Annotated in this window: 77 protein-coding genes, 1 tRNA gene, 1 rRNA gene and 1 pseudogene (1 of these 80 running past the window's edge); 23 read left to right on the top strand and 57 right to left on the bottom strand. The window is 58.4% G+C overall.

The genetic code is table 11. The features are described 5' to 3' along the window. The 6 genes from G1C95_RS10770 to G1C95_RS10745 all read right to left on the bottom strand — a co-directional run. Positions 1 to 844, bottom strand: the beginning of a protein-coding gene (locus G1C95_RS10770) for a bacterial Ig-like domain-containing protein (protein WP_169172954.1). 1,535 nt of this gene lie to the left of the window's left edge; the window shows 844 of its 2,379 coding nt (coding positions 1–844); its start codon is at positions 842 to 844; its stop codon lies off the left edge, out of view. 336 nt (positions 845 to 1,180) lie between these two features. Continuing rightward, a complete protein-coding gene (locus G1C95_RS10765) occupies positions 1,181 to 2,050 on the bottom strand; it encodes a class II glutamine amidotransferase (protein WP_169172953.1) in 870 nt (289 codons plus the stop codon). A 201-nt stretch (positions 2,051 to 2,251) separates the two neighbouring features. Continuing rightward, positions 2,252 to 4,639: a KUP/HAK/KT family potassium transporter gene (locus G1C95_RS10760; RefSeq protein WP_169172952.1), complete on the bottom strand. Its 2,388-nt coding sequence runs from the start codon at positions 4,637 to 4,639 to the stop codon at positions 2,252 to 2,254. A gap of 270 nt (positions 4,640 to 4,909) precedes the next feature. Next, complete coding sequence (locus G1C95_RS10755) at positions 4,910 to 5,866, bottom strand: TatD family hydrolase (RefSeq protein WP_169172951.1); 957 nt, start codon at positions 5,864 to 5,866, stop codon at positions 4,910 to 4,912. A 116-nt stretch (positions 5,867 to 5,982) separates the two neighbouring features. After that, entirely contained in the window at positions 5,983 to 8,175 is a 2,193-nt protein-coding gene (locus tag G1C95_RS10750; protein ID WP_169172950.1) for a DUF2264 domain-containing protein, read from the bottom strand. A gap of 101 nt (positions 8,176 to 8,276) precedes the next feature. Continuing rightward, the gene (locus tag G1C95_RS10745; protein ID WP_169172949.1) at positions 8,277 to 9,476 is read right to left on the bottom strand and encodes a glycoside hydrolase family 88 protein; all 1,200 of its coding nucleotides are present in this window, start codon (positions 9,474 to 9,476) and stop codon (positions 8,277 to 8,279) included. A gap of 198 nt (positions 9,477 to 9,674) precedes the next feature. On the opposite strand from G1C95_RS10745, the gene G1C95_RS10740 reads away from it, so the two are divergent. Further along, positions 9,675 to 10,541 (top strand): helix-turn-helix domain-containing protein, encoded by an 867-nt coding sequence (locus G1C95_RS10740; RefSeq protein WP_169172948.1) that lies wholly within the window; start codon positions 9,675 to 9,677, stop codon positions 10,539 to 10,541. Positions 10,542 to 10,599: 58 nt separating this feature from the next. Here the strand turns inward: G1C95_RS10740 and G1C95_RS10735 are convergent, their stop codons facing one another. Continuing rightward, the gene (locus tag G1C95_RS10735; protein ID WP_169172947.1) at positions 10,600 to 12,396 is read right to left on the bottom strand and encodes an ABC transporter ATP-binding protein; all 1,797 of its coding nucleotides are present in this window, start codon (positions 12,394 to 12,396) and stop codon (positions 10,600 to 10,602) included. Between the two features lie 6 nt (positions 12,397 to 12,402). Continuing rightward, on the bottom strand, positions 12,403 to 14,379 hold the full coding sequence (locus tag G1C95_RS10730; RefSeq protein WP_169172946.1) for an ABC transporter ATP-binding protein: 1,977 nt from the start codon (positions 14,377 to 14,379) through the stop codon (positions 12,403 to 12,405). Positions 14,380 to 14,769: 390 nt separating this feature from the next. Here G1C95_RS10730 and G1C95_RS10725 point away from each other — a divergent pair, with 390 nt between their 5' ends. The 3 genes from G1C95_RS10725 to G1C95_RS10715 all read left to right on the top strand — a co-directional run bounded on the left by G1C95_RS10725 (position 14,770) and on the right by G1C95_RS10715 (position 19,084). Beyond that, positions 14,770 to 17,274 (top strand): glycoside hydrolase family 94 protein, encoded by a 2,505-nt coding sequence (locus tag G1C95_RS10725; protein WP_169172945.1) that lies wholly within the window; start codon positions 14,770 to 14,772, stop codon positions 17,272 to 17,274. A gap of 179 nt (positions 17,275 to 17,453) precedes the next feature. Continuing rightward, positions 17,454 to 18,278, top strand: coding sequence for an alpha/beta hydrolase (locus G1C95_RS10720; protein ID WP_169172944.1), 825 nt, complete (start codon positions 17,454 to 17,456; stop codon positions 18,276 to 18,278). Positions 18,279 to 18,280: 2 nt separating this feature from the next. Beyond that, positions 18,281 to 19,084 carry a TetR/AcrR family transcriptional regulator gene (locus G1C95_RS10715; RefSeq protein WP_169172943.1) on the top strand — a complete coding sequence of 268 codons (804 nt, stop codon included), beginning with the start codon at positions 18,281 to 18,283 and terminating at the stop codon, positions 19,082 to 19,084. A gap of 75 nt (positions 19,085 to 19,159) precedes the next feature. Here the strand turns inward: G1C95_RS10715 and G1C95_RS10710 are convergent, their stop codons facing one another. From G1C95_RS10710 to G1C95_RS10695, 4 genes are all read right to left on the bottom strand, one after another. Next, a complete protein-coding gene (locus G1C95_RS10710; RefSeq protein WP_169172942.1) occupies positions 19,160 to 21,238 on the bottom strand; it encodes a glycogen debranching N-terminal domain-containing protein in 2,079 nt (692 codons plus the stop codon). Positions 21,239 to 21,341: 103 nt separating this feature from the next. Continuing rightward, the gene (locus tag G1C95_RS10705; protein ID WP_169172941.1) at positions 21,342 to 22,226 is read right to left on the bottom strand and encodes a carbohydrate ABC transporter permease; all 885 of its coding nucleotides are present in this window, start codon (positions 22,224 to 22,226) and stop codon (positions 21,342 to 21,344) included. Between the two features lies 1 nt (position 22,227). Then, complete coding sequence (locus G1C95_RS10700; protein WP_169172940.1) at positions 22,228 to 23,433, bottom strand: carbohydrate ABC transporter permease; 1,206 nt, start codon at positions 23,431 to 23,433, stop codon at positions 22,228 to 22,230. A gap of 111 nt (positions 23,434 to 23,544) precedes the next feature. Then, positions 23,545 to 24,789, bottom strand: coding sequence for a sugar ABC transporter substrate-binding protein (locus G1C95_RS10695; protein WP_169172939.1), 1,245 nt, complete (start codon positions 24,787 to 24,789; stop codon positions 23,545 to 23,547). Positions 24,790 to 25,077: 288 nt separating this feature from the next. Between G1C95_RS10695 and G1C95_RS10690 the strand changes: the two genes are divergently transcribed. Continuing rightward, positions 25,078 to 26,184 (top strand): LacI family DNA-binding transcriptional regulator, encoded by a 1,107-nt coding sequence (locus G1C95_RS10690; RefSeq protein ID WP_169172938.1) that lies wholly within the window; start codon positions 25,078 to 25,080, stop codon positions 26,182 to 26,184. 76 nt (positions 26,185 to 26,260) lie between these two features. Here the strand turns inward: G1C95_RS10690 and G1C95_RS10685 are convergent, their stop codons facing one another. The 11 genes from G1C95_RS10685 to G1C95_RS10635 form a co-directional block, all read right to left on the bottom strand. Then, positions 26,261 to 27,169, bottom strand: coding sequence for an ROK family protein (locus tag G1C95_RS10685; RefSeq protein ID WP_169172937.1), 909 nt, complete (start codon positions 27,167 to 27,169; stop codon positions 26,261 to 26,263). Positions 27,170 to 27,761: 592 nt separating this feature from the next. Beyond that, positions 27,762 to 29,519: a type 2 periplasmic-binding domain-containing protein gene (locus G1C95_RS10680; protein ID WP_169172936.1), complete on the bottom strand. Its 1,758-nt coding sequence runs from the start codon at positions 29,517 to 29,519 to the stop codon at positions 27,762 to 27,764. A 112-nt stretch (positions 29,520 to 29,631) separates the two neighbouring features. Next, the gene (locus G1C95_RS10675) at positions 29,632 to 30,675 is read right to left on the bottom strand and encodes a LacI family DNA-binding transcriptional regulator (RefSeq protein ID WP_169172935.1); all 1,044 of its coding nucleotides are present in this window, start codon (positions 30,673 to 30,675) and stop codon (positions 29,632 to 29,634) included. Further along, entirely contained in the window at positions 30,676 to 32,214 is a 1,539-nt protein-coding gene (locus G1C95_RS10670) for a glycoside hydrolase family 43 protein (RefSeq protein ID WP_169172934.1), read from the bottom strand. Positions 32,215 to 32,404: 190 nt separating this feature from the next. Continuing rightward, a complete protein-coding gene (gene yicI, locus G1C95_RS10665) occupies positions 32,405 to 34,444 on the bottom strand; it encodes an alpha-xylosidase (protein WP_169172933.1) in 2,040 nt (679 codons plus the stop codon). Positions 34,445 to 34,536: 92 nt separating this feature from the next. Continuing rightward, entirely contained in the window at positions 34,537 to 36,744 is a 2,208-nt protein-coding gene (locus G1C95_RS10660; RefSeq protein WP_169172932.1) for a beta-glucosidase family protein, read from the bottom strand. A 99-nt stretch (positions 36,745 to 36,843) separates the two neighbouring features. Then, entirely contained in the window at positions 36,844 to 38,313 is a 1,470-nt protein-coding gene (locus tag G1C95_RS10655) for an alpha-L-fucosidase (protein WP_169172931.1), read from the bottom strand. Continuing rightward, positions 38,306 to 38,983: an SGNH/GDSL hydrolase family protein gene (locus G1C95_RS10650; protein ID WP_169172930.1), complete on the bottom strand. Its 678-nt coding sequence runs from the start codon at positions 38,981 to 38,983 to the stop codon at positions 38,306 to 38,308. The genes G1C95_RS10655 and G1C95_RS10650 overlap by 8 nt, the downstream gene beginning before the upstream one ends. A 177-nt stretch (positions 38,984 to 39,160) precedes the next feature. After that, the gene (locus tag G1C95_RS10645) at positions 39,161 to 40,933 is read right to left on the bottom strand and encodes an ABC transporter substrate-binding protein (RefSeq protein ID WP_169172929.1); all 1,773 of its coding nucleotides are present in this window, start codon (positions 40,931 to 40,933) and stop codon (positions 39,161 to 39,163) included. Positions 40,934 to 41,066: 133 nt separating this feature from the next. Further along, positions 41,067 to 41,999, bottom strand: coding sequence for a carbohydrate ABC transporter permease (locus G1C95_RS10640; RefSeq protein ID WP_169172928.1), 933 nt, complete (start codon positions 41,997 to 41,999; stop codon positions 41,067 to 41,069). A gap of 31 nt (positions 42,000 to 42,030) precedes the next feature. Further along, positions 42,031 to 42,909 (bottom strand): ABC transporter permease, encoded by an 879-nt coding sequence (locus G1C95_RS10635; RefSeq protein WP_205832823.1) that lies wholly within the window; start codon positions 42,907 to 42,909, stop codon positions 42,031 to 42,033. Between the two features lie 374 nt (positions 42,910 to 43,283). On the opposite strand from G1C95_RS10635, the gene G1C95_RS10630 reads away from it, so the two are divergent. Beyond that, positions 43,284 to 43,949 carry a YesL family protein gene (locus tag G1C95_RS10630; RefSeq protein WP_169172926.1) on the top strand — a complete coding sequence of 222 codons (666 nt, stop codon included), beginning with the start codon at positions 43,284 to 43,286 and terminating at the stop codon, positions 43,947 to 43,949. Positions 43,950 to 44,226: 277 nt separating this feature from the next. Here G1C95_RS10630 and metG read toward each other — a convergent pair whose 3' ends face one another. After that, entirely contained in the window at positions 44,227 to 46,089 is a 1,863-nt protein-coding gene (metG, locus tag G1C95_RS10625; protein ID WP_169172925.1) for a methionine--tRNA ligase, read from the bottom strand. A gap of 178 nt (positions 46,090 to 46,267) precedes the next feature. On the opposite strand from metG, the pseudogene G1C95_RS10620 reads away from it, so the two are divergent. Together G1C95_RS10620 and G1C95_RS12800 are read left to right on the top strand one after the other, a co-directional pair. After that, positions 46,268 to 46,885 (top strand): annotated as a pseudogene (locus G1C95_RS10620) (hypothetical protein); the annotation flags it as partial. Positions 46,886 to 47,043: 158 nt separating this feature from the next. Beyond that, entirely contained in the window at positions 47,044 to 47,583 is a 540-nt protein-coding gene (locus tag G1C95_RS12800; protein ID WP_240947539.1) for a variant leucine-rich repeat-containing protein, read from the top strand. A gap of 96 nt (positions 47,584 to 47,679) precedes the next feature. On the opposite strand, the gene rsmI is transcribed toward G1C95_RS12800, so the two are convergent. The 3 genes from rsmI to G1C95_RS10600 form a co-directional block, all read right to left on the bottom strand. After that, positions 47,680 to 48,699, bottom strand: coding sequence for a 16S rRNA (cytidine(1402)-2'-O)-methyltransferase (gene rsmI, locus G1C95_RS10610; protein ID WP_169172924.1), 1,020 nt, complete (start codon positions 48,697 to 48,699; stop codon positions 47,680 to 47,682). Between the two features lie 118 nt (positions 48,700 to 48,817). Next, a tRNA-Ala gene (locus G1C95_RS10605) sits at positions 48,818 to 48,890 on the bottom strand. A gap of 223 nt (positions 48,891 to 49,113) precedes the next feature. Continuing rightward, a complete protein-coding gene (locus G1C95_RS10600; protein WP_169173016.1) occupies positions 49,114 to 50,514 on the bottom strand; it encodes an MFS transporter in 1,401 nt (466 codons plus the stop codon). Positions 50,515 to 50,620: 106 nt separating this feature from the next. On the opposite strand from G1C95_RS10600, the gene G1C95_RS10595 reads away from it, so the two are divergent. Further along, entirely contained in the window at positions 50,621 to 51,679 is a 1,059-nt protein-coding gene (locus tag G1C95_RS10595; protein WP_169172923.1) for an FAD:protein FMN transferase, read from the top strand. A gap of 147 nt (positions 51,680 to 51,826) precedes the next feature. On the opposite strand, the gene G1C95_RS10590 is transcribed toward G1C95_RS10595, so the two are convergent. The 7 genes from G1C95_RS10590 to G1C95_RS10560 all read right to left on the bottom strand — a co-directional run bounded on the left by G1C95_RS10590 (position 51,827) and on the right by G1C95_RS10560 (position 61,572). Further along, positions 51,827 to 52,894: a glycoside hydrolase family 43 protein gene (locus tag G1C95_RS10590; RefSeq protein ID WP_169172922.1), complete on the bottom strand. Its 1,068-nt coding sequence runs from the start codon at positions 52,892 to 52,894 to the stop codon at positions 51,827 to 51,829. 212 nt (positions 52,895 to 53,106) lie between these two features. Next, positions 53,107 to 54,066 carry a carbohydrate ABC transporter permease gene (locus tag G1C95_RS10585; RefSeq protein WP_169172921.1) on the bottom strand — a complete coding sequence of 320 codons (960 nt, stop codon included), beginning with the start codon at positions 54,064 to 54,066 and terminating at the stop codon, positions 53,107 to 53,109. Positions 54,067 to 54,101: 35 nt separating this feature from the next. Further along, positions 54,102 to 55,094, bottom strand: coding sequence for an ABC transporter permease (locus tag G1C95_RS10580; protein ID WP_169172920.1), 993 nt, complete (start codon positions 55,092 to 55,094; stop codon positions 54,102 to 54,104). A gap of 203 nt (positions 55,095 to 55,297) precedes the next feature. After that, on the bottom strand, positions 55,298 to 56,884 hold the full coding sequence (locus G1C95_RS10575) for an extracellular solute-binding protein (RefSeq protein WP_169172919.1): 1,587 nt from the start codon (positions 56,882 to 56,884) through the stop codon (positions 55,298 to 55,300). A gap of 174 nt (positions 56,885 to 57,058) precedes the next feature. Next, the gene (locus G1C95_RS10570; protein ID WP_169172918.1) at positions 57,059 to 58,081 is read right to left on the bottom strand and encodes a glycoside hydrolase family 43 protein; all 1,023 of its coding nucleotides are present in this window, start codon (positions 58,079 to 58,081) and stop codon (positions 57,059 to 57,061) included. Between the two features lie 231 nt (positions 58,082 to 58,312). Further along, the gene (locus G1C95_RS10565) at positions 58,313 to 59,389 is read right to left on the bottom strand and encodes a LacI family DNA-binding transcriptional regulator (protein WP_169172917.1); all 1,077 of its coding nucleotides are present in this window, start codon (positions 59,387 to 59,389) and stop codon (positions 58,313 to 58,315) included. A 71-nt stretch (positions 59,390 to 59,460) separates the two neighbouring features. After that, on the bottom strand, positions 59,461 to 61,572 hold the full coding sequence (locus G1C95_RS10560; RefSeq protein WP_169172916.1) for a family 43 glycosylhydrolase: 2,112 nt from the start codon (positions 61,570 to 61,572) through the stop codon (positions 59,461 to 59,463). Between the two features lie 123 nt (positions 61,573 to 61,695). On the opposite strand from G1C95_RS10560, the gene G1C95_RS10555 reads away from it, so the two are divergent. After that, positions 61,696 to 63,276, top strand: coding sequence for a glycoside hydrolase family 43 protein (locus tag G1C95_RS10555; protein ID WP_169172915.1), 1,581 nt, complete (start codon positions 61,696 to 61,698; stop codon positions 63,274 to 63,276). 47 nt (positions 63,277 to 63,323) lie between these two features. On the opposite strand, the gene G1C95_RS10550 is transcribed toward G1C95_RS10555, so the two are convergent. From G1C95_RS10550 to G1C95_RS10470, 17 genes are all read right to left on the bottom strand, one after another. Then, entirely contained in the window at positions 63,324 to 64,427 is a 1,104-nt protein-coding gene (locus G1C95_RS10550; RefSeq protein WP_169172914.1) for a LacI family DNA-binding transcriptional regulator, read from the bottom strand. Between the two features lie 200 nt (positions 64,428 to 64,627). Beyond that, on the bottom strand, positions 64,628 to 66,967 hold the full coding sequence (gene yicI / locus G1C95_RS10545) for an alpha-xylosidase (RefSeq protein WP_169172913.1): 2,340 nt from the start codon (positions 66,965 to 66,967) through the stop codon (positions 64,628 to 64,630). Between the two features lie 135 nt (positions 66,968 to 67,102). Further along, positions 67,103 to 68,023 carry a carbohydrate ABC transporter permease gene (locus G1C95_RS10540; RefSeq protein WP_240947538.1) on the bottom strand — a complete coding sequence of 307 codons (921 nt, stop codon included), beginning with the start codon at positions 68,021 to 68,023 and terminating at the stop codon, positions 67,103 to 67,105. Next, complete coding sequence (locus tag G1C95_RS10535; protein ID WP_169172912.1) at positions 68,020 to 68,997, bottom strand: carbohydrate ABC transporter permease; 978 nt, start codon at positions 68,995 to 68,997, stop codon at positions 68,020 to 68,022. Before G1C95_RS10535 ends, G1C95_RS10540 begins: the two co-directional genes overlap by 4 nt. Positions 68,998 to 69,161: 164 nt before the next feature. After that, positions 69,162 to 70,517 carry an extracellular solute-binding protein gene (locus G1C95_RS10530; RefSeq protein ID WP_169172911.1) on the bottom strand — a complete coding sequence of 452 codons (1,356 nt, stop codon included), beginning with the start codon at positions 70,515 to 70,517 and terminating at the stop codon, positions 69,162 to 69,164. 265 nt (positions 70,518 to 70,782) lie between these two features. Continuing rightward, complete coding sequence (gene arfA, locus G1C95_RS10525) at positions 70,783 to 72,333, bottom strand: arabinosylfuranosidase ArfA (protein ID WP_169172910.1); 1,551 nt, start codon at positions 72,331 to 72,333, stop codon at positions 70,783 to 70,785. Between the two features lie 372 nt (positions 72,334 to 72,705). Beyond that, a complete protein-coding gene (locus G1C95_RS10520) occupies positions 72,706 to 73,485 on the bottom strand; it encodes a sulfite exporter TauE/SafE family protein (RefSeq protein ID WP_169172909.1) in 780 nt (259 codons plus the stop codon). Positions 73,486 to 73,523: 38 nt separating this feature from the next. Continuing rightward, positions 73,524 to 75,119: a 5-methylcytosine restriction system specificity protein McrC gene (locus G1C95_RS10515; protein ID WP_169172908.1), complete on the bottom strand. Its 1,596-nt coding sequence runs from the start codon at positions 75,117 to 75,119 to the stop codon at positions 73,524 to 73,526. 1 nt (position 75,120) lies between these two features. Next, the gene (locus G1C95_RS10510; RefSeq protein WP_169172907.1) at positions 75,121 to 76,974 is read right to left on the bottom strand and encodes an McrB family protein; all 1,854 of its coding nucleotides are present in this window, start codon (positions 76,972 to 76,974) and stop codon (positions 75,121 to 75,123) included. Positions 76,975 to 77,081: 107 nt separating this feature from the next. Continuing rightward, positions 77,082 to 78,446: an ATP-binding protein gene (locus G1C95_RS10505; RefSeq protein ID WP_169172906.1), complete on the bottom strand. Its 1,365-nt coding sequence runs from the start codon at positions 78,444 to 78,446 to the stop codon at positions 77,082 to 77,084. A gap of 354 nt (positions 78,447 to 78,800) precedes the next feature. Continuing rightward, a complete protein-coding gene (locus G1C95_RS10500; protein WP_417852275.1) occupies positions 78,801 to 80,747 on the bottom strand; it encodes an ABC transporter ATP-binding protein in 1,947 nt (648 codons plus the stop codon). 13 nt (positions 80,748 to 80,760) lie between these two features. Further along, positions 80,761 to 82,521 carry an ABC transporter ATP-binding protein gene (locus G1C95_RS10495; protein WP_169172905.1) on the bottom strand — a complete coding sequence of 587 codons (1,761 nt, stop codon included), beginning with the start codon at positions 82,519 to 82,521 and terminating at the stop codon, positions 80,761 to 80,763. 176 nt (positions 82,522 to 82,697) lie between these two features. Continuing rightward, the gene (locus G1C95_RS10490; protein ID WP_169172904.1) at positions 82,698 to 83,198 is read right to left on the bottom strand and encodes a MarR family winged helix-turn-helix transcriptional regulator; all 501 of its coding nucleotides are present in this window, start codon (positions 83,196 to 83,198) and stop codon (positions 82,698 to 82,700) included. Between the two features lie 602 nt (positions 83,199 to 83,800). After that, complete coding sequence (locus G1C95_RS10485; RefSeq protein WP_169172903.1) at positions 83,801 to 85,306, bottom strand: amino acid permease; 1,506 nt, start codon at positions 85,304 to 85,306, stop codon at positions 83,801 to 83,803. Positions 85,307 to 85,380: 74 nt separating this feature from the next. Beyond that, positions 85,381 to 87,225: a beta-glucuronidase gene (gene uidA, locus G1C95_RS10480; RefSeq protein ID WP_169172902.1), complete on the bottom strand. Its 1,845-nt coding sequence runs from the start codon at positions 87,223 to 87,225 to the stop codon at positions 85,381 to 85,383. A 234-nt stretch (positions 87,226 to 87,459) separates the two neighbouring features. After that, entirely contained in the window at positions 87,460 to 91,053 is a 3,594-nt protein-coding gene (locus tag G1C95_RS10475) for an FtsX-like permease family protein (protein ID WP_169172901.1), read from the bottom strand. A 12-nt stretch (positions 91,054 to 91,065) separates the two neighbouring features. Next, positions 91,066 to 91,767 carry an ABC transporter ATP-binding protein gene (locus tag G1C95_RS10470; protein ID WP_169172900.1) on the bottom strand — a complete coding sequence of 234 codons (702 nt, stop codon included), beginning with the start codon at positions 91,765 to 91,767 and terminating at the stop codon, positions 91,066 to 91,068. Between the two features lie 188 nt (positions 91,768 to 91,955). On the opposite strand from G1C95_RS10470, the gene G1C95_RS10465 reads away from it, so the two are divergent. Beyond that, positions 91,956 to 92,531: a TetR/AcrR family transcriptional regulator gene (locus G1C95_RS10465; protein WP_169172899.1), complete on the top strand. Its 576-nt coding sequence runs from the start codon at positions 91,956 to 91,958 to the stop codon at positions 92,529 to 92,531. A 168-nt stretch (positions 92,532 to 92,699) separates the two neighbouring features. Here G1C95_RS10465 and G1C95_RS10460 read toward each other — a convergent pair whose 3' ends face one another. Continuing rightward, positions 92,700 to 94,766 (bottom strand): beta-galactosidase, encoded by a 2,067-nt coding sequence (locus G1C95_RS10460; RefSeq protein ID WP_169172898.1) that lies wholly within the window; start codon positions 94,764 to 94,766, stop codon positions 92,700 to 92,702. A gap of 96 nt (positions 94,767 to 94,862) precedes the next feature. After that, positions 94,863 to 96,167, bottom strand: a complete 1,305-nt coding sequence (locus tag G1C95_RS10455) for an MFS transporter (protein ID WP_169172897.1) — start codon at positions 96,165 to 96,167, stop codon at positions 94,863 to 94,865. A 206-nt stretch (positions 96,168 to 96,373) separates the two neighbouring features. Between G1C95_RS10455 and G1C95_RS10450 the strand changes: the two genes are divergently transcribed. The 4 genes from G1C95_RS10450 (at position 96,374) to G1C95_RS10435 (ending at position 104,127) form a co-directional block, all read left to right on the top strand. Next, the gene (locus tag G1C95_RS10450) at positions 96,374 to 97,432 is read left to right on the top strand and encodes a LacI family DNA-binding transcriptional regulator (RefSeq protein ID WP_169172896.1); all 1,059 of its coding nucleotides are present in this window, start codon (positions 96,374 to 96,376) and stop codon (positions 97,430 to 97,432) included. A 257-nt stretch (positions 97,433 to 97,689) separates the two neighbouring features. Further along, a complete protein-coding gene (locus G1C95_RS10445) occupies positions 97,690 to 99,162 on the top strand; it encodes an amino acid permease (RefSeq protein WP_169172895.1) in 1,473 nt (490 codons plus the stop codon). Positions 99,163 to 99,433: 271 nt separating this feature from the next. Continuing rightward, entirely contained in the window at positions 99,434 to 102,958 is a 3,525-nt protein-coding gene (locus tag G1C95_RS10440) for a glycoside hydrolase family 2 TIM barrel-domain containing protein (RefSeq protein ID WP_169172894.1), read from the top strand. A gap of 137 nt (positions 102,959 to 103,095) precedes the next feature. Beyond that, positions 103,096 to 104,127, top strand: coding sequence for a LacI family DNA-binding transcriptional regulator (locus G1C95_RS10435; protein ID WP_169172893.1), 1,032 nt, complete (start codon positions 103,096 to 103,098; stop codon positions 104,125 to 104,127). 121 nt (positions 104,128 to 104,248) lie between these two features. Here the strand turns inward: G1C95_RS10435 and G1C95_RS10430 are convergent, their stop codons facing one another. Next, positions 104,249 to 105,979 carry an alpha-amylase family glycosyl hydrolase gene (locus G1C95_RS10430; RefSeq protein WP_240947537.1) on the bottom strand — a complete coding sequence of 577 codons (1,731 nt, stop codon included), beginning with the start codon at positions 105,977 to 105,979 and terminating at the stop codon, positions 104,249 to 104,251. Positions 105,980 to 106,244: 265 nt separating this feature from the next. Here G1C95_RS10430 and G1C95_RS12670 point away from each other — a divergent pair, with 265 nt between their 5' ends. From G1C95_RS12670 to G1C95_RS10405, 6 genes are all read left to right on the top strand, one after another. Beyond that, positions 106,245 to 106,889 (top strand): extracellular solute-binding protein, encoded by a 645-nt coding sequence (locus tag G1C95_RS12670; protein ID WP_277348214.1) that lies wholly within the window; start codon positions 106,245 to 106,247, stop codon positions 106,887 to 106,889. Next, positions 106,780 to 107,499: an extracellular solute-binding protein gene (locus tag G1C95_RS10425; RefSeq protein WP_277348213.1), complete on the top strand. Its 720-nt coding sequence runs from the start codon at positions 106,780 to 106,782 to the stop codon at positions 107,497 to 107,499. Before G1C95_RS12670 ends, G1C95_RS10425 begins: the two co-directional genes overlap by 110 nt. Before the next feature lie 28 nt (positions 107,500 to 107,527). Beyond that, entirely contained in the window at positions 107,528 to 108,928 is a 1,401-nt protein-coding gene (locus G1C95_RS10420; protein ID WP_169172892.1) for a carbohydrate ABC transporter permease, read from the top strand. Continuing rightward, positions 108,925 to 109,830 carry a sugar ABC transporter permease gene (locus tag G1C95_RS10415; protein ID WP_169172891.1) on the top strand — a complete coding sequence of 302 codons (906 nt, stop codon included), beginning with the start codon at positions 108,925 to 108,927 and terminating at the stop codon, positions 109,828 to 109,830. The genes G1C95_RS10420 and G1C95_RS10415 overlap by 4 nt, the downstream gene beginning before the upstream one ends. 77 nt (positions 109,831 to 109,907) lie before the next feature. After that, positions 109,908 to 111,920, top strand: coding sequence for a type I pullulanase (gene pulA / locus G1C95_RS10410; protein ID WP_169172890.1), 2,013 nt, complete (start codon positions 109,908 to 109,910; stop codon positions 111,918 to 111,920). A gap of 38 nt (positions 111,921 to 111,958) precedes the next feature. After that, entirely contained in the window at positions 111,959 to 112,708 is a 750-nt protein-coding gene (locus G1C95_RS10405; protein ID WP_169172889.1) for a TraX family protein, read from the top strand. A gap of 44 nt (positions 112,709 to 112,752) precedes the next feature. Here G1C95_RS10405 and G1C95_RS10400 read toward each other — a convergent pair whose 3' ends face one another. Further along, positions 112,753 to 113,466 (bottom strand): histidine phosphatase family protein, encoded by a 714-nt coding sequence (locus G1C95_RS10400; protein WP_169172888.1) that lies wholly within the window; start codon positions 113,464 to 113,466, stop codon positions 112,753 to 112,755. Positions 113,467 to 113,568: 102 nt separating this feature from the next. On the opposite strand from G1C95_RS10400, the gene G1C95_RS10395 reads away from it, so the two are divergent. Together G1C95_RS10395 and G1C95_RS10390 are read left to right on the top strand one after the other, a co-directional pair. Next, positions 113,569 to 113,976, top strand: a complete 408-nt coding sequence (locus G1C95_RS10395) for a DUF4235 domain-containing protein (protein WP_169173012.1) — start codon at positions 113,569 to 113,571, stop codon at positions 113,974 to 113,976. An 87-nt stretch (positions 113,977 to 114,063) separates the two neighbouring features. Next, complete coding sequence (locus G1C95_RS10390; protein WP_169172887.1) at positions 114,064 to 114,837, top strand: nitroreductase family protein; 774 nt, start codon at positions 114,064 to 114,066, stop codon at positions 114,835 to 114,837. Between the two features lie 50 nt (positions 114,838 to 114,887). Here the strand turns inward: G1C95_RS10390 and G1C95_RS10385 are convergent, their stop codons facing one another. Next, positions 114,888 to 115,139 carry a hypothetical protein gene (locus G1C95_RS10385; protein WP_169172886.1) on the bottom strand — a complete coding sequence of 84 codons (252 nt, stop codon included), beginning with the start codon at positions 115,137 to 115,139 and terminating at the stop codon, positions 114,888 to 114,890. Positions 115,140 to 115,243: 104 nt separating this feature from the next. Beyond that, a 5S ribosomal RNA gene (rrf, locus tag G1C95_RS10380) occupies positions 115,244 to 115,343 on the bottom strand; the annotation flags it as partial.

The following is a 115,343-nucleotide window of genomic DNA, read 5'->3' as shown; positions in this document are numbered from 1 at the left end:
TCACAGTGTCATAATGCATGGTGATTGTCATGTCAGACGAACACGTCCACTTGACACCTGACTTCATTGAAGACGAAGAGTAGTAGGAAACGTCACCCTTTACCGGAGTGAATTGCACCTTCTCAAGGATTACGTCCTCATCGGCCTCGAAACGGAAGACGACCTGCGTGTCATTGGGAATCGTCACCGTGTCCACTCCCCTATCGACTGCTACGCCATCGATATACGTGGTGAACTGTCGATCCTGTGGCAGCGTGATGGTCACATTGTCGGGGTCCACATCCCAAATCGGGGTAAAGGTATTGGCTCCGGCAAGCAGATACACGGTTTCGCCAGGTTTGAACTCACGATTATCTTCCGCACGCGTGAACCCCACCAGCGTTACACCGTCTTTGGTGAACTGATCTGCAGTGGGAAGAGCGATGATATCGCCGCCCGTCGCCTCTCCGCTGGGAGTGCCCGACAGTGTGCCACCATCAATGGTGATCGTCCATGTGGCGGGATCCTTGACTTCCTCCGCAACGGTGAACCAACCGACGGTAATCGTCTCTTCGATAGGCTGATTATTTTGGCGCGCAGTGATCTTCACTTGCGCAATGTATGGCGTCTCTCGTGCCGGCATTCCTGCTTTAGGCGCGATGCGGTTTATTCCGCCAGAGCTCGTCGCGCTTAAAGTAGATCCGCCTCTAAGATTCGTTTCAAAAAGGAACGCGTCGGCATCAGGGCCCGCGATCTCTGCTTTCACGCTAGAGGCTTTGACGCTGCTCTGGTTGCCTATTGTCAGCGATTCCATGCCACCTTGGGCATAGCCGACGGTAAAGGTTCCCCAGTCCTTCTGTTTCATGTAGCTGCCGTATACGTAGCTATAAAACACCGAGGAAGTTTCGTCAGCCGTCGCTACGGCGAGGGGTGCCACGATGAACCCCACAAGACATAAGCTCAGGCTTGCCAATATTGAACATAATTTCGCAATAAAACGTTTCATGGGAATACACCACTTTCCCAGGCGTCTTCGCCTGTCCCCTCACGCTAACAAGCATTAGGGGGGAGGCAACTTCGTGGGCACGAAACGCCGCATCGCGTGCACGAAATGCAGTATTTGACGTACGAAATACAGTGCTCGACGCGCGAAGCGCAATACCCCCTATGCGAACACAGCCGCGCAGCAATTACGCGGCAATCAGATGGAGCGAAGACGCCATGAACCGTTGCGGTTGGAGGCCACGATCATCTGATCGTTGTCAAGGTCGATCCAGCCTTCTTCAGCACGCTGTTCATAGCCCGACGAGGACACCACAATGCCCGCCGGTCGACCGCTGGCATCGGTTAGTGCACGGTAGCGCAGCACGCGGTAGTCGTGGGCCTGTTCGCCGCGACCGTACTGATCATAGATTTCCACGATGCGCGGGCTGGTGGCCTCGCGACCGCTGGCACGCAGGGCAATGAGCTGATCCTCAGACTGGATCATGCAGTTGTAGCTGGACTTCGGGTAGGACTGGCGCAGTTCGCGCACAGCCTGTGCCACGGCCTCGTCCAGCGGGAATCCGAAACCGATGTATTCAAGAATCACGGCAAAGAAAATGGCCGAATCGGAGCGTCCGCCGGTGGACAGCACCACGCTGTGATCCACAGGATAGGAACGGTTGGTGATGATGTTGCGGCCGTTGTCGTCGGAGATATCGCCGTTGTGGATGAAGCTCAGCCCGTTGGCGTAGAAAGGCTGCTGGTTCTCCATAATGAGCGGCAGGTTGGAGCTGGCCAAGCGCAGGTGCCATAGTGCACCGCGCGCGGCTTCGTTGGCCAGCACGTTGAAGGTGTCGTCATGACGGGCAGCGATGGTGGACTTGTACAGTCTGACGCCGGTTTCCGGACTGGGGGCACCGCCATCGCGCACATATGGGGTTTCGCCGGGGTCGGCAAGCTGGGCCACTCCCCAACCGTCGTTGTGAATCTCGGACAGGTCGCGGAAGTCGTCAACATACTTCTCACCGAGCATGGCGGTGAGGCTGAGGTTGAATCCGGCCGTCGCGTATCCGAGTAATCTGCACATGGTATTTCAAGGTAGCCGAGCGCAACCACGAACGCGCGGGCATCGTTATAGCCATTGCTTATAAGGTGCGCAAGCTACGAAGACCATACGCAGATCAACGCAAGCAACTGTTATATACAACGCTGAGGTGACAGTCACAGTTGACAGTCACCTCAGCGCACGCAGTTGCCAGCGTATATAGCCGACGCAGCCCGATACTGCTTAGTTTTTCGCCGCAGCCCCAGATTTGGCTCCGGCCTTGGCCGCAGCTCCGGCACCAGCCTCAGTATCGATCCCGGTCTTGGCTTCGGAGTCACGCACTAGCTGGCCGAGACCAGTGGTGGTATCAAGCGGATCAGGAGCGGCGGCCGGATCGGCCTTGCCACGCGAAGGCACGGGGGCAGGCTCAAGCAAGTCGGTGCGCTTCAGGCGCGGAGGCCTGCGCGTGGATACGAACAGCGGCTGCACTTCAATCAACGGATTGTACGGTGCCAAGCCGAACCACTTGGTCGGCGAGCCGGCCACATGGCGAATCGCATACTTGATGCGCAGCGACAGCGCGCCTCGCTCGGACACCTTGGATTCCGGCATCAGGGCCTTGTGAATCAGCACGTAGCGCACGGTGCCGATGTTCGGATCGGCATCGACCTTGGGGTAGATCGACTTCTGCTTGGGCAGTTCTCCAGTTTTGCTCAGATCGTGCATGATCTGGTGGATATAGGCCGGCAGCGACTGCGAAACCTTGAAGCCCAGACGCATGCGCACACGGAACACATAATTCGTGCCGAAGTCTTCCACACAGTATTCGCGCGTGAACGGCTCATCGGTGGTTTCCACCGACACGGCCCACCAGGCGCGGGCGCGCTTGGGATGGTCGGCGAAAATCGAGAAGAAGATGTCGGTGTCGAGTCGTTTGGTTTCCGAATCGGAGGTCAAGTAGACGATATTGTCCGCGAAATAGGGGATGCGGAAGTCATCGTGCAGCTTGTTGAGCGCGGGCAGGAAGTCCTGCGGCTGCATGTGCCGACGTTGCGCGCGTTCCAGCTTGGTACCTTCGTTCCACGTGTACATAATGCCCAGAATCGCGAACGTGAGCAGCATGGTGAACCAGCCACCGTGCAGGAACTTGGCCATGGAGGCCACGAAGAACATGATCTGGATCGCTAGGAACAGAATCGTGAAGATGATGGCACCAATGCGTTTGCCGTCATGCCACAGGTAGACGCCGAGCAGCACGGTGGTGGTGATCATGGTGATGGTCAGAGCCAAGCCGTAGGCGGCGGAGATGTGTTCGGAGTCACGGAAGATCGCAAGCACTGCCAGCGTGGCAACGCACAGCACCATGTTGATAACCGGAATGTACAGCTGGCCGCGGGTACGGGCCGGGTAACGCACCTGCAGATGCGGCATCCAGTTGAGGCGCGTGGCTTCGGAAACCATGGTGAACGCGCCGGTGATCAGAGCCTGGGAAGCGATAACGCCAGCGGTGACGGACAGTGCCACGGCCACGTAGCGCACGTTCGGGCTCATCATCTGGAAGAAGGGGTTAAGGCTGTCGATTTGGGCAAGGTCGGGATTGTTCTGGTTCTTCAGAATCCATGCGCCCTGGCCGAAGTAGCACAGCACCAGCGCGACCTTGATGAACGGCCAGGTGAAGTAGATATTGCCGCGGCCCACGTGGCCCATATCGGAATACAATGCTTCGGCACCGGTGGTGGACAGGAACACGGTGCCCATTAGGGCGATGCCGGCGGCATTATGCGGGCTGAACAGGAATTCGATGCCGTAGATCGGGTTCAGGGCTTCGAACACGGTCCAATCATTGGACAGGTTCACCACGCCGACAACGGCGAGGAAGGAGAACCAGACGAGCACCATCGAGCCGAACACCTTGCCGATGCGTTCGGTGCCGCGCGACTGCACGGAGAACAACACCACGATAATGACCACGGTGATCATCAGGGTCAGTTCGGTGTTTTGTTTGAACAACGGTTCCATCAGCGGAATCGTTTTAAGACCTTCGACTGCGGAGCTGATCGACACGGCCGGGGTCAGCACCGAGTCGGCCAGGAAGGCGGCACCGCCGAGCATGGCCGGAATCACCAGCCAACGTCCGTAGCGGCGAATCAGCGAATACAACGCGAAAATGCCGCCTTCGCCATTGTTGTCGATGCGCATGGCAATGAATACGTATTTGACGGTGGTGATCAGCGTAATCGACCAGAACACCAGCGACAGCATGCCCAGCACTGCCTCACGGTTGGCGGCGGCGAGGCCACCCTGCCCGGAAAGGAAGGTTTGCGCGGTGTATAGGGGCGAGGTACCGATGTCACCGTACACCACGCCCAGCGCCACGATGGCCATGCCCCAGCTGACGCGATCGGGGCCGGATTGCAGTCTCAGCCACCATCGGCCGATGGGGCCTTTGGCTTTCTTGGCTGCAAGTCGTTCCTGCTCTTTGGTTTCAGCCTCACGCTGTTTGGCGATCTGCTCGCGCTCTTCCTTGGTGAGTGTGCGTCGGGAGACCTTGGGGGCATTGGTAAACGTGTCAGCCCTTAACAAAGCCTCTTCCTCGGCTTTGCTGCCGGACTGCGGATTGTTCTCCGCCATATCGCATCCTCCTGGCGGAGCCGGGCCCCGCTCGGTATTGATACCTGGCTCACACGCGGAATCTACCTCTTCCGACGCCGGTATTCCCTAATCAATCCGTTACCATTTTAACGGCTTGTTCACAAACAAGCCGTCAGTATATGCACGTTATGCCGATTCCAGCAACTTAAGGCATAACAAAAGGGCAACGAAACGCCTCCGCGAAGCCGTGCCGCAGCCAGCTTCACGGCTGACATAACAGCTGACATCAGGCTGTCGTCACGGCTAGCGTCACACGCCATATACCGCGCGCGTGGTGCGCCGCGTGGCCTGCGCGACCTGCGCCAACGGCAGATCGAGCGCATCGGCGAGCGCCCGCAGTGTGTAGGGGATCATATAGGGCGCGTTGGTGCGGCCGCGGTAGGGCATGGGCGTGAGGTAGGGCGCATCGGTTTCGACCATGATATGGCTCAGCCCGACCTCGCGGGCCGATTCGCGGATGCCGTCGTTGCCCTTGTAGCTTACAGTGCCGGAGAAGCTTAGGTACCAGCCGTGTTCGTGCGCGATTTGCGCCATGTCACGGTCGCCGGAGTAGGAGTGGAATACGGTGCGTTCGGGGGCACCGTCGGCAAGCAGGGTTTCGATGACTTCGCGGTGTGAGTCGCGGTCGTGGATCTGCATGGGCAGGTTCAGTTCCTTGGCGAGTGCGATATGTGCACGGAAGGCCTCGCGCTGGAGTTCTTTGGCACCTTCGCCGGTGCGGAAGAGGTCCATGCCGGTTTCTCCGATGGCCACGACTTCGTTGGGGTAGGTGGTGGCGAGACGGTGCACTTCGGCGATTGCATCGTCGAAACTGGTATCGTGCCAAGGCTTGTAGGTGAGCGGCAGTCCGTCCGGGCCTGGCACGCCGCGGTGTCCGTGGCGCACGGCTTCGTTGGGGTGTATTGCGAGCGCCGCGTGCACATTACCTGGATGATCGAGGGCCATCTGGACAGCGGTCATCAGGTGCGGCAGCTCGCAACCGCAGTCGATGATACCCTCAATGCCGACAGCGCGCGCCTGCTCCAGCAGTTCGTCCACATCGTAGACGGGCACTTCCGGCTGGCCTTTTTCAGCGGCTTCGTGTGCCATGGCGCGGGCGAAGGGCACCACAGAGGCCACATGCGTATGGTTGTCGATGGTACGGGCGTCTTCGGGCAGGGGTTCCGGGGCAGGTGCCCAGCTGCGGTCGCGATGGTGTTTGCTCATGGCTTCCAGCCTACCCGCGACACCGGTCCCGGTTGGGGATAAACCGGTTGTAATCGGTCCGGATTATCCCCTATCTGCTCGTTGCAGCTCCTCTAGCTGCCCGTCAGTGCTGCCCGTCAGCGCATCAGCCGGCCTTCGAGTCCAGTGAAGTCGATGGTGCGCACGGTGCCGTCCGCAAGGGTGAGACGCACCGGCCCGTAGGCGCCGACCGACTGCGGATCCGTGTATTCCACGGAGCGGATCGGGAAGAGCTCGTCGTCGCTGAAATCGTCGAGGCTCTCTTTGGTGATGACCTGCGAAAGCAGCAGGTAGGGTGCGAAATGGTACTGTTCGCGGCGTGCGGTGCGCCCGTAAACCACGATGGAGCGCGGCGAATCGGGGTTGCTGCCAACCGAATGCATCACGTCGACGCCCTCCCAGCCGTCGAATACGGTCATGGCGAGCTGGCGCGGCTGGCCGGTGTGATCGTGGCCTTTAAGCACGATGGCCTGCGCGCCCTGACGTTCGCGGCGGATGATTTCGGTGCCGTTGTCGGCGAAACCGTAGGCACCGAGGGTCAGCTCGATCGGATGCCCGTTGACCCGCAGTTTGTCCGCGCGCAGAATGCCGTAGGGCAGGGCGATATCCGCCAAGTCGATGGCGTTGCCCTCCTGGCCGCCGCGGAAGGCGAAATGCTGGCGACGATACAGCACGCCGTCCTTCTGCCCGCCCCACAGTGTCAGGTTGCCGTACTGCAGCGTGTCATCCACCAGATCGTGCATGACGTATTGCTGCGATTCCACGGCGCCCGGCTGGACGGTCGGTTGCGCGGCCAGTTGTTCACCAGTGTTCTGCGATTCGTCAGCAGTACCGGTCTCGGGCTTTGGCGTGGATTCCCACGGGAATTTCGAATCGAAGCAGAGCTTGCCGTAGTTCCACATGCCGTGCAGGTCGTCGCGGCCTCGCTCCACTTTGCCTGTGCGCAGCACGGTTTCGCCGTTGCCGCCATGGTTGGAGATGCAGATGGCCGGCCCGTCGAGCGCGGTTTGCGCCACGTCGTTTTCGCCAAGCTGCTCCCACAGGCCGCCCTGCTCGGTGGCCGTCCAGAACGGGTGATCCGCGTCCAGAAGCAGGCATAGGAAGCCCTTGCCCATCCAATACGGTGATTCGGTGCACGAATAGCCTTGCACCAGCGGTGTGAACTGGCCGTAGAAGCCCATGGTGGGCACGCCGTCATGCAGGAAGTCGTCGCGGCCGAGGAACTGCATCAGCGAGCCGGAGGCGATGCGTCGCGCCAGACCGGGATCGAAGGCATACGCGTTGCCTTCACGACCATCACGACCGTCGCGGCGCGGCATTGTCAGGTTCGCGGCAAAGGGGCTGACCGCAGCGAAACGGTAGACGTTACTGCGGCCCCACATCGTGGTGAATCCGTCGCGATCGAACATGCGTGCATAGCTGGCCATTAGCGTATTGGACCATTCCTCGAAGCGCTGGGCCACATACGGCATGTGCTCGTAGCCATACCACTGGTTCCATAGCGGCGCGTACACGTTGAACGCCCAGCAGGAGTAGTAGTCGAAGGCGGCTGCGTCGCGATACCAGCCGTCGCCCACGTAATAATCACAAATGCGCGTGGCATGTTCGAGCATGACCTGCTCATCGATCGGATAGCCTTCCATATTCAGGAACGCCATATCCAGCATGTTGAACAGTCGCCAATTATTCGGCGCGGTGGGTGCGTTCGCGTATCCGGTGAGGAATTCGGCGATACGGTCGCGCTCGGCTTTGGTATAGGTGTTCCAGATCACATCCTTGGTGATCCACAGGCAGATTACCAGCGCACAGGTTTCGACGGTCTGCTGGAACACATGCCAGCCCGGCTGGTGCGGTGCCGGCCTGCCATCGGCTTCGGCTGCCGCAGCACGCCTGGCATCAGCCCACGCGCACAGATCCTCGTAATAGCCCACGCACTGGTCGTCGCCGCGCGTACAGGCCCTGAGGATATGCGACTTGTAATAGTCGCGCAGGTTGATGCCGTTCAATGTCAGGCCCGGATTCTCACGGATCAGGGGTGCCGCGATAAACATCGTGCGCGTCAGGCCTTCGAAGTATTCGGCTTTGATCTGCTGCACATTGCTGGGATCGTGCGGATAAATCACCCCTTCGACCTGCCGGGGCAGTACCATCGGATCGTCGAAGTGCTGGATATGGCGGAACGCGCCTTCGAGCAGGTATTCGCCCGCTTCGATCCAGCTTTGGCGCGTCAGCCCGGTGTAGGGGCTGAGCGTGCGGTCAACGGTTGTGGGGCAAAATACGTTGCCTGCCATGGTTTATCAGCTTTCTGTATTGATAATTGCTGTGTTGACGTTGCTGCTGTTACTACTGTTGTTGCTGATGCTGCGTTGCTACGTTGCCGTGCCGCAACTCACTACCAGATGAACAGCTCCCGGCCGGTGAGCTTCCAGATGGCTTCCACGAAGTAATAGTCACCGTAGATGATGGCGAACTCGTGATCCTTATCGTGGTATGCGGCCGTGCAGTGGGTGAGCAGATTGTCGTGACCCTCATCCCACAGCACGCGATTGTCGGCGAGCGCCTTGAGCAGTCGCAGCGCAGCGTCACGGTAGATGCGCGCGTCGGCCTCGGTTTCGCCCTCGCACTGTTTGGCGATTTCCAGCATGCCGCAGGCGGCGATGGCGGCGGCCGTGGAATCCTCCCACGTCACGTTTTCGGGCTGGCGGAAGTCGACGGGGATCAGTCCGTTGGCGGGGGTGTTGGCGATGAAGTAGTTGGCCACGCGCTTGGCAGTGTCCAGATACTGCGGGTCTTGCGTGTGGATGTAGCTCAGCGCGAAGCCGTAGATCGCCCATGCTTGGCCGCGCGTCCAGGAGGAGCCATGGCCGTAGCCCTGACCGCCTTGGGAGCCAAGGTATTCGCCGGTTGCGGGGTCGAAGTCGATGATGTGGCGCACCGAGCCGTCGGCACGCACGAAGCGCTGTTGTGCGGTGTTCGCGTGGGCTACGGCGATTTGCTTGAAGCGCGGATCGTCGAGTTCCGTCGAAGCCCAGTAGAGCAGCGGAAGGTTCATCATGCAGTCAATGATTGCGCGACCGGTGTTGGGTTCGCCATCCCACGAATTCCATGCGCGGATGAAGTTGCCGGCTGTGTTGAAGCGTCCGGCCATATTGGCGGCGGCAAGCAGCGCACGGTTGCGGGAGGCCTGATTGCCGGTTTCACGCCAGTCGGCTACGGCGGTGGGCAGCCATTTGAAGCCGTTGTCGTGGTCGAGGCCGTCGTAGTTCATGAGCACGGCATCCAGCTTGCCTTCCAGCTCCTCGGCGATGGTGCGATAGAGGTCGTCGCCGGTGGCGTGATGCAGCTGCCACATCAGGCCGCCCCAGAATCCGTTGGTCCACCAGTTAATCGCCCCCGGAGCGCTGTGGTCGTCGAAGCGACCGTCCTCGCCGGTGGTGTAGGGCACGGTGTGCTGGTTGCGTTCGGCGACCACTCGCATTTTGGCGATGATCTTGTCGGCGATCTCCTGCGCCCACTGCTCGGTATTGACTTGCGCAGTGGTATTGGCTTGTGTAGTGGTATCGGCTTGTGCGGCGGTGTTGGCTTCGTGCATTGCTACGGCACTCCTTCGTACATCGTTTTGACTATTGCCCTTCACCGTAGCAGTTCCGGACTTTGGCGGTATAACCGATATGGCGAATGCCTAACCTATCCTGCTATTTATCTGCCGGCAACCATACCGGCCGTCATACTGTTTCACCTGCGATTCAACTGCTATCCACCGGTTTGCCGCCCTGCTACTATCGGCGTCATGTTCCATCTGATCACCGGTGGCGTCGATACCTATCATCCCGGTCCGTACACGTTGTCGCGCCCGAACGGCCTGGCGCGCTACGTACTGCTGTTGACCGGAAGCTGCACCACGTTTACTATCAACGGCCGGCTGTATCAGGCACCTGCGCCCAGTCTGATGCTGATCACGCCGCTGACGCCGTACGTCAACCACAGTACTGAGCACGGCTACCGCGATGATTGGATTCATTTCACCTGCGACGATGGCGATATGCAAAGCTATCGATCCATCACCACCAATCAGCCTGTGCGGCTGACCAATCCGGCGATGCTGAGGCCGGTGGTGCAGCAGCTGCTGTGGGAGCACAGCTATGGTTTGGCCGACTGCCGCGACACCAATATGGATCTGTTGCTGCGCGTACTGCTGAACACCATCGCCGCGGTCTGCGCGGATACCGCGAGCGAACCGTACCATCCGTGGCGTGCCCGCTTGCAACGGCTGCGCATTGATATGCGCTCGCAACCATGGCAGGCGTATTCGGCCGCCTCTCTTGCGGCCAAGTTGGGCATCAGCGCATCATATTTTCAGCATTTATACACCGAATTGTTCGGCGTCTCGTTCCAGGCCGACCTGATCGATGCCCGTGTGGCGTATGCCAAGGAGCTGCTCGCTGGCACTGATATGACCATGGCTCAGATAGCCCACGCTGCCGGCTATGCCACCGAAGTGCATTTCTACCGGCAGTTCCGCAAACTCACCCAGCTCACTCCTGCTGATTGGCGCACCGCCACCGTGTCCGGTGCCGAGCCTTTCCACACTGGAAGGCCCGGCACAGGATCCGCTGCTGGCAAACCCGTCGCTGGCAAACCCGCCGCCGAAGCGTAGCTGCCGTTCGCAGCTATACAGGGCTATTCAACCGTTCAGCTCAGCGTAACTACGTACCTTACGCAACAGCCGCACGAATCATAGCGTACTGAGATTCATACAGTCGCCAGTAGGCACCACGGGCTTCCAGCAGCTCGGCGTGCGAGCCGCGCTCGACGATCTGACCATGGTCGATCACCATGATTTCGTCGGCGTTCTCGATGGTCGACAGGCGGTGCGCGATGATGAAGCTGGTGCGCCCCTTGAGCAGTTCTGCAAGACCAGCCTGCAGCGCCTCCTCAGTGCGAGTGTCGATATTCGAAGTCGCCTCGTCGAGAATCAGAATGCGCGGATCAGCCAGCAGCACACGTGCGAACGCGATCAACTGACGCTGGCCGGCCGACAGCGTCGAGCCACGTTCCTCAACCGTCGTGTCGTAGCCGTCGGGCAGTTCCATAATGAACTCGTGCGCATGCACGGCCCGCGCGGCGGCCTCAATCTGTTCATCAGTGGCGTCGAGCCGGCCGTAGCGGATGTTCTCGCGCACATTGCCGGAGAAGATGAACGTATCCTGCAGCATCACGCCCATCTGGCGGCGCAGGCTGGCGAGCGTAACATCGCGCACGTCGTGGCCGTCGATGGTTACCGAGCCTTCGCTCACATCATAGAAGCGCGACAGCAGGCTGACGATGGTGGTTTTGCCGGCACCGGTCGGGCCGACCAGCGCAATGGTGCGCCCCGGATCAACGTGGAAATCAACCAAGTTCAGGATGTTGCGGCCGTCCTGCTCGTAGCGGAATACCACATCGTTGAAGTCCACGCGACCCTTGATCTGCGGCAGGTCGCGTGCGCCCGGCTTGTCTTCGATTTCGGGGCGCACATCCAACGTTTCGAAAATACGCTCCAGATAGGCCGAGCAGGTGACCAGCTGGTTGTAGAAGTTGCCGATATTGATCACCGGGTTCCAGAAGTTGTTCGCGTAGCCGACGAATGCGATCAGCGTGCCGGTGGTCACGGTGACCCCGCCGAAACCGGTGACGCCAAGGAAGTAGATCAGGCAGATGGTCATCACGGAGATGGTCTGCACGCCCGGCCACATCAGGAACTGCACGTGCACAGCCTTCATCCATGCGGAACGCACCTCGCCCTGCTGTTCCTGGAAGGTGTTGAACTGGGCACGCTCCTGCGCGAAGGTCTGTGTGGTTTTCACGCCAGCGATCGACTCGTGGATGTAGGCGTTCAGGTTGCTCTGCTTATTGGACAGCTTCTGGTAGGCGCGACGCTGGAAGTACTTGAGCGTCAGCACCCAGGCGATCAGCAGCGGGAAGAGCGCCAGCGAGAACAGGGCCAGACGCCAATCGACCACGAACATCACGATCAGCGTGAGCATGAAGGTGAACACGTCGGAGATCACCGTGATCAGGCCGGAGCTTAGGGTGTCGGACAGGGTGTTGACGTAGTTGACCACGCGGATCAGAATCTTGCCGTGCGGGCGTGAGTCGAAGTAGCTGAACGGCAGCGTCTGAATATGAGTGAAGATGTCGCGGCGCATGTCCTTGAGCATCAGCTGACCCACACGCGTGATGGCGATGGTGCGGTAGCGCATGCCGAACTCATAGATCACGATAAGTACGGCGAGCACTACGACCAGCAGCCCCAGCAATCGCAGATCCTTATTCGGAATCGCCTCGTCGATCATGATTTTGGTGAGATAGGGCACGCTCACCAGAATCACGCTCAGCGATATGACCACCGCAAGAATGCGCGCGACCTGACCGACATAGGGTTTGAGGTATTTGCCCACGCGCAGAATGTCACGCAGGTTGATGCGTTCGGCGAGTTCCTCATCCTCGCGATACGTGTTGCGTTGTGCCATGGTTGACTATTCCTCGAATCCTTGCGCGCGGCCGGCGGCGAGGCCAAGCTGCTTGTGGTAGATGTCCCAGTAGCGACCGTGGGCTTTGACCAGTTCGTCGTGCGTGCCGCGCTCCACGATGCGGCCGTGTTCGAGCACGAGAATCAGATCCGCGTCCTTAACCGACGAAATGCGGTGGGCGATGGTGATGATGGTTTTCTTCTCTTCCAGTTCGGCCAGATGCCGTTGGATATCCGCTTCCGTTTCCATATCGACGGCGGATGTGGTGTCATCCATGATCAGAATCGAAGGATTGTCGGCAAGCGCTCGGGCCAGCGACAGACGCTGCTTCTGCCCGCCGGAAAGGCCCACGCCGCGCTCGCCCACCACGGTGTCGTAGCCGTCAGGCAGGGCGCTGATGAAGCGATCCGCGCCGGCGATGGCGGCCATACGGCGAATGTAATCGTCGTCGCGGCGGTCGCGATCGCGCGTCTCGCAGCAGTTGTCATCATCAGCGTTGCTGTTGCGCGAGTCGATGCTGTTGGATGCGCCAAAGAGGATGTTACCGCCGATGGTGTCGGAGAACAGGAAGGTATCCTGTGCCACCACGCACACTTTGGAGCGCAGGGTGGCCAACGGCCAGTCGCGCGCATCCATGCCGTCCACCAGCACGCGGCCGGCGGTCGGATCGTAGAAGCGGCACACCAGATTGACCAGCGTGGATTTGCCGGAGCCGGTTTCGCCGAGAATGCCCAGCTTGGCACCGGCCGGCAGTGTGAAGTCAATGTCTTTGAGAATCGGGGTGTCCGGATCGTCTGGGAAGGCGAAGTCGACGTGTTCGAATCGTACGTCGCCGCGGATTGTGCGGGCTGCTGCGGGTGCGGACACCGGCGTAGTCGTAGAGCCGGTTGTTGTAGTGGTTGTTGCTGTTGCGGTTGCAGCTGTAGCGGTTGCTGCGGCCGTGCTGTCAGCCGACGACGCGCTGGCAACATTCGCTGCGCTTTCAGCGGGATCGTCGATATGGGATTCGGCGGTGAGCAGTTTGCGGATTTTCACGCAAGAAGCGTTGAATCGTTGCCAATCGTTGACCAGCCAGCCGGACTGGCGCACCGGACCGTCGAGCATCCATAGGAAGGAGTTGAAGCTGACGAGATTGCCGAGGGTCATATATCCGCGGATCACCAGGAAGCCGCCGAGGCCGAGCGTGATGAGCTGCAGCGAGAAGCCGAGACCGTCCAGCCAAGGCATGAAGCGGGCGGTGTTATAGGCCTGCGCCATGTTGCGGTTCATGTAATCGTCGTTGTGGGCGTCAAATTTCTCGGTTTCGAACGGTTCGCGCACGAAGGCCTTGACCACGCGGTTGCCTTCGATGTTCTCTTCAACCATCGAGTTGAGTTCGGCCAGCGAGTTGCGGATGGCAAGGAACAGCGGCCTGGCGCGGCCCGACAGCGCGCGCGTGAGTACGAACAGCGGCGGCGTGATGGCGGCGAGCGCCAGCGCCAGACGCCAGTCGATGGCGAACATCACGCATAGCGCGCCCACGAACATCACCACGCAGTCGAGGATGTTGTAGCTCACCCAGCTCAGGGCGTGGCGGATCGCGTCGGTGTCGGAGGTCATGCGGCTCATGATGTCGCCGGTGCGCGTGTGGTTGAAGTAGGTGAAGTCGAGTTTGTGCAGCTTCTCGTATTCGTCGGAGACGAGACGGAAGATCGTGTTCTGCCCGAAGCGTTCCATGAACATCACGTAGCCGTAGCGTGAGGCCACACGGATCAGGGTCATGATGATCATGGCCACGCACAGCGGAATCAGCAGATTGGTTTCGCCGCCGGTGATCACCCGGTCGACGAGCATGCCGGTGACCAGCGGGATCGACAGAGCCATCGTGTCGTTGACGACGAACAGTGCGATGGCTCCGCCCACGCGTGGCAGGTCGGGCTTGCAGTAGGGCATGATCCATTTGAGGTTGCCCGCACTTTGATTGCGGTTCGGATCGACGTACATAACGCTCACTTCATAGTGGTCGAGGGTCGGTTGGGGGTTCAGATGAGTGCGGCCGGCGCGGCAACACGGCCAACCATGCTACACGCTCAACCGGGCTTGAGGGCAAATCAAGACACGCGGGGCATACGCGCGGCTCATCCGCACAGCCCCGCACGGTTCACCTAGCAATCCGCACGGTTCGCCTGTCGATTGTCACGATACGACTGCGAGTTAGTTACGTATGTACATGACAATTCCACAGTCGAACCGTGCAAACCAGCAGGCCAAACGCACAAACCGACAGCCGAAGTACGCCAGCAGCGCCACACTCGCACTCTCTGTTATTTATAATCTTATAAATAACATGATATAGTCGTGTGTACAGCAATGATGCCGCACGAAAGGAGCACAATGAAGTACGGACATTTTGACGACGCCGCACGCGAATACGTCATCGACACCCCGGCGACCCCACTGCCGTGGATCAACTATCTGGGCAACGAGGACTTCTTCTCCCTTATTTCAAACACCGGCGGCGGCTACTCGTTCTATAAGGACGCCAAGCTGCGCCGCATCACCCGCTACCGCTACAACAACGTCCCCGCAGACACCGGCGCCCGCTCGTACTACTTGACCCAGATGCGCGACGATAACGGCACCCTCACGCCCGCCGACACCTGGTCCCCCACCTTCCTGCCCGCCAAAACCCCGCTGGATTCCTACCGTTGCCGCCAAGGCATCGGTTATACCGTGTTCGAGGCGGCCAAGAACGGCATCGAATCCACCCTCACCGCATTTGTGCCGCTGCACACCCCGGCCGAGGTCAACAAACTCACGCTGACCAACACCACCGACCGCGAGCAGATCATCGACGTGACCGGCGCAGTGGAATGGTGCCTGTGGAACGCCGTCGACGACTCGTCGAACTTCCAGCGCAACCTTTCCACCGGCGAGGTCGAAGTGGAGCAGCAGGCCGACGCCACCCTGCTGTATCACAAAACCGAATTCAAAGAACGTCGCAACCACTATGCCTTCTTCGCCGTGAACCATCCCACCATCGGCTTCGACACCAGCCGCGACGAATTCCTGGGCCAGTTCAACGGCTGGGATGCCCCGCAGGCAATCGCCGAAGGCGTGGCGCACAATTCCGTGGCGCACGGCTGGTACCCGATCGCCGCAAACCGCGTGCGCGTCACCCTGGCACCGGGTGCCAGCGAGACGTTGGTATTCACCCTCGGCTATATCGAGGTGCCCAACGATGCCAAGTGGGAGGATCCGAACGATCCGGCCAAGGTCGGCATCATCAACAAGGCCCCGGCCCATGAGCTGTTCGCACGTCTGAACAGCGCCGAACTTGTCGACGCAGCGCTGGCAGAACTGGCCGACTATTGGAACGGCCTGCTCGCCATCTACAACGTCAGCTCCGGCGACGACAAGCTCGACCGCATGGTCAACATCTGGCACCAGTACCAGTGCATGGTCACATTCAACATGTCCCGCTCCGCCTCCTACTGGGAGTCCGGCATGGGTCGCGGCATGGGATTCCGCGATTCCAACCAGGATCTGCTCGGCTTCGTGCACCTTGTGCCCGAGCGTGCCCGCCAGCGCATCATCGACATCGCCTCCACCCAGATGGAGGACGGCTCGGCCTGGCATCAGTACCAACCGCTGACCAAAAAGGGCAATGCCGACATCGGTGGCGGCTTCAACGACGATCCCCTGTGGCTGATCGCCGGCACCCACGCCTATCTCGCCGAAACCGGTGACGCCGGCATCCTCACCGAGCCAGTGCCATTCAACAACGTCGAAGGCTCCGAACGCCCGCTGCTCGATCACCTACGTCGTTCGGCGAACTTCACCATCGAGCATCTGGGCCCGCACGGCCTGCCGTTGATCGGTCGCGCCGACTGGAACGACTGTCTGAATCTCAACTGCTTCTCCGACACCCCCGGAGAAAGCTTCCAAACCGTGGAGAACAATGACACCGGTATTGCCGAATCCGTGTTCATCGGCGGCATGTTCGTGCTCTACGGCACCCAGTACGCCGACATCCTCGAACATTACGGGCAGGATTGCGGCATGCAGGCCGATGAGGTCGCCCGCGAAGCCGCGCAGGTGCGCGCAGCCGTCGAGCAGGTGCGCGCCGCCGTCGAAAGCGCCGGCTGGGACGGCGACTGGTTCGTGCGCGCCTACGACGCCTACGGCCGCAAGGTCGGCACGGCGCAAGACAACGAGGGCCAGATCTATATCGAGCCGCAGGGCATGTGCGTCATGGCCGGCATCGGCCTGAACGACGGCAAGGCCCGGCGCGCGCTCGAATCCGTGAAGGAACGCCTCACCTGCGATTGGGGCACCGCGATTCTCGCGCCCGCCTATTCCACCTACCGCATCGAACTGGGCGAAATCAGTACCTATCCGCGCGGCTACAAGGAGAACGGCGGCATCTTCTGCCACAACAACCCGTGGATCTCCATCGCCAACGCACTGGCCGGCAATGACGACGAAGCCTTCGCCGTGTATACGCGCAACTGCCCGGCATGGCTTGAGGAGCATTCCGACGTGCGCAAGGTGGAGCCCTACGTCTACTGCCAGATGGTTGCCGGCCCCGAAGCTCCCACGCCCGGTGAAGGCAAGAACAGCTGGCTGACGGGCACCGCCGCGTGGACGTTCGTGAACGTCTCCCAGTATCTGCTCGGCGTGCGCCCCACGCTGGATGGTCTGGCCATCGAACCGCATCTGCCGGGCGAATACACGCAGCTGACCGTCACCCGCGTGTGGCGCGGCGTCACCTACCGCATCACACTGCAGCGCACCGGCGAGCGCACGCTGATCGTCGACGGACAGCCCGTCGAAGGTGGCGTGGTGCCGGCACCGACCACGGCCGGCGGCACGGTGGATGTGCAGGCCACGTTCTGACGTTCATAACCAATATCCATACATGTTCATAAAGCGTCCATGAATGCCCGCCCGGCGCGCACCAGTGTGCCGGGCGGCATAATATGACGAACATAACCCATTGCGCTGGGCAGTTGCATGACACACTCCAGCGCAGGCCACGGATACAGGCCACACACGTTCCGACCAAAGAAGGGCATATGCAGTATTTCGAACAGACACTGACCGGTCTTGACGGCTCCGAAGCCCGTTTCATCGGTTATTGCCTCGATAACAGTCCAGAAGTTGATATGAACCGTCGCCGCCCGGCGGTGCTGGTGATTCCCGGCGGAGGGTATGCGATGACCTCCGATCGTGAGGCGGAGCCTATTGCCATGAAGTTCCTTGCCGCCGGCTATCAGGCGTTCGTGCTGCGCTATTCGGTGGCCCCCAGCCGTTACCCGGTCGCATTGGCCGAAGCGGCCGAGGCGATGCGCCTGATTCGCACCAATGCGGAGCAGTGGCATGTGCAGCCCGATCAGGTGGCGGTGATTGGTTTCTCTGCTGGCGGCCATCTGGCGGCCAATCTGGCCACCAGCGCCGGAGACGACGATCTGGCCGAACTGGGCTACGATCCCGACGCCGTGCGTCCGAACGCGCTGATGCTCGCCTACCCGGTGATCACCTCAGGCAAGCTCGCCCATCGCGGCAGCTTCGAAGCGCTGCTTGGCGAGAATAAGGATGATCCGGCTTGGCTGGAGAAACTGTCCATCGAACGACATATCGACGCGAAAACGCCGCCGGTATTCGTCTGGCACACCATACCCGACGATTGCGTGCCAGTGGAGAATACATTCATGCTGATCGAGGCCTGCAAGGCCGCCGGCGTCAGCGTCGAAGCGCACCTCTTCCCCGAAGGCGGCCACGGCCTGGCGCTCGGCACCGAAGAAACCGCCTGGGGCGGCAAGGGCAACGTCTTCCCCTGCATCCAGCGCTGGCCCGAACTGGCCTGCGCATGGTTGGGCAGACTATTCGAGAAGGAATGAGCATGACCGCCGCAGTCTGGGAGCCGTTTCTCGACAAACCAACGAACTGGTCCGCCGCATCGAACGGCGACGCTGAAGCGACGGTGGCCCGCGATGTGACCGCGGGCAAAACCTTCGTCAAACGCAAGCGTATGACCCCGGAAGAACGCCACCTGCAGATCCTCGAAGCCGCCACCCGCGTGATTGCACAGAAGGGCTTCTGGGGTATGTCGCTGCAGGATATCGCCGACGAAATCGGCATTACCGAAGCGGCTCTCTACCATTACATCCGTTCCAAGGATGATTTGCTGCGCATGGTGCTGGCCGAGGGCTACGATACGCCCGACGCCGACGAATTCAACGCATCCTCCGCCACCCTGACGGACTGCGATGGCCACCGAGTGATGTTCTTCCCCCGATACTGCCTCAACATTGTGCTGTACAACCAGCAACGCCCGGAAATGGTGCGATTGTTCTCCACGTTAAACGGCGAGGCACTGACCCCGGATCATCCGGCACACGGGTTTTTCGTGGGCCGCCAGCAACGCAACTGGGACCTGGTCAACTCGATGCCCTGGGTGCTGCCTGAATCGTTCGATGCGGAACGCTTCTTCCACCTGCACACGCTGGCCATGTCGGCGATGGACGGCCTGCAATATCGTTGGCTGGCCGATCATTCCTTCAATCTGCTGGAGGAATGGGCGCATTTCTCCGACGAAATGTTCCCCGCCAGCGATTGGGCGGGATTCTTGGATCCGTCCGAATACGACGCCTCAAGCGGCAAATGCCTGGAGCCGCTTACGCTTCAGGCTCGCTCTCGTGCATGACCTCGATCATGAACGCATAGTATGCCCCGATCAACCTTGCGTTGCCGGAATGACGGCAACGCAAGGTTTCGACTGCTACTCCCCTCGCTCAAGACGCAAGTCCTGAGCCAGAGGCGAATCGACCGGAGTACTGCCATCTGGCGTCAATCCCAGCAGCACCGACAGCACGGCAACCGAGGAGGCCGCCGACCATGCCTGCGGATGGCAGGCGGCAGGATAAGGCGACGGGCCACCACAGTCGGATGAATCGCCGGAATATAGTTCGGGAATCTGATAGTCGAACGCGTCTGCCGCCCGTATCAGCCCTTCCGCAACACGCACCGCTTCCGTCACATATCCTTCGTCGCGCAGACCGCACATGGCAATCGCACTGTCATGCGCCCAAACGGATCCGCAATGATAGCTGTGCGGCCAGTATCCGCCGCAGTCCGCGCTCATGGTGCGCACGCCGTAGCCGCTCATCATATCGTCGCCCATCAGCCTCGTCACAACATCAGCCACACCGCGCTCGTCGAGGATACCGGTGCCAAGCAGATGTCCGATATTGCTGGTCAGTGAGTCCACCGGGCGTTTCCGCGCATCCAAGGCGATTGCAGGATATCGGCCGTTGCCGTCATCAACCCAGAAGGCTTTGTTGAATCGTGCTTTCAGCTGCGCCGCCCATTCACGCCACGCATCACCGCCGTCGCGGCCGAAATGGTCAAGCAGATCAGCACCGGCAAGTGCCGCCTGATAGGCGTATCCTTGCACTTCGCACAGCGCGATCGGTCCCTCGGCGATACTGCCGTCATGCCAGCGTACGGAATCGCCGGAATCCTTCCATCCCTGGTTGCTTAGGCCATGGCCGGAACGGTCGATGTATTCCAGGAATCCATCACCGTCGCAATCGCCCCAATCGCGCAGCCAGGCCAGTGCGGCTTCGAGATTGGGCAGCAGCTCACGCACCTGATCTTCGGGAGCACCCCATCGCCATGCTTCACCAAGCAAGATAATCCATAGTGGAGTGGCATCGATGGTGCCGTAATACAGTGGCGGCAGGCTCATGCCGTCGCTGGCGAACGCGCCTTCCGACACCACCGCTTCTCCGCGCAATTCGTGGGGAATCTTTCCTGGATCGGCGTTGGTTTCCGGATCCGATGCCGTGGCTTGGAAATGCGCCAGCGTGCGCAGCGTGCCCATCGCCGTGACTGTGGTCAGCGGCAGCATGAAGCGTGCGGCCCACAGCGAATCACGTCCGAACAGGGTGAAGAACCAGGGGGCGCCGGCGGCGAGGAACTCGTCATCCGGCAGCGCCGGCACCGACATGCGCAGTCCGGCAAGATCGCCCAGCGAAGCGTTCACCCATCGCGATACACGGCTGTCAGCCGCACTGACGCGCACATCTTGCCATGGGCAGGTGGTGCGTGCATCAATAACAGGCTGGTTTGACGATGCGACGGCAATCGTAAATGCCGCGGTCGCGCTGCCGCGTGCAGCCACATGCAGCGGCCAACGCATCTCACAAACCATGCCATCGATAGACAATGCCGGCTGCGCCTTCATAGATAAGGCCGTGCCTGCATCCGCAGGCGTATCCATCGCGCCGTCGGACATATCGACGTCAGACATATCGATGTCGGCGGTCACCGGCCCACAGACAACATGAACACGATCGGATGCTTCCTGCGCAATCGTGACGGTTCCATTCGAGACCGCCGACGATTTCGCACCGCCTTTGACTTCTTGCATGGTGGCCATATCCATGCGAACCGTTGCACGCAGCGTGATGTCGATATCATGATCGAGCGAACTGCGCACCACCATACGTTCCGTCAGTCCGGCTGGCGTCAGGTGACGATGCTCATCCAACCGTACGGCAGGATCAACCGTAGCCCCATCGATTCCACGAGCAATCAATGTGCCAACGCTGGCATCATGGCTTATAGCGCGGAAGGAAATCGGCGTGGGAGTTTCGTCATCCACCATCCACTGAATCGAAGACAGTACGCGGGTGTCCCCCACATACAGGCCGTCGATGCCAACGGCACCTGAGCGGATGGCAACGCCGTCGATGTCACCGACGCAACCATCGGACGTGCACCAAAGCTGTGCGGGGGCGGCGATCAGCGGAATCAAATCCTGCATCCACGGCTGTCGTTCGTTGTATGTAGTCATGGTTGTTTTCTCCAAAATACAAGTGTGTGCGTAACAAGTGTGTGCGTAAGCGGGCGTGTGTTTGCATTCGCAATGCTGCCGAAGCCGGCGAGCCAGTGGTCGGTTATTCCTTAACCGACCCTTCCGAAGAGTTCATGATTCGCTTCTGGAAGATAAAGAACAGCACGGCGACGGGAATGGTCATCACTACGGCTGCGGCGAGTTTGACCGGGTACTGGTTGCCGGAGGACAGCTGCCCGGATGCCAGCGAGGCGACGCCTTTGGTCAGCGTGGTCAGCGACGACGACTGTGTGGAAACGATGAAGTGGGACAGTTCGTTCCATGACCCTTGGAAGGAGAGGATGGAGATGGTCACCAGCGCCGGACGCGCCATGGGCAGGACGATCTGCCAGAAGATGCGGAAGGTGCCGGCGCGGTCGATCATCGCCTGCTCCTCGACGGAGCGGGGGATCGACTCGAAGAAGTTCTTCATAATGAATACGCCCGACGCATCAATGAGCAGCGGCAGAATCATACCTGCGTAGCTGTCGTAGATGCCCAGGGATTTGATGATGAGGAACTTCGGGATCAGCAGCACCACCATCGGCACGCTCATCACCGCCACTAGCATGGCGAAGATGATGTCACGGCCGCGGAATTGCAGCCGGGACAACGCATAGCCGGCCAGCGAATCGAAGAACACACGCCCCACGGTTACCACGATGGTCACGATGAACGAATTCTTGAACCATACCGGGAAGTCTGAGTTGAGGAACAGTTTGCTGTAGGCGGCCGTGGTCCAGACCTGTGGGATCAGCGACACTGGATTGGCCGTGGCGTCTGCGTCGGTTTTGAATGAGGTTGCAACCTGGATGATGAACGGCATGATATAGATCAATGCCAGGAACGCCAGCGCCACATACAGAATGACGCCGCTGTGCAGGATGCGCTTGGGTAACGATTGCGACGACTTGCCTACCATCGTGTGTGCTTTGGTATGGCCGGTCATGTCAGGCTCCCTTCCTTGTTGCAACTGCTTCGGTAACGCTTGCACGAGCTGCACCGCCCGAGGGCTTGTTCGCTGATGGCCGGCCGAGCGACATGATCTCGTCTTTGCTCATCGCACGGGCTTCGGCCTTCATCGCCGCGTAATCAGCTTGGCGACGGCGAGACATTTTCTTGTCTTTCATCAGCTGGCGCTGCATCCAGGTCATAACAATGATGATGAGGAACAGTACGAATGAGATTGCGGCACCGCGTCCCCATTCCTGGCTGTTGAATGCTGCACTATACGACAGATAAGCGGGTGTGAGTGTGGTCTTCGCCGGTCCGCCCTGCGTGCCGGTGTAGATCTGGTCGAACACCTGCCAAGTGCCGATGATGCCGAGCGTAACAACCGTGAAAATCGTGGGCTTAAGCTGCGGCACGGTCACCTTCCACAGACGCTGCCAGGATGTGGCACCGTCCATGATGGCGGCTTCTTCGGTGGCCTCGCCGATGCTTTGCAGCGCGGCGATGAACATCAGCATGTAGGTGCCGGAAGTGGTGAATACCACCATCAGGATGATGGCGAACATGGCAACCGATGGGCCGGACAGCCAGTCCCATAGGCTCACGCCGAGGAAGCTGTGTTCGGTGAGAGCGGCAGGGCCGGCGTCCACGCCGAATGCCGACAACAGAATATGGATGATGCCAGTCGGTTCGTTGAACCAGTTCGGCCCGTTGATGCCGAACCATCCCAGCACTGCGTTAATGGTGCCGGAGGCGTTGAACAGGAACAGCCACAGCACGGTGATAGCCACGGAGCTAGTGACCGAAGGGAAATAGAACACCGTACGGAAGAAGCCGCGAGCCTTGAGAATTTTGCGGTTCAGCATCACCGCAAGCAGCAGACTCAGCAGGGTCTGCAGCGGAATGACCAGCAGTGTATACCACAGGTTATTGCGAATGGCGGTGCCGAAATCGCTTTGCGCCAGTCCTGGCTTGACCAGCACATCCGTATAGTTCTTCAGACCAATGAATTGAACATTGGATCCGAAGGGCGTACCGCGTCCGGTCCAGTTGGAGAAGCTCACCCATAGAGCCATCACAATCGGAATGAACAGGAACACTCCAAGGATGACGATCATCGGCAGGCAGAACAGCCAACCGGAGATTGTCTCCTCTTTTCGACTGATGCGCTGCGAGGATGCCGCGCGCGCTGATCTTGGCTTCATTCATCTCCTCCTTGAGATGGGAAACGTTGCTTTCCGTTCGTCAGAGAGCAACGCTTCCCGCTGCCACTGTTGTTACCGCTGCTGTTTGCGCCGTTGCCGCCGTATCTGCGACTACTGCAGAATGGATTCGAGGTTGGTCTGGGTCTTGTCAAGAATCGACTTCACGTCGCCGTTGCGCAGACCTTCGAGCTGTGCGTTGAAATCGGTAATGACATCGGCCGCACCCTTAGCCGTAGGCACAGTGACGGAATACTCAAGACCATCCATGAACGCGGACAGCTCCGGGAACTCGGACTTCCACTTGTCGGCCAGCGAGGTGGTGGCCGGCATGATGCCGAAGTCCTTGGCGAACTGCATCACCACGTCATCGCTGGTCAGGTATTCGACCAGATCGATTGCGCCCTTCTGATTCGGGCTGTCCGCGGCAATGCCCCAACCGTTGGTGAAGTGCATGGTGCCCTTGCCGGCAGGACCGGCCGGCAGCTCAACAACCTGGTACTTGACGTCCGGATAGTCGGCAGCCAGACCGCCGGTAATCCAATTGCCTTCGATGGCCATGGCAGCCTTGCCAGTGCCGAAGGCCTCGCCACCCCAGCCGGTGCCAAGATCGGCTGCGTAGGCGGCATGACCGCTGTCCAGCAGCGTCTTCACTTCTTCGAGGCCAGCGACGCTTTCATCGCTGTTGGCGATGGCCTTGGTGCCGTCGTCGCTCACCAGACCGCCACCGGCCTGCTTCATGAACACACCCACGCGAGCGTATTCGCCGCTGAATGCCAGACCAACGTGATCATCGGTGGTCAGCTTCTCGGCGACCTGTGCCAGTTCGTCCCACGACGTGGGGTAATCGGCGTCGGTCAGGCCTGCAGCGGACCACATGTCAGTGTTGATGACCAACTGCAGCGTGGAGACGTCCTTGGGTGCTGCGTACAACTTGCCGTCGTAGGTGAAGGTCTGCAGCAGGTTGTCGTAGAAATCATCCTTATTGGTCAGCTGATCGCCGTATGCCAGCAGGGAACCGTTCGACGCGTAGCCGGCAAGCTGCTCAGGTGCCAGATAGAACACGTCGGCGGGAGAGCCGCCAGCGAATCCCTGCGAAAGCTGCTGAGCCATATCGTTGGCCACCTGAACCTCGGCCTTCTGCCCGGACTTCTCGCTCCATGCGGCCACGGCCTTCTTCACCGACGCGGTTTCGGCATCACCGGACGAACCGATGAGCACGGTCAGCGCCTTGGAATTGTCGGAGGTCGCTCCGCCATCCGAAGTGTTGGAGGTGTCGTCGAAGCCGTTTCCGCAGCCCGCGAGCGTCATTACCATCGCCGCGGTCGCAGCCATCGCCACCGTGAATCGCTTCCTCATCGTCGAGTTCCTTTCCTCTGCGGTTGCGCAACTCTTGCGCTTGTTTTTTAGAACGTTAAAATTTTTCTCAGTAATATTTTCAGAGGCTTTACCTGTTGCTTAGCTTGCACTAACAGCGCGTAACGTGCTATTCCTCGTCGAATATTGCCGTTTTTAATTTTTACGTTCTAAAAGTAACTTCATACTAAACATATTTTTCCCTTATGTCAAATCGGAACTATCGTTACAATGTGAAGAACGGGAATCAACGTCGCCAACATGGCCGACGCATCGAAACAGGGAGGAATCATGGTCAGCATCAAAGACGTGGCACGAAGTGCCGGAGTCTCCCCCCAAACTGTTTCCAACTACCTCAATAATCCTGGCATCGTCAAAGCCAGCACCCGCAGCCTCGTCGCCGCCGCCATCGACGAACTCGGCTATACGCCCAACGCGTCGGCGCGTCGACTGCGCACGCAACGCAGCAACACCATCGCCATCGGCATCGCTCCGGTCAGCTATTCGCGCGTATACGATCGTTTTCTACACGCCATCGCCACCGAAGCCGACGCGCACAATCTGCGGATTATTCTGTACAAAACCGACTCGAAATCCGACGAAATCCGCCAATTCGAATCATTAACCGCGGGAGGCGACGTCGACTCCTTCGTACTTGCCGACACGGTTCACAACGATCCACGCATCCCCTGGCTTATTGAGCATAAGCAGGCTTTTGTGCTGTTCGGACGCCCTTGGGGCGAATCCAACATGAACGATCCAACCGTGCCATGGGTCGATGTCGACGGATATGCAGGTATCGCTTTGATGACCCAAAAACTCATCCTCACCGGCCACAAGCGCATCGGATTCATAGGCTGGCCCGGCACCTCGGGAACCGGCGATGACCGAAAAGCCGGATGGCGAGACACGCTGCTCGCTGCAAAAATGGCGTCCGAACAACAACTCGACGCACTCTGCGTTGACGCTCTGGACGATATCGCCGCCGGGCACGCAGCCTGTCTGACGTTGCTGGAACGTCAGCCCGACCTTGACGCCATCGTTTGCGTCAGCGATACGTTGGCAGCCGGCGCAGTCATGTCACTGACGGCATCGCCGACGCACAACATCACGGTCACCGGATTCGACAACACCGTCTCATCGCAGTCGTTCGGATTCCCCACTATCGATCAACCGCTTACCGCCTGTGCACAGGAAATCGTCCGCATTATCCAACAGCAGCTGGATGGTGCTGCATCGCATGCACAGTGCAGCGCAGTTCCTGCGCAAACCTCGGCGCCGGTCACACACGACGCATCATTCCACGGCGCGGCTACCGTCTCACCGCATTCCGCAACAACCGCAGCAAAAAGTGATTCCCGGCACGTACTGCTGACACCCGCGCTGATATGGCGATGATTTTCCTGGCCCGCGGCTTTCCTCAGCTTCCTGCCCCGATACTCTCGTACGGCAACCGCTTGGAACCGCTTGCCACTTACGCTTCAGGCTCGCTCTCGTGCATGACCTCGATCATGAACGCGTAATATGCCCCGATCAACCCAGCGTTGCCCGAATGACGGCAACGCTTGATCGGTGTGCGGAAATCCTTCCAATAAGGAATACGATCCAACGCCTCACGCAGCAGCGGCAGCAGCGTCACCTCGCGGCTGGCGGCACCGCCGATAAGCACACATTCGGGATCTAACGCCGACACCACATTGAAAATACCCACGGCCAGATAGTCGGCCCATCGCTCCACGATTTCACGTACCTGCGGCTCCCCCAGTCGCCGCAGCATACTAGTGGCCACCACGCTGTCGGCCGGAGCATCGGCGGCTTCGGCCCATCGCTCCGCCAACGCCGCGGTGGAGGCATACGTGTGCAGATTGCTGACGCCGCCGGCCTCATAATTGGTAATCATCATGCCGAATTCGCCGGCGCGCCAATCGCGCCCACGGTGGATTTTGCCGTCGAGGAACACGGCACCGCCGATGCCATGATCTACGGTCACCAACACGAAGTCCTGAAGTTTGCGGGCGTTGCCGCTGCGCTGCTCGGCGATGGCGGCGCAGTTCGCGTCGTTTTCCAGCCATACTGGCACCGGATGATCGAGATATTCCTTGAGCTCATCGGCAACCGAATGTTTGTACAGCGCCGGCAATGGCCCCGCAGTAATGGTCTTCTGACGTTTGACATCCACAAAGCCGGGGAAGCTGATGGCGATGCCATCGAGTTTGTCGCCGTGCGCATTGGACACGTCCGCCAAGGCGCGGTAGAACGATTCCGCACCGTCCGATGGGGTGACGATCGAGCCGACCATGCCCGGTTCGCCGTCCGTAAATAGGGCATGACGAATGAAATACGGTCCAACATCGAACACTAGTACTTGCGGTCGCACAGCCATCACACCCTCCCTTGCCAGCTTTCTGTAACTATAGCGTAATCAGGAAGCCTGCAACAGGGGTGGAAAACGTTCTTTTTCAGCGGAAAATCACTCTCGAACGCCGTCGGTCGACGAATCGTCGTCCGATGTCAGTTTCCGAAGAATCTTGCGGGCATATGCCGGGTACATTCGATGTATATTCGAGGCACTACGCCCAGCGCCGACTATCACAACCCCACAAATACCAGCACATTGTGGGGGTATTGATTTTCGCGACCGTCACAACCCGACATATACCGGCATATATTCAGGGTCGTGATCCGCGGCATTCATCACAACCCCATAAATATCGGCATATTTTCGGGGTTGTGATTAATGGCGCCTATCACAACTCACAGATACCTCCATATTTCAGGGGTAGTGATACGAAGCAACTATCACTGCCCCGCAAATACCATCGCATTTCGAGGGTAGTGATGCACCCCATAATCACAACCCCCGAAATACATCGATATTTCAGGGGTCATGACACAAAAGGCCGTCACCGCCCCACGCACCTACCTAGCATGAGAACGGTGACGGCCTAAGCAAACAACCGCAGGATCAACAGCTCCTATCCGCGGTCCTGATACTCATCTTCCACAGCCTGACGAGCCTCCGTCATCGCCTTGCTATTAGCAAGATCAATCTGATACACCTCGTCATAGCCCAGCGCCTCAACGTTTTGGACGCCTTGGGACCAGACGGCATCAAACTCGTCGTCACTGTCGGTGAACACCGCTTGCCAGCAGGCATTGACCACGGCGGTCTTGATCTGTCCACGAACCGCAGTGATTTTGGAATCCTCGTCGGGAGCCACATACGTCGCGCCCGGAATCACAGCCAACTTGTCGTTGGCTTCCAGGAACTCCATGGTGGTGCGGGCGCCACCCATATGTTCCTGCCAATCCTTATCAAGCGCGGTGTCACGCTTGGCAAGTTCGGAATCCCACATTTGATAGTTGTAGGGAGCGCCGGTATTCGGATCGGTGTCCTTGTTCAGCACGGTGCTGACGTTCAGCTGGGAGGCACCGTCGGTATATCCGCCACCACCGTACTCTTCCGGCACATTCACGCTTTCACCAGACACTGCTTTGACGCCAAAATCAGTCAGCTTGGGCGCTCCCGCGTCGTTCAGCTGCCAAGTCAGCCCCTCGATGCCGGCCGCACCGTTGGTTTGCGAACCCGATGCCTGAATGCCTTCGGGCGAGTAGAGCCAGTCGATGAACTTCACCAAACGTTCCTTGTTCTTGGCCTTCGCGCCCACGGCGATGAAGGTGCTGGTGCCGTTGGGCTGCGCGCCCTTGGAAGCGATGGTCATATCGTCGATGTCCAGCATCATGAAGCCCTTGCCGGCCTCTTTGTTGGCTGTGGTGTTATAGGCGGCCTGCCCCAGCCACGGCCAGAAGGAGAACAGCACCTTGCCTTCCTTGTACTTCGAGTACATGGTGTCATAGTTCTGCGTGGTCGATTCGGGATCGACCAAGCCCATCTGGTAGGCCTTGTTGAAGAATCTCAGCGCACGCACATATTGGCTGTTTTCGTCGATCAGCGATTGATAGTCGCTGCCGTCATACTTGGTCAGTACGTAGCCTAGGCCCTCGGCGTACCCGTAGAACGCCGGGAACTGGTAGCCGTTCTGCATGGCCTCGCCGTCCCAATCTTTGAACAGACTTAACGCGTAGATATCGTTGGTGCCTTCGGTTGCACGAGCCTTGTCCTGCATGTCCTTAAGCACTGGCAGCAGGTCTTCCAGCGTGGCGACTTGCGGGTATCCGATGGCCTTGTAGTAATCCCAGCGCACGAATGGCCCAAAGGTTGGTTCCACACCCTCGCTGGATTCCGAAGGCGACAGCGACGAAACCGACGTGGGGATGCCCCATACGCCGTCCTGCTGGTTGGCCGTTGCGGTGAGTTCGTCGATGGCACCTTGGTATTGCTTGAGATATTCGGTGTCGTCGATATAGTCGCTCAGGTCCGCCACCAGACCGGCTTTGACTACGCGTTCCGCCTGCCCGCTGCCGCTGCCCATAATGATGATGTCGCCGAGGTTGCCGGCGGCAGAGCGAGTGTCGAACAGTGTGGAACCACCGCCCGCCACATTCGGGGCGATGATGTTGAGCTTGATGTTGAACTTATCCTTAATGAGCTTGGCGAACCAGCCCTTCTGCTCGCCCTGATAGTTGGCCAAGGCGTCGAACACCTCAACCGTCATCTCCGAGCCGTCATCAGGGGCATCGACAGCAGTGTCTTTACCTCCGCAAGCGGCCAGCGAAGTTATCATGCTCAACGTCACCAAGCCTGCGATAACGGTTCGCTTTAAATGGTTCATGCTTCCTCGCTTTCTTCATTCCCGGAAAGCCGTTGCGTCGACATCGCCGCAGTCTTGGTTCCCTTCCGGTTTCTTGATTGTCAGGATATTGGCAGCAGATTCGCGTTGAAAATTATTTCGATGTTTTTCGATGAACTGGCGCGATGGTTTTCCCTACGCTTCCGCGTTGCAAGTATTGCACCGGCACCAGTTCCGTCAGGCCATCTGCAGGGCGTTGGCGCTTGCCTTCGATAAACTCCATCAGCAGGTCCACAGCACGCCCGCAGGTCGCGTAAGGCTGCATGGGAATCTCATCGATTCTCACGCCCATGGCCGAGGCGTAGCCGAACGAGCCGAGGGCGATCATCGAGAGGTCATCGGGTATGCTCATGCCGCGCTCGTGCAATACAGCCGATAGATTCGTCAAAGCGTGAGGATCGCATTGGCCTAGCACCGCTGTGATCGCAGAGGATGCAGACAGCATGCGATCGGCCAAACGACGCATTTCCTCCAAGCCACCGTCGCTGGTCGAGGCAAATGACACATGCATGCCGAGCGATCGAGCCCTGGAAAGAATCGCGTCTCGCGTGCGCACCAGAAAATTCACCTTGGATAGGTAGGCGCTGACCGGAGAACCGACAAACAGCAGATTGCGGTGCCCCAGTTCGGCAAGTTTGTCGATGGCGCATCGGCCCATGGCTTCAAAGTCAAGGTCCACTGCCGCCAGTCTCTGCACATGCCGAGGGCAGCCGATTGACACCATCGGCACACTGGACGTTGTCGCAGCGGCGGCCCGGGGATCGTCCACCGTCACGTCCAGCAATAGGATTCCATCTACCAGACCCGCATCCGCAACACGTTCCATGTCCTGCTGCTCGCCGGCGAGCAGCAGGACATCATAGCCATGCGCACGCAGCTTAGAGGCTACCGCAAAGAAAAAAGGCGACCAGTTCGCATAATCCGTATCCGGGCCTATCGGGGAACTCACCGCAATGACATGGGTGAGTTCCCCGCGCAGCACATGCAGCGCATCGGAGGGGTAATATCCGAGTTCTCGAGCGGCTTGGCGAACGCGCAGCTTGGTTTCGGCGCTGACCGGCCGTTTGCCGCTCATCGCATACGATACGGTGCTGATGGATACGCCCGCCCGCTGCGCTACCTCCTTGATACCGACCATTCAACGGCCAGCGCGGTAGGCGATGTCGCGGAAGGCGACTTGGCCCAGGCCGTGGGCGTAGAGTCCCAATATGATGCCGGTGAAGCCACCCGCGTTGGAGAACGAGAGCACCTTGCCCGGCGCCTCGTCCAGCACCGATTCACCATCGGTGTCAGCGGATGAGACGAGGAAGCGGTAGCCGCGTTCGTCGCCTTCCACACGGAAGGTGAGCGCCGGGGCGGAGGGCACGCGCACCGAGCCAAGACGTGTCACGAGCCCGGCGTTGTATACGCGCGCTTCGACGGTGGTGGTGCCGTTGGCGGCCGCTTGGGCGGCGATCACCATGTAGTGGCGTGAATTGGCGTAAACGGTCACGCCGGTTTCGCCGATTTCCAAGCTTTTCGGATTGACCAGCGTAGCCGAGAAGCCGAAGCGCACGTCGGTTTGCCGGGTGCCGATCAGACACGGACCGTGGGATAGGTCGAAGCCGTGCGGCCGCGCATCGATGGTAATCGCCGAAGCAGTGCCGCCCTCGCTGCCATCGTTGCCATCACTGCCCCCGCTGATTACCATGAAACGCCCATCTTCGTCGATGCTGGGCGTCACCCATGCGACGGCCTGTTCGTTGGCCTGCCCGTCGCCCACGAGCTGCGTGTCATAGGATTGGTCGGCGAGCGCCGGCCAGCCGTCGGCCCAATCGAACCACACGCCGTAGGGTTCGCGGCCAACCCAACCTTGGGCCGGGTATTCGTCGTTGTTGCGTGTGCCGTGGAATACCATCAGCGTACGGTCGGCTTCGAAGTGGGCGCAGTCGCAGTGTCCGATGGCCTGCAGGGTCAGGTGGGTGGATCGGTTGGTAATCAGCGGATTGCCGGGGTACATATCGTAGGGGCCGAACGGATCGGTTGCGCGGGCGATATTTTCCATATGCCCGGATTCGGTGCCGCCTTCGGCCCACATCAGATAGTAGGTTCCCTCACGCTTGTACAGGTGCGGCCCTTCGGGGTTGGAGCCGGTGATGCCTCCGCAAATGCGACGGCGACGGGTCAGCACAGTGCCGGTGTCCGGATCGATGGCAGACAGGTAGATGCCGGCCGGTTCGATGTTGCCGTCCTCGTCCGGGCCGCCGCCTTCGTTGCCGCAGATGTAGACCGTGCCGTCATCGTCGAAGAACAGGCTCGGGTCGATGCCGGGCCATCCCTCCACCCAGATCGGCTCGGACCAGCCCTGGTGCGGATCGGCGGAGGTGAGGATCATATTGCCACGGTTCACGTTGGTGACGATCAGATAGTAGAGGCCGTTGTGCCAGCGTAGGGTGGGGGCGTAGATGCCTTGGTTGTTGTCCATCGAATCGTAGGGGAACTGGCTGGCTCGGTCCATCGCGTTGCCGACGCGCGTCCAGTGTTCGCCGTCGTCGCTTTCCCACACCGGAAGACCTGGGAAGTATTCGAAGGAACTGTTCACCATGTAGTAGCCGCCTGTCGGCTTTTCACAGATGGTCGGATCCGGATAGAAGCCTGAGGCCAGGCGCTTGGCTTCGGTGACGTTGAACAGTGTCATGGGTGTGCTGAACTCCTTGATATGCGTACGTTATAGGTGCGTAAGGGTGCGTAAAGGTGCGCAAGTATGTGCGATATATACGCGCGTCGCTGCGCGTCTGATACGCGCAAGGTGCGCGCCGCCAGGGTTATGGCACCGCGCACCTTGCGTGAATGATTGTTGATTATGCCGGATTATTGGCTATGAAGCCTTACTCGCCGAGCGGGTTGCTGCCGGGGCGGGCGAGGGCGGGCAGGGTGTGGTAGTCGAAGGTTTCGGTGTACCAACGGCCCGGCTCGTAGGCCTTGCCGGTCAGGATGCTGACCCACGGCTGGCCTGCCTGTTCACCGCCCGCGTCGGGCACGTAGAAGCGCGCGGTGCCGTCTTCGCTGAACACCGGTGCCACCAGCAGGTCGTCGCCCAGCATGTACTGGGTGTCGAGATCCTCGCAGGCTGGGTCGTCGGGGAATTCCAGCACCATGGCGCGCATCATCGGCACACCCGTTTCGTGCGTGACCTTCATCTGGTCGAGCAGGTAGGGCTTGAGGCGCAGCTTGAGCTTGGTGAATTCGCGGGCCACGTCCACTGCTTCTTCGCCGTAGAGCCACGGCACTTTGTATTCGGTGGAGCCGTGGTAGCGCGAGTGGGAGCTGAGCAGACCGAACTGGGTCCAACGCTTGTACAGGTCGGGGGTCGGGCGATCCTCGAAGCCGGCGATGTCGTGGCTCCAGTAGCCGAAGCCGGACATGCCGAAGCTCAGGCCGGCGCGCAGGGATTCGGCCATGGACGGATAGTTCGACGAGCAGTCGCCGCCCCAATGCACCGGGAAGCACTGGCCGCCCACCGTGGCGGAGCGGGCGAAGAGAATCGCCTCGTCCTTGCCTTTGGCTTCCACCAGCAGGTCGTAGACCGCCTTGTTGTACAGGTAGGTGTAGTAGTTGTGCATCATTTCGGGGTCGGAGCCGTCGTAATAGACGACGTCGTCAACCGGGATGCGTTCGCCGAAGTCCGTCTTGAAGCAGTCGACGCCCTGGTCGATGAGGTGGCGCAGCTTGGACTGGTACCACTTCGTGGCTTCGGGGTTGGTGAAGTCGACGATGGCCATGCCGGCCTGCCACTTGTCCCACTGCCACACGGAGCCGTCCTTGCGCTTGATGAAGTAGCCCTTGGCGGCGCCTTCCTCGAACAGCGGGGACTTCTGGGCGATGTAGGAGTTGATCCACGCGCACACCTTGAGGCCCTTGGCGTGCAGTCCGGCGAGCATGCCCTCGGGGTCGGGGAAGGTGTCTTCACGCCAGGTGAAGTTGCACCATTCGACGTCCTTCATCCAACGGCAGTCGAAGTGGAACACCGACAGCGGGATATCACGCTCGGCCATGCCGTCGACGAATTCGTTGACGGTTTTCTCGTCGTAGTCGGTGGTGAACGAGGTCGACAGCCACAGGCCGTAGCTCCATTCGGGCACCAGCGGCGGCTTGCCGGTCAAATCGGTGTAGTTGCCCAAGATGGCCTTGAGGTCTTCGCCGCCGATCACCGAATAGGTCATCTCCTCGCCGGGCACGGAGAACTGCACGCGGGAGACCTTTTCGGAGCCGATTTCGAAGCTGACCTTGCCGGGGTTGTCGACGAACAGGCCGTACTTCTTGTTCGACAGGTAGAAGGGGATGTTCTTGTAGGCCTGCTCGGTGCCGGTGCCGCCGTCCTCGTTCCAGATTTCGACGCTCTGGCCGTTCTTGACGAAGTTGGTGAAGCGTTCGCCCAAGCCGTAGATCTTCTCGCCCACGCCGAGGTTGAGCTGTTCGGAGACGTGCAGACGACCCTGATCATCGGTGACCAGCGCCTTGGCGCGCCAGCCGGAGCGTGCGATCTCCTTGCCGTCGTACAGGTACTGGAAGTCGATGGATTCGCCCTTGGCGATGCGCAGGGTCAGGCGACCGGAGGTGAAGGACCATGCTTCGTCGTTTTCTTCGATGCTCACATCCGGATCGGTGGTGTTGAGCTGGAACGCGGGGCAATGATCGCGGTTCTTGCGGAAGTTGATCATGCGCGTGGTGATGATGTCCGGACGCGGCGAGGTCACTTCGATGGTGAGCATGCCGCCGTCGAGCGTCTGGCCGGGGTGATGGATCGGCACACCGAACGGGCAGTAGAGGGTGAGTTTCTTCTCTTCGATGTCCGCGTCGTAGATGTTGGCCGCGTATTTGACGTCGAAACCGTCGCGAATCAGCCAGCCGCCATTGAGGAACTTCATGGAAACCTTGCTCCTTTGCGCTTGAAGCGCCCGCCCGCATCGGCGGACGCTTCGTCAGATGGTTTTACTTATTTATAAGTTTATAAATAACGTCACGCGACACGCCCGGTAAGGCGAATATCATGCGCGGATTCGCCAACAAACACCTTCGCCTCCGGAGCAAGGGCGAATGCGGCAGCCGTATTGGACCAGTAGCGCAGCGCCTGGCTGGCGTCCAAGGGCACCGTCACCTCAAGCGATTGGCCGGGTGCCAGTTCCACCTTGGCAAAGCCCTTAAGCTCTTTGGCGGGGCGGTCCTCGCCGGTGCCTTCCAGGCCGAGATATACCTGGGGCACGGCCTGGCCGGCCCTCTGCCCCACGTTGGCCACGGTGAAGGACACCAGAATCTGCGCCTTCTCGCCATCATCCACCTGTGCACGCTGCACATGCAGATCCGAATACTCGAAGGTGGTGTAGCTCAGACCATGGCCGAAGGGGAAGCGCACGGGCACATTCTTCGTCTCATAGTGGCGGTAGCCCACGTAAATGTCTTCGGTGTATTCGACGTGCAGACCCGGCCCGAACGTGCCGATCGAATGCGCCGGGCAATCGGCGAGTGCAATCGGGAAGGTTTCGGGCAGGTGACCGCTCGGATTCACGCGCCCCAGCAGCGCTTCGGCGAGCGCGGTGCCGCCTTCGCAGCCGTTGTACCAGCTCCATACGATGGTTTTGGCGCGATCGGCCCATGGCATTTCGACCGGCGAGCCGGCGACGAAAACCAGGATGGTGTCGGGAGCGGCGTCCAGCAGTGCTTCGATCAGCTCGTCCTGGCCGTAGGGCAGGCGCATGGTGTCGCGATCGCGGCCTTCCAAATCCTGCTCATGGTCAAGACCGCCGACGAATATCACCGGATCGCCCGAAGCGGCGAACTCGCGGGCCAAGGCCACCGCTTCGTCGCGCAGCGTACGGGCACGGTCGGCATCGTCGGATGCATCGCCCACGGAGTTGGTCAGGCTTTCCTCCTGCCAGGAAGCGTCCTGCACCACCTGCTTGGCGTCGTAGCCGAGCGCGTGAATGATTTCGGCGTTGCCGCCGAGCTGACCGTTCAGACCGAGCAACGGCGACACCTCATGCAGTGCCTTGATAACGGCCGAGCCGCCACCATTGGAATGAATGCGATCGGCGTTCGCGCCAACCACAAGCACGCGACGCAGGGCATGCTCGTTCAAGGGCAGTGCGTCGCTGTCGTTCTTGAGCAGCACCACGGCTTCGCGAGCCACGTCCAGCGCGGTCTGCGTATGGGCGATGGTGGCGTAGGAACCTGCCTTGCGCACCGGAGCGGCGGGAACGACGGCAGCGTCAGAAGCAGCGGCAACGTCAGAGCCGGTGGAATCAGCCGGCTCATCAGGCAGCATATGCAGTGCATCCATCACAGCGAGCACGCGCAGCACCTTGGTATCCACATCCGCCTCGCTTACCTCGCCGGCTTCGACGGCGGCCTTCAGCGGTTTGGCGAAATAATAGTCGTCGAAATTCGGTGTTACCGACATTTCCACATCGAGGCCGACTTCGGCGCTTTCCTTGGTGCGTTTGACGGCGCTCCAGTCAGAGACCACGAATCCTTCGAAGCCCCATTCGTCGCGCAGAATATCGTCCAGCAGCGTGGCCGATTCGCAGCATTGCGTGCCGTTGACCAGGTTGTAGGCACCCATGATCGACAGCACGTTGCCCGTCTTGACGGCGGCTTCGAAGGCCGGCAGGTAGATTTCGCGCAGCGCGCGTTCGCTGATCGTCTCGTCCACGTCGAGACGATCGGTTTCCTGGCTGTTGGCCGCAAAATGCTTGGCGCAGGCCGACACATCATGCTCCTGCACGCCTCGAATCACCTCGACGCCGAGCGAGGACGTCAGGAACGGATCCTCGCTCATGTATTCGAAGTTGCGGCCGCACAGCGGACTGCGCTTGATGTTGATGGACGGGCCAAGAATCACATCCTTGCCACGCCCACGCGCCTCTTCGCCGAGCACGTCACCCGCGGCTCTGGCCAGCGTCGGGTTCCAAGTGGAGGCGATGGCCGAGCCGGACGGCAGATAGGTCACGTAGTCGCGTGTGTTCCACAGCGGCATCCAGTTGTCGTTGTGCAGTTCGGCTCGCGGACCCATCGGACCGTCGTCCATGCGCATGGGCGGGATGCCCAGACGCGGCACACCTTCGGTGCGGAACAGTCCCGCGGCGTGAATCATGGCGATTTTCTCGTCTAAGCTGAGCTTGGCGAGCAGTTCGTGGGCCTTGGCTTTGTTGGCTTCGGTGATGGCGGCCATCACTCCCCCTTCGTTGGTTGGCTATGTCGACGATTCGATAGGTCGGGTAGGTCGATCCGTCGATGGTTGGATTTGTAGTGCACCTGGCTGCAGGCGCTGTCAGGCGACGCGGATGGTGAAGCCGATCGGCACATCCGGCGCAACACCGGGGCGGGCCGCTGGCGTGATTTCCAGTGCATCATCCGCGCGATGCCATGCCACCGGGCCTGCGCCCAGCTGTTCCACACCAGTTATGATGCCGTGGAACTGTGCGCGCTGGCCATCATGATAAGCGTGGAAGCTGGTCAGTTTCAGCGTCTGCGCATCCGCCGGATTGAGACAGAATGCGTAGATATTGCCGTTGGCTGCGGTGAATCGCCAATCTTCCGCGGTCCAGTTGATGACCGTTTGGTCGGCGAACGAGCCGGAGCCGGCCTGGGTGGGCCCTTCGCCGTTCACTCGCCATGGGCGGGTGTCGTAGATGCCCTCGCCGTTGGCGTCAAGCCATGCGCCGATGCCCAGCAGCAGTTCGCGGTCATGTTCGGCGATGGCACCGTCGGCGCGCGGGCCGACGTTGAGCAGCAGATTGCCGTTCTTGCTGACCGTGTCCAGCAGGGTGATGATGAGTTCGGGCAGGGTTTTGTAGTCCAACGACTTCGTATAGCACCAGGAGTTGCGCGCGATGGCGGTGTCGGTTTGCCAGACGAACGGCGTGGGCGCGGCGAATCCGCCTCGCTCCACGTCGGCCAGGCCGGCGCCGAAGGCCATGCCATCGTCCTTGTAACATACGATTACCGGCACGCCCCATTCGACGCCGCGGTTGTAGTAGTAGGCGGCGAATTTCTTGATATAGGGTTTGAATGATTCGTGCTGAATCCACCAGTCGAAATAGACCATTTCCGGGCGATACTTATCAACCAGTTCGCACACGCGCAGCAGCCAGTCGTCGAGGTATTCCTCGTCGGGTCGCGGCACGCTGAACAGATCCTGATTGTCAGGTTCGGGGTGCGCCGGCCAGTAGAAATCGCCGCGCTGCATCGGCTCCTTCACGTCGGAGTCGAACTCCTGCCCATGCCCCATGAACCACCAGTGTTCGGCACGATGGTTGGATGCGGCGAAATGCATGTCGTGGCGCAGGGTGGCCTCACGCAGCTCGCCCAGAATATCGCGCTTGGGGCCCATTTCCGCGGCGTTCCAGTGCGAGAGTTCACTGGCGTACATCTGGAAGCCATCGTGGTGCTCGGCCACCGGGAAATAGTAGCGGGCACCCGACGCGGCGAACAGGTCGAGCCATTCGTCAGCGTCGAAGCGCTCGGCCGTGAACATCGGGATGAAGTCTTTGTAGCCGAATTCCTTCTGCGGGCCGTAGGTGGCCACATGATGGTCGAACTCCGGGTATCCCTGGATGTACATGTTGCGCGAATACCATTCGTTACGGAATTCAGGCACCGTATACAGACCCCAGTGGGTGAAAATGCCGAATTTGGCGTCGGCGAACCAGCCCGGCACGGCGATGCGTGACAGTGAGCGCCAAGTAGGCTCATAGGGGCCGGCTGCGATGACGGCCTCAACGTGGTTCATATCAATCATCGAAGGTGCTCCTATTCCAATCGAAGCCGACCGCCTGGCACCACGAGCGGGCGATAATCATCGCACCACGCTCGAAGGGATGCACGCGATCCGGGCTGGCCAGGCATCCGTGCAGCTGGGTGAGCCAATGGTCCACGGCGGCCTGCGTATCTACGAACATAGCGCCGTGGCGTTCGGCGACCCGCCGGGATGCGGCGGCGAATTCCTCGACTTTGGCGCGCATCTGATCGGCCGGGTTCGGCTCGAACATGAACGGGCGCATTACGATCAGTCCTTTGAGATTCGGCACTTCGGCTTTGGTGCGTTCCAGCAGCTCGTCGTAGATGCGCTCGTAATCCTCCACCGTGTTCAGGCGCGCCTGCCACAGCGGGCCGTCGTAGTAGCGCCAGGCGTCGTTGACGCCGATCATCACGGATACGTAATCGGGGTTGAGATCGATGACATCCTGCTGCCAGCGTTCGGCCATGGCCACAATGTCATCGCCGGAGATGCCGGAGTTGATGGTGCACAGCGCACGGTCGGGATATACGGCCGTGAGCAGGTTGTGCAGTGTGTTGACGTATCCGTTGCCGTAGCCCCAGCCTCCGGGGGTGGCGGTACGGTCGCGGCCCGCGTCGGTGATGGAATCGCCGACGAATACGATGCGGGAGGATTTCGGGAATGGCAGCATTACGCTCCTTTGGATTATGATGCCGGGGATGAGAATGGGGATGTGAAGTTAATGAACCCCGATGTTCGGGGACGTGATATGCGGGCGGGGCACCCGCTTCGATTTCGCGCAGGTGCCCCGCTTCTTTCCGCGATTATTCAATTATGGTGATTTGGTTATGGGATTCGAACGCCGAGGTCACTCGTCGCTGCCGTGTTCCGCTGCGTAGTCCTTGACAATCTGCTCGCGGGCGGCCTGCTGATCCTTGGCGTTCTTCATGTCGACGTCGAGCACTTCATCAATGCCCAGGCCCTTGACGGTGTCGCGCATCGTAGCCATGATCTTGTCGCACTCGGCTTCGCTTTCGGCGAAGGAGGCCTGCCAAGAGGCGTTGACGATTTCCGTCTTGATCGAACCACGTAGGGTGGTGATCTTGGAATCCTCGTTCGGGGTCACGTAGGAGGCGCCGGGGGCAACATCAATCATGTTGTTGGCCTCAAGGTACTCCATCGTGGTGCTGTAGCCACCCATGAATTCGGACCAATCCTTGTTCAGGGCGTAGTTGTTGGCCTTCTCCAGCTCGCTCGGCCACATCGAAGCGTTGAACGAATAGCCGGTGTCGGGATCGATGTCGTTGACCACCACGGTCGGGTAGTTCAGTGCGGAGACGCCATCGGAGTAGGAACCGCCACCCCATTCGTCCGGCACGTTGGCGCTGCCGCCGTTGAGCACGGTGGAACCGAATTCGGTGAGCACGGGTTCGCCGTCCTTGAGCTCCCAGTTGAGTCCCTGGGGGCCGGCCGCGCCACCGGTCTGGGCACCGGAGCAGTAGATGCCTTCAGGAGAATACAGCCAGTCGATGAACTTGACGAGGCGCTGCTTGTACTTGCACTTGGAGCCGATGCCGATGAACTGACGCTCGCCGTTCGGATGGGCACCGTAGGAGAAGATCTTCTGATCCTTGAGAGGCGCGATCATGAAGCCCTTGCCGGCTTCCTTGTTCTCCACGGTGTTGTAGGCGGCCTGACCCAGCCACGGCCAGAAGGAGAAGAGGATCTTGCCTTCCTTGTACTTGGAGTTCATGGTGTCGTAGTTCTGGGTGGTCGATTCGGGATCGACGATGCCGGCGCGGTAGGCGGCGTTGAAGAACTTGATCACGCGATCGTAGATGCCGCCTTCGTCGGTGATGGACTCATAGTCCGAACCGTCGGCCTTGGCCAGCACGAAGCCCAGCTCGTCCCATCCGTAGAAGCAGGTGGGCTGCTTGGCATTGTTCATCATGTTGCCATCCCAGTCCTTGAACAGGCTCATGGCGTAGATGTCGTTGCTGCCTTCGGTTTCGCGGGCCTTGTCCTGCATCTGCTTGAGCACGGGGATCAGGTCCTCAAGAGTGCTGATTTCGGGGTATCCGACGGCCTTGTAGTAATCCCAGCGCAGGTAGGGGCCGAAGGTGGGCTCCAGGCCTTCCGAAGGATCGGTCGGCGGACGCGACGACACGGAACCGGGAACGCCCCACACGCCGGACTCCTGGCCGATGGTTTCGTTCATGGAGTCGATGGCGCTCTGGTACTTCTTGATGTTGTCCATGCCGTCGAGGTACGGGGTCATATCAGCCAGCAGATTGGCCTTGACCAAACGCTCGCCCTGACCGTTGTCGTAGCCGTAGATGATCAAATCGCCGAGGTTGCCGGCCGCGGAACGGGTGTCGAACAGCGTGGTGCCGCCGCCTGCCACGTTCGGGGCGATGATGTTGAGCTTGATGTTGAACTTGTCCTTGATGAGCTTGGCGAACCAGCCCTTCTGCTCGCCCTGGTAGTTGGCCAGGGAGTCGAACACGTCAACGGTGATCAGCTCGCCGTTGTCTTCCACATCGGCGACGGTGTCGTTGCCGCCGCATGCCGCCAGCGACATCGTCATCGCCGCAGCCAGGCCCACGGCGATCGCCGAGGTGACCTTCTTCTTGATGGACATGGGTTTTCCTTTCTGTTTCTTTTGGTGATGTGAAGTGTGGGAAATCTTGTTATCGGTTGGATGCGGTCGCCCGCTGCAGTGACGTTCGACTCCGGCCCGCCCACGGGGAGCGGGCCTTGGTGAGGTGCCTCAATCAGCCCTTGACGGCGCCGAGCATCATGCCCTTGACGAAGAAGCGCTGGAAGAAGGGGTAGACGAACAGGATCGGCAGCACAACGATTACGGAGACGGTCATGCGGATCGAGGTCGGCGTCTGCTGGGTGGCGAGAGCGGCCACGTTCAGTGCGGTACCGGCGCTGGCCTTCACCGAAGCGGCCAGTGCGTTGGCCTGGTTGATGTAGGTGTAGAGCAGGTACTGCAGGGAGTAGAGCTTGGAGTCGGTCATGTAGACCAGCGTGTCCTGGAAGGAGTTCCACTGGCCCACGGCCGAGAAGATGCCCACGGTTGCCAGGATCGGCGTCATCATCGGCAGGACAATCTTCCAGAACACCGTCAGCGTGCCGGCGCCGTCCATTTCGGCGGCTTCCTGCAGCGAGGCGGGGATCGACTCAACGAAGGTCTTGACCAGGATGATGTTGAACGGCTGCACGATGGCAGGCAACACATACACCCAGAAGTTGTTGGTCAGTCCCAGGTTCTTCATGGTGATGAACATGGGGATCAGGCCGGCGTTGAAGTACATGGTGATCACCACGAAGCGGTACCAGAACTGGCGGTGCCACATCTTGCGCTGGGTGAACATGAAGCCCAGGAAGGCGCTGGCGGCCACGGTCAGCACGGTGCCGATCACGGTTCGGGCCAGGGAGATGAACGCGGCGGTGGTCAGGCCGTCGAGCGCGAACACCTGCTTGTAGTTCTCCCAGTGGATGCCCTGCGGCAGCCAGTTCACTTCACCGGCCGCGGAGGCGGAGTTGTTGGAGATCGAGTTGATGATCAGGTAATAGAACGGGTAGACGCAGATGAACGCGAACATGACGCAGAACACGATGTTGAAGACGTTGAACGCCTCCTCGCCGCGGGTGCGGCGCAGCGCCGGGGCAATGCCTTGCTTGATCTTACGGCTCATGGTAATTCCTTTTCTCGTATGTTCCCGCGTATCAGACAATCGATTCGCCGCGTGTGCGCTTGGACAGCCAGTTGACCAACAGCAACAGGCCCACGGAGACCAGGGACTTCAGCATCGAGATGGCCGTTGCCAGAGACAGCGAGCTTTGGCCCATACCGATGTTGTAGACATAGAGGTCCAGCACCTGGATGTGCTGCATGTTGAAGGCGTTCTGGAACACGTAGTACTGATCCATGCCGTTGTTCAGGAAGTTGGAGACGGAGAGCATGAGCAGCACGAAGTAGGTGGGCAGCAGCTGCGGCACGGTGACGTGCAGAATCTGCTGGAAGCGGTTCGCGCCATCGACCTGGGCGGCCTCATACAGCTCCTGATCGATGCCGGAGATGCCGGCGAGGTAGAGGATGGAGCCCCAGCCGACACCCTTCCACAGGTTCCACAGCAGCATCTTGAGCCAGGTGTGGGAGTCGGAATCAAGGAACTTGATGGGTTCGGTGATCAGGTGCAGGTTCTGCAGCAGTTCGTTGAACATGCCGGTGGAGGAGAACATGGCGAATGCGACCGCGTACACCAGCACCCAGGAGATGAAGTTCGGCAGTGTGGTCAGAGTCTGGATCAGGTTCTTGAACCACTTGGCACGGATTTCGTTGAGCATGATCGCGAAGATCAGCGGCAGGAACGAGGTGAGGATGTTCAGGCCGCTCATGGCGAAGGTGTTGATGAGCACCTGGCCGATGGCCTTGAGCTGAGCGGGGTTCTGCACCATCATCTCGAACCACTGCAGGCCGACGAATTCGCTCTGCTCCAGCGGAATCGGGGGCTTGTAATCGAAGAATGCATATACCCAGCCGAACAGCGGCAGATAGCTGAACAGCACGGACAGAATCAGGAACGGCACGATCAGCAGCCACAGATTGAAGCTGTGACGCTTGGTGCTGTTGTTCGCCTTGAGCTGCTGCTCAGCCTTGCGGCGATCGCGACGGTTGCGGCGCTCTTCGCGGGCGCTGCTCGCCGAACGGGTATTCTCAGCCGATACGGCAGTCGCGGCAGCAGATGAACCCTCGTGTGACGGCACCTTCTCCTCCTTTGGTTTGGTGACTCTCCTATAAATCGAACATTGCGCATGTTCGAACCGTTGCGATGTTGGGCGGCGCTTCTTTGTCGTCTAACCTTCAACGGCCTTGTTTATTAGGTTATAAATAAGATAGTATATTGCTTGGGTTAAACTGTCAAACTAATACCGACACGCCTAGAAAACAGCTGAATTCCAAACGAATGGAGCAAACAATGAAGTTCAACCTCGAAGGACCGTTCTGGCAGTTCATGACGCTGTGCGTGCGTTTTTTCGCGCTCAACCTGCTGTTTATTCTCACCATCATCCCTGTGGTGACCATCGGCCCTGCACGCGCCGCACTGTATAGTACGGTGTTCGCTTATACCGACAACGAGGACATCCCCCTGTGTCGCGAATACCTGCGCCGCTTCAAGCGCGAATTCATGCGCAGCATCGTGGCTTCGATCATTTTCGTGGCGCTGGGCGCGGCCATCATCTTCGGACTGGTGTTTTGGAACGCTCTCGACACCGATCTGGCCTATGTCACCCTGCCGTTCTTGATTCTCGCCGGTGCGATCGTGTTCCTCACCTTCGAGTACTACTTCCCGCTCGAAGCACGCTATGCCAATACGTTCAAGGCGACGCTGACGAACGCCGCGCGCATGCCTTGGGCCGCTTTCGGGCACACCATGGGAATCATCGCCATTGATGTGGCCGCCATCGCACTGTTCGCATTCACCGGATTCTTCCGCGTGCTGTTCGTACTGCTCGGCTGCGCATGGCTGGCCTACGCCAAGTCGCTGGTGTATCTGCGCGCCTTCGCCCGTGTCGATACCACGAATGGCGCGGCGCATAACGAACGGCCTGACTATACATTGCCTACCGCTTCTATTCAGTGAACGCTTCAGCCAGCGGACGTCCCGCTGGCTTTTTCATAGCAAGCAGCCGGCTGCTCAGCGGATAAAAAGAAACCCGCCGGAGGGAGCCGACGGGTGAGAGAGAAGAGAGAAGAAGGGTTCAGTTATGGGGTTCGGAAGAACCTCGCCAGTAGTGTGTTCCAACCGCTGACATGTTTTAGTTAACCCCTACTTCCTTGACGTTATGATGCGTCTTCCTGAAAAATCACTTGGTGCTTTGTAACAGGTTTGTAATCCTCCCTTACAAAGCACCAAGATATCAGCTGTTGAGCTTGGCCTGCTCGGCAGCGAGACGGTCGGCTTCGGCCTTGCGTCGCGCGGCAAGCGCCTCATCGAAGCGGGCCAGTTCCTCTTCCACGGCTTCGACGGGGATCTTGGCGAAGATCGGGGTGGGCTTGTCCACCGTGGCGCCGACTTCGATCGGCTCGCTCTTCCACGGGTGCACGTTGACACCGAGCTTGTAGTCGCCGGTGATAATCGGATAGGTGAAGCCGGGCTTATCCAGATCCTCGACTTCCTTGAGCTCGGGCAGCGGTGAGAATACGCCGGTGCCGCCGAGAGCCTCCCACACCTTCTGCGCGGAGTGGGGCAGGAACGGGGCAAGCAGATGGTTCGCGTCGGAGACGGCCTGGGCGGCCACATGCAGCACGGTGGCCAGGCGGGCCTCGTCATCCTTGATCTTCCACGGTTCGGTGGCGGAGATGTATTTGTTGATGTCGCCGACCACGCGCATGGCTTCGGCCAATGCGTTCTTCTGGTGGTGAGTTTCGATGGAGGAACCGACCAGGTCGAAGGCGGCGGCGGTTTCTTCCAGCAGCCCGCGGTCCACATCGGTCATGGAATCCTCATCGAGCGCCGGGATGGCACCGAAGTTCTTGTGGATCAGGTTGGCCACACGGTTGACAAGGTTGCCCCAAGAGGCAGCCAGCTCCTCATTGTTGTGGCGCACGAACTCCGCCCAAGTGAAGTCGGAATCGGAGGACTCGGGGCCGGCAACGGAGATGTAGTAGCGCACGGCGTCCACGGGGTAGCGTGCGAGGATGTCCTTGACATAGATCACGATGCCGCGCGAAGACGAGAACTTCTTGCCTTCCATGGTCATGAATTCGGAGGCCACAACCTGCTCAGGCAGGTTCAGCGGGCCAAGCTCGCCGGTTTCGCCGCCCTTGGAGCCCTGGCCGTTGTAGGCCAACATTTCGGAGGGCCAGATCTGGGAGTGGAAGGTGATGTTGTCCTTACCCATGAAGTAATAGCCGGGAGTGGACGGATCATTCCACCATTCGCGCCACAGTTCCGGCTCGCCCTTGCGGCGGGCCCATTCGATGGAGGCCGACAGATAGCCGATCACGGCGTCGAACCACACGTAAAGCTTCTTGTTCGGATTATCAATCCATCCGGCCACCGGCACAGGGATGCCCCAGTCGATGTCGCGGGTGATGGCACGCGGCTTGACTTCCTTGAACAGGCCAAGCGAGAAATTGATGACGTTGGTGCGCCAGCCCTTGCGGGTTTCCAACCACGCCTTGTTGGCTTCGGCGAGCGCCGGCAGGTCGAGGAAGTAGTGCTCGGTCTGTTCGAAGCGCGGAGTTTCACCGTTGATCTTGGAAACGGGGTTGATCAGCTCGTCCGGATCCAGCTCATTGCCACAGGCGTCGCACTGGTCGCCGCGGGCACCGTCGGTGCCGCAGATCGGGCAGGTGCCTTCGATGTAACGATCAGGCAAGGTGCGGCCGGTGGAGGGCGAAATGGCCACCTGCTGGGTGCCCTTATAGATATAGCCGTTCTCCAGGCACTGCTTGAACAACTCCTGCACCACATGCTCGTGATTGCCGGTGGTGGTGCGGGTGAACAGGTCGTAGCTCAGGCCCAAATCCGCCAGATCCTTGGCGATCACGCGATTGTAGCGGTTGGCGAGCTCCTGTGCGCTCAATCCTTCTTTCTCGGCTTCCACGAGAATCGGGGTGCCGTGTTCGTCGGTGCCCGACACCATGAGCACATCATTGCCTTTCATGCGCTCGTAGCGTGCGTAGACGTCGGAGGGCACACCGAAGCCCGCAACGTGACCGATATGACGGGGGCCGTTTGCGTACGGCCAAGCAACATTCACCAAAACATGACTCATAAGCCCCGATTATCCGGCGCGGCGGGGACACGCCGGGGATTGGCATCAGAGAGAGCGCTGAGGTGAGTTATCCACAGACTTATCCACATTATTTGTCGTTGGTATCGGATTATCCACTTGTCCACCGTTTTCACAATTCGACTGGCTGCGGCGCTGGGAATATGCCATCGTCTTGGCCATGAACACGAATGCCAAAATCAAAACTGCAATCCGATCGATATCGGATCCTTCCATACCGCCGGTGCTATCCACCGGCGACCTGCCCGGACCGCTGAGTCTGAACCGACTGGCCGCATTCGGCACGGTTCGCAAGCTGGACGAATCCGCAGGATACTGCGTCAATCGCGCCAATTCGCTGTATGGCCGCGCAATCATCATCGGATCCCTCTCCCCGTTTGGCACGGTGGTGTGCATGCAAACCGCCGCATGGGTGTGGCTCGGCGGCGAGCACTTTCCCGACACTATCGACGTGATCTCCACCTCGCAGTTCCGTTCGACCTCCGTCGGCCGGCGCATTCGCGTCTATAAGCGATTGACATTGCCCGAACAGGTTATCAAGTTGGGAACATTGCAGATCACCACGCCGGCCCGCACGGCCTGCGATCTGGTGATGGCCCCGGAGGATGCGACCGATCCTTCCGACGTCAACACATTGGTGATGCGGCTGATGACCGTCTACCGATTCCGCCCGAACGACTGTTTGCGCATTGTTCGCGAGCACCGTCATCATAAGTATGCGGCGCGTGCGAGGACCTTTTTCGATGCGATTCAGCGGGAGCTTAATGATTCGCCGTTGAATTCCCCGCAGGATGAGTCGTCATTGTCTGTCTCACAGACTGATGCATCGTTGCATGCTTCGCAGACTGATGTGCAGTTACGTGCTTCACAGGCTCATTCATCATTGCGCACTTCGCAAACTGAGCCACCGTCGCTTCCCCACAAGCAGGAGCGCCTATGATCGAGCGCATCCCTAAGCATGGCGCTCAGCACGGCGGCAAACATAGTGGGAAACGTGGCGGTAAGCATGGTAATAAGCGTGCGCACCGGTTGCGTCGATTGCGACAGTTGCGGCAGTCGCAACGCCTGGCTTCCGGCGGTTCCGGCACTTCCGACGTCTCCGGATTTCCTAGGGCCGCCGGAACTGCTGGAAGTGCCGGAACTTCCAGGATTGCTGGGATTGCCGGAGCTATCGGAACTACCAAGGCCTCCGACGGTGGGATTGCCACTAGGATTCCTAGCACTGCATCGTCGCCAATATCCGATATGACCGCTCCCCCGAGCCCACCGATCAGATTGACACCGGCGGTAGCGGTGTCGCCGGATACACCGCAGGAAATACTCTGGCATATCGCACAGCATGCCCCTGAATTGCGGCGCTGGCTGGTGGCTAATCCGCGTGCGGATGCGATTCTGCTCGAATATATCTCGCAGGCCGGCGGCCCCGGCGTGAAGCAAGCGTTGGAAGTACTGCTGGAATCGTTGGAAGACAACTGACCGACCGACCAACTGACTGGCCAATCAGCTAACCAGCTAACCGACCATTAACCTACTACTGCACTAACCAGCTGCAACAAAGCCAAGCGCACCGGCTCAGTTCTTGATAGCCAGCACCGCAGCATACACCTGTTTGCGATTGGCCAGCGACCCATCGGCCAGCGGATGTTCCTGCACCACTTGAGCAATGGCATCCTTGATGCGCAACCCGTCCTCCCGCGCACGGTCGATGGCGAGCACGGCCATATCCTCAATACTCAACGTGCTGGTCGAAGCAGCTTCTGCTTCCTCATCAGACGCACCGCCGATCACCAGCACCATCTCACCGCGCGGCGGATCGTCAGCCACGCTCTGGCGTACCTCGGCAATGGTGCCGCGACGAATCTGCTCATAATCCTTGGTCAATTCACGGCACAACGCCATTGGACGATCCGCGCCGAGTACATCGAACAGGTCATCCATCGCTTCGGCGATGCGGTGGGGTGTTTCATAGAACACAATCGTGCGGCGCTCCCCCAGCAGCGCGCGCAGGCATTGCACACGTTCGGAGTGCTTGCGCGGCAGGAAGCCCTCATAGCAGAAGCGGTCGGTGGGCAAGCCTGATAGGGCAAGCGCGTCGAGCACGGCAGACGGTCCGGGCGCACAGGTGACCGGCAGCCCGCGTTCGATGGCGCGGCGCACAATGGCCAAGCCCGGATCGTTGATAGTGGGCATGCCAGCGTCGGAAACCACCAGTACTGTGGCCCCTTGCGTTTCCACCTGGTCAAGCAGGCCATCGGCTTTGTCGCGTTCGTTGTGGTCATGGTAGGCGACGACGCGGCCAGACACATGCACGCCGAGGCGATTCGCCAGATCATAGAGTCGGCGCGTATCTTCGGCAGCCACGATATCGGCGTCGGCCAGCAATGTCTTGAGCCGGTCGGAGGCGTCACCGACATTGCCGATCGGGGTGGCCGCCAATACCACGGTGGCCGGCGGAACCATAGCAGGCCGAACCGCAGTTGATGGAGCTGTGGCTGATGGAACCGTAGCTGACGGAACTGTGACCGGCGGAACTGTGACCGGCGAACCCGCAGCGGAGCGGACGACGTCATTAGTTTCGGATGCGAGTGTCATGCCTCCAGTATCCCCCACACCCGTCACAACCGCTGCCGCGTCTACACGGCCTCGGATTTCTCGCAGGTATGAACAGGCATGAAAAAGGCCTCCGGAGGTGGAATTCCGGAGGCCTTCGTGGAGCTGACGGTAGTCGAAACCGCGACCTCTTCGATGCGAACGAAGCGCTCTACCAACTGAGCTACAGCCCCTTGGATGTTGCTTTGCTCCGCAAGGCAACTCGCAACACAATAGTACGAGGTACACCCAAATGCAATTCGCGCAACACAAACGTGTCTTGCATCATAAGCCGCAGTGAACGCACATCAACGAACGTGTCACAACACGTTACAAAGCACGCATCCGGAAACGCCCGTAACCACCGAGACCAACACCGCGTCCAAGCATGAACGGTCATACTGGAGGCAACGCCCTCTACCTTTCTAGGGCGTCCAGCACCTTGTGCTCGTTGTAGAAGGCGAACACCACACCGCCGATGCCGCATAGCACGGCCGCGCAGATCGCCGCCACACGATAGCCCGCACCGGAGCCGGAGGCCACGCCAATGGTGGAGACACCGGTGAAGAGCAGCATGGCCACCGACTGGCCCATTTTCATCGCGAACGTACGCGCCGCATAGAACATGCCCTGACGATCCTGACCAGTGGTGCGCGACGAAGCGTCGGCAATATTCGCCACAATGGCCTGCGGCAGAATACCGAATGCAGCCATCGGAATCGCACCCGCCACCGACAACACCAATCCCTGCGCCATCGGCGGCAGGAAGCCCAGAATATCCGAGCCAAGCGCGCCCGCGAACGCGAAGGCCGCGGTAAACACCACGAACGCCGCCAAGAGCACCCGTTTCTTGCCGACCTTATTAGCCAAAATATTGACCGGCAGATAGAACAGCACGGATACGCCAGTCATCAGCACGAAATAGATGGTCGTGGTGGTTTCGGGCAGCTTCAGCAGCGAGGTCACGAAGAACGGCAAACCAGTTTGGAAGGTGGTAATGGCCACCCAGTAGACCACATCGGAACCGACGAATTTGCGGAACTCACCATCGCGGAACGTTTGTTTGAGCGACTCTATGGTGGATTCGCTGGTGGGCTGGGAGTTCACATAGTCGCGTTCGCGAATGGTCAGTGGCGGTACCAGCATGCACACGGCAGCCACGCAGGCCATGATGGTGAAGGTCAGACGAATCGCGTTCACACGCCCCAGTCCCGGCACAAACATGCCCCAGATCACGGGCGCGACATAGGCCATGGCCGTACCGAACACCCAAGTGAAGGAAATGGCGGTGGAGATGGTCAGTTGTTGTTTGGAATCGTGCCCCAATTCGGCAATCAACGCATTGTAGGGCGTGCAGTAGAAGGTAAGTGCAATGTAGTAGCCGATGACGGTGACGAATAGGAACGCGGCATTCACCCAGCTGGTGCCGTTCACCGGGCTCCAGAACACCAGTACTGTGACGATCGCGAGCGGAATGCCCGCAAACATCAGGAATGGCATACGTCGTCCGGCTTTGGAGCCGCACCGATCGGAAAGGGATGCCACGGCCGGATCCACAAAAGCGTCGAAGAACCGGGCGAAAGCGGTGATGCCGCCTACCACGGTTACGATGCCCAATACCACAAGCCCTTGCGGCACGAACACCGTCTGGCCTTGGGCAATGGTCTCCTGATCGGGCTGATAGAAATACACCAGCCAGTTCGATATGATGCCGCTGAGCAGCGCCCAGCCGAACTGTCCGATGGCGAACAGCCAGATCTTGGGCATCGGCAGATCTTTCACCTGGCTCACTGACTTCACTTGATTCGCCGGATCCATCTGATTCATCTGGCTCATCGGCAGCTCCTTCCCATCATTGCGAACGCATTGCGAACCGGCAGGTTGACACTATGTTAACGCGTGGCCCGCGCTTACAATGGGCGACATGACCGATTCCGCCGAGCGTGTTCCGCATATCCTGCCGCTGCCACACGCGTTGGGCACGGGCATCATCATCGAAACCGGCCAGATCCTTAGCGATGGCAATCAGGCAGCAATCAAACAGTTCATCGATGAGTACGAATCCGCACTGTCCCGGTTCCGTGACGATTCGCTGGTTGGGCGGATGCGCACGGCTTCACACGGCGGTACTTTCGATTTCCCGGATTGGGCGGTAGAACTATTCGACCTATACGATCGGCTATTCGAGGCCACAGCCGGAGCCATTGATCCTTGCGTCGGTGCAACGCTGATTCAGTTAGGATATGCCCGCTCGTTTGAACAGCAGATGCTTGAGCAACAAACGCTCGAGCGACAGACGTTCGAACACCGGACACTTGATCACCAAGCTCACGCCCGCAACAGCAAGTCGGCACAGTCCAAGTCGCCCACAAACCCGAGTCCTACCAACTGGGACTCCTACCGCACCCGTATCACATGGCGCGATATCGAACGCCACGGCACCACACTGGTCACGCACGCCCCGGTAGCACTTGATTTTGGCGCGGCAGGCAAAGGATATGCAGTTGATTTGCTGGCCGAACAATTGCAGACGACTGCGGCGCAATCGTTCGTTATCGACGCGGGTGGCGACATGCTGATTCACGGCAGGCAGAGGCCAATCACCATCGCGCTGGAGAATCCCCTCGATCTCACCCAGGCCGTGGGCACGGCCAGTATCACCGAGGGAGCATTATGTGCCAGCGCGCCGAGCCGACGCCATTGGACCGCACACAACGGACAGCAGGTGCATCATCTCATCAACGCGCTCGACGGCCAGCCCGTCGACGAGGTCACCGCCACCTGGGTGAGCGTCACACCGCAAACCGGCCGGCAGCAGCCTTTCCCCACTGCAACGGCCGACGGACTGGCCACCGCGCTGTTCACTACTTCCCCGGCTCGGCTGCGCGCATATTTCGATTTCGAATGCGCGCTGCTCTATGCTGACCACACGGCCGCGCAATCCGCCGCCTTCCCCGGCGCGTTCTTCACAGAAGACCGGTAAACAGTGTCGGCAGGCAGCCAAGTAGCAGGCAAGACAAGAAAGGCCTCCGCTCGAACCGTTGCCGGAACGAACGGAGACCTTTGGAAGGCACTCAGGAAAAGCACGGCCAAAACCTGAAAACGATTATCAACAGCCGCTTCCCGTTAGTTATCGCAACGCCTCACGCATGCGTTCGTAATCCTCGCGCTCAAGCGACACCACGCCGCCGTGCTTGGTATGTTCCCGCAGGTAATACTGCGGGTCATCAAGCGGACGCCAGCCCTCATCAAGATCATTGGTGATCATCGGCTGGTAGCCGATGGAAGGAATCACGTCTACAAACAAGTACCATTCGTCGCCGGAAGCTCCGACGTTATGATGGCTGGCAAACACAGCTGGCCCCTCAACCCCACCAGGATTGCCATCGGGCACGTAGTTGGCACCGATGCGCTCCTGCACAGTGTGCCACTCGGTTCCAGCCTGCCACCAACGGGGTTCATCCGTGGCGTCCATCCAGATGCCACGCCCGAAGGAATTGTCTTTGGTAATGCGGTACGTGCGCATGCCGCCATCGGCCAGCGGCCGCTGCACCATCGTGGTGTCGATGCTGTTGCCGCCCGTGTCGATGAACACACCACCGTATTCGTAGGTTTCCTGCGTAAAGTCACGCGTCACGCCCCATAGCACGGTGTCGTGCACATCCTCCGCCTCATGGCGCAGGTCGGAGTCGCCGAACACCTTGCTCGACCAGTACATCACGAATGCGCCACGTCCGCCCTCGTGCCCGGCCGGATAATATTCCGGCACCCACAGGCTTTCGCATGCCCAGGCCATGCCCAGTTCCATGCGTGTGCCGTCGGGGCGAACCGCCACATCCAGCGTGCGCGGCCCCTGCCAATGAACCAGATCGTCGGATTGCCACACGATGAGCTTGGTGCTGCCGTGATGCGAGAATTCATACCAGTCTGGCTCGTACCCTTCGCCGAACACGCGCAGGTCAGTGCCAATCACATACCACATGCCGGTTTCGGGATTGCGGGCAACATGGATGTCGCGCACGCCGGTGGTGCCGATGGAGCTGGTCAGCACCGGCTTCCCGCCGTTGAGCGGCTCCCACCGACGCGGATTGTCGCCGTCAGAAAGATCAAAATAGACTTTTTCGGCATAACCTTGCGGATCTTCGCGGAAATGCGCAAGCAGGTAGCCATAGGGTTGCGAGAGCGTTTGCGTGGACATGCGTCACCTTTCATAGTTGCCGTAGATTCACCGTCTCAGCACCGCCATCGTGCCAGTCGGCGCAGAAATAAGCTCGACGAGACGACGAGTAACGATTCATATACAACGAAAATGCCCGCACGGCTGCAAGGAAGGAAACACCGTGCGGGCAATTCGTGAGAACAGAAGGATTGGAACGGAAGGATTGTTTGGAACAGAAGGAAGGACGCGACTCAGCCCTTGACTGCGCCGATCATCACACCCTTGGTGAAGTACTTCTGGATGAAGGGGTAGATGACCAACAGCGGCAGGGTGGAGACGATGATGATGCCGTACTTGATCGAATCGGCCAACTGTTGGCGTTCGATCATCGACTGGCCGTTGCTGCTGCCGCCGCCGGATGTGGTGACCTGGTTGGCAAGCAGGATGTTCTGCAGAATCACCTGCAACGGCTGCTTGTTCTGGTTCCTGATGTAAATCAGGCCCGTGAAGTAGTCGTTCCAATGGCCCACGAAGTAGTACAGCGCGATTACGCCGATGATGGCGCTGGACAGCGGCAGCACAATCTTGATGAAGTAGCTGAAGTATCCCAGACCATCGATCTGCGCGGCATCATGCAGTTCTTCGGGAATCGAGGATTCGAAGAAGGAACGAACGATAATCACGTTGAACACGGACACGGCGCCCGGCAGGATGAACACCCACATGGTGTCGAGGATGTTCAGATCCTTCATCAGCAGGTAGCCGGGGATCAGGCCGCCGGAGAAGAACATGGTGAAGGTGAACAGGAACAGGATGATGCGGCGGGGCTTGAACTCCGCGCGAGACAGCGCGAAGCCCACCGGCAGCGTGACAAGCATGTTGACCGCCGTACCGACCACGGAATACAGGATGGTGTTGCGGTAGCCGATCCAGATACGCGGCTCCTGCATCACCTTAAGATAACCGCTGAAGTTGATGCCCTTGGGGAAGAGCACTACTTCGCCCTGGGAGACGAGTCCGGCGTTCGAGAAGCTGGCGATTACCACGAACCACAGCGGGTAGATGGTCACGAACACCACGGCAACGATAATGGCTGCGATAATGATGTCAACGATCCAGTCGCCGACCGTCTTGTGCTGACGAACCTTGGGGTTCCACGGAATATCTGCGCCGGAAGCCTTGGCGGCGAGCGAGGGGGCGGATGCACTCATGGCTGATGATCCTTTCTTAACGTTTCATTCCCGCATCAGAAAATGCTGGTGTTGGATGCTCGCTTGGCAACCTGGTTCGCGACGATCAGGAACACGAAGTTGATAACCGTATTGAACAGGTTGATTGCCGTCGAATAGCTGTATTGGTTAGAGACCAGACCCATCTTGTAGACGAAGGTCGAAAGCACTTCGGAACCGGACAGGTTCAGCGAGTTCTGCATCAGGTAGACCTTTTCGAAGCCAACGCCGAGCACGGAACCCATGTTCAGGATGAGCAAGATGCCACAGGTGGGCAGGATTGTGGGGATATCCACGTAGCGGATGAGTTGCAGACGCCCGGCGCCGTCCATCTTGGCGGCTTCGTACAGCGAGGTGTCCACGCCGGCGAGGGCGGCCAGGTAGATGATGGAGTTCCAGCCGCAGTGCTGCCAGACTTCGGTGATCCAGTAGATCGGGGCGAAGGCGTCGGGGTTGCCCAGGATGTTCGTCTCTCCCAGAAAACGGCCGATCATGCCGGAGTTCGGGGCCAGGAAGATGTTGATCATCGAGACGATGACCACGGTGGAGATGAAGTGGGGCATGTAGGTGATCGTCTGCACGAAGGACTTGGTGCGCTTGCCGGCGATCTGGTTGATGAGCAGGGCCAGGATAATCGGTGCGATGAAGCCCAGTACCAGCGTTCCCAGAGAGACGCGAATCGTGTTGATGATCAGGTCGTCGAACTGTGGGGACTTGAAGAACTGATTGAAGTATTTGAATCCGACGAATTTGCCGCCCGATAGGCCTGCGCGGGGTACGAACTCGCGGAAGGCGAGCTGGATGCCATACATGGGCACGTAGGCGAACAGTCCGATGAAAATCATGGCGGGCAGGGACATCAGCCACAGCTGCCAGTAGCGTGACAGATGGAAGCGGATGCGAGCCATCAGGGACGACCGCTGTGCGGTGTTGTCGCCCGCTTGCCGCGATGGCTGTGATGCGGAAGACAGATCTTGGGCGCTGTGCACGCCTCGTGTTGCGGAAGCCATGGATATCCTTCCCCTCAATGATGTGTGATCTATGGGTTGCGACGAGTGTTCCGGAGCGATGCCGCTCGTTGCTGCGGCATCGCAGGTCTGAGCCGGGTGACGCAGGGCCCGATTGCCGTTCGCACGTCTGTGATGGCGAGGGAATCGGGCCCTGGTCTATTGGGTTATGTGCGCGATGTTCTCATCGCGCTTTCATGCTCGGCTCAGGAGGCGGCGACAGTGTCGTCGTAGGCCTTCTGCCATAGCTCGATGTTCTGCTCGAGACCGCTGCTCTTGAGCGTTTCGATGTACTCGTTCCAGCTGTCGTCGGTCAGACCGCCGTCCTGGATCCAGGTGGAGATCAGCGGCAGGGCGTAGTTCCAAATGGTCGAGTTGTTGTTGGAGACGGTGGTGTTGTCTTCGGCGCTCAGGCGGGTGTACATCGGGATCAGATCGTTTTCGCCGATGTGGGACTGCTGGGTCTTGTACACGGTGCCGTCTTCCTCAGCCAGAACCTTGTCCTGATCACCGGTGACGGACATGTCCTCGCGCACCCAGGTCAGACCGCGGTCAGCCAGACCGAAGGTGGACAGATCGTCCTGGAACTTGAGCACGTTGTAGACGCCGTCGCCAGCGTTTTCGACATAGGTGTCGAGGTCGCCGTAGTAGGACTCCATGGAGATGTCCGGATCGAGGAACTTGTCAATGATCTTGAGCGCAGCGGTCTTGTGGGCCTCATCCAGGCCGGCTGCGACTGCGGCACCGTTGTAGATGTCCTGGAATTCGGGTTCCCAGGTGGTCTCCTCATAGGAGACGCCGGGAGCGGCAGGCACTTCGATGGAGACGTATTCGTCGGACAGGTCGCCGAAGTTGCCGGTGTTCCAGCCGAAGATCATGCCGACCTTGGCGGTCTCGCCATCGGAGGAGATGTCGGCGGTGTTCAGCGAATCGTCGCGGGTGAGCACGTCGGCGGGCATCAGGCCGGCTTCGATCAGAGAGTGGTAGTACTCGATGACGGAGCGGAAGTTGTCGGTGAGCATCCAGTTGTTCACCTTGCCGTCCTTGACGTACATGCCCTGGGAGCCGGCGGTGGTGATCACCTGGGTGTTGATGCCGGTGCCGTTGAGCAGCAGGAACGGGCTCCACCAGCCGAATCCGGCGGTGCCGAGCTTGTTGATCAGCATCGGGATTTCGTCGGCCTCGCCGTTGCCGTTCGGATCCTGCTCCTTGAATGCGGTGAGCACGGTGGTCAGCTCATCCCAAGTCGTGGGCACTTCGAGACCGAGCTTGTCGAGCCAGGACTTGTTGATCATAAGGTTCTGGCCGGAGGACCACTTGGCGCCGGAGGCGTTGCCGTAGTCGGAGGGAACCTGCCAGATGTGGCCTTCGAGGTCGGAACCGAACATCTTGGCTTCTTCCACGGTGTCGAAGTATTCCTTCACGTTCGGCATGGCGTCGAGGTCGTCGGAGAGATCCTCCCAGTAGTCGTACTGGGCGAAGTTGTCGGCGTTGTAGCCCCAGATGGTGATGTCGGCAACGTCGCCGGATGCCAGCACGGTGGAGGCCTGCTGCGCCCACTGGGTGTCAAGGATTTCCTCCCATTCGATTTCGCAGTCGCAGGCGGCTTCCAGATCCTGGGTGAGCTTCATATCCTTGGCTTCGATCTGGGTGCTGCGCTTGATCAGGCTGATCTTGATAATCGGCTTGCCATCAGCGTTGGTGGCGCTTTGTTCACCGCCGCAGGCGGACAGGCCGACGGTGGCGAGCATGGCGAGGGCCGCTGCCGCAGCAAGGTTCCTCTGCATCTTCATGGTGTTCTCCTTATTACTTCCTTGGTCAGAGACCAACATCTTGGTATTCGCCTGAGGCGTGCTCTTCATTGATTTCCAACGATGTATTTTTGATTGTACATGAATTTTCATCGTTGTACAAACGGGCGCGTCGCGCGTGTTGCGGGGCATATGCGTCCAGCCCACGCACCGTTTTTAGACGGCCGCAATCCTTTCGCCCGCATGAGGGCCACCATCCGCCGGTAGCACTTCGGTGGTCGAGGGCGACCACAGAGTATCGGGTTCGGGCACACCGAAGTCGGGGGTGCCGTCGGCATTCCATCGCACCACGCCGACGCGGGCATGGCGGTTGGGGTCGAACAGCGGATCGCCCTTGATATCGGTGTAATTGCGGCAGTGGTAGATCATGAGGTCGGTTTCGCCGTCCTCCGCCTTGGTGAACGAGTTATGGCCGGGGCCATACTGTCCGTTTTCGGCGCAGGTTTTGAATACCGGCACCGGGCTCTTGGTCCAGCTGGCGGGGTCGAGCAGATCAGCGCCGCGATCGGCGGTCAGCAGGCCCACGGCGTAAGGCACACCGGTGCCGGACGCCGAGTAGGTGATGAAGATCTTGTCATCGTGGAACAGGAACGCAGGCCCCTCGTTAACCAGGAAGTCGATGCACTCCCAGTCATATTCGGGCTTGGTGAGCATCACCGGTTCCGTCTCGAGCGTCCACGGATTCTTCATACGGGCGATGTAGAGGTTGGAATTGCCGGGGATGTCGTAATCCTTCTGCGCCCACACGAGATACTGCACGCCGTCGATTACCGTGCTGGTGGCGTCAAGGGAGAACGAATCCATCGGGGTGATGATCTGCCCCTTTTCCACCCAGTTGTCGGTCGTGGGATCCTCATCGGTGTTTTCCAGCACGAACATGCGGTGGGTGGGCATGCCGCTGGCTTCGAAGTCGGTGGCCGCGCCGGCGAAGTAGATATACCAAGCGCCGTTCACACGGTGCAACTCGGGCGCCCAGATGTATTTGCTGGCGGCACCTTCGTCATGCTTGCGCCACACCACGGTTTCCGGTGCGGACTGCAGGTCGGCGAGGGTGGAGGCATGGCGGATGGCGATGACGTTGTATTCGGGGTCGGAGGCGGTGAACCAGTATTCGCCTTGTTCCTTCAGCACCCATGGATCCGCGCGCTGCAATACGAGAGGATTGTTATAAACAGCCATTGTTCAACCTTTGCAATCCAATGATTCCAATATTTTCATCGTTGAATATAGCATAATTTATAACGATGTAAACCATCGGCGTGCCTTATAGCACCCGCAAGAAAAATTGAGGGATGCATGCCGCAGCACGCATCCCTCACACCCCTAAATCATCAAGCACAAGCGCAAATCCAGATCTACTCAACCCCGTCCGAGAAACCGGCCGAATCCGACCGCGCTTAATCTCACCTCTTACAGCCGGATCGAAGGATCCAGCACACGCGTGGACTGGCGCACCACCAGCGACGAGGTGACCTTGCGGAACACTGATACGCCTTCGGCAACGCCAAACGGCGCCACTCCGGCTATACGGTCTTGAAGCACCTTGACCGACAATCTGGCCACCGCATCCAGTCCTGGCGCAATCGAGCTGAGCGCAGGTGACATATATTGCGAATCATCGGAATTATCAAAGCCGATCACCGAAATATCATCGGGGATTTTCAACCCCCTCATCTGAATGGCATACATAGCACCAGAGGCCAGCATGTCGTTCAGAGCCACCACACCGTCGACTTCAACGCCTGAATCCAGCAGAGCGTTCATCGCTTCGACGCCTTCATTACGACGCCAGAACCCGGCCGGGACTTCCAATGCTGAATCGAATTCGATGCCACCCTCTTCCAGCGCTTCCTTGTAACCCCGCAAACGCAGACTTGCCGAACCGATATCTTCGCCGGGGTGGGTGCCCAGCACGGCGATATGCCGGCACCCGGTTTGCAACAGGTATTGGGTCGCACGCTTAGCACCTTCAACGTTTTCCGTGGAAATATGGTCGTAGCGATCAGTGAAGATGCGTTCGCCGATCAGCACCATTGGATAGTCCAAATTGATATCGTCGAGATCCGATTTCGCCAGTTCCAGCGGGCTGTAGATCAGACCGTCCATCATGGATTGCTGGGAGCCGAGCAACGCATCGAATTCACCTTCGCGCGAATACTGCGTGGGCTCCACGATCACACGCAGGCCGACCTTCTTCGCTTCTTCGATAACCAGCGAACTCAGTTGCGCAAAATACGGCAGCTGCAAATCGGGTACGGCTAGACCGATGATGCCGGTCTGGCCCTTGCGCAGGTTGCGCGCGGACATATTCACCGTATATCCCAGCTCGTCGATGGCTTGATTGACTTTGTCTCGCGTCGACTGGGACACGAATTCATAGTCATTGACCACGTTGGAAACTGTTTTAATCGATACGCCTGCAAGCTTGGCGACGTCACGCATGGTGACGACGTGCTCGCCGGCCTTTCCGATAGTTCTTCTGGCCATTATCGCTCCATATTCTGTTCTCGTTTGAGGGGAATTCGCGCAACGTCCCCCGGCGATGTTTGGTCGGGGCTTCAGCGCACCACAATTTCCATCGTTATACAAGCATAGCTTGGGTTAAGTTCCTCGTCAGCCTGCATGTCGAGGATTGGCATACCATCCGAGGCCCAATGCACGCGCCGCACCTGGGCGTCGCGCCCGCCATAATGCCCTTCGGAGTATTCGGCGTTGTGGAATACATAAATCAGATTGCCATCCTCATCATGCGACCACATGCCATGGCCGGTGCCCAGCTGCCATTCGCCGTTGTACATGCCTGATTTCTGCAGTGGATAATCAAGCTTGGTCCATACGCCCGGATCCGTCAGATCGGCGCGACGCCCGGCCGGCGCACTGATCAGACCGGTGGTGTAGTCGATGCCGACCAAAGAGCCGGAATAGATCAGGTAGATGCGTCCTTCATGCACAATGGCGTTCGGGCCTTCGGCGATGAGGTTGTCCCATGCGAATTCCGGCACGACAATCTGCTTGGGTGCGCTCGTCAGGCGGGCGGGATGCTCCGGATCGAAGCGCGCGATCCACACGCTGCCCACCTGCTGCCAGGCGTAATACCAGCGGCCGGAATCCTGCAGCACCGTCATATCCAGGCTGATGCGCTGCACTGGGTTCAACGATTCGCCTTCGGGCCCAAGAATCGGTTCGGGAACGCTCCAATTGGCTTTGTCACGCGGATCAAGATCACGGCCATCCTCATCCTGTTTCAGTTGCATGATATGGCAGCTGCCGGTCCACATATCCGGCTTGCCGGCCCGTTCGTTCGCCGAGCCATCGGGGTTCTCGGCCTCGCCGTCGAAGCAAGGCATGAACAGAATCGACAGGCGACCTGCGATAACGTGCAATTCGGGTGCCCAGAAGCAGCCGGTCATCTCACGGCCTTCGCTGTTCAGGTCGCCGCGCACCAGCACATCAACCTCACGTTCGCGCCCGCCGGCTTCGTCGGACAGTTCGACGATGGACTCGGCCACGCGCAATGGCATATGCGTGGCACCGCCGTTGGGATCGATGCAGTTGCCATCGGTGTCGTCGGTGGCGATGAACAGGAACAGCGGTTTGCCGTTGTAGCGCCATGCAAACACCGACGGATCGGCACGTTCGACCGCGAACGGCACCGGATACACGGTCTGGCGCACGCGTCCATCTATGCGCAAGCGCTGGCCGGGTCGCAACTTGCCTGCGACGGCCTGTTCGCCGAGCTGTGCCAACTGGGCTTGGTCCCAATCCACGCGACGCACGGTGGACGAGCCATCGGAATAGCCCAACGTCACCGTGGTTTTGTTCAGCACTTCCACGGCCTCCCGCGCCTCTTCGCCGCGCAGTGATGCGGAGAGTCGGGCCGGGCGCACGGTGGCGCTGGTGTTGTGCACACGGCCGAAACGCACCGTCAGTCGCTCAGCCTCGCTTTTATCGATGGCAATAACGTTGCCCGGCACGCAGCCGGCGATGCCATATTCCTCATCCTGCGCCGCATAATCGGTAACAACATCCGACCATGCCAAGGCCTGTGCCGAGGGAGTCAGGGCGTCTCCGCCCGCCGCCGCAACCAAATCACGCACTGTCGCGGCAGCCATATTGCCGTCATCATCCTGCCAGCGCACCACATAGCAGTCGTGTGCGGCATCGTATGCAGCAGCCGGCCGATGCACGCCGTGAGTATCAGCCACCGTGACCTGACCCAGTTGTGTATACGACAGCAGATCTGCACTGACAGCCAAGAGAAAGGAGTTTCGCTCGGATCCATCTGATTCGCCGCCGCGGGCGGTGCGTGTGGCAACGATGGCGAAACGTCCGTCTTTGAGGCGGAACAGATAGGGATCGATCAGGCTTTTCAAAACGATATCGACGTCAGGCATCGCCGCCTGAAGTTCCACGGCCGCGGAGGCCGGCGCATCGCCTTCGCCCGAGAAATGGGATGACGCACTCAACGCACCTCTGGCATGGGTCGGCACAGTGGCCAACGGCACCGCAGCCGCAAAGAAAATGCCATAGTTCTCGTTCAGCGGCGTCCATTCGCCATCAACATGGGAGCGCAGCGCGAGATGCATGCTCAGCGCGATATCGGCATTATTCGCCTCCTCACGACTGGTGGGGATGCGTGTATAACTCAACAGCGAGTAGGTGCCCTGCATTGGCGACGCCTTTCCGGTTGCTTTTCATGTTTACAACGTTGTATAATTGTAATTGAAATTTACATCGTTGTACAACTCCGTCGTGTCGAACCATGACGCAGGCCCACCATAGGAGGCTCCCATATGACCGCACCACGCACCCGTCTGTCACACCGTCTCGCAGCGGGAATGGCCGCGACCACACTGGCGCTCACCGGCTGCACGGCCCCCAGCCATAGTTCCGGTGCCATCGTCGACCAAGTCTCTGATATCAAGCGTGTTTCCGTGCACGATCCCTCCGTGGTCAAAGCCAACGATACCTACTATGTGTTCGGGTCGCACCGTGCATGGGCAAAATCCACCGATCTGGTCAACTGGGAAACTTTCTCCAACAATCTGAGCACCGATTTCAAAGACATCCTCGGCGATATCTGGCAGGCCTGGCCCAAGCAGCCCGCCAACTCCGATCTCACCGGTAATATGTGGGCCCCTGAGGTGGTATGGAACGAAACCATGGGCAAATGGTGCATGTACATGTCCGTCAACGGCACCAACTACAAGTCGGTAATCGTGCTGCTCACCGCCGACGATATCGAAGGCGACTGGACCTATGTGGGGCCGGTGGTGTATTCCGGGTTCCGCACCGATACCATGGCCGCTACTGACGTGCCGCAGGTGTTGGGCAGCGATACCACGCCCAGTCGCTACCTCTCCCCCGGCGACACCGAAATCAACGCCATCGACCCCTGCGTCACCTATGACGAGGACGGCACGATGTGGATGACCTTTGGTTCCTGGTTCGGTGGTCTGTGGATGCTCAAGCTTGACCCAGCCACCGGCCTGCGCGATTACAGCACCACCTACAATCAGGTCGAGGATCGCTCGGACCCCTATTATGGCGTCAAAATCGCCGGCGGCCACGCCGTCAGCGGCGAAGGCTCCTACCTGCTTAATACCAATGGCTACTGGTATTTGTTCGTGTCCTATGCCGCGCTGCAGCAGACCGGCGGCTATCAGGTGCGCCTGTTCCGCTCCAAGGACATCACCGGCCCTTATCTTGACGAAGCCGGCAACAGCGCGATTTTCACCTCTTCCATCACCGAAAACTGGCTGGGCGGCACCGGCATCCGACTAATGTCGTCCGTGCAGTGGAGCGGCAACGACAGCGATGCCATCGAAGTGGCACAGGGCCATAATTCGGCAATGGTTGACGACGACGGCACGGCCTATATCGTGTACCACACTCGTTTCTCATCGCGCGGCGAAGAACATGAGGTGCGCGTGCGTGAGCTGCTGCCCACCGCCGACGGTTGGCTGACAGCCGCACCATACGAATACACCGGCGTCAAAGCCGCGAGCGCAGGCTACGCAACCAGCGAGTTGAGCGGCGACTACGAACTGGTCGTCCACAAGACCGCCACGTTCTTCCAAGGATTGCAAGCCACCGCCAAGTCCGATGGCGATAACTCCGGCACGCAATACAAAGGCGTCGAACTGCCAGTATCGATTACGCTGCACGCCAACGGCACCGTATCCGGCGAGCGCACCGGCACATGGAACGTTAGCGAGGGCTCGAATCAGATGACCATCACGCTTACCTCAGACGATGGTGAGACGACCTACGCCGGTGCATTCGCCGATCTTCCGCGAGACAAGGATTTGAAGCAGGTGATGACGTTCAGTGCTATCGGCGGCAACCAATCCATTTGGGCGTCGAAAGTGTGAGTTCGGCGGCAGACAGATGCCGCAGCATGCGCAGTGTCACAGCAGCGTCACAGTCGCGTGGATTCGCGCTCGACCAATGCGAAATCGGTGACATAGGTGCGCGCCGGGCCATCATATCCTTCGATACGTTCGATCAGCATGTCCACCGCCCGGCGCGCATAAGTCTCAACGTGCGGATCGATGGTGGTCAGCGAAGGCACGGAATACTGCCCTTCAGGCACATTATCGAATCCGATTACCTGCACATCGTCGGGCACGCGCAGGCCACGCCGCTGCAATTCATGCATCGCGCCAAACGCCATGGCATCGTTCAAACAGACGATGATCTCGGGGCAATCGGTGATGTTCATGCCGTCGAGCAGCGCGTCAATTGCCCGCACGCCTCCGGCCTGATTCCACAGTGGTACCGTAATTGCCAGCCGCCAATCCACCGGCATACCTCGATCCACGAAGGCTTTGGCATACCCCTGCACGCGCAGGGCCTGCGTGCCTTCCGGCGACGCAAGCGTGGCATCAATCGCACGCTCTCCTAGGGCGCTCAACCGGCAACAGACTTGGCGAGAAGACACGTCACCGGTCAATTTGACATCCGAAGCACCCAACAATGCGATACGTTCATGCCCTTCATCGATCAAACGCCCAACCACACTGGCCAATGCTTCGACATTGGGCATGGTAACCGCATCGGCAGCACCATACGCCAGATAATCGCCTGCCAGTACCACCGGATATGGCTGTCGCAGCACTGCTCCCTTGTGCGCCAACGGGCGTTCCGTGAAGAACAGCCAGCCGTCGGCACCAAGCCTGTAGGTGTCGTCGATAATGGTCGGCAGGCCTTCGCCTCCCGAACCATATGTATTGATGATTACGCCATATTCGCGCTGTTTGGCGTATTCAATGACGATATCCGCCAGATAGGGGGCGAATGGCTGGGAGAAGTCAAAAATACCCAATCCGATGAGACGCGTACCGCCGGTTTTCATCGCGCGCGCGGACACGTTCAGCGTGTATCCAAGCCGTCGCATGGTGTCTTCGACGCGCTGCCGCGTCTCCGGGCGCATGCTGCCGCGGTTATTCAGCACATTAGACACCGTTTTGATGGAGACCTGAGCCTCCCGCGCCACGTCCTTAATGGTTACGCGCCCCGCCATACGCTCCCTCCGATGTTCCAAGACTTCCACGAGCGTCGCTGCCCGAGAGCCCATGTTTTCTTCTATGTATACCATCGCAAACTCCCTCATTGGTATGCGTCGCATCAAAAAGCATTATGAAAAAGGGCAAGTCCGCTTAAAGAAGCGAAACTTGCCCCCGAAACCTGTCCTCTAACGGACATTCAGGCATCAGCCAGCGATCACCACGTCAGTTCTGCCGCACCCTGACATGCATGAGCCTGCTTATCGCCCACCATAATCGACCAAGCAAGGCCCGTGTCCGAAGCTTGTGCCTGCAATGCGTTGCCTATGCGACGCATACGGAATTCCACAACGGCGGCATCCTGTTCGAATCCGCGGCGAAGCTCCACGCTCGTCCATTCCTCACCCAACGCCTCGGGAGCAAACACCTTAAGGGTCACGCCATCCAGCAAATCACCTTCAGTATCGACGCGGCCTTCTTGCACGGGGATTACGGCACCAGGACGAACCATCAGCGGCAATGACATGTAGTCAAACGTGCCGGTCACCCATGCAGGACCGACGATACGTTCCCCGGTCAGGTAATTGGTCCATTCGCCTTCGGGCACATAGTATTCCACGCAACCATCCGGCGAGAACACCGGAGCAACCAGCAGATCGTCACCCAGCATGTACTGGCGATCCAGATACCGCACCGCAGGGTCATGGGGGAATTCCAATGCCATCGGACGCATCAACGGGATGCCGTCCTCACTGACCTGACGGGATCCTCGCGCCAGATACGGCAGCAGGGAGAGCTTGAGCTTGGTGAATGTGCGCAGCACATCACACGATTCCTCATCGAAGGCCCACGGCACACGCACGGTTTTCGAACCATGCAGACGCGAATGCGTCGACAGCAGCCCGAACTGCACCCAGCGCTTATACAAGTCAGGACCGGGATCACCTTCGAATCCACCAATGTCATGCGCCCAATACCCAAAACCGGAGCTCATCAGCGACAAGCCACCCCGCAGTGATTCAGACATCGCAGGATAGGTGGATTCGCAGTCACCGCCCCAATGCACTGGGAACTGCTGGCCTCCCACAGTAGCTGAGCGGGCGAATAGCACTGCCTGCCCCTTGCCTTGCCGCTGCTCCAGGTAGCGGTACACCGTTTCGTTGTACAGATAGGTGTAGTAGTTGTGCATCGCCACCGGATCGGCACCATTGTCATATACCACGTTGGTGGGGATGGATTCACCGAAATCAGTTTTGAAGCAGTCCACACCCATGTCGATCAGTTTGCCCAGCTTGGAGCAATACCATTCGCGAGCGTCGGGATTGGTGAAATCGATGAGCCCCATGCCTGGCTGCCAGAAGTCGGTGGCAAAGGCGCTGCCATCTGCGAGCTTCAACAGATACCCGCCTGCCACAGCCTCGTCATATAGCGGAGATACTGAGCTGAGGTACGGGTTAATCCATACGCAGACCTTCAATCCCTTGCGATGATGCTCAGCGATGGTGCCACTGGGATCATGGAACATGTCGCCGTCCCATTCGAAATCGCACCAATGATACGGACGCAGCCAATAGCAGTCGTAATGGAATACGGACAGAGGAATATCACGTTCCCGCATGCCGTCCACGAAACCGGCGACGGTGGCGTCATCGTAGTCGGTCAGGAATGAGGTGGTCAGCCACAGACCGTACGACCACGCCGGCAGATATGGAGCACGACCGGTTAGCGCAGTGTAACGTCGCAGCATATCCTTGGGCTCCGGACCTGCGATCACATAGTATTCCAACCGTTCTCCACGCGTGGAGAACTGGATTTTACCCACGGTCTCCGAGCCGACCTCGAACGAAACGTCTTCGGGATGGTTGACAAATACGCCGTACCCTTTGCTGGTCCAGTAGAAGGGAATCGACTTGTAGACGGCATCAGACGAGGTTCCCGCATCGGAATTCCACATCTCCACGCTCTGTCCGTTCTTGACGAAATGGCCGAAGCGTTCGCCGAACCCGTACACCTTCTCATCGGGTGCCAAGCGCAGCTGTTCGCGCATATAGTTGTGACGCACGCCGCAGCCTTCGTCGAAATCCAGATGGGCGCGGGGGGACGCAGTGGCGTAGTCGGCCGCTTCATCGCGGTACACGCCCAATCCCTTGTAGGAGGTTCCGGTCAGGTTCACACCACCGGAGCGGAAATCAAGGGAAAACACCTCTCCCGGATTGGACACCACTGCTTCCAGGCAACCGGCACGCAACCCCGTGCCATGGTCATCGTGGAACACCTCGAAGGAAGCATCGGGATCTACATTGAGCTGGAAGTGAGGGCCTCGATCCGGCACACCGCGATAGTGCTCCTCCACCACACGAATCACTCCTTCAGCCGGAGTGGAAAGCGTGACCGTGAACATCGGCCCGCCCAGTGTCGCGCTGCGATCGCCATAAGCGAGATTGGCAGCAGCCCGCGCGCGCAGACCATTATCAATGGGATCCACGGTAATCGTCTGGCGGGCCCAAGCTGCCTTGAATCCCTGGCGCACGCGCCAATAGCCATCGGAAAGCTTCATATCTGTCGTCCTTTCTCACGGATCGAACCACGCAACGCTCGCCGCTGCGCAAGTATCGTTATGGAATAGCTGAAATGTGCGTCAGAGATTGCGGGGACGGACGGAAGGAGGGACGCCGGCCCCGCAAATCGTTTACTACTTCACCGCTCCTGCAGTGATGCCCTTGGTCAGAGTCCGCTGGAATACCAGGAAGAACAGGAACGCCGGCACAAGGGAGATCAAGGAGCCCGCATTGATGGTCGGCACGTCCATGATGCGATCACCCTGCAGCGACGCGATGGCCAACGGAATGGTCTGCGTATCGCCGGAAGTGAGGAAGATGAGCGTGAAGTAGAACTCGTTCCATGTCCAGATGAAGAAGAAGATGAACAGCACCGCGCAGTTCGACTTCATAATCGGGAACACCACGCCCCACAGTGTGCGCCAACGGCCGGCACCATCGATTTGTGCTGCTTCCAGTAGTTCCTTGGGGAACGTAGACATCACAGAACTCAGCAGATATGTGCCGAAGGCCATATTGATAATGCCGCAGATGATTACGATGGTCCATTGAGAATTGCCCATACCCACTGCGTTGAACATGTAGAACAGCGGGTAGATGAAGCCTTCGCCGGGCAACATGGTCAGGATCATAAACAGTGCCACAATCCACGCGCTGCCGCGCACGCGACCGATACCCAGCGCATAGGCGTTAAATAGGGACAGTCCCACACTCAGCAACGCGGACACTACGGAAATCCACAACGAGTTCCAGAACTTGATGGGGAAATTCGTGGCTTTCCAGAAGTTCACCAAACCACCGAAGTACAACTCGCTTGGCAAAGAAAGTGGACCATTTTGCGTGTAATCCGTTGAGGTTTTGAAGGCATTCAGCACCATAAGGAACAGCGGGGAAAGGATGATCAACGCCAGCAGCACACAAGCCACCAGAATCACCCATCGCATCGGATTCATCGGCTTGCGGCGGTTCGCCGTTTCCCGTTTGATCTGATCTTTGCGTTCGATGGCGGTCATACGCCCTTGGATGGTGTTTTTCACGGATGACGACATGCTCATGCGTTCAGAGCTCCTTCCCGTTCACGCGCGGCGCTGCGGTTCTGGAATACCATGATGACTGCGGCAACAATGGCGATGAGTATCGCCAGAACACTGGCGATGGCGGCACCGTAGCCGATTTGTGATTTACCGAAGAAATTGATGTAGGAATAGTAGGAAGGCACCAAGGTGGAGCTCTGCGGACCACCCTTGGTCAGCATGTACACCGGTCCGAACACTTTCAGTGCCGCCACCGTGCAGGTGAGTACCACCACGAAAATTTCCGGCTTGATCTGCGGCAGTGTGATGGCGGTGAATCGTCGCCACCATCCAGCGCCGTCCAAAGCGGCAGCCTCATACAATTCGGGATCCACACGGCCAAGCGCGGACATGAAAATGACCACGGGGTAGCCGATTTGGCTCCAAATCAGCATCAGCATCACGGCATAGATGGCCAGATCAGGATCGCCCAGCCAATCCGGGGTTTTCTCCACACCGAAGAATCCGGCGAGGATGCGGTTGATGGCACCGGTCTGCGAATTGAGGATCCAGTTCCACAGAATGCCGGCGACGCCAACGGGCAGAATCTGGGGAATGTAGTAGCAGGCGCGCAGGAAGCTGGAGGTTTTGCCGCCGAATTCTCGTCCGATGTAATCAAACAGCACTGCTGACAGAATCAGACCGATCAGCAAGGGGATCACGGCCATTGCCACAATCATGTAGATTGAATTGCTGAATGAGGTCCAAAACTTTTCGTCACCGATCAGCTTGATGTAGTTATCCAGACCGATGAACTTCATCTTGCTGCGTCCGCCACGCCAATTGTGCAAGGAGATCCAGATGTTGGCCACAAATGGAATAAGCAGGATGACTACGGTGCCGATTGCACCGGGGATAATATAGCGGCCGTAACCACTGCGGAGTCGTTTTTCGTAGATTTTCTCGTTGGCATTCCGCTCACGCTTGTTATGAGCCGAAGTTGCAGTGCGCGACATACAATCCTCCTTCGTCGCGGCGCACGCCTGGGGCCGTTATGATATCGTCACCGGAGACGTGCATGGATATGTGATATGCGCTTGGGGTTTCGCGCGGGGATGGGACTGGGTTGGCGGCAAACAGTTAACTCACCGCCAACCCAACTCAACCGTCCAGTCACTGCTTACAAGCCCAGGTCGGACTTGCCTTCCTCATAGGCGGCCTTAATCTCATCGGTCGCCTGCTCGGGAGTGGAGTTGCCATTGATCAGACCTTGCAGGGCGGAGTTCAGAGCGTCATACATGCCGGCGCTCGGCCAATCCGGGTACAGGGCGATGGCGTCATTGTCGAGCAGCTGCTCGAACACATCGTTGAATTCCTTGGCGGATTCCTGCATCTCATCGAAGGTCTTGAGCGGGTTCCTCAACTCGTCCGGCAGAGCGTCGAGCGAATAGTCATCGGAAGCGTTGAACGGCAAGCCAGCCTCAGTGGCAAGCATGTTCTGCACATCCTCAGACAGCAGGAAGTTCAGGAAATCAGCGGCGAGATCCTTGTGCTTGGAGGTTTCGGGAACCACCCACAGCTTGCCGGTGGCACCGGTGTTCAGGTTCTCGTTGCCGGGCAGGGCGCGGAAGGTGCTCTTGAAGTTGCCGTCCTGGTTCACACGGCCGAACCACCAAGAGCCGGAGAACATAATCGGGTATTCGCCGGCGCAGAACTGGGTGATCATGTCCTCGGCGACCAGACCACCGGAGTTGTCAGGCAGATACCCCTTCTGCACCCACTCGGAGAACTTATCCGCCGCATAGGTGAACGGTTCTCCGGAGAAATCAACGTCGTGCTCGTAAGACTGATAGTCATTGACCCACTGACGATCGGCCTTGGAAAGCGCCAGCTGGTACCACAGGTGCTGAGAAGCGGTTTCGTTACCCTCGAAAGCAACCGGAGTAATGCCCTTGTCCACGAACTGTTGCATGGCATTTTCCAAATCCTCGAAGGTTTCGGGGATTTCAATGCCATTGGCATCGAACATGTCCTGGTTGTAGTAGACCAACACGAATTCGCCGTTGACCGGCACACCATACCACTGGCCTTCGGGAGACATGATGCCACCGTCGTCGGCCTTGTACTTGGCAACGGTCTGAATGGATTCAGGAAGAATATCGGTCCAGCCATACTGATCGGCGTATTCGCTCAGATCCGCGAGAATGCCTTGGGAGGCGAGGTTACCCACGGAGCTGGTGCCCTGATTGTACAGTGCCACGTCCGGAGCGTCATCGGCCTGCAGCGTCAGCGCAGCGTTCTTCTGCATCTGCGGGAACGAAGTGTGCACCTCATTAATCTTGATATCGGGGTTCTGCTTCTTGTACAGATTAATGGCGCGCTCCCACGTGTCGCCGCCACCGGAAGAGTAGTACCACGAAATCGTCAGTTCTTTTTCTTCAGACTGCGCAGTCTCGCTGCCGCCACAAGCTGCAAGCGAGGCTAGCAATGCGCTTGCGCTCAGGGCTGCAATGGCTGTTCTGATGGACTTTCTCATTGCTGTTCTCCTTTGTTATAGGCCGTTTCAACGATGAAATCGGCACATTTATTTGTTAGGCGGTGCGGTCTGACCACCGGCCAGAAAACCGCACATACCGTATGTCGCCAGCAACATTGCAAAGCGACAAACGAGGATCCATGGGCGGAAGACTTATCGCTGCTGTAGTCGATGAAACGAATATCAGCATTGACTTATTCGTTCCGTCGAGGCCAAGCCTCCGCCCATATGTTGCGTCTGTTTGCGCCCGTAGGGGCGTAAGCCGCTATCGCACGCTTACCGCGGTCCAGGAGACCGGCGGAAGGGTCACGCGCACCGTGCCGTTTGCGGCGTCGAGCGCGATGGTGTCGTTGGGATGCAGGGTCACACGATCCTGTTCCTCAAGGGTGTTGCAGGCGAGAATGTCGTCCTCGTGCAGGGTCTGCGCTTCGGCCTGAGTGGCCGCGAAACCCTTGGGAAGCTTGATTTCGAATTCCTGCGTCTCATCAAGGGAACGGTTGACGGCGAATACGTTCACCGTTCCGTCCGCACCTCGCACGGCAACCGAATTGACAACCGGCACCTCGCCGTAGCGCGGCGTGGTAAAGGTGCCGGAGGCCAACTTCGGCTCGAGGACGGTCCCGCCCTTGGCGAGCTTGGCGGTGACGGAGAAGGGGAAGAAGGTCGTCTGCCTCCAAGCGGGCCCGCCGGGTTCGGTCATGATTGGCGCGATCACGTTGACCAGCTGTGCCAAGCTGGCCGCATGCACGCGATCGGCGTTCTTCAGCAGGGTGATCATGAGATCGCCGAACACCACGGCGTCGGCGGCGGTGTAGATGTCCTCAAGTAGTCGCGGGGCCACCGGCCAGTTGCCGATGCCCTCGGGGTTCTTGCTCGGTTCCTCGTTGAGATACCACACGTTCCATTCATCAAAGCTGATGAATACGTCATGGTTCGACTTGAGCCGAGCTTTGGTGGCGTCGATGGCGGCGGCCACATCCTTGATGAAGTTATCCATATCAACGCCGGCTGCCATGAAGCTGACCATGTCGCGGCTGCCGTCCGGCTGCAATTCGGGATGATAGTAAGCGTGGCAGGAGATGAAGTCGACCAGATCGTAGGTCTTCTCCAGCACGGTTTCTTCCCAGCGCCCGAAGGTGTCCATCACATGGCTGGATGAGCCGCATACCACCAGTTCGACGTCCGGGTCGATCTGGCGCATGCCGCGCGCCACGGAGGCCGCAAGCGTGCCGTAGTCCTCGGCGCTTTTATGCCCCAGCTGCCAATTGCCATCCATTTCGTTGCCCAGGCACCACATGCGGATGTCGAACGGCTTGTCGGCACCGTTGGCGCGGCGACGATCGGATAGTTCGGTGCCACCCGGCACATTGGCGTATTCCAGCAGGTCAAGTGCTTCTTCGAGACCACGTGTGCCGAGGTTCACCGCCTCCATCAGCTCGTTGCCGCCGGCGGCTTGAAGCCATGCGGCCATCTCGTGCAGACCGAACTGGTTGGTTTCGGTGGAATGCCACGCCAGGTCAAGACGACGGGGGCGATCCTCCTTCGGCCCCACGCCATCTTCCCAACGGTAGCCGGAAACGAAGTTTCCACCGGGGTAACGGATGGTGGTGGCTCCCAGCTCCTGCACCAGCGCGATCACGTCGCGGCGGAAGCCCTGCTCATCGGACTCGGGATGCCCGGGTTCGTAGATGCCGTTGTACACACAACGGCCCAAATGTTCTACGAATGAGCCAAACAGGCGGTCGTTCACCGGCGCAATTTCGAAATCATCATCTACGACAAGGCGGGCCGCGCCTGTGCTGTTCTCCTGTGTCATGACGCCCTTTCCGGTCTGGTTCGTTCGGCAAGTACAACGTTGTTCTCAATAAGCATGAGACCCCGCGCCTCCCTTTTCGGGAACTGCCTATGGCCTTGCTTGCGATTGTTGTGGTTGGTTAGTACAACCTTGTACTTCTTGTTGACATTTACGATACACCTGCACAACGCAGCACGCAAGCTTCAACTAGTACAACGTTAGACTTTTTGGCTCCAGCACTTGCGACACGCCGCGCAATATCCTGGGGGCGACCATCGTCAGACCGTAGCCATCATCAGCCGACACCCCAACGGCTCACTATCTTGCACTCATCCCCTGCGCCTTCGACGCACGCACAGCACAATCATCGCGCGACCGGCAGCGTGAACAGCACTATAGGTAGGTTTGCACGCCAAGCGTTACGGCAAGAATCAGACCGGCGGCGCAGGCGATGGCGCGCATGATGCGATCCGGCACGCGGCGCACCACGGCCGGTGCCAGCCATCCGCCGATCATCGAGCCGGCCATCAGCGCCAGCGAGGCTGGCCACACAATCGCGCCGGTCAGCGCGAACACCACCGTGGCGGAAATGTTGCCCATACCCACGCCCACGGTTTTCAGAGCGTTGATTTGTGCAAACGGACCCACACCGCCCACAGACAGCAGAGCCAAAGCGCAGGTGCCCGATCCGGCACCGAAATAGCCGGAATACACGCAAGTCACGGCCATACCAGCCAACAACGGCTTTCTGGTGCCTGCAGCCCACGAAGCAGCATTGGCGGCACTCTCCGATCCCCCACCGTCATGCGCATTCTTCGGGCGATACAGAATCAGCAGCGCGCTGAACGCGATCAGCCAAGGCACGGCGTAGGAGAACAGTTGGGCGGGCAATTGCAGCAGCATCCACGCGCCAACAACGCCGCCCACCAATCCGAAGCAGGCATACAACACCGCAAGTTTCTTGCACTGACGTAACTCCGGCAACGCACCGATACATCCGCCGATGGTCGCGCCCACATTGCCCACGGTGTTGGTGGCGGACGACGTCACCGACGCAATACCCACGGCCAACGTAGCCGGGTACGAAATCAGCGAAGCCAGCCCCACGGAATATCCCACGAATCCCGCGCCGATGCCGGCCACAAACAAAAACAGCAGTTGGCTTATACTCATCACTCACACCTCACTGGATATTTCACCATCGCCTATGCTCATCCCTCCCGATATGGCTGGTAGACGCAAGGCGTTCCCCCGTGCTTGCAAAACCAGTGCATACGTCTCGTAAAGTAGAACTCCGAACGCTTCATATTGCTAACATAGGCATCCCAAGCTTGTTCAGAAGTCTTGTTTGTCTCATCATATACCGGGATTCTAAAATGAATAATGAAAACAGAATTTTCATCTTGCGTTATTTCGTTGTTCTCATAAGCTTTTCCATCAAACGTGGATCCACGCAGCACTTTGAACCATTCAACACCAGGCATCCAGTCTTTATCGTTCAGCGCTTGCATTATATCATCTTTTGCAAAAAGCCTGTCTTTACAAGAAGGCAATTTCAACATAGGAGCAATAAAAATCCCATTTGCGGTTTCATACCTAAGCATATAGGAAAGGATCTGCTGGTAATCCCTGCTACCTGAAATCCCATCTTTATATTTTGCATCAGCGATAGCACATTTACCTGATGAGACACCCGCCATATTGCCGCAAGAGATAAAGTCAGGATAATGTTCCCCCACTGCTTGATTGGGAATTGACGATTTTTTCTTCCAGGGATTAACTGGACAAATGAATAATTGAGACGAAGCATTCGCAGCTTTTTTCTTATCTCTCAATTTATTTCGCGTGTGATGAAAGTCGTTTTCGATCAGGAGACTGAGGTATTCTTCCCAAAGCCACGCAACATCGATAAGAGACCCAAAAACCTTACGATCTTTACCCGCAAACCCTACTTTACGTTTGTTGAGAATGCTGATGCAGAGTTGCTGAAGATTCCAGTAAGCCGAGTATTGCATCCCTGTCACTGGATGCGTGCGATTGTATCGCAGAATATCATCACGTTTCCATGGATTATAGGACGGAGTACAGTTTTCAATCTTTGCGACATTTTGAATCAACTGAGAATCTAAATTCCATATATTTAATTGACCATTTGTCTTCAAATACTCGACAGTATGCCGGATAAGCTGCATGACTGGATTGTCTTCTTCTCGATCTCTTGTATTGTATGCGATGAGATTAGACTTACCTGCATTGAATTTTATTTGCTTATCGATGTTGATTGCCCCACGCGGTTTGGAACCATTGCACTCTTTGCGAACACGCTGTCGATACGGCCCCTGCCTTAAGGCTTGATTCAGATCGTCGGGGAATGCCGCCACGGAAATCTCGAACAGAGGTCGAGAACAATCAGATGATGTTTTGTACGCCTTGGAAAGGTTCAGGCGAAACACTCGATGCATTATATAATTAATGAAAGCATCACCGTGATTAATATCTTCAATATCGGTATTAGCAAATCTCGAGACAAACCGAAGCTCATTTTCCCCGTCGCTTAGAAAGCCAACGACATTTCTGGCATGACCTGAATCCTTGAAAACGGTGTCTGAATTCCCATGGAGATCTTCGCCCTCGTCTTTGAGGTCAGGAGGGAAACCGAAAACATCAGGACTTTTCCAGATTTCTTGGACAGTATGATTGATTAAGTATTTTCCTAACGTAGTTTTTGTAAATGATTTCCAATCGTTACCAGATTGTCGGCCATCCGTGATGAATTCACCATTATCTTTGCAAACGTAGATTGCCATGTCACGCCTCAACACTACCTACTGAAGCATCATGTAGTTGCTTCAATTTTTCATCAATGTCATCACTGCCATACAGGTATTCTTCAAGCAACGGCCTAATGTCACGTTCCCAAAACGGCTCAAACTTCAATCCCGGATCATCCACATATGGCTTGAAATAGGCAGCACCCAGTTGATATTGTTTTCCAAGGCCAATGCCAACACGCTGAATAGCTTCGTTAAGACGGTTCATTACATTTACCGTTTCTTGCGCACGCTCACTGCTTCCATCACCTAGCATACTCTGACTGCTATTCGGGTCAATCTCTACGAAAGAAAATCTACGGCGCGTAGCGAAATCGAATGTGTCAATGCTGCGATCTAAATCATTCATAGTGGCTAGCACAAATACATTCTTGGGCACATATATCTTCGCGTTTTCATCCGTGTGCATATTAGCGAATTGCGTCTCAATGGAACCCTTAGGGCCACGGTACCCCGGGTCGATGGCGTAGAACAGCTCTCCCAAAATACGTGCGATATCACCGCGGTTAATCTCATCAATCAGAAACACAAATGTGACATTACGCTCTTCATATTGTTTTGCAAAATCAACAAAAGATTTGAATATGCCAGGCTTGAGCTCAAACTGCGCTCTACCATCGCTATCGGTTGCCGGTCTCAAGCCTTCAATGAAGTCAGAATAATCATAGTTTGGATGGAATTGCACAAAACCAAACTGTTTGCTTGTATCGAGTTCATTTTCGTCAATCCCGATGATTGATGCTGCAATTTGACGAGCCAAAAATGTCTTACCCGTGCCGGGGACACCGTGAAGAATGACATTCTTATACTGCAACAAACGTCTAGACGTTTCGGCAATAATAGTTCTTTCAGGAATTGTATCGTCGGTGAAGTCGCCCAATTCATCATTCAATGCGGTAGAAGGCTCGAAACCATCTGCTTGGAGTGTATTATCGTTTGGGGTTTCCATATCAATGGAGGTGCCATCTTCAGCAGACTCCCCTACATTTCGCCCCTTCAGGAAATCCTCATAATGCCGTAACGCAGACCAGAGTGCGTTGTGATCGCTTCCGTTTTTACTACGTCTTACGTTAGTTGAGGCACCAAATGAATTAAGTATTTTGCGAATGTCATTGTGATCGATCAAGTCAAGAAATGTAGTTCGCGGATCAATACCCATGACATCGGCGACACTCTCTGCCTTATCTCCATACCCCACTTTTCCCAACGTCTCATTCAATACTGACGCATACGATGAAGCGGTACTATCTGCCTTTCCAGCCCCATCTTCAGCATTGACATATGCTTTAAAATTCATCTTTCGTTGATTCACGTCGTTGAATGGTTGCGGAATGCATTGCAATGATATAAAACTATCCGGGTCAGCGGAAAGCTCCTCAAGAAAGAAGATCATCTGCCGGTTGTTCGGCTGAGCACCATGATTAACAAGCTCGCTCTTGATCAGGGTGTTTTTGCTGACATGAAGCACCAATCGACATCGATTCGCCCGAACAAAATCCTCAATGGAGATGCTGTGTTGTGAATCCAGCCATCCAAAATGACCATTGTCATCCTTCCACTGATGGCAATCAACGAACAGGTAAGAGTCAACATCCGAAGGCATCCGGGCAAACAGTAGAAAAACGTCACCATTTTCATAGCGTCCCTTTTTCCCTCCAAAATGGAAAGTTGTTGAAGGGTAATTAGGAATATCGAATGATGGCAAGAAGTAATCCAGCCTCAAATCGGCAGTATTGTAATGTTCCCAGCCATCGGTCAAAACCAGTCGAATGAAAATTTTCTTCTCATCCTCTTCGTTGAGGCCTAGATACTCGGGCAACGTCAACGACATGATTACTCCTGTTCTCTTTAACTGAGCAAACTTTACCTATCCTAGCCCTACCACATCAACATCAGGGCAGCATTCATGCACTGTCCCATCCAGGCCGAATGGATGCATCACTCTTCTGTGAACAATGCCACTTCGCCTTCATCGTATGCCCTCAACAGTTTCTTTAACAGGAATGTCGTGAAATATGGAGTAGTAAACAGCATGTCGCTGCTGCCGATATTGCCAGCACTGAGTTTGATGCCGAACTGAATATCCGGATAGGAATCTGACGTAATCAGCGTGCGCATCGACTTGGCAGTGCCTTTTTTGGATTTCACTTCGACCGGTACCAAATTGTTGCGGGTACGCACAAAAAAATCCTCCTCAAGTGTGGAGTTTTCCCGCTTGTAGTAATACAGATCGTAACCCGCCTTGTGCAACGCTTCTCCAACAATACTTTCGAACAATGCGCCCTTATACACTCCCAAATTGCGGTTAGCACGCAGGTCATCGCTGGCCTCATCGTCCAACATCGATACGAACAGCCCTGTGTCGGCGAAGTATATCTTGTACTTGTTCTCGTCGTAATTGCCCTTCAACGGCAGCTCGGGGAATGACAAGCAACGGCAGACATTCACCATGCCCGCTGATTCCAGCCATTCCACACACCCACGATAATCCTTGAATCGGGCACCGCTGGATACTTTGCTGATCTGGAATTTCTTGTTTTCCTTAGCCAACTGCACGGGAATATGCCTGAATACATTGAGGATTCGAGCCTGATCCAAGCCTTCAGCATACTTCTGAATATCTTCCCGATAATCTGCCACCAACTGCCGTTGAAGCTGCAAAGTGCCCTCGAACGTGCCGCTTTCGATATATGAAGCGACAACCTCCGGCATGCCACCCAGCGTGCAGTAATCCATGAACAGATTGCTATACACATTCATTTCAAGCTCGCTAAACGGCTGCAATCGCACCAAGTGCTGGAAAATGGCATCCGCCGCGTCGTCGCCATACCCCTTTGCCCACAGGAATTCCTCAAAATCCAGCGAAGACATTTCCACGTCTGTTTTGTAGCCGACGCTGTTACTTTCAATCGTCCGGTAGTTGATGCCCAGCATCGATCCGCTGCAGATCACATCGAACCGCCCGTCCTGTTTAAAGAACTTCAGCGCAGTGGCAATGTCCGGATGATCCTGCAGTTCATCGAAGAAAATCAGCGTCTGACCAGGAATGAATTGCTTCGAGGGATCCAGCAGCGAGATATTCTTCACCACCTCGTCCACGCTATAGCCGCTAGAGGTGATAGCCGCATATCTTGGCTCTTCAGCAAAGTTAATCTCCACTACGCTCCGATAATGTTCCGCAGCAAAGCGACGGATCGTAGCGGTCTTCCCCACCTGACGTGGCCCCTTGACGATCAATGGTTTTCGCCCCTCGTCCGACTTCCACGCTTCCAGTGCCGCATCCATCTTTCGCTTGAGATACATGAGACCACCTCCATAAACCGTTGCAATTACTATGATTTTACACTTTTATGAGCGAGTTTTCGAGCAAAATTACAATTTCATGAGCGAGTTTTTGGAAAAATTCACACTTTTATGAGCGACTTTTAGGCCAGATTCACACTTTTATGAGGGAGTTTGCTTCAACGTGAGCCATCATTCCCCAAAATGGCACCTGCGTCGGCATCAACATCGGCATGAATCAACACATACAAAAAGCGGGGCTGCGGCATCCATTGGTAACAGATGCCGCAGCCCCGTTGGGCTGGTTCCCTAGTACCAGCTCCGATCAGGCCAGCGCGCTGGTTAGCAACGCAACCCGACAGACAGGCCAACCGACTAATCGGTCAGCGCGAACTGGGAGTTGTAGAGGCCCGCATAGAAACCGCCCTTGGCGAGCAGTTCCTCATGCGTGCCGCGTTCGATGATGTCGCCGTGGTTCATTACCAGAATCATGTCCGCGTTCTTGATGGTGCTCAGGCGGTGCGCGATCACGAAGCTTGTGCGCCCCACCGCCAGCTGGTCCATGGCCTTCTGAATGAGTTCCTCGGTGCGCGTGTCCACCGACGAGGTGGCTTCGTCGAGAATCAGAATCGGCGCATCCTGCACCATCGCGCGGGCGATGGTCAGCAGCTGCTTCTGCCCGGCGGATAGCGCGGTGTTGTCGTCAAGCACCGTATCGTAGCCGGCAGGCAGGGACGCGATGTAACGATGCAGTCCTACGGCCTTGCAGGCGTCGATGATCTGCTGATCGGTGACGCCGGGCTTGGCGTAGGCGATGTTCTCGCGCACAGTGCCGCGGAATACCCACGTATCCTGCAACACCATCGAGAACTGGTCGTGCACGTTCCAGCGGGGCACGGACTTGGTATCCACACCGTCGATGGCGATGGAGCCGCCCGAAATCTCGTAGAAGCGCATCAGCAGGTTCACCATCGTGGTCTTGCCGGCACCGGTCGGCCCCACGATGGCCACCTTGCTGCCGGAGGGCACGGTGGCGGAGAAATCGTGGATAATCGGCTTGTCTGGCTCATAGCCGAAGCTCACGTGGGTGAAGGTCACGTCGCCCTTCACCGGACGGGGATTACCCTGCGCATCGTAGCCCAGCAGTTCGGCTCGCTGGCTCGGAGCCATTGCCGAGACGCCAGTTCCAGCAGCGGTCTTAGTCCCAGCAGCATGAGCACCAGTTCCAGCGCCAGCAACAGCGGGCAGCAACTCCGCCTGCGTCGGCTCAGCCGCCATCTCCGGCTCTCCAAGGAATGCAAACACGCGCTCGGCCGCCGCGCCCGCACGTTGCAGATTCTGGAAGGCCATGGCGAACTGCTGCAACGGCTGGGTGAACAGTCGCACATACATCATGAACGCCACAATCACGCCGAAGCTGATGTCGCCGTTCATCGCACGCTGCGCGCCCACCACGCACACGGCCACGAAGCCGAGGTTGCCCACGAACATCATCAGCGGCTGCATAAGCGACGACAGGAACTGGCTCTTCCAGCCGGATTCGTAGAGGTTCTGATTGTATTCCTCGAAGCGACGAATCGAATCTTCCTCGCCTGAGTAGGCCTTGACGATGATGTGACCGCCGTACATCTCCTCAACGTGGCCGTTGACGTCGCCCAGCGCCACCTGCTGGCGCACGAAGTACTTCTGGGAGAACATCATGATGACCACCATCAGCACCATGCCCACCACCGAGCAGCCGATGGCCCACAGGCTCATCACCACGTCGTTGACGAACATCATGATCAACGCGCCCACGAACATCGTGATCGAGGTAATCAGCGAGCCAAGCGACTGGCCCAACGTCTGGCCGATGGCGTCCACATCGTTGGTGATGCGGCTCAGCACGTCGCCGTAGCTGACTTTGTCGAAGTATTTGAGCGGCAGCTTGTTGATTTTGAGGCTGATCGCCTCGCGCAGATCCTGGGCGTTGCGCTGGGTGATGGTGGCCATAATCCAGCTTTGCGCATAGTTGAGCACCGCATAGCCGGCGTACAGGGCGACGAGGGTCCACGCGACGGTGGATACCGCGCCCATGTCAATCGAGCCGATTACCGGCTTGCCATTGACCAACGCTGGCAAGCCTTTGGCGATCTCGTTGGTGATGTCCTTGAGCTTGTCCGGTCCGACGATCTGGCATACCGCGCCCAGCGCGCCACAAACAAGCGCGACGATAACGCCGGGAATCCATTTGCGGCAGAAGTCCAGAAGTTGCGACAGGGCTTTGCCGAGATCCGCTGGTTTTTCCACGGGCCCTTGCCCGCGTCCCATCCTAGGTGGCATTGATACGTTCCTTTCAGGCAGCCAGCTCGTCCTTGGAGAGCTGGGATTCGGCGATTTCGCGGTAGACGGGGCAGTTTTCGAGCAGTTCCTTGTGTGTGCCGTGCCCCACTACTTTGCCGTCGTCAAGTACGAGAATCTGATCGGCGTCCATGATGGTGCCGATGCGCTGGGCGACGATGAGTTTGGTTGCGCCCTGGCAATGTTTGGCGAGCGCCTCGCGCACCGCACGATCGGTGCGGAAGTCCAGCGCGGAGAAGGAATCGTCGAACACAATGATTTCAGGGTTACGGGCCACCGCGCGGGCGATGGAGAGGCGCTGCTTCTGCCCGCCGGACACGTTGGTGCCGCCTTGGGCAATGTGCGCGTCGATGCCGCCGGGCATCCTATCGACGAATTCGCTGGCTTGCGCCACTTCAACGGCCTGTTCGATGGCGGTGTGATCGGCGTCTGCTTCGCTGGTTGGATAAGCCACATTGCTGGCCACCGTGCCTTTGAACAGCACGGAGGTTTGCGGCACGTAGCCGATGCGGTCGCGCAGGGATTTAAGCGTGTAGTCACGCACGTCGCGGCCGTCGATCAGCACCTGGCCGTCGGTGGCGTCGTAGAAGCGCGGCACCAGGTTGATCAGTGTGGATTTGCCGGAACCGGTTGCGCCGATGAAGGCGATGGTTTGGCCAGGCTCGGCCTTGAAGCTCACGTGTTCGAGCATCGCTTCGCGCGAATCGGGGTAGGTGAAGCTGACGTTGCGGAATTCCACAGTGCCGCGATCACTCTCATCTGTCTGCCCAGCCCAATCGCCGTCTTTCACGGCGGGATCGGTGTCGAGAATTTCCAGCACACGCTTGGCGGAGACGTCGGCGCGCGGCCAGAGCACGAATACCATGCTCATGGTCAGGAAGCTCATAATCACCTGCACGGAGTAGCTGGAGAACACCACCATATTGCTGAACAGCGTGAGCTTGTCCATCGCATCGGCGGCGTTGATCAGCACGGCACCAATCCAGTAGACGGCAAGCATCAGGCCGTTCATCACGGTGTTCATCAGCGGCATCATCACGGCCATCGAGCGGTTGGTGAACAGCTGAGTATCGGTCAGGTCACGGTTCGCCTTGGAGAATTTGGCTTCCTGATAGTCCTCGGCGTTGTAGGCGCGCACCACCTTCAGGCCGGTGAGATTTTCACGAGCCACAAGGTTGATGTTGTCGGTCAGCGTCTGCATGGCCTTGAACTTCGGCATCACCAGAGCCATCAGGATGGCGACGGCCAGCAGCAGCACAACCACGGCGACGCCTGTGGCCAGGGTCCAGTCAAAGCCTTTGCCGGCGATCTTGCACACGGCCCACACAGCCATAATCGGCGATTTGACCAGCAGCATGACGCCCATGGTGATGAACATCTGAATCTGCGTGATGTCGTTGGTGGAGCGGGTGATCAGCGACGCGGTGGAGAAGCGGTTCAGTTCGGCGGGGCCGAAGCTTTCCACTTTGGCGAATTCCAGCGAACGCAGGCGACGGGTGAACGACGCGCCCACGCACGCCAGCAGGAAGCCGGTGACGATGGCCACCGCCACCGAGCCAAGGGATACGCCGAGCATCTTGCCGCCGGCGATCCAGATATCCTGCATTTTGCTGCCCGGGGTTTCCACCAATGTGGTGATTTCGCTCATGTATCCCGGCAACTCCAATTCGAACCAGATTTGCGCCACGATGGCCGCGAAGGCGACGATCAGTTGCGCCAGTTCGGTTTTGGAGAGGTAAGTGCAGATGCGTATCATCTATTTCCTCACATTATTTGATTACTTACAGTGTTAACTATTGGATACCGTAAACCTTAAAACAACCTGAGTACATGGCCCTTAGCCACGCCAAAATACCCTAACTTTCGGCATGCGAGCACTCACCTTTCGGCATGCCGAGCGGAGTCGAGGCATCTCAGCGCAATGTAACCGGCCTAAGCAGCCGAAGATTCACGCTTGGATTCGGCAGCAAAGGCCTGCGCCACCTGTTCGGCAGTCGGCCGCGGCTTGCCGGGCACGCAAATAGACATATACGTGGAGAACTCCCTCACCAGCTCTGTGAATTCGCGCGTACGGCGCTCCCCCATTTGACTGAATACCCAACGAATACAGTCCTTGGCCTCTTCCATCTCCTGATTGGCGACTTTCCGCCCTTCATCAGTCAAATCAATGCGCACATTACGTCGATCATCAGGGTCGACGGAGCGTAGAATCAGCCCCTTTTTCTCCAACGAGGCGAGCATGGTCGATACCCGCCCGCTGGTCACCCGCATCGCGGAAGCCATCTGGCTGGGAGCCATAGTGCCGTTGCGAACCAGTTGGCGCAGGGCGAACGGCTCGCCTTTGCTGGCACGGGCCACCGCATCGCGCATCTGCGATCGACGCTCCACCACGCTGACAATCAGCTCATCAAGCGCTTCTTGCTCGTATCCCATAACCACCTCATTCGCCGCACGCCGCAACCATCACTGCTATCAGCCAAATCAGCCTAAAAATTATCTTACAGTGTTATAATATTTATCCAAGCCGACAACATGCCGTCCACGAGCTGGACAGCACCAATATCGATCAGCATCGTTGCCATTACTGGAATTATCGCTCAATATCAGCATTTCCTATAACATTGCCCATTCATATTCGTAACAAATCCGACTACACTGTCAATAAGCGGCATCACAACCGTTGCGATGCCACATCCCGAGGAGGGGGTAGTCATGGGGGAACGTATCTGTTCAATCGCCGGTTGCGGCGAAATAGCTGAGGCACAGGGTTTGTGCACCAAACATTTCACTGCAGCGCTCACGCATGGTGTGTTTTTCGGGCGTAGGCGCTCGTTCAACGAACAGCATCCGGCACAGGCGACGCACCAATCCTGCGTTATCGCTCAGGCTTAATCGTCTCGTTACCAAGACGGCCGCAGACCAGTTCGGATTATTACCGAAGCCGGTCTGCGGCCGTTGTGCTGTATTGAGTTGTATTAGCTGTATTTACCTAATTCTGTAACCACGCGAGATTACGCGATTACGCATCTTCTGCGTTACTTCGAGCGCCCCAACGCATTCTTGAGGTCGCGGTTCTGGTAGCGTTCGTGCAGCACACAATAGCCGCCGAACACTGCCAGCCACGCGAGACCCAGCACAGCCGAACCACGTGTGTCATCGGCCAGGAACAGCGTGAAATAGACGAATGTGAAGAACGCGATGGCAATGGTGTTCAGCCACTTCCATGCCGGCATCACGAATCCGTCGGCGATGAAGTCGGCTGAGCGACGATAGCGGCGATGCGATAGCAGCGTGAGGATGTAGATAAACAGGAACACCGCCGAGCTGGCCGACGAGAACAGCACGAACGCGCTGGAGACCTGCGGGAAGGCGTTGATCAGCGGGGAGAAGAGGATCAGCGCGGCGGAGATGACGATTGCTCGCGCCGGAACCTTGCGACTGGACACCTGACCGATGCGCTGCAGCGCCGGCGAATCGGATTCCGCGGCAATCTGGTAGAGGTGACGTCCGGCCGAATACAGCAGCGAGTTCAGCGCCGAGGACGCGGCGGTGATCACCACGAAAAACACCAGCGCAGAGGCCCAGTTCAACCCGGCATACTGGAACACCATGATGAACGGGGAGGCGAAGGAGCCGTCCTTGTTTGCGCGGAATGTAGTCCACGGCACGATGCACATGATGGCCACCAGCGCGCCCACGTAGAAGATGAGCACGCGCACGATGATTTCGTTGATGGCCTTGGGCAGCACCTTTCTCGGATTTCGGGTTTCGGAGACGGTCACACCCACGAATTCCATCATTTCATAGGCGAAGAACACCATCTGGAAGCTCATAAGGAACGCCATCCAACCGTTGGGGGCGATTGAGAAGCCGGCAAAAAGATTGTCAAAGCCGGCGTGGCCCGCGGGACTGACGGCATCCGCGCCCTGGATTTGCACGGACGGATAGTGGTAGCCGATTACGATCATCACCACGGCGGTGGCGATCATAGCCACAATCAGCGTGATTTTAATCATCGAGAACCAGAATTCCACTTCACCGAACACTTTCACGGCGATAAGGTTCACACCGGTGAGCACCACGAGGAAGCACAGTTCGATCAGCCATTTCCAACGGCTCAGATCCATACCGAAGGTGTCGAAGAAGGTGACGAAATATTGTGAAACGGCTGTGATTTCGGTCATGCCGAGCAGCACCAGCGCAATCCAGTAGGTCCAGCCGGCGAATTTGCCCCATCCGCGGCCCAGGTATCGGCCGATGAAGTTGATGAAGGTGTGCTGGCTGGGATCGCGGTACATCATTTCGCCGATGGCGCGCATCAGGAAGAACATCACGACGCCGACCAGAATGTATACGAACACAATGCTCGGGCCGGTCAGTGAAATCGATTTGCCGGAACCTAGGAACAGGCCGGTGCCGATGGTGCCGCCGATGGCGATGAACTGCACGTGCCGGTTGGACAGCCCGCGCTCCATATCGTTGGATTGATCCAGACTCTCAACGGACTGTAAATTGCCGGAGGCATTGTTCTTGTCGCTCATAGGCGAACACCATATTGCATGTTTGTTAACCGACGCGGCACCGTCCCGTATACAGAGCGTAACGGCGCGATGCCTCAGGCCTTGTAGCCGAAGTCAGGGATGGCCTTCCAGCGATCGCGCAGGAAGTGGGCGGCCATCTTGGGCTGGCGGTCGCGGGTCAGGATGCCCTTGCGGTTGCCTTCCACACGCATCGGTCCTTGGATGGTGGAGAAGTCGGCGAAGTTCCACAGCTGTTCGCCGATAATCCAGTCGCGCTTGTCGAATTCGGCGTCGACACGGGCAAAGTATTCGCGCTGGTATTCCTCGGAGAACATCTCGCCGTGCGTGCCGTGAATACCTTCAACGGTGTCGGCGCCGTATTCGGTGAACATCACCGGCTTGCCGATTTCGTCCCAGAAGTCCAGTTCGACGTTCAGCGCATAGCAGGCGGCGTCAAGGTTGCCGGAGAGGTTGTACCAGCCGTAGTAGCGGTTGAGGCACACCACATCCATGGTGCGGGTGACCAGATCCTTGGTGTAGTCGTTCTGGCAGCACACCACGGTAGCCGGGCGGCCCTGCGGATCGACCTCATGCACCAGATCGCGCAGCGGGGTGAAGTACTTGAGCGCGTTCTCGCTTTTCTCGCCGCCCTGGTCATACCACGGCTCGTTGGCGATGGACCACATCACCACGCACGGATGGTTCTTGTCGCGGGCGATCATGTCGCGGATCACCTGGCTGTGGTGCTCGAACAGGGCCTTGTCCGTGTACTGCGGCCAGCTCATGCCCACGGCCGGAGTCTCGTCGATGATCACGATGCCCTCACGGTCGCACAGATCGTACATGTTCTCCGCGTACGGGTAGTGCGAGGTGCGGAAGGAGTTCGCGCCGAGCCAGTGGATTAGCGATACATCCTTGACGTTGAGCACCTGGTCGGTGCCGCGGCCGTGGAAGAAGCTGTCCTCGTGCTTGCCGAAGCCCTTGAAATAGAAGGGCTTGCCGTTGATAAGGAACTGACGGCCCTTGACCTCGATGGTGCGCACGCCGAAGGTCTGGCGGTATTCGTCGCCGACTTCCTCGCCGGCATCGGCGAGCGTGACGACGGCGGTGTACAGGTAGGCCGCGCCCGGGTTCCACAGGTGCGCCGCCGGGATTTCGATATCGCCTGCGGTTGCACCCGACGCCTCGGCTACAGTCGCACCGGAGGCGTCCACGATGCTCACATGCACATCGGCGGGCGCCGCACCCTCGCCGCCCAGGGTCACGTCATAGCCAATGACGGCCGGCTCGCCTTCGCCGCCAATAGATTTGGTGATGACGGCGATGTCGGCGATGTAGGACTTCGGCGTGATGTACAGCTCCACGTGGCGGTTGAGTCCGGCGAAGTTGAAGAAGTCGAAGTTCGGCATGTTCTGCGGCGTGTGTTCAAGCGCCCACTGCTTGCCCGCCTCCACCGAGGGGATGCCGGCGTTGTCGGAGCCGAAGAATGCCACATTGCCCTCGTTGCCCACCGGCAGTGTGGACTGGTTCACGCGGTTGTCGATGGCCACGGCGAGCAGGTTGCTGCCGGCTTTGAGCTTGTCGGTCACATCGAATTCGAAGGGCAGGAAGCCGCCCTTGTGGCTGCCGAGCTTTTCGCCGTTGAGGTAGACGTCCGCCGCGTGGGTGGCGGCGTCGAAGCGCAGCACGGCGCGGGAGTTCTTGAGCAGCGCGGCCGGCACTTCGACGGTGCGCTGGTAGACGACCCAACCGTAGTGTGCGCGCAGGTTGGTTTCGTCGTTCTGGTCGTTGTAGGAGCCAGGCACCGCCATCGGCATCGGCTCAGGCAGCGGGGCATCCGTCCATTCAGTCGGGTAATCGGTCGCACCGGCGGTGCGGAAATTCCATACGCCATCAAGGCTAACGACGGTACGGGCGGCATTGGTTTGTGGGTACAGCACTGTTATCCCTCACGTTCTCTAGTTATGATCAGAAACCATCATCAACGATCATTGTAGTGCATTATGACGATTATTGCACATCAGACATGCGCAGAATTAGTCATCATTTTCTACAAAACTCCCCTTTATCAGACTGCAAACAATCACTTTCAATCAAAGAAAAGCTCCAGCGCGCTGGGCGAGCATTGTCGTCGGCACGGCAAACCTCGCCCACTATTGCGCCAGATATCGCGACTATTCCACGGATTTCAGCGAGCTGACCGGATCGATCCTGTCAAGCACCGGATTAACGAACAACTGCACCAGCAGTGCAAACACCAGCGTGGCACCGGCTGCAATCAAGTAGCTCCACCAGTGCACCTCCACCTCGAAATAGATGCTGGGCATATTAAGCACTGCGGTAAGCAGCCCACCGATCCAGCGGCCAAGCGGCAAGCCTACGGCGATGCCCATGCCTGTCAGAATCATCATTTCCTTGTTCACATAGGTGTGCACTTCGCGGTCGAAGAAACCGAGCACCTTCAGCGTCGCCATCTCGCGCACACGCTCCGACACATTGGTGTTCGACAGGGTGAACAGCACCACCAGCGCCAGCGAGCCGGCGAGCGCCACAATCAGTCCGACCACTGCGCCCATCAGTTCGAAGGTGAAGCTGCGTTCCATATCGTCGCAGCTGACCGCGCTAAGCACGGCAGGATCGTGCGACAGTTCGTCGGAGTAGGCGATATTCGCGTCGGCGTCGCCATCCAGCGTGGCAAGCATGGCGTTGAGCGTCAGCGGCGCTTCGTTGCCGAACACCTGATCGTATAGCGCATTGCTGATGTAGATGTCGGAGCCGATGAGGTTACGGCTGACTGCCGCGACCTTTGCCTCGCCGTGGCGCATCTGCCCATCGGTGAGCGCCACAGTATCGCCGGCCTCCACGCCCATGGCTTTGGCCGCCGACTGGGAGACGATGATGCCGTCGTCGCCCAGCGTCACTGTCTCGCGTGAATCGGAGGCGTTGCGCAGGTTGATCATGGAGGCCAGATCGTCGGCACCACCTTCGGGCACGATCATCAGTTGGATGGTTTCGCTGCCACCGTCGGCTTCCATTTCGCCGCTTTCAATGCGAAGATCCATGGTGCGCTCGGTTTTGCCGTCGTCCTTCACCCGTTCGCGCATCTGGTCGGCGGTATCGTCGGAGGCGACCAGCATAAGGTCGTAATGGTAGATATCGTCGTATTGTTTGGCAGCCAGCGTATCCACCGAATCATTGATGGCCAGGCCGCATACGATCAGCGCGGTGCATCCGGCCACGCCGCCCACGGTCATAATCAGGCGTGATTTGAAGCGGAAAATGTTGCGTACGGTCACTTTGTTGAGGAAGCTGAGCCGTTTCCACAGCGGCGTGATGCGTTCGAGCAACACACGCGCACCCGCCTTGGGGGCTTTGGGTCGCATGAGTTCGGCAGGAGTTTGTTTGAGTTCGCCGGCGCAGGCCACGGCGGTGGCCGCGAGGATGCCGACCACAAACAATGCGATGCCGGCCGAGCCGGTGATCCAATCGTATTCGAGGCGAATATCGGGAATCACATACATGTCTTTGAGCACCAGCAGCAGGAAGGCCGGAATGCCAAGGAATCCGAGCAGCAGGCCGAGCGCGCCGCCGATCAGGCTGGCGAGCACGGCAAACAGCACATAGCGCGAGGCGATGGCGAGGCTGCCGTACCCGAGGCCTGTGTAGGTGCCGATCAGTCCGCGTTCCTCTTCAACCATGCGGGTCATACAGGTCAGGCTCATCAGCACGGCGACCAGCAGAAATACCACGGGGAAGGCGAGGCCTATTGATTCGATGGAGCTGACGTCGGATCCGAGCGAGCTGACACCGCCGATGCTGGAGCGGGTCTGCACATACCATTGTGCGCTGGCGATATCATCGATGGTCTGCTGCTGCTTGGCGAACTCGTCCTCCGCACTCTGCCGTTGCGCATCAAGTTCGGCTTGGGCCTCGTTCAGCTGCGCCGTACCGTCGTCCAACTTGCTTTGCGCTTCCTTCAGCTGGTTCAGGCCGTCTTCAAGCTGCTGTTTGCCGGACGCAAGCTGGGCGGACTGTGTTTCCAATTGCACGGCCTGGGCTTCCAAATCGCCGGCTTTGGCCTCCAGTTCGCTTGCCTGCTGGTTGAGCTGCGCCTCGCCGGCGGCGGCTTCCTGTTCCTTGGCGGTCAGCTGCGCGTTCTGTTCGTCAAGCTGGCTTTGCCCGGCGGTGATCTGATCCAAACTGGATTGCAGCTGCTCACGTTGCGTCTGCATTTGCGCAGCCGTATCCGCCACCTGCTGTTTGAGGTTTGCCAGGCCACTGCCCGGGGGCGAGGCTGGATCCGCGTGGATGCCGATCGCCTCCAGCAGGCGCACAATATTCGCCCACACGTTGAGGTCGATGGGATCGACGGTGGGCAGCCGATTGAGCATATCCTGCGCCTGCTGGGCGATGCCGAGCATCTGATCAACCTGCGCGATACCTTGGTTGACTTGCGCCAGGTTGCTGTTGAGCTGCTGTTGGGCGGCGTCCAGCTGTGTTCTGGCTGCCGTCAGTTGCGCCTTGCCGGAGTTCAGTTGCGCACGCGCTTCGGAGATTTGCTGGCGTCCTTGCGTGATTTGCAGGCGACCTGCGGAGATTTGGGCGCGCGCCGTGGCAATCTGGGTTTCGCCAGAACTGATTTCGCGCTGCTTGGCATCCAGCGTGGCCTGGTTGGAATCCAGTTCGGCTTGGTTTGATGCCAGTGTGGCGGATTGCTCGTCGATCTGCCGTTGCGCGTCATCCAGCTGTGCCAGTGCGTCGGTTTTGGCCTCGTCCAATGTTTCCTGGGCGCTGCTCACGATGCTTTGGCGCCGGGCCGATTGCCGGTCATCCTGCACGGTGTTTTCGATGCGGTCAGCCACCTGCTGCACTATGTCGTCGTAGGTGTCGGAAAAAGAGTCCTCGTCGACGCCACCATCGACGGTCAGGCTGATCGCGGTATATACGGTGCCTGTCACACCGTCGCTGGGTGCGAAGAAATAATAATCGGCGGTGGTGGGGCTACGGAAGGCTGCCGTGCTGTATCCGGTGGGATTGGTCAGATCCTTGGGATCGAGCACTTGTGCGGTGATGGTCAGTTCGGTGGGGAACGACGCGGCCTCTTCATCGGTCGTATCGGTGGTTTCGGACGCAGCGGCGTCCGATGCAGTGGCGTCTGGCGCGGTGGTTGCCGCGGCATCCGAAGCCTCCGCGTCAGCGGTATCCGAGGAGTCTCCGCTTGCCGACGTCTGGTCATCCTTCGGCGTCACGGTGATATGGTCGCCGATGCTCAGCCCCGAATCCAGCAGGAATTTTTCGGTAACGGCCACCTCGCCGGCCTCGTCGGGCATTTCGCCCTCCTGCACGTACGGCATATCCAAGCCCTCAACGCCGATCTCGGTCATGGTCACGCTTTTGTCGGTGCCGTTCACCTCAGTGGTGACGCTTTGCGTACGTTCGGGTTGCACCGTCTCGACACCTTTGACGCGTTTGAGCGCTGCCACATCATCATCGGTTAAGCCGTAGGTGGATAGCACCTGAATGTCATGCAGTCGCTGCGCATCATAGAAGCGGTCGGCCGCGCGGAACATGTCGCGGCAGCCGGCATAGATGCCGGTGAGCACGGCCACGCCCAGCATCGAGATGATGGCGATGGATAGGAACCTCTTCCACCCGCGCGCCCAGCAACGCATCATATCCTTGACGAACGCACCAGAGAGGCCCACAGCACCCCGCGAATGTTTCACACTACGTTTCACACCGTGTTTCACGACACGTTTCACAGCCATCGCACCCACCACCTACCATTCGATGTCGGCCACGGGCAGCGGATGGGCATTGTCGTCCTGGCTGACCACCTTGCCGGAACGGAAGCGGATCACACGATCGGCCATCGGCGCGATGGCCGAATTATGCGTGATGATCATCACCGTCATGCCTTCGGACCGGCTGATATCCTGCAGCAACTGCAGCACCTCCTTGCCAGTTTCGTAGTCGAGCGCGCCGGTCGGCTCATCGCAGAGCAGCAGTTTGGGCTTCTTGGCAATGGCGCGGGCTATGGAAACACGCTGCTGTTCGCCGCCACTCAGCTGCGCGGGGAAATTGTTCAGCCTATCCCCCAAACCCACTTTGTCTAGGGTTTCAGCAGGATCGAAATGATCCGGGCAAATCTGTGATGCAAGTTCCACATTCTCCAGCGCGGTGAGATTGGGCACCAGGTTATAGAACTGGAACACGAACCCGATATCGCTTCTGCGGTATGCAATGAGCTCACGATGCTTGAGCCCCGAAATATCGCGCCCGCCCACGCTTACCCGGCCGGACGTGGCGGTATCCATACCTCCCAGAATGTTCAGAGCCGTGGTTTTGCCTGCACCTGATTGGCCCAGAATAATGCTTAGCCGGCCCTCATCGGCCGTGAAGCTGGCCTCGTCCAACGCGCGAATCGCACTTTGACCCGACGCGTACTCCTTGACCACACAATCGAATTCGATATACGCCATGCCACACCGCCTTGTCTAACGACAATTCACTGATATAGTTTTAGTAAAACAACACAGTGTCGGTTTGGCAACCAACAGTTGGACTGCGGGTTGTCGGATTGCGGCGCAGCTGCCGCACCCCGCCACGAACGACACCACACAAGCTTCGCAATCCAACAATCATCACAACGCATATTCAAGGATCGGTTATGACTGCCAGAGAACTTACTGAAAGTCGACGTACGCGCACCACCCGGCGACTATTGCAGGACGCGCTCGTAGAACTACTTGCCGAACGTCCGCTGAACAAAATCTCAATCAAGGAACTGTGCATACGAGCCGACGTGAACCGTTCCACCTTTTACGCGCATTACACCAGCCTGGACGATCTGCTGCGTGATATCGAAGACAACACCATCAGCTGGGTAAGCGGGGCACTTGATCAACTGCTGGCGCAACCCGACACCGCCGGCATCGAACATGTGATCGCCAGCATCTGCCAGTACATCGCCGACAATCGCAGCCATCTGCAAGTGCTGATGAGCCCCAAAGCCGATTTGGGCTTTCAACAGCAGCTGCTCGGCCTGATTTACTCGCGCCGCTCCGTGGCGGAGCAGTTGCAATCCCAGAGCACCACTGACCCTGCCGAAGCCGAGATGCGCGTGCGGTTCGCCGTATCCGGCTCCATCGGCCTGCTGCAATACTGGCTCGCCACCGACCTTGAGGCCCCGGCCGAAACCATAGCCCGCACCATTTGCACCATGACGCTGCCCGCCACCACATAAATATGCCCGCAGCGTCCCGAACCTGGGAAAAATATGGTCCCTTCCCAGGTTCGGGACGCTGAAACGTGCTTGGCGTCCCAAAGTTGGGGAACAATACGGATTCTTCCCAAGTTTGAGACGCTGAATCCGAATCAGCGTCCCGAACCTGGGAAATGACCACAGCCACTATCACGATTCCAGAATCGCAACTCCCCAAGGAGCGAGAGCAAGCGCAGAGCCAGCTTCCACCGTGGCATCGTCATGCAACAGGTCGACGCCAGATTCGTGTACCGTCACCCGCTGCTCTTCGCTGGAATAGTTGAGAAAATAGGTGATCCGCTTGCCGAACTCATTCATGCCGCGGCGCACACGCACCGAAGTGCCGGCCAGTTCGCTAGCCCAATCGGTCACCCCGGCATGCTCGGCGGCCTCACGCAGTATTGGCTTAACGTCTTGTGCGGAAGTCATGGTGCCGACCCACTCGGCCGTTCCCTTCCCGAACGCATGGCGTGTAACAGCCGCATATGTGCCCCACGGCTGACTATAGGTAGCCAGCACCTCAGTGCCTTCAGCGGGCCTCAACAACTCCATGAACGCTTGGGCCTCGCACTGACGAGCACCTTCAATCCCCTCGGCGAAGCAGATTTCAGTGCCGTCCGGGTTGGTGAACTGGTTGTACGTCATACCGAACACATCGGTAAGGTTATGCGGCTGACGATCATGGTAGACCTGCACATGCTCGTCCGTGAAGAACGACTTGAACGTGGCCAGCACATGCCCGCCTTCTTCGACGTAGGCGCGAATGTTGGCGATTACCGACTCCGGCGCCACATATAAGGCCGGCACCAGCAGCAGTTTGTAGCCCCGCAAAGTATCCGGGTCAGCTGTCGCCGGCACGAAGTCGGCTTCGATATTCATATCGAACAGAGCATCGTACAACCAACGCATCACGTCGTTATAGGTGGTCAGACCGGAGACCTCTTCATCGTACGGGTGCGGATCGGGGAATCCCGTATCAATGGTGAAGCGCGTTAGCGCAGTCAACGCATCGTTGCTCACCATAATGGCCACCTTGTTCTGCTTCTTCAGATTGACCAGATGAGAGCCGATGTTCTCGATTTCACCGCCGAACACCGCAGCTTCTTCATAGGTGGGGTTCGGTTCGAAGTCGTGGCTCAGCAAGCCCTTCCAGTACGTTTCAAAGGAGTTGTGGATGGAGTGCCAATGCCAGTACATCACCGAATCAGCGCCGTTGGCCAGATGCGAGTAAGCCTGCAAACGCAACTGCCCTGGGTAGGGCAGCCATCCGTTTTGCCCCTGCGCCTGAGTCTCGATAAGCAGGAAGTTCTCACCACCTTTGAATGAACGGGTCAGATCGCCGCCCATGCCGATTTCGCGGCCGGTAAGATGCTTTTCGCCGGGGTGGTAGATATCGACGCCGGCAATGTCGAGATGCTTCGAGGTTTCGTAGTCATCGGCCCAAGGCTGCAGCCCATAGGAGTAGCCACGCCACTCGAGGTCGTAGTTCTGGGTGATCCACTGGTCGGGACGCGCATATTCGCGCACGATATCGGCCTGCCATCCGATGTAGTCGGTGACAAGTTTGCGGCGGAACTTGTCGAATGCAGCACCGAGCGAACCATTGATGGTGCCGGTGACATCAGGAAAATCATCCCATGAGTTGATGCGGTTGGACCAGTAGTCAAGACCATAGGCGGCGTTCAATGCACCAAGGTCATCATGGAACTGTTCGCGAATGTATTTGACGAACAGCTTCTGCACATTGTTGGATACGACGTCGTAATACTTGGTTTCATTGTCGACCTGATAGCCAATGACGGCCTTGTGTCCGGCGACGTGTGCGATTAGCTTGCGGATGGCTCGTTCGGCATAGTGCAGAAATGAGGCATCAGTGATATTCATGATCTGGCGGCCGCCGTAGATGGCTTTGCCCTTGTGTGTGGTTTCCAGTACGTCGGGATACATGTTGGATAGCCAGGAGGGGAAAGCGTAGGTGGGCGTACCGATAATCACGTCGATGCCGGCTGCACCCATGGCATCAAGCACGCGGTCAATGTGGGAGAAATCCCATACACCGGGCTGCGGTTCCATGGTGCTCCATGTGGATTCCGCGATACGCACCACATTGATGTGCGCGCGCTTCATCAGTTCGATGTCTTTGTCAAGACGATCAGTGGGCATGTATTCGTCGTAGTAGGCTGCGCCGAAGAGAATGTGATTGACAGGTGCGTTCATGAGGTTCCTTATAAACTAATACGCCGTCCGCAACAATGTCGCGAGGAGGAGAGACGTTGCGGACGGCGAAATCAAGACGGCGATAGGTACGGAAAATCAGTGCTTTTCGCGGATCAGCATGACCAGACCGGCACCGACCAATGCGATGATGGACAGGAACGGCAGAATCGGCATGTATTGTCCGCCGACGATCTGGAAGAGGATTGCTCCCGCGACGGGTGCAAGGATCTGCGCGCCAGTGTTGGCAAAGTTGAGGATGCCCAAATCCTTGGCAGCAGTCTGCGGGTTCGGCAGCACCTCAAGATTCAGCGCCTGATCGACCGAGAAGAAGATGCCTGCGCCAATGCCGGCGACCACGCCATACCACACCATGGATGCGGGCTGCTGGTAGACGAACGGGATGATCGTACCGATGGCGGTGAGCAGGGCGGAGAACGCGACAACCTTCTTACGGGTGCCGAGCTTGTCGGAGATCGGGCCGGAGATCGGCGCGAAGATGATGGCGGTGACCATGGTGGCCACACCCATCGCGGAGATATAGTTGCCTGCCGTGTCGGAATCCACGCCCATGCCGGAGGTGAGGTAGAACAGCTGATACACGGAGAACGCGGTAACGGCAATGTTGATCATCATCTTGCCGAACAAGGCGAGATACAGGTTGCGGGCACCCTTGGTCGGGAAGCTGAAGTGATCCTTGAATACGCCGGCGTCGAACTTGAGCTTGGGCATGCCGAGGCTGGACTTCTCGCGCATCAGCACAGCGGCGACCGGACCAGACAACAGCATCATGATGGCGAGGGCGTAGTAGCCGGTGTTGACGAGCGCAGGGTTGGCATCGCTCAGGAACCGGCCGCCGATAACGGGACCACCGTACTGGCCGATGATGTAACCGATGGCATACACGGACGAGATGAGACCACGATGCTTTGGCGCGGTACGGTCGGCGATGACGGCAATCAGCGGGGCGACAATCATGTTGATGAAGGTCTGGATACCGCACCACAGCAGGGTGAAGATCCACAGCTGGGAGCGATCGTTGACAGCACCGAGACCGACCATCACCAGCGCAGTAAGCACGGAACCCGCGAGAATCCACGGCGTACGGCGTCCCCAACGGGTGCGGGTGATGTCGGTGAGCGCACCAATGATCAAGGTGGTAATCGTCGAGACAATGGCACCGATGGTACCCAGCATGGCGATGTAGTTGTTAACTTCAGCACCTGCCCCGCCCATGATGTTGGCGAGCTTGGCCGGATTAAGAACGGAATTAAGGCCCATGAACGGGGCGAGCCACAGCAGCGCTCCCAGACCAGTGGCAACGCCGATGATAATCGGCGGTTTGGGTTGTTCTTCGTCAGTGACGCTGGCCGACCAAACGTCGGAGGCGGTTTCGTTCGACATAGAATCACTTCCTTGTGTGATTAACGGTTTTCTGACAGTCATCGAATGGCGGATAACCACCTGCCATTCTGACTCAACGTTGTGTCATGATTACGATAACACCAATTGGGTAATCGTTGAGTCATTCGGCGTGTCGCCAAACCACATAGGTATACGTTGCGCGCGTGCACTACACTGAGCAATCGCACACGTTCCGAAAGATCATCATGACTAAACGCATTACTCTGGCCGATGTGGCGGCTGATGCCGGCGTATCAGCAAAAACCGTCTCCGACGTCATCCATCATCGCGGCCGCATGCGCGAGGAAACGCGCGAACGAGTGCGCAACAGCATGCGCGCCCTCGGATACACCACCAATCTCGCCGCTCGCACGCTGCGCACCGGTTCTGCCAAACTCATAGGCCTGGCCATACCAAACTTCGCACAGCCCTTCAACGGCAACTACGCAGACATCGTTACCTCCTATGCATGGGCCAAAGGGTACCGGGTCTCCATCACCACCTACCACCGTCTGAGCCAAGGATTGCGCGAACTGAGCGCAGACGCCTACCGCTTCGGTGTGGATGGGTGGATTTTCCTTACCGATACTCCCATTCCCGCGCAGGACAATTTCCTGAACCAAGACCGTCCCGTGGTACTTACCGGCGACTACCTATCACACGGCGTCGCCGACACCATCATGTTCCCCAACGTAGAAGCGTCGCAAACCGCAACAACCCGACTGTTCGAACTTGGCTGCGAGCGCATCGGCTTTATCGGCGCCCCGGCCAACGCCGACAGCCTAGACGTCACCACGCAGCAGTTGGACGCTGCGCTTACTGCGCAGGAGGGCAATTCCGCGATGCGACTGCGCGGCCATCTCACAGCCCTGCTTCAACACAACAGGTCGCCACTCCCCTCACTGGTGGGTGCTTGCACACGACTTGATCGATCCGACGGCGAGAAAGCAACGCTCAGGCTACTTGATGCCGGAGCGCAATTCGATGCACTATTTTGCGCCAACGACGCAGTCGCCTTGGGCGCGATGTCCGCACTGACGTCGCGGGGGCTGCGTATCCCCGAGGATGTGCAGATCATAGGATTCGACAACACACCGGACGCAGCGTTCTCTAGTCCACGTCTGACCACTATCGATCCCTTTACCGAACAATACGCCCAGATGGCAGTTGACTGCCTTATCAGCCGGCTCGAAGGCGATGAAACCGCCCCAACCGTGCATATCACCGACTTCGCGCTGATCGAGCGAGACTCCACACGACACTGAACGGTTGCCCCTTCCCAGGTTCGGGACGCTGAAACGTGCCTGGCGGCCCAAACTTGGGAAACAATACGGATTCTTCCCAAATTTGGGACGCTTAATCAGGCTCAGCGTCCCAAATTTGGGAAGGCCCGTCCCGAACCTGGGAAAGAGGCCAACCCTGGCGGCCCAAACCGCCAGTTATTGGCCACCATCACCCGCTTCCGCCTCTCCACACCTAGAATGGCACCGTTGTCACTTACCGAGGAGAAGAAACAGGGCTTATGAGCAATCACATCTCCACCACGCCCAAGGACACCGACGATGTGCCGGTGCCTGCGACGTTGCGCAAGTCATTGAAGAACCGCCATATCCAGTTGATCGCACTGGGCGGCGCTATCGGCACCGGCCTGTTCTACGGCTCCAGCGAATCCATCGCATTGGCCGGCCCGTCCATTCTGCTGGCCTACCTGATCGGCGGCCTAGCGATCTTCATGATCGTGCGCGCACTGTCTGAAATGTCGGTCGAGGACCCGAAGGCCGGCGCATTCAGCTACTACGCCACCCGCTACTGGTCGAAGCGCGCCGGATTCATCTCCGGCTGGAACTACTGGTTCAACTACATTCTCGTGTCGATGGTGGAATTGGCCGTGGTCGGCAGCTTTGTGAACTACTGGTTCCCGGCCATCCCCACCTGGGTGTCGGCGGCTGTGTTCCTAGTGGCTATCACGCTGGCCAATCTGTTGGGCGTCAGCAAGTTCGGCGAATTCGAATTCTGGTTCGCCATCATCAAAATCGTGGCTGTGATCGCGATGATCCTCGGCGGCATCGCCGTGCTGATCTTCGCCCTGCCGACCGCTTCCGGTGCCAAGGCGAGCTTCGTCAACTGGTTCAACGATGGCGGCTTCTTCCCGAACGGACTGATGACCCATAACTCCGACGGCTCCTGGTCCGGCCTGCTTATGGCGTTGGTCGTGGTGATGTTCAGCTTCGGCGGCACCGAACTCATCGGCATCACGGCCGGCGAAACCGCCGATCCGCGCACCACAATCCCGCGCGCCACCAACGACATCATCTGGCGTATTCTCGTGTTCTACATCGGCGCGCTGGGTGTGATCATGGCCGTGGTGCCGTGGCGCTCCATCGACGGCCAATCCAGCCCGTTCGTGCAGATCTTCGACTCGGTGGGCGTGCATGCGGCCGCCGGCATTCTGAACTTCGTCTGCCTCACCGCAGTGATGAGCGTGTACAACTCCGGCCTGTACGCCAACTCGCGCATGCTGTACTCGTTGGCCAAGCAGGGCAATGCGCCCGCATTCCTCGGTCGTCTCAACTCCCGTGGCGTGCCGGTGGCGGGCGTGCTGGTTTCCGCCGCCATCACCGTACTGGCCGTGGTCGTTGTGTTCGTCTGGCCGGATTTCGCATTCAACTATCTGATGTCCATCGCTACCATTGCCGGCATCATCAACTGGACGATGATTATGATCGCCGAAATGCACTTCCGTAAGGTGGTCGCCGCCGGCGACTCCCCCGCTGATTCGGCGTTGGCCGGCAAGTCAGGGCAGGAAGCGTTGGATGCGATCCACTTCAAGCTGCCGTTCGCCAAGGTGACCCCGTGGGTGGTGCTCGCTTTCCTCGCGCTGGTTGTGGTGCTGATGTGCTTCTCCGCCGGCTACCGCGTGGCTGTGATCGCCGGCATCATCTGGCTGGCAATTCTGTTCGCCGCCTACGCTTTGACCCAGAATCGCAAGCACTAGTCAGCAAATCAACAAGTCAATCAACCGAATGCCGTCTGCGGCAGGGAGCAACACAGAACTTCCCGCCGCAGACGGCATTCGCCGTATTCATGGGCATTTCCACAACACACACCAGCACAACCGTACAACCGCACCATTTCGCCGGCACAAGCGATAACGCTCCGCGCGGAAATATCGCCAATATCGCTATCACAGCGCACAATAGTGAAGGAACATAACTTGAATGAGCCCGACCGCCGGGCCCTTTTCTGCAACCCAAGGAGCGACACTGATGTTTATCCCGAAGTATTACGAGGATTTGGGCACGCTGCATGTCGGCACCGAACCCAACCGCGCCTATTATGTGCCGGCCAGCCAGCCGACCGAAACGATCGGCGAGCATCGAACCGATTCCGATCGATTCCACCTGCTCAATGGCGAATGGGATTTCCGCTATTACCCCTCCATCTGGGACCTGGACGCTGAAGTAACGCGTGCTCAGGCCGCCCACGATCCCACATTCTTCGAACAGGGCTTCAACGCCAGCCCCTCCGCCGGCTTCACCCAAGTCCAAGTGCCTGGCGTGTGGCAAAACTACGGGGTGGACGGCCATCAGTACACGAACGTCAACTATCCGTTCCCACTTGACCCGCCGCATGTGCCGCAGGATAATCCCTGTGCCGTGTATCTCACCGACTTCGAATACGAGCCCGACCCCGAAGCTCCGCGCACGTTCTTGAATTTCGAAGGCGTCGATTCCTGCCTGTACGTCTGGCTGAACGGCCAGTTCGTCGGCTATTCGCAGGTTTCCCACACCACTACCGAGTTTGAAGTCACCGATCTGTTGGAGGAGGGCGAGAACACGCTCGCCGTACTCGTGCTCAAATGGTGCGATGGCAGCTATTTGGAGGATCAGGACAAGTTCCGTATGTCCGGCATCTTCCGCGACGTGTATCTTGTGGCCCGCCCGGAACATGCGATTCGTGATTTCTTTGTGCATACAACGCTGCACTGGGAGGATGATGCGGCGGCGAGCGCCGACGTCGCGCTTGACCTTGCCTTCTTCGACCATAAGGCGACCGAAGTCACGGCCACCCTGTTCGATGCCGCGGGCAACGCTGTGGACTCCACTGCCATCACTCCCGCCGACGTCGCCCTCTTCGGCGGCAATGCCGCTGACGCTGACACCACCTTCCCCATATGGGACGGCACGCTGTCGCTGCATATCGACGCCCCGCAACTGTGGACTCCGGAAACGCCGTATCTGTATACGCTGGTGCTTCAGACCGCGCACGAATCCATTATTCAGCTGATCGGAGTGCGTGAGATCCGCAAGGTCGCCACCACTGACGCGTATGGCCACACACGTGAGGTGATCGAGCTGAACCGTCACACCTTCACCATCCATGGCGTCAACCGGCATGATTCCGATCCGGTAACCGGTCCGGTGATCAGCCAGGCGCAGATTATGGCCGATCTGACGTTGATGAAGCAGCATAACGTCAATGGCATCCGCACCAGCCACTATCCGAACGCCCCACATTTCTATGACTTGTACGATCTGATGGGCTTCTACGTCATTGCCGAGGCTGATAACGAAAGCCACGGCTGCGATGCGTTCTATGGCGACAGGTCCGAAGCCAATCTGGCGAAGGAGCAGTGGAACGATCGCATTGCCGACAATCCCGACTGGATTGAGGCCACTGTGGATCGCACGCAGCGCTCGGTGGAGCGCGACAAGAACCATGCCAGCATCCTGATGTGGTCCATGGGCAACGAATGTTCCTACGGCTGCACGTTCGAGGAGGCGCTTAGGTGGACTAAGCAGTTCGATCCGAGCCGTCTAACCCATTACGAATCCTCGGTGCATGCTTCCGAGCGTCGCATCCGCCAAGCGGCCGATCCCGCTATCGCAGCACTTGCGCCTGCAGATGGCGAGGCGTTCTACAACGCCGTGCGCGCATCCTATGATTTCTCCAATCTCGATGTGTATTCACGCATGTATCCGACGTTGCAGGAGATTGAGGATTACTTCTCCGATCATGATCCGCTGGGCAATCCCTATCACACCGGTGATAATGGCGACAACGGCATCAAACCGTATGTGTTGTGCGAGTTCTGCCATGCCATGGGCAATGGCCCGGGCGATTTGGAGGATTATTTCGAGGCGATCCAACGCCATCCCAGCCTGGTCGGCGGCTATATCTGGGAATGGTGCGATCATGCCATCGATCGCGGCACCAATGCGGCCGGCCGGCACGAATACGCCTATGGCGGCGATTCCGGCGAATATCCGCACGATGGCAATTTCTGCATGGACGGTTTGGTGTACCCCGATCGCACGCCGCATACCGGACTTGCCGAGTTCAAGAACGTGTATCGTCCGGCACGCGTGGTCGGCGGCGTGCAGCGCGTCGTGTTCGCTTCGGCTGAACAATTGGCTGAACAAACCGAAGAGCAGGGGTTTGCCGTCACCTTGCATAACTATCTCGATGTCTCCGCATTGGGCCAAGTGGCGACATTGATGTGGGAGCTGTATGTCGACGGCGAGCTTGTTTCGTACTATTTGTTCGACGAGTCCGATCAGGAACAGCTGAATGCCATCGCACCGCACGGCGAGGCCACGGTGCTGCTGCCCGGTCTGGATCTGCCCGAGGATCTGCATGGTCGCGTCGCGCTGGTGGTGCGTTATCTGACGCCGCAGGCCGTCGTCAACCCTGTGGATGGCAGCGAGTTGTTGCCCGAACTGTTCGAGCTTGGCTTCGATGAGATTCCGATTGATACGGGCGACGACCGCAATCGCACCGCTGTGGCCCGGCAGGAGTCGCTGCGAGTGCCGACCATGGAAAAGCAATTCGCCGATTCGCCGTTCGCCATTCATGTGCGCGAGCAGGGGCCGATGCTGCTCGTCGAAAACGCACTGTTCCGTTACGCTTTGGATCAGCGCACCGGATTGTTTGCCGAGATGACGCTGAACAATCGCAGCCTGCTCAGCCGGCCGATGCAGGTCACCGTTTGGCGAGCACCCACCGATAACGACCGGAACATCAAGCATAGTTGGCTCGCCGCTCGCTACGATCACGCCACCGCTCGCGCCTACGACGTCACCGTGCAGGACAGTGCTGCTGTCGATAATGACAATATGGATGGCGCCGTCACTATCCATGCCACGATGGCGCTGGTCGCCCCCGTCGTTCAGCCAATCGCCCGGATCGACACGTTGTGGACCATTCACCCCTCCGGTGCCGTGGAGCTGAACATGGACGTCACACGCGATCCAAGCTTCCCGTTCCTGCCGCGCCTCGGTATCGAGCTCACGCTGCCCGAAACCATGAACCGAGTGCAATACTGCGGTCTCGGCCCGCTGGAAAGTTATCCCGACAAACGCCGTGCCTCGTGGCATGGCGTGTTCGAGAGCACGGTGAACGCCGAGTTTGAGCCGTATATCAAGCCACAGGAGAACGGCAACCACCATGATTGCGATTGGGCCAACATCGTCGGCGACGAAATTGCCTTGCACATCTATGCCGGCGAGCGCGATACCACCAATGCAACCAACACAGCCAACGCGGCCGATACAGCCGATATGACACCGTCGCTGGTTACCTTCGATTTCCAGGCTCTGCCGTATTCGGCGGCCGAGCTGACGAAGGCGCAGCATAATGCCGAGCTTGCCGACTCCCACGCCACTACGGTGTTCGTGGGTCTTCAGTCCGGCATCGGCTCGAACAGTTGCGGACCGGAGCTTGGCGAACAGTATCGGCTGGATGACGAACGGTTTGCGCTGCGTCTAACTTTCGCGCCTGAGGCACAATAGTCGGCCAACGGTGCGGCAAGCAATCAAACATCCAACAGCAAGCCCCACAGTCATGCCATGAGCTGATAAGCGCAGCCGATGGCATGACTGTGGGTACACTAGGAATGCGAACGTATGCATGCAAGGAGGCGACCGCCATGAACACCAGTGACATCCATGATGTGGCCAAGGCGGCCGGCGTATCCATTTCCACGGTATCGCGCGCGTTCACTCGCCCTGATCTGGTCAAGAAATCCACCCGCGACAAGGTGCTGCAAGCCGCCGATAAACTCAACTTCAACATCTCACGTTCGGCAGGCACCCTGAAAACCGGCCGCACGAACCGCGTGGCGCTGCTGATGAACGAGGAAATCACCAGTTGGTTCAACGCACATGTATTCGCCGGATTGGAATCCGTGCTGCACGATGCCGGCTACGACATCTCCCTGTATCAGCACATCGACACAGCCTCCACAAGACGCGATTTCTTCACCACCCTGCCGGTGCGACGCAATGTCGACGCCGTATTCGTAGCGTCCTTTGCCGTTGACCCCGAGGAGGCCGCACAGCTCAAGCGCATCAACGTGCCGATTATCGGCATCAATATCCCCAAAACGGATAGCTTCGACGCATCGGTGAGCATCGACGACGAAGCCGGCATGCGCACCGCTGCCCAACATCTGATTGCCTTGGGGCACCGCCATATCGTCTACGCATGCTCGGCGGCCAGCGACACCATTGATGCCAGCATCGACGCCCGCGGACGTGGTTTCATCAACGCCTGCGAGGATGCCCAGCGGGCAGGCCGCGATATTCAATGGCAGGTGCTGACGGTTCCTCGCGGCAGTGATATCGCCGATTCCGCGTTGGCCGCCTTACTGTCGCTGCCGGAATTCCCGGACGCCATCTGCTGTCAGATGGATATGATTGCCATTCCGCTGGTGATGAAGTTGCAGCGCTATGGACACATCACCCCGCGCGATTATTCGATTATTGGCTTCGATGATAGCCACTATGCCGACACCGCCAACCTGACCACCATGCGCCAGGATCCTTGGGCCATGGGTGCGGCGGCCGCGCGCAAGGCCCTGAAGCTGATTGATGGCGAACCGTTGGACGAGGCGCACACGGTGCTGCGCCCGCAGCTCACGCTGCGTGGCACCGATGCGCCTTTCGTCCCGCAATCCTAGACGGCTCAGGACAGCTCAAGACAGCTCAAGACCCCTGCGGCCAAAGCCCTAACCATCCGTGGACCTTGGCCGCATCAGAATCAGAATCCCTAGCCGATTAGATTCCAGCTACCGATATGGCTTACCGCAACTGCCATATCGCAACGCTCTGGGCACCCATGGTCACTGCGCCGGAAGCCACATGATATTCGCCAAGCGACACCAGCACATCACCAATCACCCCGCAGCTGCCAGGCAAAGCGAAATCTTCCTCGCCAACTCCAGGATTGACCGCCACCAGCACCCGTTCGCCGGATGCTGCATCAACACGTTCGAAGGCAAACAGCCGCCCATGTTCGGGTGCCGCGATCACATGCAGCGCAGCACGCGCACGCAATGCGGAGCATCCAGCTCGCACATTCAGCACAGTGCGCACCCAGTTGAGCAGCGAGGTAGGATCCGCGCTCTGCTCGGCGACGGTCGGCGCATCTTCGGCCGGGTCAACAGGCAGATACAGCTCTTGCGCCGCTGCTGAAGAGAAGCCCAGATTGGCGGTTCTATCCCATTGCATTGGCGTGCGCGAACCCGTGCGCACATATCCGCCTTCCTTGGTGGGCAACGGCCGGTATCGCATGCCGATTTCGTCGCCGTAATACAGGAATGGCGCTCCCGGCAGCGTGAATAACGTCGCGTAGGCGAGTTTGAGTTCGCGTGATGTCAGCCGTTGCGCCGTGCGCAGTGTGTCATGATTGCAGGTGATGAGGTCGAAACAGCCGCCGGCATGTTCCGCTTCGGCCAAGCGCGGCAGGTATTCATCCAAGAACGGTCGAATCGACGCGCCGCCGTCGGCATGGAAATAGCTGGCGTCGCCCTCACGCTCCAGTGGGGTGTCGGTATTGCGCAGCAGCAGGTTGTATCCGTTCGGATAACCGCCCCAACGCCAGTCCAGATAAAAGTCCATGTCGAAACCGGCAGCCATGGATTCAGCCGGACGTCCCCATTCAGACACGAATACGGCTTGCGGGAATTGCGGCCTGATATGGGCGAATATCCACTGCCATGTACGGATGGTGTAGGGCTTGCCATCCTCGTCATGTTTGACCAGACTATCGGCCATATCCACACGGAACCCATCCGCGCCAGCTTCAAGCCAAAATCGCATTACATCCAGCAGTGCCTCACAGGTGGCGAGCGCATCAGGGCCAAGCGCAGGCTTCTGCCATGCTGTATTGGGATGTGCAAAACCATAGTTCAGCGCCGGCTGGCATTTGAAGAAATTCAGCACATAGGTGCCATCGCGCTCGGCTTCGCCACCGATGAAGGGCAATCCGTCGCCGCCGGAAATCCAACAATCCGTCCAGATGTAGCGCTCGGATACGTTCTCGCCGCCGGCAAACCGTTCAGCTGGCTCCGCCTGGCAGCTGGCACGGAACCACTCATGCTCTTCGCTGGTATGACCGGGCACAAGATCGAGCAGCACATGCATGCCGCGCTCATGCGCTGCGCGGAACAGGTCAACAAGATCCTCGTTGGTGCCATATCGAGGCGCGACCTTCTTGTAGTCGCGCACATCGTAACCGGCGTCCTTGAACGGAGAATCATAACAGGGGTTGATCCACAGGGCGTTGCAGCCAAGGCTGCGAACGTAATCAAGATGTGCGATGATGCCGGGAATGTCGCCGATGCCGTCGCCGTTGGAATCGGCGAAGCTTTGCGGATAGATTTCGTAGAACCGCGCATCATCTAGCCATTGCGGACGCCCGAACGCGTCGCAGCTTCCCGCATCACAGTCTCGGCCAGCACCACCGGCACAGCCAGTACCGCTGTCAGCACCGGCCGCAACAGGCCTCATCGCCCCATTTGTATGGTCCATATCATCCTCGGTTTCTCGAACATCACTGTAGGCACTACCAGTATACTCACACCAATACTTTTTGCGAACGCTGTCAAAAATAATGAATCAAGTTCATGGTCAAAACAGTCTAAATCCCAGTATTTTCAATACTCAACACACCTTCAATGCTGATTTGCATACGTTCGCAAAATAGCGATACACTATGTCCATCAATCCGGTTTTGCGCGCGGCAGTCATCACGCGCAGTCGCAGACGACGAACCGGTGCGGAAGAAAGGAAATCAATGATGATTGCACGATGGAAATCCATCCTCGCAGCCGTCACCACGTGTGCCTTACTGGCTTGCGGACTGTCCGCATGCGGCACTGGCAACGATGCGACGGCCGGCGACGAGGGCAAGATGACCCTCGTGGTATGGGCCTCGCAGGAGGATCAGCTCAACGAGGATTCATGGCTGCAAACCATGGAGCAGGAGTTCGCCAAACTCCATCCTGAATACGACATCACGTGGAATAATCAGGTCATCTCCTCAGCCGATGCGGCCACCATTGCCAAGCAGGATCCGACCGTGGCAGCCGATGTGTTCATGTACGCCAGCGACCAGCTGGGCACACTCAAGGAGGCGAATGCCATCGCTCGCATGAGCGACGACGCAGTCAAGCAGATCAAGGCGCAGTATAAGGGCAGTGAGTCCATGATCCAATCGGTCACCGGCGACGACGGATACCTGTACGGCGCACCGTTCGGCGGCAACACATGGTTCATGTACTACCGCAAAAAGCAAGTTCACCGAGCAGGACATCACTTCGCTGGATGCAATGCTCGCCAAAGGCAAGGTTTCGTTCCCCCTGACGAATTCCTGGTACCTGCCGGCCTTCTATATGGGCGCGGGCGGCACATTGTTCGGCGAAGACGGCACCGATGGTGACGCTGGCGTGCAGTTCGGCGGCGATATCGGCGAAGCCGTAACCGATTATCTGGTGGATCTGCGCAACAATCCGAACTTCGTCAACGACACCAACGGCTCCGGCCTGGCCGGACTCAAGTCCGGCGCGGTGGATGTGGTGTTCTCCGGCTCATGGGATGAACCGACGGTCAAGGAGAATCTCAACGGCGATTATGGCGTGGCAGCCCTGCCGACCTTCAACCTGAATGGCACACCCGCACCGATGAAGTCCTTCGCAGGCTCCACCGTGGTCGCTTGGAATCCGTACACCAAGCATGCCAAGGCAGCCGATCAGCTGGCCGCATTCCTCGCCAGCACCGAATCGCAAAAGGCGCATTATGAGATGCGTGGAACCGTGCCGTCCGATATGACGCTCGCCTCCGAGCCGGAAATCGCCAACAATCCGGTGGCCAAGGCACAGCTTGACACCATCGCACGCACCTCCGTGGTGCAACCGTCCATCCCCGAGATGGCGAACTTCTGGGGACCGTGCGAAAACTTCGGCAAATCCATCCTCGGCAACGAGGTCAATCACAATAACGCGCGCGAGCTGACCGACAAGTGGATGGCGTCCTACGCCAGCCTGATGTAGGCAGCCTACAGCAGAAAGAGTTCCCATTATGGAAGCAACAACCAGCGCGCGCCTCAATCGGCGCGGCCTCATCCGCCGCAAGGCGGACTACATTCCGCCGTCGCGATACACCTTGCGCGCGGCTCTCGCCAACGGCGACGCCATGACCCGTCTGTCGTTCCTTATTCTGGGCGCAGGCAACATCGCCCGCAAGCAGATCATCAAGGGATTACTGTTCCTCGCCGTCGAAATCGCATACATCGCCTTTATGGTCACGTCGGGCGCGGCCAATCTCGCGATGATCCCCTCACTGGGCTGGCGCAAGCAGACCGTGGAGAAAATCGACGGATACTGGCATTACATTCCCGGCGACAATTCGGTGATCATACTGCTCTACGGCGTGGCCACGATATTCATCACCCTGCTGTTCGTCGTATTCTGGGCATATGCGGTGCGTTCCGCCTACAAGGCGCAATTGCTCGCCGCAGAAACCGGCACTGCACCAACCCTCGCGCAGGACTGGCACAACATCACCGACCGCCAGGCCCAGGTCTCGCTGATGGCATTGCCTGTGCTCGGCATTCTCATCTTCTCGATTCTGCCGACCGTCTTCATGATGTGCATGGCATTCACCAACTATGATGCCGACCATGTGCTGCTGTTCGACTGGGTGGGCTTCACGAACTTCGGCCAATTGTTCAGCGCCGACGGCGCGGTCAACGCCAGTCTGTTCGTCGAAGTGCTGGTCTGGACCTTGGTGTGGGCGTTCTTCGCCACCTTCCTGAACTTCTTCTTCGGCCTGTTCCTTGCGATGATCATCAACCGCGCCACCACCCGTTTCAAGGGATTCTGGCGCGCGATCTTCTCGCTGTCGATCGCGGTGCCGCAGTTCGTCTCCCTGCTGATCATCAACCAGATGCTGCAGCCGGAGGGTGCCATCAACCGTCTGCTGATGAGCTGGGGTTGGATCGACCAGGCGTTGCCGTTCTTCACCGACGCCACATGGGCTCGCGTGACCGTCATTATCGTGAACCTGTGGATCGGCATCCCGTTCACGATTATGCAGATCACCGGCATCCTGCAGAACATCCCAGCCGAACAGTACGAGGCTGCACGCATCGACGGTGCAAACTGGTGGCAGACCTTCACCAGAATCACCATGCCGTATCTGGTGTTTGTGCTCACCCCATACCTCATCACCACGTTCACCGGCAATGTGAACAACTTCAACGTGATCTACCTGCTGTCCGGCGGCAATCCGACGCCTGTGGGCGCCACCGCCGGCAAAACGGACCTGTTGATCACCTGGCTGTACAAACTCACCGTCGATAAGGGTGATTACAACCTCGGCGCCGTCATCGGTATCTTCACGTTCATCACCCTGGCGATCGTCTCGCTGATCACCTATCGTTCCAGCGCATCCTACAAGGACGAAGGAGGCTTCCGATGAGCCATACCATGCAAGCCGCATCTGTGGATTCCGGCACAATCCCGTTTATGCGCGACCAGCGCAAGCGCCGTATCGTCGGCGATATCCTCTCCCACCTGCTGTTGGCTGTTCTCGCCGTCATCTGGGTGATTCCGATTGTCTGGGTGGTGCTGGAGAGCTTCAACAAGAACACCGGCCCGTACAACGAGACGTTCTTCCCGACGGAATACACACTCGACAACTACGTGCAGCTGTTCACCGACAAGCATGTGCTCGACTTCCCCGCGATGTTCATGCGCACGCTGGTCATCGCCATGATCGTGTGCGCGATCAACGTGTTCTTCGTGCTGTGCGTGGCGTTCTGCATGAGCCGTCTGCGTTTCCGCTTCCGCAAGAGCTTCATGAACGTGGTGCTGGTTATGGGCATGTTCCCCGGCATTATGTCGGTGGTTGCGATCTACTTCATCCTCAAGGCCATGGGCCTGACGCAGGGCATTGGCGTCACCATCGCGCTGATTCTGGTCTATTCGGCCGGCGCGGGCGCAGGCTTCTATGTGATGAAGGGTTATATGGACACCATCCCGATGTCGCTGGATGAGGCTGCATATCTTGATGGCTGCACCCGCTGGCAGGTGTTCACCAAGATCACGATTCCGGTGTGTAAGCCGATGCTGGTCTATCAGGCGCTGACCGCGTTCCTAGGCCCGTGGCTCGACTTCGTGATGGCCAAGGCCATCTGCCGCACGCAGGATAATTACACGGTGGCGTTGGGACTGTATCAGATGCTGTCGCGCGAATACCTCAACGTCTGGTTCGCCCGCTTCGCCGCTGCCGCCGTAATCATCTCCATCCCCATCGCCATCCTCTTCATAGTCATGCAAAAGTACTATCAGGAGTCAATGTCCGGTGCTGTCAAGGGCTAACAGCCCGACTGGGAGAGCCTAACAGGCTCTCCCATAGGCACCGCCAAACACCCGCCCCACACGTGAAAGGAACAACCGTGTCCGACCAAATCCACGCGCTCTCCCTCGCCGAGCAGACCCCGGCCGAACGCGCCTGCGCATGTCCCGACTATCCGGTGTACACCGACGATGATCTCGGCGCATTCCCGGACGATAAAGGCACCACGTTCCGCGTGTGGGCACCCACTGCCGCCGGCGTGACCTTGCGCCTGTTCGCCACCGGCAGTGCCGATGAGTGCACTGAGGCACAGGAATGCCATGAACTCACGCCTGGCGCCCAGGGCACATGGCTGGTGCGCTGCGACGGCATCGGACACGGCGTCTACTACGACTACTTGGTTCGTTTTGCCGATGGCAGCACGCATCGCACAGCTGATCCGTGGGCGCGCGCCGCCGGCGTCAACGGCCGCCGATCCATGGTGGTGGATCTGGCGCTCACCAATCCGCAGGGTTGGTCGCAGGATCACCGCCCGCATATCGCCAGCCATGAACTGGCAATATGGGAAACCCATATCGGCGATTTCAGCAACGACCCACATTCCGGCATCCCCGCCGAACATCGCGGCACCTACCTCGCATTCACCCACAATGACACCAGTGTGGATAGCAAAGGCACCTTCCCCACCTGCATGGCCTACCTCAAGCATCTGGGCGTCACCGCCGTGCAGCTGCTGCCGTTCTACGACTATGGTTCAGTGGATGAATCCGTGCCGCTTGGCTCCCCCAATCGCACTTTCAACTGGGGCTATGATCCGCTCAACTACAATGTGCCCGAAGGTTCATATTCCACCGATCCATTCGATGGCGCGGTTCGCATCCGCGAATGCAAGCAGATGATTCAGGCCTTGCACGCCGCAGGAATCGCCGTGATCATGGATGTGGTATACAACCACATGTTCTCCACCGACAATTGGTTCGAACGCATGATTCCCGGCTATGCGCTGCGCAGGCGCGAGGACGGCAGCTTCGCCGACGGTTCGGCCTGCACGAATGATGTGGCCAGTGAACACCCGATGATGCGCCAATACATCGTCGATTCGGTAACCTATTGGGCGCGCGAATACCATATCGATGGTTTTCGCTTCGACCTCATGGGTCTGATTGACGTGGACACGATGAACGCGATCCGTGATTCGCTGGACGCCCTGCCCGGCGGCGCTTCGATTCTTATGCACGGGGAACCATGGTCGGCGCGACAAACCGCACTTGACCCGGCTAGCAACACGATTCTGGCCGACAAACGCGCGCTGAGCCGGCTCAGTCCGCATATCGGCGCGTTCTGTGATTCGACGCGCGACGCGGTACGCGGTCACGTGTTCTATCAATGGGTGCCAGGCTATCTGACCGGAGCGGCCGACGATTATGCCAACGATATTCGCAACGCCGTCAACGCCTGGCGTGGCACACCGCGCGAAACAGCCAGCGTGGGTCAGGTGATTCAATATGTTTCCGCCCATGATGATCTGACACTGTGGGACAAAATGTGCGCTGCGACCCGTCGTATGCCTCTGGATAGTGATTATGAGGCTTCAGGGGATGGTTGCGCCGATCTGCTGAACGCGAATATGCTGGCCGCCGGAATCGTATTCGGCTCGGCCGGCGTACCGTTCATGCTTGCCGGCGAGGAATTCGCCCGCACCAAGAGGGGCGTTTCTGACTCATTCAGCAGTCCTGCCGAGCTCAATCAACTTGATTGGCGCCGCGCCGAGCGTCTTTCCACGCTGGTGGATCACTATCGCACGCTGATTCGTGTGCGCCGTAGCAATCCGGCATATTTCGGTGGACATCGCATGGTGGTGCCACGTCAGGATGCAGCAGTGGTGTTCCGCGTCGGCAACGATTGCATAGCCATTAATCCCACCGACGAATCGTTGTGGCAGTCCACGGAACCACTGGAGGTCACCGGCCCATACGATGAGGTGTCACAAATCGCTCCCAACGGCTGGACGTGCGCCTACTATGCGGGTGCCGAAATGACGCGTCCCGCTGCTGCGACCAACCGTCAAATGGCGCTGCCTGCGCATAGTTTCGCCATCTGGCGTCGTCAATAGTCAATAGCCAAGAACTAAAGCAGCCCGAAAGGATCGCCATGAATCGCACCGCGCATCAGCCTGCACGCGGGCTATCCAATCTCCGTCTCAAAATCATCGGTATTGTGCTGACGGTGCTATCCTGCGTTAGCGGTGTGATCTTCCCCGCTGGAATAAACATTGCCGCACAAGACGTGAGCATGTCCGATCTGACCGCCGCCGTCATTTGTGAAGCGATGTCTTGGATAGCGGTGCCCATTTATGCCTGGCTGCTGGTGGACGGCTACCGACACACACGCAGCATACCGGCATATGCCATGCGTTTGCTGGCATTGGCTGTTATTGCCGAAGTACCTTACGATCTGGCGACCACGGGCACACCTTTGGATTGGGGCTCGCAGAACCCGGTGTTTGCGCTATTCATCGCCGTCATCGCGTTGGCGCTGATCGATGCATTCGCCGATCGTACGCGAGCTGTGCGCATGGTCATAGGCGCGATTGTTGTCGCGGCAGCTCTGGCATGGATGGTGCTGGGGCATATCGGACTGCGGCAGCAGATTATGAATACAGGCGTGCTGCTGCTGCTGATTCTGGTATTGGTGTTCCGCTATATGGCCGCGCGCGAGAACACAATGATGATGGTTGCAGCCGCATGCAGTGCCTTGTTCTGCGTCCTCCCCGCCTTCGGCGTCGCGCTGCTGCATTACCGCAATGGCAACCTCGGGTACAACCGCACGGCAGCACCGTGGGTACAGTGGCTGTTCTATGCCTTGTACCCTGCGGTATTGCTGCTATTTGCCATACTGTAGTTGGCCGTAGTGCAGTAGCTGTTTTAAGCGCTGCAGACGCTCGTTCAGGCGTTCCAGCGTTCGATAACGTGATCGCCTTTATAGGTGCTTAGCACACAATAATGAGCGGTGTCCAAGCGCAGCTTGCGGGCGAATAGCGGATCGACATCCAGCCACTGTGTGGTCAGAATGCGCAGAATATGCGCATGAGCCACCAACAGCACATTGTGGCCGGCATCAAGCAACGGCATAATCTCGTCAATGGCGTTCTTCGCCCTGGCAGCTGCCTCTTCCAGCGTTTCACCGGCGCCAGCGTGCACACTGACGGTTTCACCACTGGGCAACGTTTCCTCCCAATCGCCTTCCAATGATTCGGCAAGCGCACGAGGACCATCGCGCCACACGTCCCATGCGAATCCGCTGACTTCGCTCACTTGCTGTCGGGTGCGGCCCTCCGCACGGCCATAATCCCATTCAGCGATGCCATCAAGTGTGTTCGGGTGGGTAAAACCTGCCAAGGCTGCCGTCTGTTGGGCGCGGCGCAACGGACTGGCGAACACGCAGTCGCTTTCGAATCCTTCGGGGAACGCCTCACGCAAACGTTCACCGGCGGCCACCGCCTGCTGCTCACCGACAGCGGTCAAAGGAATATTCGTGCGCCCGGTATGTTGCCCGGATTCGCTCCATGCGGTTTGTCCATGGCGCAGCAGCACCAAGTAGCCAGCGTCACCTTGCTTTGTCTCAACGGCCACAGTGCCGTCCGTATTCTGATCGCTCATGCCTCCACTCTACTGGGTATTCGCCCTATTCCCGCACGCGTCGCCATCATTTGGCGAAAACGGAGCATTACACTGGTAGCTATGACTGACGAGCACGCCTCCATGCCTTTCGACCACCAGCCGGCTCATGCGTCTGTGCGCACTGACACCGTCAACTCCGGCACGTCTGCGGCCGACAGCGCCGTGGATGCTTTGCACCGTATCGATGAAAAGGTGAATGCCTTGCGCGACCAACGACTCAATGATCCCGAAACTTTGGGAGATAAAATCCTAAAATTCGCCCTGCCTTCCTTGACTGGGCTGATTGCCGGCAAACTGTTCCAAACGCTATGGAACAAGGGCGTCTCCCGCCGCAATCTGCGGCGTGGCCTCGCTGCTGACGCACAGCAGGGTTTCGCTATGACATTGGCATTCGCCGCAGCTTCTGCGGCGCTTGGTGCCGTGGTTTCACAGCTTTCCGACCGTGGTTCGCAAGCACTGGTGAACCGACGCCATCAGCCCAAGCGATAGTCGTTATAGTTCTTGCCATGCTTCGTAGTGGTGAGCCATCGGCGAAGCGCTCTTTTTTCATTGGTTGAATCATGCGACAATACAAACATGGTTACTAATACAACTATTGAAGCACTATTGAACCGTCGCTCGATTCGCGCATTCAAGAATGAGTCCATCGATGCCGACACCATCGACGCGTTGGAAAGCGTTGCACAGCACGCTGCTTCCAGCCAGTATCTGAATGATTGGTCTGCGATCCGCATCAAGGACCAAGCACTGAAGGATCGTATGGCTGCCATTGGCGGCCAGCCGTATATCGCTACCGCGCCTTTGCTGTATGTGTTTGTGGCCGACGAGCATCGCAATGCCATGATTGCCGAGGCCAAGGGTGTTTCCACCCAGCCGGAGGAGTATGGTCTGGCCTCCAGCTACCGTTTCACACAGGCGCACAACGACGCTGTACTGGCCTTGCACGCTATGGAAACAGCCGCCTATTCACTGGGCTTGGGTTGCGTTATTCTCGGCTCCCTGCTCAATGATGTGGATGGTTTGGTCGAGGCCCTGCATCTGCCGCAATACACTTACCCTGTGCTGGGCCTTGCCATCGGCAAGCCTGATCAGGATCCGGCAGTGAAGCCTCGTATGCCTCGTGCTTTGCAGTTCTTCGATAACACCTACCCTGCTGATGATGCCGCCAAAGCAGCAATGCAAAGCGAGATTGCTGATTTTGATGCCACTGTGCATCAGTATTACGATCTGCGCCAGGCTGACCGTCCTGTGGACGCGTTTAGTGATCAGATTGCGCACCTCGCTGCCCAGCAGATGGATGAGGCGCACCAGGTGCTACCGCATGCCCATGCGCAGGGGTTCCGTTTGTAGCGATGACCTGTTCTATTGGATTCTCGTTGAATCTGAATAGCTACCGATAACTACCGGCGACGAGGCTTATAGCCTTTCTTGCGGCTATGTGGCTTCAATTCCTGATTCAGCGGCACATACCGGTAGGCAGCGCTGGGATCTCGATGAGTGAGATGCCAGCTGCCGCAGAATTCACAACGATACACCCATAGCTCAGCGCCACGCTCGATCAAACTTTGATCGGCGGCCCGCTGAGCTTGGGCTTTATCGTGATACATGATTTTGTTAGAGGACGCACACCGCTTTGGCGTGAAGTAATGCATGGCTGAGCGTTCCTCTCACGTGTGTTTGTGCTGGTGTGTTTTGTGTTTGGATATGGTTGGACCCCCGGGGGCTTGAAGCCTCGTCCGGGGGTCCATTGGTGTGGGTGCGGCGGCGTGCTACTCTCCCACGCCCTGTCGGGCGCAGTACCATCGCCGTGCCAGGCCTTAGCTTCCGGGTTCGGAATGGGACCGGGCGTCTCTCCT

Origin of the sequence: Bifidobacterium oedipodis (assembly GCF_012932425.1) — a bacterium.
Classification (GTDB): domain Bacteria; phylum Actinomycetota; class Actinomycetes; order Actinomycetales; family Bifidobacteriaceae; genus Bifidobacterium; species Bifidobacterium oedipodis.
Note: the sequence above shows the minus strand (reverse complement) of the source record. Positions and strands in the feature narration are given on the sequence as shown.

What these genes read in the sequence shown, in the direction of transcription:
- G1C95_RS10765 (WP_169172953.1), bottom strand. Translation starts at nt 2,050, where the DNA reads ATGTGCAGATTACTCGGATACGCGACGGCCGGATTCAACCTCAGCCTC.
- G1C95_RS10760 (WP_169172952.1), bottom strand. Translation starts at nt 4,639, where the DNA reads ATGGCGGAGAACAATCCGCAGTCCGGCAGCAAAGCCGAGGAAGAGGCT.
- G1C95_RS10755 (WP_169172951.1), bottom strand. Translation starts at nt 5,866, where the DNA reads ATGAGCAAACACCATCGCGACCGCAGCTGGGCACCTGCCCCGGAACCC.
- G1C95_RS10750 (WP_169172950.1), bottom strand. Translation starts at nt 8,175, where the DNA reads ATGGCAGGCAACGTATTTTGCCCCACAACCGTTGACCGCACGCTCAGC.
- G1C95_RS10745 (WP_169172949.1), bottom strand. Translation starts at nt 9,476, where the DNA reads ATGCACGAAGCCAACACCGCCGCACAAGCCGATACCACTACACAAGCC.
- G1C95_RS10740 (WP_169172948.1), top strand. Translation starts at nt 9,675, where the DNA reads ATGTTCCATCTGATCACCGGTGGCGTCGATACCTATCATCCCGGTCCG.
- G1C95_RS10735 (WP_169172947.1), bottom strand. Translation starts at nt 12,396, where the DNA reads ATGGCACAACGCAACACGTATCGCGAGGATGAGGAACTCGCCGAACGC.
- G1C95_RS10730 (WP_169172946.1), bottom strand. Translation starts at nt 14,379, where the DNA reads ATGTACGTCGATCCGAACCGCAATCAAAGTGCGGGCAACCTCAAATGG.
- G1C95_RS10725 (WP_169172945.1), top strand. Translation starts at nt 14,770, where the DNA reads ATGAAGTACGGACATTTTGACGACGCCGCACGCGAATACGTCATCGAC.
- G1C95_RS10720 (WP_169172944.1), top strand. Translation starts at nt 17,454, where the DNA reads ATGCAGTATTTCGAACAGACACTGACCGGTCTTGACGGCTCCGAAGCC.
- G1C95_RS10715 (WP_169172943.1), top strand. Translation starts at nt 18,281, where the DNA reads ATGACCGCCGCAGTCTGGGAGCCGTTTCTCGACAAACCAACGAACTGG.
- G1C95_RS10710 (WP_169172942.1), bottom strand. Translation starts at nt 21,238, where the DNA reads ATGACTACATACAACGAACGACAGCCGTGGATGCAGGATTTGATTCCG.
- G1C95_RS10705 (WP_169172941.1), bottom strand. Translation starts at nt 22,226, where the DNA reads ATGACCGGCCATACCAAAGCACACACGATGGTAGGCAAGTCGTCGCAA.
- G1C95_RS10700 (WP_169172940.1), bottom strand. Translation starts at nt 23,433, where the DNA reads ATGAAGCCAAGATCAGCGCGCGCGGCATCCTCGCAGCGCATCAGTCGA.
- G1C95_RS10695 (WP_169172939.1), bottom strand. Translation starts at nt 24,789, where the DNA reads ATGAGGAAGCGATTCACGGTGGCGATGGCTGCGACCGCGGCGATGGTA.
- G1C95_RS10690 (WP_169172938.1), top strand. Translation starts at nt 25,078, where the DNA reads ATGGTCAGCATCAAAGACGTGGCACGAAGTGCCGGAGTCTCCCCCCAA.
- G1C95_RS10685 (WP_169172937.1), bottom strand. Translation starts at nt 27,169, where the DNA reads ATGGCTGTGCGACCGCAAGTACTAGTGTTCGATGTTGGACCGTATTTC.
- G1C95_RS10680 (WP_169172936.1), bottom strand. Translation starts at nt 29,519, where the DNA reads ATGAACCATTTAAAGCGAACCGTTATCGCAGGCTTGGTGACGTTGAGC.
- G1C95_RS10675 (WP_169172935.1), bottom strand. Translation starts at nt 30,675, where the DNA reads ATGGTCGGTATCAAGGAGGTAGCGCAGCGGGCGGGCGTATCCATCAGC.
- G1C95_RS10670 (WP_169172934.1), bottom strand. Translation starts at nt 32,214, where the DNA reads ATGACACTGTTCAACGTCACCGAAGCCAAGCGCCTGGCCTCAGGCTTC.
- yicI (WP_169172933.1), bottom strand. Translation starts at nt 34,444, where the DNA reads ATGAAGTTCCTCAATGGCGGCTGGCTGATTCGCGACGGTTTCGACGTC.
- G1C95_RS10660 (WP_169172932.1), bottom strand. Translation starts at nt 36,744, where the DNA reads ATGGCCGCCATCACCGAAGCCAACAAAGCCAAGGCCCACGAACTGCTC.
- G1C95_RS10655 (WP_169172931.1), bottom strand. Translation starts at nt 38,313, where the DNA reads ATGATTGATATGAACCACGTTGAGGCCGTCATCGCAGCCGGCCCCTAT.
- G1C95_RS10650 (WP_169172930.1), bottom strand. Translation starts at nt 38,983, where the DNA reads ATGCTGCCATTCCCGAAATCCTCCCGCATCGTATTCGTCGGCGATTCC.
- G1C95_RS10645 (WP_169172929.1), bottom strand. Translation starts at nt 40,933, where the DNA reads ATGTCCATCAAGAAGAAGGTCACCTCGGCGATCGCCGTGGGCCTGGCT.
- G1C95_RS10640 (WP_169172928.1), bottom strand. Translation starts at nt 41,999, where the DNA reads ATGAGCCGTAAGATCAAGCAAGGCATTGCCCCGGCGCTGCGCCGCACC.
- G1C95_RS10630 (WP_169172926.1), top strand. Translation starts at nt 43,284, where the DNA reads ATGAAGTTCAACCTCGAAGGACCGTTCTGGCAGTTCATGACGCTGTGC.
- metG (WP_169172925.1), bottom strand. Translation starts at nt 46,089, where the DNA reads ATGAGTCATGTTTTGGTGAATGTTGCTTGGCCGTACGCAAACGGCCCC.
- G1C95_RS12800 (WP_240947539.1), top strand. Translation starts at nt 47,044, where the DNA reads ATGATCGAGCGCATCCCTAAGCATGGCGCTCAGCACGGCGGCAAACAT.
- rsmI (WP_169172924.1), bottom strand. Translation starts at nt 48,699, where the DNA reads ATGACACTCGCATCCGAAACTAATGACGTCGTCCGCTCCGCTGCGGGT.
- G1C95_RS10600 (WP_169173016.1), bottom strand. Translation starts at nt 50,514, where the DNA reads ATGGATCCGGCGAATCAAGTGAAGTCAGTGAGCCAGGTGAAAGATCTG.
- G1C95_RS10595 (WP_169172923.1), top strand. Translation starts at nt 50,621, where the DNA reads ATGACCGATTCCGCCGAGCGTGTTCCGCATATCCTGCCGCTGCCACAC.
- G1C95_RS10590 (WP_169172922.1), bottom strand. Translation starts at nt 52,894, where the DNA reads ATGTCCACGCAAACGCTCTCGCAACCCTATGGCTACCTGCTTGCGCAT.
- G1C95_RS10585 (WP_169172921.1), bottom strand. Translation starts at nt 54,066, where the DNA reads ATGAGTGCATCCGCCCCCTCGCTCGCCGCCAAGGCTTCCGGCGCAGAT.
- G1C95_RS10580 (WP_169172920.1), bottom strand. Translation starts at nt 55,094, where the DNA reads ATGGCTTCCGCAACACGAGGCGTGCACAGCGCCCAAGATCTGTCTTCC.
- G1C95_RS10575 (WP_169172919.1), bottom strand. Translation starts at nt 56,884, where the DNA reads ATGAAGATGCAGAGGAACCTTGCTGCGGCAGCGGCCCTCGCCATGCTC.
- G1C95_RS10570 (WP_169172918.1), bottom strand. Translation starts at nt 58,081, where the DNA reads ATGGCTGTTTATAACAATCCTCTCGTATTGCAGCGCGCGGATCCATGG.
- G1C95_RS10565 (WP_169172917.1), bottom strand. Translation starts at nt 59,389, where the DNA reads ATGGCCAGAAGAACTATCGGAAAGGCCGGCGAGCACGTCGTCACCATG.
- G1C95_RS10560 (WP_169172916.1), bottom strand. Translation starts at nt 61,572, where the DNA reads ATGCAGGGCACCTACTCGCTGTTGAGTTATACACGCATCCCCACCAGT.
- G1C95_RS10555 (WP_169172915.1), top strand. Translation starts at nt 61,696, where the DNA reads ATGACCGCACCACGCACCCGTCTGTCACACCGTCTCGCAGCGGGAATG.
- G1C95_RS10550 (WP_169172914.1), bottom strand. Translation starts at nt 64,427, where the DNA reads ATGGCGGGGCGCGTAACCATTAAGGACGTGGCGCGGGAGGCTCAGGTC.
- yicI (WP_169172913.1), bottom strand. Translation starts at nt 66,967, where the DNA reads ATGAAGCTTTCCGATGGCTATTGGCGCGTGCGCCAGGGATTCAAGGCA.
- G1C95_RS10540 (WP_240947538.1), bottom strand. Translation starts at nt 68,023, where the DNA reads ATGAGCATGTCGTCATCCGTGAAAAACACCATCCAAGGGCGTATGACC.
- G1C95_RS10535 (WP_169172912.1), bottom strand. Translation starts at nt 68,997, where the DNA reads ATGTCGCGCACTGCAACTTCGGCTCATAACAAGCGTGAGCGGAATGCC.
- G1C95_RS10530 (WP_169172911.1), bottom strand. Translation starts at nt 70,517, where the DNA reads ATGAGAAAGTCCATCAGAACAGCCATTGCAGCCCTGAGCGCAAGCGCA.
- arfA (WP_169172910.1), bottom strand. Translation starts at nt 72,333, where the DNA reads ATGACACAGGAGAACAGCACAGGCGCGGCCCGCCTTGTCGTAGATGAT.
- G1C95_RS10520 (WP_169172909.1), bottom strand. Translation starts at nt 73,485, where the DNA reads ATGAGTATAAGCCAACTGCTGTTTTTGTTTGTGGCCGGCATCGGCGCG.
- G1C95_RS10515 (WP_169172908.1), bottom strand. Translation starts at nt 75,119, where the DNA reads ATGGCAATCTACGTTTGCAAAGATAATGGTGAATTCATCACGGATGGC.
- G1C95_RS10510 (WP_169172907.1), bottom strand. Translation starts at nt 76,974, where the DNA reads ATGTCGTTGACGTTGCCCGAGTATCTAGGCCTCAACGAAGAGGATGAG.
- G1C95_RS10505 (WP_169172906.1), bottom strand. Translation starts at nt 78,446, where the DNA reads ATGTATCTCAAGCGAAAGATGGATGCGGCACTGGAAGCGTGGAAGTCG.
- G1C95_RS10500 (WP_417852275.1), bottom strand. Translation starts at nt 80,747, where the DNA reads ATGCCACCTAGGATGGGACGCGGGCAAGGGCCCGTGGAAAAACCAGCG.
- G1C95_RS10495 (WP_169172905.1), bottom strand. Translation starts at nt 82,521, where the DNA reads ATGATACGCATCTGCACTTACCTCTCCAAAACCGAACTGGCGCAACTG.
- G1C95_RS10490 (WP_169172904.1), bottom strand. Translation starts at nt 83,198, where the DNA reads ATGGGATACGAGCAAGAAGCGCTTGATGAGCTGATTGTCAGCGTGGTG.
- G1C95_RS10485 (WP_169172903.1), bottom strand. Translation starts at nt 85,306, where the DNA reads ATGAGCGACAAGAACAATGCCTCCGGCAATTTACAGTCCGTTGAGAGT.
- G1C95_RS10475 (WP_169172901.1), bottom strand. Translation starts at nt 91,053, where the DNA reads ATGGCTGTGAAACGTGTCGTGAAACACGGTGTGAAACGTAGTGTGAAA.
- G1C95_RS10470 (WP_169172900.1), bottom strand. Translation starts at nt 91,767, where the DNA reads ATGGCGTATATCGAATTCGATTGTGTGGTCAAGGAGTACGCGTCGGGT.
- G1C95_RS10465 (WP_169172899.1), top strand. Translation starts at nt 91,956, where the DNA reads ATGACTGCCAGAGAACTTACTGAAAGTCGACGTACGCGCACCACCCGG.
- G1C95_RS10460 (WP_169172898.1), bottom strand. Translation starts at nt 94,766, where the DNA reads ATGAACGCACCTGTCAATCACATTCTCTTCGGCGCAGCCTACTACGAC.
- G1C95_RS10455 (WP_169172897.1), bottom strand. Translation starts at nt 96,167, where the DNA reads ATGTCGAACGAAACCGCCTCCGACGTTTGGTCGGCCAGCGTCACTGAC.
- G1C95_RS10450 (WP_169172896.1), top strand. Translation starts at nt 96,374, where the DNA reads ATGACTAAACGCATTACTCTGGCCGATGTGGCGGCTGATGCCGGCGTA.
- G1C95_RS10445 (WP_169172895.1), top strand. Translation starts at nt 97,690, where the DNA reads ATGAGCAATCACATCTCCACCACGCCCAAGGACACCGACGATGTGCCG.
- G1C95_RS10440 (WP_169172894.1), top strand. Translation starts at nt 99,434, where the DNA reads ATGTTTATCCCGAAGTATTACGAGGATTTGGGCACGCTGCATGTCGGC.
- G1C95_RS10435 (WP_169172893.1), top strand. Translation starts at nt 103,096, where the DNA reads ATGAACACCAGTGACATCCATGATGTGGCCAAGGCGGCCGGCGTATCC.
- G1C95_RS10430 (WP_240947537.1), bottom strand. Translation starts at nt 105,979, where the DNA reads ATGGACCATACAAATGGGGCGATGAGGCCTGTTGCGGCCGGTGCTGAC.
- G1C95_RS12670 (WP_277348214.1), top strand. Translation starts at nt 106,245, where the DNA reads ATGATGATTGCACGATGGAAATCCATCCTCGCAGCCGTCACCACGTGT.
- G1C95_RS10425 (WP_277348213.1), top strand. Translation starts at nt 106,780, where the DNA reads ATGCTCGCCAAAGGCAAGGTTTCGTTCCCCCTGACGAATTCCTGGTAC.
- G1C95_RS10420 (WP_169172892.1), top strand. Translation starts at nt 107,528, where the DNA reads ATGGAAGCAACAACCAGCGCGCGCCTCAATCGGCGCGGCCTCATCCGC.
- G1C95_RS10415 (WP_169172891.1), top strand. Translation starts at nt 108,925, where the DNA reads ATGAGCCATACCATGCAAGCCGCATCTGTGGATTCCGGCACAATCCCG.
- G1C95_RS10405 (WP_169172889.1), top strand. Translation starts at nt 111,959, where the DNA reads ATGAATCGCACCGCGCATCAGCCTGCACGCGGGCTATCCAATCTCCGT.
- G1C95_RS10400 (WP_169172888.1), bottom strand. Translation starts at nt 113,466, where the DNA reads ATGAGCGATCAGAATACGGACGGCACTGTGGCCGTTGAGACAAAGCAA.
- G1C95_RS10395 (WP_169173012.1), top strand. Translation starts at nt 113,569, where the DNA reads ATGCCTTTCGACCACCAGCCGGCTCATGCGTCTGTGCGCACTGACACC.
- G1C95_RS10390 (WP_169172887.1), top strand. Translation starts at nt 114,064, where the DNA reads ATGGTTACTAATACAACTATTGAAGCACTATTGAACCGTCGCTCGATT.
- G1C95_RS10385 (WP_169172886.1), bottom strand. Translation starts at nt 115,139, where the DNA reads ATGCATTACTTCACGCCAAAGCGGTGTGCGTCCTCTAACAAAATCATG.